This window comes from Mesorhizobium sp. B263B2A, assembly GCF_020165775.1.
Lineage (GTDB): Bacteria > Pseudomonadota > Alphaproteobacteria > Rhizobiales > Rhizobiaceae > Mesorhizobium > Mesorhizobium opportunistum.
The window spans coordinates 56,434-166,949 of record NZ_JAIUIU010000013.1; the positions used below are offsets into that span (position 1 = coordinate 56,434).

Annotated in this window: 119 protein-coding genes (2 of these 119 only partly in view); 42 read left to right on the forward strand and 77 right to left on the reverse strand. The window is 63.1% G+C overall.

The window, feature by feature from the left end; all coding sequences use genetic code 11:
* A protein-coding gene (locus tag LB568_RS20275) for a LysR family transcriptional regulator (RefSeq protein WP_224731109.1) crosses the window boundary here: on the forward strand, positions 1-230 show its 3' end. It extends 658 nt beyond the left edge of the window; the window shows 230 of its 888 coding nt (coding positions 659-888); its start codon lies beyond the left edge, outside the window; the stop codon is at positions 228-230.
* 164 nt (positions 231-394) lie between these two features.
* Positions 395-1,474 carry a siderophore-interacting protein gene (locus tag LB568_RS20280; RefSeq protein WP_224731110.1) on the forward strand — a complete coding sequence of 360 codons (1,080 nt, stop codon included), beginning with the start codon at positions 395-397 and terminating at the stop codon, positions 1,472-1,474.
* A 27-nt stretch (positions 1,475-1,501) separates the two neighbouring features.
* On the opposite strand, the gene LB568_RS20285 is transcribed toward LB568_RS20280, so the two are convergent.
* The 5 genes from LB568_RS20285 to LB568_RS20305 all read right to left on the reverse strand — a co-directional run bounded on the left by LB568_RS20285 (position 1,502) and on the right by LB568_RS20305 (position 6,624).
* Positions 1,502-3,613, reverse strand: a complete 2,112-nt coding sequence (locus tag LB568_RS20285; protein WP_224731111.1) for a TonB-dependent siderophore receptor — start codon at positions 3,611-3,613, stop codon at positions 1,502-1,504.
* 173 nt (positions 3,614-3,786) lie between these two features.
* Positions 3,787-4,887 (reverse strand): AbrB family transcriptional regulator, encoded by a 1,101-nt coding sequence (locus LB568_RS20290; protein ID WP_224731112.1) that lies wholly within the window; start codon positions 4,885-4,887, stop codon positions 3,787-3,789.
* 79 nt (positions 4,888-4,966) lie between these two features.
* The gene (locus LB568_RS20295) at positions 4,967-5,275 is read right to left on the reverse strand and encodes a putative quinol monooxygenase (RefSeq protein ID WP_224731113.1); all 309 of its coding nucleotides are present in this window, start codon (positions 5,273-5,275) and stop codon (positions 4,967-4,969) included.
* Between the two features lie 64 nt (positions 5,276-5,339).
* Positions 5,340-6,122 (reverse strand): SDR family NAD(P)-dependent oxidoreductase, encoded by a 783-nt coding sequence (locus LB568_RS20300; protein WP_224731114.1) that lies wholly within the window; start codon positions 6,120-6,122, stop codon positions 5,340-5,342.
* A 64-nt stretch (positions 6,123-6,186) separates the two neighbouring features.
* Positions 6,187-6,624: a DsrE family protein gene (locus LB568_RS20305; protein WP_224731115.1), complete on the reverse strand. Its 438-nt coding sequence runs from the start codon at positions 6,622-6,624 to the stop codon at positions 6,187-6,189.
* Between the two features lie 96 nt (positions 6,625-6,720).
* Here LB568_RS20305 and LB568_RS20310 point away from each other — a divergent pair, with 96 nt between their 5' ends.
* Positions 6,721-7,824 carry a hypothetical protein gene (locus LB568_RS20310; protein ID WP_224731116.1) on the forward strand — a complete coding sequence of 368 codons (1,104 nt, stop codon included), beginning with the start codon at positions 6,721-6,723 and terminating at the stop codon, positions 7,822-7,824.
* Positions 7,825-7,977: 153 nt separating this feature from the next.
* Here the strand turns inward: LB568_RS20310 and LB568_RS20315 are convergent, their stop codons facing one another.
* Together LB568_RS20315 and LB568_RS20320 are read right to left on the reverse strand one after the other, a co-directional pair.
* Complete coding sequence (locus tag LB568_RS20315; RefSeq protein ID WP_224731117.1) at positions 7,978-8,925, reverse strand: cation diffusion facilitator family transporter; 948 nt, start codon at positions 8,923-8,925, stop codon at positions 7,978-7,980.
* Positions 8,926-8,930: 5 nt separating this feature from the next.
* Positions 8,931-11,120, reverse strand: coding sequence for an anthranilate synthase (locus LB568_RS20320; protein WP_224731118.1), 2,190 nt, complete (start codon positions 11,118-11,120; stop codon positions 8,931-8,933).
* Positions 11,121-11,440: 320 nt separating this feature from the next.
* Here LB568_RS20320 and LB568_RS20325 point away from each other — a divergent pair, with 320 nt between their 5' ends.
* Positions 11,441-12,211 carry an isocitrate lyase/PEP mutase family protein gene (locus LB568_RS20325; RefSeq protein WP_224731119.1) on the forward strand — a complete coding sequence of 257 codons (771 nt, stop codon included), beginning with the start codon at positions 11,441-11,443 and terminating at the stop codon, positions 12,209-12,211.
* Position 12,212: 1 nt separating this feature from the next.
* On the opposite strand, the gene LB568_RS20330 is transcribed toward LB568_RS20325, so the two are convergent.
* From LB568_RS20330 to LB568_RS20345, 4 genes are all read right to left on the reverse strand, one after another.
* Positions 12,213-13,268: a succinylglutamate desuccinylase/aspartoacylase family protein gene (locus tag LB568_RS20330; protein ID WP_224731120.1), complete on the reverse strand. Its 1,056-nt coding sequence runs from the start codon at positions 13,266-13,268 to the stop codon at positions 12,213-12,215.
* 83 nt (positions 13,269-13,351) lie between these two features.
* Entirely contained in the window at positions 13,352-14,521 is a 1,170-nt protein-coding gene (locus LB568_RS20335) for an MFS transporter (RefSeq protein ID WP_013893418.1), read from the reverse strand.
* A gap of 148 nt (positions 14,522-14,669) precedes the next feature.
* A complete protein-coding gene (locus LB568_RS20340; RefSeq protein ID WP_013893419.1) occupies positions 14,670-16,046 on the reverse strand; it encodes an FAD-containing oxidoreductase in 1,377 nt (458 codons plus the stop codon).
* Entirely contained in the window at positions 16,043-16,504 is a 462-nt protein-coding gene (locus tag LB568_RS20345) for a membrane protein (protein WP_013893420.1), read from the reverse strand. Before LB568_RS20345 ends, LB568_RS20340 begins: the two co-directional genes overlap by 4 nt.
* Before the next feature lie 140 nt (positions 16,505-16,644).
* On the opposite strand from LB568_RS20345, the gene LB568_RS20350 reads away from it, so the two are divergent.
* The gene (locus LB568_RS20350) at positions 16,645-17,202 is read left to right on the forward strand and encodes a sugar O-acetyltransferase (protein ID WP_013893421.1); all 558 of its coding nucleotides are present in this window, start codon (positions 16,645-16,647) and stop codon (positions 17,200-17,202) included.
* Here LB568_RS20350 and LB568_RS20355 read toward each other — a convergent pair.
* Complete coding sequence (locus tag LB568_RS20355) at positions 17,189-18,538, reverse strand: ATP-binding protein (RefSeq protein WP_013893422.1); 1,350 nt, start codon at positions 18,536-18,538, stop codon at positions 17,189-17,191. The genes LB568_RS20350 and LB568_RS20355 overlap by 14 nt on opposite strands.
* Positions 18,535-19,194 carry a response regulator transcription factor gene (locus LB568_RS20360; protein WP_013893423.1) on the reverse strand — a complete coding sequence of 220 codons (660 nt, stop codon included), beginning with the start codon at positions 19,192-19,194 and terminating at the stop codon, positions 18,535-18,537. Before LB568_RS20360 ends, LB568_RS20355 begins: the two co-directional genes overlap by 4 nt.
* 199 nt (positions 19,195-19,393) lie before the next feature.
* On the opposite strand from LB568_RS20360, the gene LB568_RS20365 reads away from it, so the two are divergent.
* Both LB568_RS20365 and LB568_RS20370 read left to right on the forward strand, forming a co-directional pair.
* Positions 19,394-19,660, forward strand: coding sequence for a PepSY domain-containing protein (locus LB568_RS20365; RefSeq protein ID WP_013893424.1), 267 nt, complete (start codon positions 19,394-19,396; stop codon positions 19,658-19,660).
* Between the two features lie 5 nt (positions 19,661-19,665).
* Positions 19,666-20,226 (forward strand): cytochrome b/b6 domain-containing protein, encoded by a 561-nt coding sequence (locus LB568_RS20370; protein ID WP_224731121.1) that lies wholly within the window; start codon positions 19,666-19,668, stop codon positions 20,224-20,226.
* 72 nt (positions 20,227-20,298) lie between these two features.
* Here the strand turns inward: LB568_RS20370 and LB568_RS20375 are convergent, their stop codons facing one another.
* Entirely contained in the window at positions 20,299-21,291 is a 993-nt protein-coding gene (locus LB568_RS20375) for a GlxA family transcriptional regulator (protein WP_013893426.1), read from the reverse strand.
* A 129-nt stretch (positions 21,292-21,420) separates the two neighbouring features.
* Between LB568_RS20375 and LB568_RS20380 the strand changes: the two genes are divergently transcribed.
* Positions 21,421-22,065, forward strand: coding sequence for a cysteine hydrolase family protein (locus LB568_RS20380; protein ID WP_013893427.1), 645 nt, complete (start codon positions 21,421-21,423; stop codon positions 22,063-22,065).
* A 67-nt stretch (positions 22,066-22,132) separates the two neighbouring features.
* On the opposite strand, the gene LB568_RS20385 is transcribed toward LB568_RS20380, so the two are convergent.
* The 8 genes from LB568_RS20385 to LB568_RS20420 form a co-directional block, all read right to left on the reverse strand.
* Positions 22,133-23,812 (reverse strand): formate--tetrahydrofolate ligase, encoded by a 1,680-nt coding sequence (locus LB568_RS20385; RefSeq protein ID WP_013893428.1) that lies wholly within the window; start codon positions 23,810-23,812, stop codon positions 22,133-22,135.
* Positions 23,813-24,180: 368 nt separating this feature from the next.
* Positions 24,181-25,299, reverse strand: coding sequence for a DUF2333 family protein (locus tag LB568_RS20390; protein ID WP_013893429.1), 1,119 nt, complete (start codon positions 25,297-25,299; stop codon positions 24,181-24,183).
* Between the two features lie 104 nt (positions 25,300-25,403).
* Complete coding sequence (locus LB568_RS20395; protein ID WP_224731122.1) at positions 25,404-26,705, reverse strand: DUF6638 family protein; 1,302 nt, start codon at positions 26,703-26,705, stop codon at positions 25,404-25,406.
* A gap of 219 nt (positions 26,706-26,924) precedes the next feature.
* A complete protein-coding gene (locus LB568_RS20400) occupies positions 26,925-28,835 on the reverse strand; it encodes an AAA family ATPase (protein WP_224731123.1) in 1,911 nt (636 codons plus the stop codon).
* A 24-nt stretch (positions 28,836-28,859) separates the two neighbouring features.
* Positions 28,860-30,005: a hypothetical protein gene (locus tag LB568_RS20405; RefSeq protein ID WP_013893432.1), complete on the reverse strand. Its 1,146-nt coding sequence runs from the start codon at positions 30,003-30,005 to the stop codon at positions 28,860-28,862.
* A gap of 44 nt (positions 30,006-30,049) precedes the next feature.
* Positions 30,050-31,138: a hypothetical protein gene (locus tag LB568_RS20410; protein WP_023767998.1), complete on the reverse strand. Its 1,089-nt coding sequence runs from the start codon at positions 31,136-31,138 to the stop codon at positions 30,050-30,052.
* A 308-nt stretch (positions 31,139-31,446) separates the two neighbouring features.
* Positions 31,447-31,836 carry a c-type cytochrome gene (locus LB568_RS20415; RefSeq protein WP_013893434.1) on the reverse strand — a complete coding sequence of 130 codons (390 nt, stop codon included), beginning with the start codon at positions 31,834-31,836 and terminating at the stop codon, positions 31,447-31,449.
* A gap of 127 nt (positions 31,837-31,963) precedes the next feature.
* A complete protein-coding gene (locus LB568_RS20420) occupies positions 31,964-32,575 on the reverse strand; it encodes a thymidine kinase (protein ID WP_013893435.1) in 612 nt (203 codons plus the stop codon).
* 405 nt (positions 32,576-32,980) lie between these two features.
* Here LB568_RS20420 and LB568_RS20425 point away from each other — a divergent pair, with 405 nt between their 5' ends.
* From LB568_RS20425 to LB568_RS20440, 4 genes are all read left to right on the forward strand, one after another.
* Complete coding sequence (locus LB568_RS20425) at positions 32,981-33,916, forward strand: choline ABC transporter substrate-binding protein (protein WP_013893436.1); 936 nt, start codon at positions 32,981-32,983, stop codon at positions 33,914-33,916.
* Positions 33,917-34,146: 230 nt separating this feature from the next.
* Positions 34,147-35,001 (forward strand): choline ABC transporter permease subunit, encoded by an 855-nt coding sequence (gene choW / locus LB568_RS20430; protein ID WP_013893437.1) that lies wholly within the window; start codon positions 34,147-34,149, stop codon positions 34,999-35,001.
* Positions 34,998-36,179, forward strand: coding sequence for a choline ABC transporter ATP-binding protein (choV, locus tag LB568_RS20435; protein ID WP_013893438.1), 1,182 nt, complete (start codon positions 34,998-35,000; stop codon positions 36,177-36,179). The genes choW and choV overlap by 4 nt, the downstream gene beginning before the upstream one ends.
* 87 nt (positions 36,180-36,266) lie before the next feature.
* Complete coding sequence (locus tag LB568_RS20440) at positions 36,267-36,500, forward strand: hypothetical protein (RefSeq protein ID WP_013893439.1); 234 nt, start codon at positions 36,267-36,269, stop codon at positions 36,498-36,500.
* Between the two features lie 69 nt (positions 36,501-36,569).
* Here LB568_RS20440 and LB568_RS20445 read toward each other — a convergent pair whose 3' ends face one another.
* Entirely contained in the window at positions 36,570-37,979 is a 1,410-nt protein-coding gene (locus LB568_RS20445) for an ATP-binding protein (protein WP_013893440.1), read from the reverse strand.
* Entirely contained in the window at positions 37,976-38,695 is a 720-nt protein-coding gene (locus LB568_RS20450) for a response regulator (protein ID WP_013893441.1), read from the reverse strand. The genes LB568_RS20445 and LB568_RS20450 overlap by 4 nt, the downstream gene beginning before the upstream one ends.
* Positions 38,696-39,012: 317 nt before the next feature.
* On the opposite strand from LB568_RS20450, the gene LB568_RS20455 reads away from it, so the two are divergent.
* The 4 genes from LB568_RS20455 to clpS all read left to right on the forward strand — a co-directional run bounded on the left by LB568_RS20455 (position 39,013) and on the right by clpS (position 40,690).
* Positions 39,013-39,312, forward strand: a complete 300-nt coding sequence (locus tag LB568_RS20455) for a hypothetical protein (RefSeq protein ID WP_013893442.1) — start codon at positions 39,013-39,015, stop codon at positions 39,310-39,312.
* A 38-nt stretch (positions 39,313-39,350) separates the two neighbouring features.
* Entirely contained in the window at positions 39,351-39,653 is a 303-nt protein-coding gene (locus LB568_RS20460) for a hypothetical protein (RefSeq protein WP_013893443.1), read from the forward strand.
* A 158-nt stretch (positions 39,654-39,811) separates the two neighbouring features.
* On the forward strand, positions 39,812-40,141 hold the full coding sequence (locus tag LB568_RS20465; RefSeq protein ID WP_140574832.1) for a hypothetical protein: 330 nt from the start codon (positions 39,812-39,814) through the stop codon (positions 40,139-40,141).
* 243 nt (positions 40,142-40,384) lie between these two features.
* On the forward strand, positions 40,385-40,690 hold the full coding sequence (clpS, locus tag LB568_RS20470) for an ATP-dependent Clp protease adapter ClpS (protein WP_013893445.1): 306 nt from the start codon (positions 40,385-40,387) through the stop codon (positions 40,688-40,690).
* Positions 40,691-40,737: 47 nt separating this feature from the next.
* Here clpS and LB568_RS20475 read toward each other — a convergent pair whose 3' ends face one another.
* From LB568_RS20475 to LB568_RS20490, 4 genes are all read right to left on the reverse strand, one after another.
* A complete protein-coding gene (locus LB568_RS20475) occupies positions 40,738-42,819 on the reverse strand; it encodes a membrane protein (protein WP_013893446.1) in 2,082 nt (693 codons plus the stop codon).
* 63 nt (positions 42,820-42,882) lie between these two features.
* The gene (locus tag LB568_RS20480) at positions 42,883-45,705 is read right to left on the reverse strand and encodes a DUF4159 domain-containing protein (RefSeq protein ID WP_224731124.1); all 2,823 of its coding nucleotides are present in this window, start codon (positions 45,703-45,705) and stop codon (positions 42,883-42,885) included.
* A complete protein-coding gene (locus LB568_RS20485; RefSeq protein ID WP_013893448.1) occupies positions 45,702-46,631 on the reverse strand; it encodes a DUF58 domain-containing protein in 930 nt (309 codons plus the stop codon). Before LB568_RS20485 ends, LB568_RS20480 begins: the two co-directional genes overlap by 4 nt.
* Positions 46,631-47,635, reverse strand: coding sequence for an AAA family ATPase (locus LB568_RS20490; protein ID WP_013893449.1), 1,005 nt, complete (start codon positions 47,633-47,635; stop codon positions 46,631-46,633). Before LB568_RS20490 ends, LB568_RS20485 begins: the two co-directional genes overlap by 1 nt.
* 156 nt (positions 47,636-47,791) lie before the next feature.
* Here LB568_RS20490 and LB568_RS20495 point away from each other — a divergent pair, with 156 nt between their 5' ends.
* Genes LB568_RS20495 through LB568_RS20505 form a run of 3 tightly spaced genes read left to right on the forward strand, consistent with a single transcriptional unit; the run spans position 47,792 to position 50,312 of the window.
* Positions 47,792-48,421 (forward strand): DUF1285 domain-containing protein, encoded by a 630-nt coding sequence (locus tag LB568_RS20495; protein WP_013893450.1) that lies wholly within the window; start codon positions 47,792-47,794, stop codon positions 48,419-48,421.
* Positions 48,421-49,053, forward strand: a complete 633-nt coding sequence (locus LB568_RS20500) for a CoA pyrophosphatase (RefSeq protein ID WP_224731125.1) — start codon at positions 48,421-48,423, stop codon at positions 49,051-49,053. The genes LB568_RS20495 and LB568_RS20500 overlap by 1 nt, the downstream gene beginning before the upstream one ends.
* Positions 49,050-50,312, forward strand: coding sequence for a CCA tRNA nucleotidyltransferase (locus LB568_RS20505; RefSeq protein ID WP_013893452.1), 1,263 nt, complete (start codon positions 49,050-49,052; stop codon positions 50,310-50,312). The genes LB568_RS20500 and LB568_RS20505 overlap by 4 nt, the downstream gene beginning before the upstream one ends.
* 37 nt (positions 50,313-50,349) lie before the next feature.
* On the opposite strand, the gene LB568_RS20510 is transcribed toward LB568_RS20505, so the two are convergent.
* From LB568_RS20510 to hemF, 5 genes are all read right to left on the reverse strand, one after another.
* The gene (locus tag LB568_RS20510) at positions 50,350-51,300 is read right to left on the reverse strand and encodes a S8 family serine peptidase (protein WP_224731126.1); all 951 of its coding nucleotides are present in this window, start codon (positions 51,298-51,300) and stop codon (positions 50,350-50,352) included.
* A 109-nt stretch (positions 51,301-51,409) separates the two neighbouring features.
* Complete coding sequence (locus LB568_RS20515; protein ID WP_013893454.1) at positions 51,410-51,988, reverse strand: hypothetical protein; 579 nt, start codon at positions 51,986-51,988, stop codon at positions 51,410-51,412.
* 291 nt (positions 51,989-52,279) lie between these two features.
* Entirely contained in the window at positions 52,280-52,465 is a 186-nt protein-coding gene (locus LB568_RS20520; RefSeq protein ID WP_013893455.1) for a DUF1059 domain-containing protein, read from the reverse strand.
* A 236-nt stretch (positions 52,466-52,701) separates the two neighbouring features.
* Positions 52,702-53,115 carry a DUF1344 domain-containing protein gene (locus LB568_RS20525; protein WP_224731127.1) on the reverse strand — a complete coding sequence of 138 codons (414 nt, stop codon included), beginning with the start codon at positions 53,113-53,115 and terminating at the stop codon, positions 52,702-52,704.
* 157 nt (positions 53,116-53,272) lie between these two features.
* Entirely contained in the window at positions 53,273-54,187 is a 915-nt protein-coding gene (gene hemF, locus LB568_RS20530; protein ID WP_041164087.1) for an oxygen-dependent coproporphyrinogen oxidase, read from the reverse strand.
* Between the two features lie 162 nt (positions 54,188-54,349).
* On the opposite strand from hemF, the gene LB568_RS20535 reads away from it, so the two are divergent.
* Entirely contained in the window at positions 54,350-54,607 is a 258-nt protein-coding gene (locus tag LB568_RS20535) for a hypothetical protein (protein WP_013893458.1), read from the forward strand.
* A 2-nt stretch (positions 54,608-54,609) separates the two neighbouring features.
* On the opposite strand, the gene LB568_RS20540 is transcribed toward LB568_RS20535, so the two are convergent.
* The 3 genes from LB568_RS20540 to LB568_RS20550 form a co-directional block, all read right to left on the reverse strand.
* A complete protein-coding gene (locus LB568_RS20540; RefSeq protein ID WP_041164088.1) occupies positions 54,610-55,716 on the reverse strand; it encodes a hypothetical protein in 1,107 nt (368 codons plus the stop codon).
* Between the two features lie 162 nt (positions 55,717-55,878).
* Positions 55,879-56,328, reverse strand: coding sequence for a redox-sensitive transcriptional activator SoxR (gene soxR / locus LB568_RS20545; RefSeq protein WP_013893460.1), 450 nt, complete (start codon positions 56,326-56,328; stop codon positions 55,879-55,881).
* A gap of 128 nt (positions 56,329-56,456) precedes the next feature.
* Positions 56,457-56,915 carry a tRNA (cytidine(34)-2'-O)-methyltransferase gene (locus tag LB568_RS20550; protein WP_013893461.1) on the reverse strand — a complete coding sequence of 153 codons (459 nt, stop codon included), beginning with the start codon at positions 56,913-56,915 and terminating at the stop codon, positions 56,457-56,459.
* 467 nt (positions 56,916-57,382) lie between these two features.
* Here LB568_RS20550 and LB568_RS20555 point away from each other — a divergent pair, with 467 nt between their 5' ends.
* The 5 genes from LB568_RS20555 to LB568_RS20575 are packed head-to-tail and all read left to right on the forward strand — an operon-like array spanning position 57,383 to position 62,261.
* Positions 57,383-57,778: a hypothetical protein gene (locus tag LB568_RS20555; protein ID WP_013893462.1), complete on the forward strand. Its 396-nt coding sequence runs from the start codon at positions 57,383-57,385 to the stop codon at positions 57,776-57,778.
* 29 nt (positions 57,779-57,807) lie between these two features.
* Entirely contained in the window at positions 57,808-59,709 is a 1,902-nt protein-coding gene (locus LB568_RS20560; protein ID WP_013893463.1) for an ABC transporter ATP-binding protein, read from the forward strand.
* Positions 59,710-59,719: 10 nt separating this feature from the next.
* Entirely contained in the window at positions 59,720-61,603 is a 1,884-nt protein-coding gene (locus LB568_RS20565; protein WP_013893464.1) for an ABC transporter ATP-binding protein, read from the forward strand.
* A gap of 5 nt (positions 61,604-61,608) precedes the next feature.
* The gene (locus LB568_RS20570) at positions 61,609-61,950 is read left to right on the forward strand and encodes a DUF6984 family protein (protein ID WP_013893465.1); all 342 of its coding nucleotides are present in this window, start codon (positions 61,609-61,611) and stop codon (positions 61,948-61,950) included.
* Complete coding sequence (locus LB568_RS20575; protein ID WP_013893466.1) at positions 61,950-62,261, forward strand: DUF6665 family protein; 312 nt, start codon at positions 61,950-61,952, stop codon at positions 62,259-62,261. The genes LB568_RS20570 and LB568_RS20575 overlap by 1 nt, the downstream gene beginning before the upstream one ends.
* On the opposite strand, the gene LB568_RS20580 is transcribed toward LB568_RS20575, so the two are convergent.
* Both LB568_RS20580 and LB568_RS20585 read right to left on the reverse strand, forming a co-directional pair.
* Positions 62,242-63,126 (reverse strand): alpha/beta fold hydrolase, encoded by an 885-nt coding sequence (locus LB568_RS20580; RefSeq protein WP_013893467.1) that lies wholly within the window; start codon positions 63,124-63,126, stop codon positions 62,242-62,244. The genes LB568_RS20575 and LB568_RS20580 overlap by 20 nt on opposite strands.
* A 75-nt stretch (positions 63,127-63,201) precedes the next feature.
* Positions 63,202-63,546, reverse strand: coding sequence for a cupin domain-containing protein (locus LB568_RS20585; protein WP_013893468.1), 345 nt, complete (start codon positions 63,544-63,546; stop codon positions 63,202-63,204).
* 313 nt (positions 63,547-63,859) lie between these two features.
* On the opposite strand from LB568_RS20585, the gene petA reads away from it, so the two are divergent.
* The 6 genes from petA to LB568_RS20615 all read left to right on the forward strand — a co-directional run bounded on the left by petA (position 63,860) and on the right by LB568_RS20615 (position 69,588).
* The gene (gene petA / locus LB568_RS20590; RefSeq protein WP_013893469.1) at positions 63,860-64,420 is read left to right on the forward strand and encodes a ubiquinol-cytochrome c reductase iron-sulfur subunit; all 561 of its coding nucleotides are present in this window, start codon (positions 63,860-63,862) and stop codon (positions 64,418-64,420) included.
* Positions 64,421-64,436: 16 nt separating this feature from the next.
* Positions 64,437-65,738: a cytochrome b gene (locus tag LB568_RS20595; RefSeq protein WP_013893470.1), complete on the forward strand. Its 1,302-nt coding sequence runs from the start codon at positions 64,437-64,439 to the stop codon at positions 65,736-65,738.
* Between the two features lie 111 nt (positions 65,739-65,849).
* Positions 65,850-66,722 (forward strand): cytochrome c1, encoded by an 873-nt coding sequence (locus LB568_RS20600; RefSeq protein WP_041164091.1) that lies wholly within the window; start codon positions 65,850-65,852, stop codon positions 66,720-66,722.
* Between the two features lie 126 nt (positions 66,723-66,848).
* Positions 66,849-67,544, forward strand: coding sequence for an acid phosphatase (locus tag LB568_RS20605; RefSeq protein ID WP_224731128.1), 696 nt, complete (start codon positions 66,849-66,851; stop codon positions 67,542-67,544).
* Positions 67,545-67,709: 165 nt separating this feature from the next.
* Entirely contained in the window at positions 67,710-68,855 is a 1,146-nt protein-coding gene (locus LB568_RS20610; RefSeq protein WP_224731129.1) for an alpha-hydroxy acid oxidase, read from the forward strand.
* Between the two features lie 187 nt (positions 68,856-69,042).
* Positions 69,043-69,588, forward strand: coding sequence for an adenine phosphoribosyltransferase (locus LB568_RS20615; RefSeq protein WP_013893474.1), 546 nt, complete (start codon positions 69,043-69,045; stop codon positions 69,586-69,588).
* A gap of 171 nt (positions 69,589-69,759) precedes the next feature.
* Here LB568_RS20615 and LB568_RS20620 read toward each other — a convergent pair whose 3' ends face one another.
* The 10 genes from LB568_RS20620 to LB568_RS20665 form a co-directional block, all read right to left on the reverse strand.
* Positions 69,760-70,230: a MaoC family dehydratase gene (locus LB568_RS20620; RefSeq protein WP_140574851.1), complete on the reverse strand. Its 471-nt coding sequence runs from the start codon at positions 70,228-70,230 to the stop codon at positions 69,760-69,762.
* Positions 70,227-70,697, reverse strand: coding sequence for a MaoC family dehydratase (locus tag LB568_RS20625; protein WP_140574853.1), 471 nt, complete (start codon positions 70,695-70,697; stop codon positions 70,227-70,229). The genes LB568_RS20620 and LB568_RS20625 overlap by 4 nt, the downstream gene beginning before the upstream one ends.
* 126 nt (positions 70,698-70,823) lie before the next feature.
* On the reverse strand, positions 70,824-71,798 hold the full coding sequence (gene corA, locus LB568_RS20630) for a magnesium/cobalt transporter CorA (protein ID WP_013893477.1): 975 nt from the start codon (positions 71,796-71,798) through the stop codon (positions 70,824-70,826).
* A gap of 220 nt (positions 71,799-72,018) precedes the next feature.
* A complete protein-coding gene (ychF, locus tag LB568_RS20635; RefSeq protein ID WP_224731130.1) occupies positions 72,019-73,122 on the reverse strand; it encodes a redox-regulated ATPase YchF in 1,104 nt (367 codons plus the stop codon).
* 157 nt (positions 73,123-73,279) lie between these two features.
* Positions 73,280-73,576 (reverse strand): protease inhibitor I42 family protein, encoded by a 297-nt coding sequence (locus tag LB568_RS20640; RefSeq protein ID WP_224731131.1) that lies wholly within the window; start codon positions 73,574-73,576, stop codon positions 73,280-73,282.
* 68 nt (positions 73,577-73,644) lie between these two features.
* Entirely contained in the window at positions 73,645-75,426 is a 1,782-nt protein-coding gene (locus LB568_RS20645; RefSeq protein WP_224731132.1) for a C1 family peptidase, read from the reverse strand.
* A gap of 415 nt (positions 75,427-75,841) precedes the next feature.
* On the reverse strand, positions 75,842-76,585 hold the full coding sequence (pth, locus tag LB568_RS20650) for an aminoacyl-tRNA hydrolase (protein ID WP_224731164.1): 744 nt from the start codon (positions 76,583-76,585) through the stop codon (positions 75,842-75,844).
* A 38-nt stretch (positions 76,586-76,623) separates the two neighbouring features.
* The gene (locus LB568_RS20655; protein WP_013893485.1) at positions 76,624-77,262 is read right to left on the reverse strand and encodes a 50S ribosomal protein L25/general stress protein Ctc; all 639 of its coding nucleotides are present in this window, start codon (positions 77,260-77,262) and stop codon (positions 76,624-76,626) included.
* Between the two features lie 354 nt (positions 77,263-77,616).
* A complete protein-coding gene (locus LB568_RS20660; protein ID WP_224731133.1) occupies positions 77,617-78,645 on the reverse strand; it encodes a hypothetical protein in 1,029 nt (342 codons plus the stop codon).
* A gap of 210 nt (positions 78,646-78,855) precedes the next feature.
* The gene (locus LB568_RS20665) at positions 78,856-79,281 is read right to left on the reverse strand and encodes a MarR family winged helix-turn-helix transcriptional regulator (protein ID WP_013893487.1); all 426 of its coding nucleotides are present in this window, start codon (positions 79,279-79,281) and stop codon (positions 78,856-78,858) included.
* Positions 79,282-79,429: 148 nt separating this feature from the next.
* Here LB568_RS20665 and LB568_RS20670 point away from each other — a divergent pair, with 148 nt between their 5' ends.
* Positions 79,430-80,287 (forward strand): alpha/beta fold hydrolase, encoded by an 858-nt coding sequence (locus LB568_RS20670; RefSeq protein WP_013893488.1) that lies wholly within the window; start codon positions 79,430-79,432, stop codon positions 80,285-80,287.
* A gap of 69 nt (positions 80,288-80,356) precedes the next feature.
* Here LB568_RS20670 and LB568_RS20675 read toward each other — a convergent pair whose 3' ends face one another.
* Positions 80,357-81,592: an MFS transporter gene (locus LB568_RS20675; protein ID WP_224731134.1), complete on the reverse strand. Its 1,236-nt coding sequence runs from the start codon at positions 81,590-81,592 to the stop codon at positions 80,357-80,359.
* A 151-nt stretch (positions 81,593-81,743) separates the two neighbouring features.
* On the opposite strand from LB568_RS20675, the gene LB568_RS20680 reads away from it, so the two are divergent.
* Entirely contained in the window at positions 81,744-82,628 is an 885-nt protein-coding gene (locus LB568_RS20680) for an AraC family transcriptional regulator (protein ID WP_224731135.1), read from the forward strand.
* 12 nt (positions 82,629-82,640) lie between these two features.
* Here the strand turns inward: LB568_RS20680 and LB568_RS20685 are convergent, their stop codons facing one another.
* The 7 genes from LB568_RS20685 to LB568_RS20715 all read right to left on the reverse strand — a co-directional run bounded on the left by LB568_RS20685 (position 82,641) and on the right by LB568_RS20715 (position 88,762).
* On the reverse strand, positions 82,641-83,576 hold the full coding sequence (locus LB568_RS20685) for a ribose-phosphate pyrophosphokinase (RefSeq protein ID WP_023768826.1): 936 nt from the start codon (positions 83,574-83,576) through the stop codon (positions 82,641-82,643).
* A gap of 156 nt (positions 83,577-83,732) precedes the next feature.
* Positions 83,733-84,347 carry a hypothetical protein gene (locus tag LB568_RS20690; RefSeq protein WP_224731136.1) on the reverse strand — a complete coding sequence of 205 codons (615 nt, stop codon included), beginning with the start codon at positions 84,345-84,347 and terminating at the stop codon, positions 83,733-83,735.
* A 43-nt stretch (positions 84,348-84,390) separates the two neighbouring features.
* A complete protein-coding gene (locus LB568_RS20695; RefSeq protein WP_224731137.1) occupies positions 84,391-85,542 on the reverse strand; it encodes a M24 family metallopeptidase in 1,152 nt (383 codons plus the stop codon).
* Positions 85,542-86,336: a peptidoglycan editing factor PgeF gene (gene pgeF, locus LB568_RS20700; RefSeq protein WP_224731138.1), complete on the reverse strand. Its 795-nt coding sequence runs from the start codon at positions 86,334-86,336 to the stop codon at positions 85,542-85,544. Before pgeF ends, LB568_RS20695 begins: the two co-directional genes overlap by 1 nt.
* Positions 86,337-86,439: 103 nt before the next feature.
* Positions 86,440-87,528 (reverse strand): class I SAM-dependent methyltransferase, encoded by a 1,089-nt coding sequence (locus LB568_RS20705; RefSeq protein ID WP_224731139.1) that lies wholly within the window; start codon positions 87,526-87,528, stop codon positions 86,440-86,442.
* Positions 87,525-88,385: a prolipoprotein diacylglyceryl transferase gene (gene lgt, locus LB568_RS20710; RefSeq protein ID WP_224731140.1), complete on the reverse strand. Its 861-nt coding sequence runs from the start codon at positions 88,383-88,385 to the stop codon at positions 87,525-87,527. The genes LB568_RS20705 and lgt overlap by 4 nt, the downstream gene beginning before the upstream one ends.
* A gap of 137 nt (positions 88,386-88,522) precedes the next feature.
* Positions 88,523-88,762 (reverse strand): BrnA antitoxin family protein, encoded by a 240-nt coding sequence (locus LB568_RS20715; protein WP_031250360.1) that lies wholly within the window; start codon positions 88,760-88,762, stop codon positions 88,523-88,525.
* A 215-nt stretch (positions 88,763-88,977) separates the two neighbouring features.
* On the opposite strand from LB568_RS20715, the gene LB568_RS20720 reads away from it, so the two are divergent.
* The 3 genes from LB568_RS20720 (at position 88,978) to LB568_RS20730 (ending at position 90,510) form a co-directional block, all read left to right on the forward strand.
* The gene (locus LB568_RS20720) at positions 88,978-89,280 is read left to right on the forward strand and encodes an accessory factor UbiK family protein (RefSeq protein WP_013893498.1); all 303 of its coding nucleotides are present in this window, start codon (positions 88,978-88,980) and stop codon (positions 89,278-89,280) included.
* Positions 89,281-89,624: 344 nt separating this feature from the next.
* Positions 89,625-90,125: a YbjN domain-containing protein gene (locus tag LB568_RS20725; protein ID WP_013893499.1), complete on the forward strand. Its 501-nt coding sequence runs from the start codon at positions 89,625-89,627 to the stop codon at positions 90,123-90,125.
* A 25-nt stretch (positions 90,126-90,150) separates the two neighbouring features.
* Entirely contained in the window at positions 90,151-90,510 is a 360-nt protein-coding gene (locus tag LB568_RS20730) for a tRNA-binding protein (RefSeq protein WP_013893500.1), read from the forward strand.
* Between the two features lies 1 nt (position 90,511).
* Here the strand turns inward: LB568_RS20730 and LB568_RS20735 are convergent, their stop codons facing one another.
* From LB568_RS20735 to LB568_RS20755, 5 genes are all read right to left on the reverse strand, one after another.
* Positions 90,512-91,432, reverse strand: coding sequence for a hypothetical protein (locus tag LB568_RS20735; protein ID WP_224731141.1), 921 nt, complete (start codon positions 91,430-91,432; stop codon positions 90,512-90,514).
* Between the two features lie 123 nt (positions 91,433-91,555).
* Entirely contained in the window at positions 91,556-92,578 is a 1,023-nt protein-coding gene (locus tag LB568_RS20740) for a glycosyltransferase family 4 protein (protein WP_140574880.1), read from the reverse strand.
* Positions 92,579-92,843: 265 nt separating this feature from the next.
* Positions 92,844-94,259 (reverse strand): ATP-binding protein, encoded by a 1,416-nt coding sequence (locus tag LB568_RS20745; RefSeq protein ID WP_013893503.1) that lies wholly within the window; start codon positions 94,257-94,259, stop codon positions 92,844-92,846.
* Between the two features lie 27 nt (positions 94,260-94,286).
* Positions 94,287-95,006: a response regulator gene (locus LB568_RS20750; protein WP_013893504.1), complete on the reverse strand. Its 720-nt coding sequence runs from the start codon at positions 95,004-95,006 to the stop codon at positions 94,287-94,289.
* Positions 94,993-95,523, reverse strand: coding sequence for a MarR family winged helix-turn-helix transcriptional regulator (locus LB568_RS20755; RefSeq protein WP_013893505.1), 531 nt, complete (start codon positions 95,521-95,523; stop codon positions 94,993-94,995). The genes LB568_RS20750 and LB568_RS20755 overlap by 14 nt, the downstream gene beginning before the upstream one ends.
* A gap of 261 nt (positions 95,524-95,784) precedes the next feature.
* Between LB568_RS20755 and LB568_RS20760 the strand changes: the two genes are divergently transcribed.
* The 3 genes from LB568_RS20760 to LB568_RS20770 all read left to right on the forward strand — a co-directional run bounded on the left by LB568_RS20760 (position 95,785) and on the right by LB568_RS20770 (position 97,957).
* Positions 95,785-96,678, forward strand: a complete 894-nt coding sequence (locus tag LB568_RS20760) for a branched-chain amino acid aminotransferase (protein ID WP_140574885.1) — start codon at positions 95,785-95,787, stop codon at positions 96,676-96,678.
* Positions 96,679-96,823: 145 nt separating this feature from the next.
* Complete coding sequence (locus LB568_RS20765) at positions 96,824-97,138, forward strand: hypothetical protein (RefSeq protein WP_013893507.1); 315 nt, start codon at positions 96,824-96,826, stop codon at positions 97,136-97,138.
* A 180-nt stretch (positions 97,139-97,318) separates the two neighbouring features.
* Positions 97,319-97,957, forward strand: a complete 639-nt coding sequence (locus LB568_RS20770) for an MBL fold metallo-hydrolase (RefSeq protein WP_013893508.1) — start codon at positions 97,319-97,321, stop codon at positions 97,955-97,957.
* A gap of 106 nt (positions 97,958-98,063) precedes the next feature.
* On the opposite strand, the gene LB568_RS20775 is transcribed toward LB568_RS20770, so the two are convergent.
* The 3 genes from LB568_RS20775 to LB568_RS20785 form a co-directional block, all read right to left on the reverse strand.
* On the reverse strand, positions 98,064-98,492 hold the full coding sequence (locus LB568_RS20775) for a BA14K family protein (RefSeq protein WP_013893509.1): 429 nt from the start codon (positions 98,490-98,492) through the stop codon (positions 98,064-98,066).
* A 178-nt stretch (positions 98,493-98,670) separates the two neighbouring features.
* The gene (locus LB568_RS20780; RefSeq protein ID WP_008877668.1) at positions 98,671-98,883 is read right to left on the reverse strand and encodes a cold-shock protein; all 213 of its coding nucleotides are present in this window, start codon (positions 98,881-98,883) and stop codon (positions 98,671-98,673) included.
* A 299-nt stretch (positions 98,884-99,182) separates the two neighbouring features.
* A complete protein-coding gene (locus tag LB568_RS20785; protein WP_006202520.1) occupies positions 99,183-99,395 on the reverse strand; it encodes a cold-shock protein in 213 nt (70 codons plus the stop codon).
* Positions 99,396-99,849: 454 nt separating this feature from the next.
* Here LB568_RS20785 and LB568_RS20790 point away from each other — a divergent pair, with 454 nt between their 5' ends.
* Positions 99,850-100,368, forward strand: coding sequence for a Kazal-type serine protease inhibitor family protein (locus LB568_RS20790; protein ID WP_412033922.1), 519 nt, complete (start codon positions 99,850-99,852; stop codon positions 100,366-100,368).
* Positions 100,369-100,431: 63 nt separating this feature from the next.
* Here the strand turns inward: LB568_RS20790 and LB568_RS20795 are convergent, their stop codons facing one another.
* The 6 genes from LB568_RS20795 to LB568_RS20820 all read right to left on the reverse strand — a co-directional run bounded on the left by LB568_RS20795 (position 100,432) and on the right by LB568_RS20820 (position 103,553).
* The gene (locus LB568_RS20795; RefSeq protein WP_224731143.1) at positions 100,432-101,997 is read right to left on the reverse strand and encodes an EAL domain-containing protein; all 1,566 of its coding nucleotides are present in this window, start codon (positions 101,995-101,997) and stop codon (positions 100,432-100,434) included.
* A 136-nt stretch (positions 101,998-102,133) separates the two neighbouring features.
* Positions 102,134-102,352: a hypothetical protein gene (locus LB568_RS20800; protein WP_224731144.1), complete on the reverse strand. Its 219-nt coding sequence runs from the start codon at positions 102,350-102,352 to the stop codon at positions 102,134-102,136.
* Between the two features lie 91 nt (positions 102,353-102,443).
* The gene (locus tag LB568_RS20805; RefSeq protein ID WP_013893513.1) at positions 102,444-102,581 is read right to left on the reverse strand and encodes a hypothetical protein; all 138 of its coding nucleotides are present in this window, start codon (positions 102,579-102,581) and stop codon (positions 102,444-102,446) included.
* A gap of 44 nt (positions 102,582-102,625) precedes the next feature.
* Complete coding sequence (locus LB568_RS20810; protein WP_140571902.1) at positions 102,626-102,892, reverse strand: hypothetical protein; 267 nt, start codon at positions 102,890-102,892, stop codon at positions 102,626-102,628.
* Positions 102,889-103,158 carry a hypothetical protein gene (locus LB568_RS20815; protein WP_023779620.1) on the reverse strand — a complete coding sequence of 90 codons (270 nt, stop codon included), beginning with the start codon at positions 103,156-103,158 and terminating at the stop codon, positions 102,889-102,891. Before LB568_RS20815 ends, LB568_RS20810 begins: the two co-directional genes overlap by 4 nt.
* Positions 103,159-103,346: 188 nt before the next feature.
* Positions 103,347-103,553, reverse strand: coding sequence for a cold-shock protein (locus LB568_RS20820; RefSeq protein ID WP_013893516.1), 207 nt, complete (start codon positions 103,551-103,553; stop codon positions 103,347-103,349).
* 327 nt (positions 103,554-103,880) lie between these two features.
* Here LB568_RS20820 and LB568_RS20825 point away from each other — a divergent pair, with 327 nt between their 5' ends.
* Both LB568_RS20825 and LB568_RS20830 read left to right on the forward strand, forming a co-directional pair.
* Entirely contained in the window at positions 103,881-104,105 is a 225-nt protein-coding gene (locus tag LB568_RS20825; protein ID WP_224731145.1) for a hypothetical protein, read from the forward strand.
* A gap of 184 nt (positions 104,106-104,289) precedes the next feature.
* The gene (locus LB568_RS20830; RefSeq protein ID WP_224731146.1) at positions 104,290-105,927 is read left to right on the forward strand and encodes a tetratricopeptide repeat-containing sulfotransferase family protein; all 1,638 of its coding nucleotides are present in this window, start codon (positions 104,290-104,292) and stop codon (positions 105,925-105,927) included.
* A gap of 34 nt (positions 105,928-105,961) precedes the next feature.
* Here the strand turns inward: LB568_RS20830 and LB568_RS20835 are convergent, their stop codons facing one another.
* The 7 genes from LB568_RS20835 to LB568_RS20865 all read right to left on the reverse strand — a co-directional run.
* Positions 105,962-106,315 carry a DUF1428 domain-containing protein gene (locus LB568_RS20835; protein ID WP_013893519.1) on the reverse strand — a complete coding sequence of 118 codons (354 nt, stop codon included), beginning with the start codon at positions 106,313-106,315 and terminating at the stop codon, positions 105,962-105,964.
* A gap of 198 nt (positions 106,316-106,513) precedes the next feature.
* Entirely contained in the window at positions 106,514-106,936 is a 423-nt protein-coding gene (locus LB568_RS20840; protein WP_013893520.1) for a VOC family protein, read from the reverse strand.
* Between the two features lie 160 nt (positions 106,937-107,096).
* Positions 107,097-107,279 carry a hypothetical protein gene (locus LB568_RS20845; protein WP_140571912.1) on the reverse strand — a complete coding sequence of 61 codons (183 nt, stop codon included), beginning with the start codon at positions 107,277-107,279 and terminating at the stop codon, positions 107,097-107,099.
* 125 nt (positions 107,280-107,404) lie between these two features.
* Complete coding sequence (locus tag LB568_RS20850; protein WP_224731147.1) at positions 107,405-107,713, reverse strand: HigA family addiction module antitoxin; 309 nt, start codon at positions 107,711-107,713, stop codon at positions 107,405-107,407.
* 27 nt (positions 107,714-107,740) lie between these two features.
* Entirely contained in the window at positions 107,741-108,019 is a 279-nt protein-coding gene (locus LB568_RS20855) for a type II toxin-antitoxin system RelE/ParE family toxin (RefSeq protein WP_013893523.1), read from the reverse strand.
* A 73-nt stretch (positions 108,020-108,092) separates the two neighbouring features.
* Entirely contained in the window at positions 108,093-109,619 is a 1,527-nt protein-coding gene (locus LB568_RS20860; RefSeq protein ID WP_224731148.1) for an ABC-F family ATP-binding cassette domain-containing protein, read from the reverse strand.
* Between the two features lie 320 nt (positions 109,620-109,939).
* A protein-coding gene (locus tag LB568_RS20865; RefSeq protein ID WP_224731149.1) for a DMT family transporter crosses the window boundary here: on the reverse strand, positions 109,940-110,516 show its 3' portion. Its footprint extends 329 nt past the window's final position; only the last 577 of its 906 coding nucleotides appear in the window; its start codon lies beyond the right edge, outside the window; it ends in the stop codon at positions 109,940-109,942.

The following is a 110,516-nucleotide window of genomic DNA, read 5'->3' on the forward strand; positions in this document are numbered from 1 at the left end:
ACAATATGGAAGCCTTGAAGGGCGCCACGCTCGCCGGCCTCGGTATCGCCTGCATGCCCGATTTCCTGGTCCGCGAGGCGTTGCGCGAGGACAAGCTGCGCATCGTGCTGGACGACCATGTCGACGGCCGTGGCCAGTTCCGGATGCTGTGGCCCTCCAATCGCCATCTGTCGCCGAAGGTGCGCGTTTTCGTCGATTTCCTTCCCGAACGCCTTGCAGCGCCGCGATAGGCCGGCGGGCATAAATCAGATCTCCGACGGCTCATCCGGAAATATGATTACTTAAGTCAAGTTTCCCGTGGAAACGACGGCGGCGCTGTGGCATGCCCGGCGATGGCGACGAGGCCAAGATCTTTCGGCGGCTTCGTTTGAACCGCTATCGAAGGACTTGAACGATGGACCAGTTGAGTGCGCAGACCCGGATCAGCGATGAGGCGATGAGGTCGGCGATCGAGCGTCTTCGCACCGAGCACGGCGAATTCGAGATCGAGACCGGTGCCGCCGATCGATGGGAGCTTCGCCTCTATTACGGGTCGTTGAGCGCCACGCTCGATGGCGACGCCATGCTGATCCGCGTTGCGGCGACCGACGAGACCTGCCTCTCCTACATGAAGATGACGGTCGCCGGCCACGTCGCCCAGCATCTCGGCACCACCAGCGGATTGCGTTGGGAAGGCGACGGCAGCGATGCCGGTACGCCGGTCTTCTTCCGCGAGATCACCGTGATGTCGTCGACGCGGATTTCGCCGCACATGCAGCGCCTGCGTTTCGCCGGCAAGGATCTCGGCCGTTTTACCCATGGCGGTCTGCACATGCGGCTGCTTTTGCCGCCGCGTGGCCGGCAGCCGGTCTGGCCCATGCTTGGCGCTGACGGCCTGCTTGTCTGGCCCTCCGGGGAGGACGCGCTGACCGTGCGGGTCTACACGATCCGGGCTATCGACGCCGCAAGCGGCTGGCTCGATGTCGACTTCGTGCTGCATCCCGGCCAGGATACGCCCGCCGCCGCCTTCGCGCAGAACGCACGGGTTGGAGATGTCATCGGCATGATCGGGCCCGGCGGCGGCGAGGCGCCGGAGGCGCAGACTTTGCTTCTGGCCGGCGACGACACGGCGCTGCCCGCTATTGGCAGGATCCTGGAGCACCTGCCGCCGTCGACCCGCGCCGAGGCGCTCATCGAGGTCGATGGTCCGGATGACCGGATCGCGTTGCCGCAAGGCGAGAAAATCGACATCACCTGGCTCTACCGGCACGGCCGCGAGGCCGGTACGGCCGGCCTGCTGCCAGGCGCTTTGCGGGAGCGCAGCCACGCCGCGCTTGCCGACGGGCTCCATGTCTGGGCCGGATGCGAATTCGCCGACTTCCGCGAGATCCGCAAGATCGTGCGCAAGGAGTGGGGCCTTGCGCGCGACAGGCATCTGGTCACCGCCTATTGGCGCCGCGGCGCGCTGGGCGAAAATGGGGGCGGCGAGGAATAGCCGCTGCCCCCCTGCGACGAGCTGATCTCAGAAACGATAGCGCAGGCTGGCGAACAGCGAGCGGCCTTCGTCACGGTAGCAATAGCCGGACGAGCAGATGGTCTTTTGGCTGTCGAACAGGTTCTTGGCGTTGACCTGCAGTTTGACGCCTTCGAGCTTCGGATTGCTGGTGCCGAAATCATAGGACAGCGAGGCGTCGACAAAGGCGCGCGCGCTGTTCTTGAAAGTGTTGGTGTCGTCGCCATAGCTCGACCCGGCAACGCGCACGCCGGTGCCCAATCCCAGTCCTTCCAGGGTGCCGTTCTCGAACTGGTAGTGGCCCCACAGCGACAGGATGTGATTGGGCGTCGCCGACAGTTCCTTGCCATCGGTGTCCGTGGCGCCGCGCTCGATCCTGACACGCTGATAGGTGTAGGAGGCGATGACGCTGAAGCCATTGTCGAGCGAGGCATTGGCTTCCAGCTCGACACCGCGCGAATTGAGGTCGAGCTGGCGCTGCTTGTTGACGTTGGTCGAGGCGTCGAAGACGACGCCATCCTTCTGGTCGATGTCGAACAGGGCGGCGCTTACGATCGCGTTGTGGTCGGGGATCTCATATTTGACGCCGATCTCCTTCTGCGTGGCGATGGTCGGCCGGGCGACGCGGCCGGTCGTGCTGGTGACGTCGTCATAGACGAAGCCGATGTTGGGCGAGAACGAGGTCGAGTAGTTGACGTATGGGATGAGGCCCCACTCGGTCCGGTAGGACAGGCCGAGCCGGCCGGAGAAGGCGCTGTCCTTCTGCTTCGACTGGCTGAAATCTGCTGATGTGGAGGTGGTATCGACCCAGTCGTAGCGGCCGCTGGTGAACAGGGTGAAGTCGTTCCACTCCATCTGGTCGTGCAGGTAGACGCCGAGCTGGTTCATCTCCTGCCCGCCGGAATGGGGAACCGGCATCGCCTTGATGTCGTCGACCGAGACATAGGACAAGCCGCTGCCGGCATCGTAGTCCGACCAGGCATAGTCGATGCCGGCGACGGCGGTGTGCCTGACCGGCCCGGTGTCGAACTCGAACTGCGCCATGTTGTCGACGACGAAGTTCTTCATCGTCTCGGTATAGTGGCCCCAATAGCGCTCCAGCGGCTGGTTGGCGCCGGGCAAATAGTGGCCGCTGTATTCGATATCGCTGTCGACGGCGTTGTAGCGCAGGTTCTGGCGCACCGTCAGCACATCGTTGAAGCGGTGCTCGAACTCATAGCCGATGCGCCCCTGGTTCTGGGTGAAATCGTTCCAGGCGGTATCGCCCTCGTAGATGTTGGAGAGCACGCCATAGCCCGGATTGTAGAAGGCAGCGGTGCCGCCGGTGACCGATTTCGAATATTCGCCGAGGATGGTGAGCTTGGTGTCCTCGTCCGGTTTGAAGGTGATCGCAGGCGCCAGATAAAGCTTGTCGTCGGGATAGGCCGGCAGATCGGTTTCGCCCAGGCGGCCAAGGCTGGTGAAGCGATAGAGGATGCTGCCGTCCTCGTTCACCGGTCCGGAAGCGTCAAGGGCTGCCTGGAACCGGTCGTGCTCGCCGGCCAGCAGTTCGATCTCGTGGAACGGCTCATCCTTGGGACGCTTGGTGACGACGTTGACGATGCCGCCGGGGCCGCTGACGCCATAGAGCGAGGACGCCGGGCCTTTCAGGATGGTGACCCCCTCGATGCCGTAGGGCTCGGTCTTGAACCAGGCGGAGGGGCCGTTGTACTGGCGCAGCCCGTCGCGGAACATGCCGTTGTAGAAGGCCGGGAAACCGCGCAGGAAGAAGGCGTCATAGCGGGTGTCGAAGCCGAAGCTGTTGGGATTGGCGCTGGCCGTGTAGCCGAGCGCCTCGTTCAGCGTGCGCGGCTTCTGATCCTCGATCTGCTTTTGCGTCACCACCGAAATGGCCTGCGGGATCTCCGCGATCGGCGTGTCGACCTTGGTGCCGATGCGGTCCTTCTTGGCGACATAGCCATCCTGCACCAGGATCTCGTTGCTTTGCGCGGTGACCTCGATCTGGCCGAGCACCGTGGCCTCGCCACTGTCCTGCGCATGAGCAGCCAAGGGTTGACCAAGCATCGCCGCGCTGCCCAGCAACGATATCCCCAGGCGCCATGTCGTCGGCCGTGCTCGCATCCACTCGTCTCCACTGTCTCATGTCAGATTGCGTCCTCGCGCTCTCAAATATGAGTATGTGAGTCAAGTATTTTTTGCGACTTACGCCCAAGCTGCCGAGGGTTTTCGCGCAGCGGCCACGCGGGTCGGGATTCGACCGGTCAAATCATGGGGGCCGAAGCGAGCGGTTTTGCCTATTCCCGGATGCTTCTGGCCACCAGCCGCGCGACGCTCGGGCCGACGAGCAGCACGATCAGGAAGCGCGCCGATTGCAGCGCCATGACGAAGGAAATGTCGACGTTCCGCGCGGCGGCCGCGATGATGGCGACGCTGTCCATGCCGCCGGGGCTGGTCGCCAGATAGGCGGTCAGCGGATCGATGCCGAGCAGATGGCTGATCAGGAAGGCGAGCCCGCCGCAAAAGGCGATCAGCGCCACGATCGAGGCGATGATCTGCGGCAGGGCGCGCGTTGCATGGCGCAGGATCGGCCGGGTGAAGTTCAATCCGATCGACCAGCCGACCATGGCGTAGCTGACGGCCAGCAGCCAGGGCGGCAATTGCATCTCCACGCCAAGGCCGAGATGGATGACGGTGCCGAAGATGAAGGTACCGAGGAAAAACGGCGAGGGCAGCCGGCACAATTTGCCCGCCAGGCCGCCGACGATCGCGATGCCGATGGTGGCGGCGAAGGCTTGGGCATCGATCGGCGGAAACCAGACGATGGGCGGGATCTCGATGCCCGATGTGTCTACCCACATCTTGGCGACCAGGGCCGCCGTCACCGAAACGAAGATGACGCGCAGATACTGCATGAAGGCGACAAGGCGCTGGTCGGCGCCGAAGGCGCCGGCCATCAGCACCATGGCGGTGGCGGCGCCCGGCGAGGAGCCCCAGACGGCGGTGGTGCCTGGCAGGATGCGCCAGCGGCTGATCAGCCAGCCGAGCAGGCTGGAGGCAGCGACGGTCGCCACCACGACACCCAGGAACAGCGGCCATTCCCGGTAGAAGACGGGAAAGATGTCAGCCGAGATCGAGGCGGCGACGAGGCAGCCGACGATCGCCTGGGCGGAGCCGAACAGAAGGCGCGGCACGCGCACCGTGGCGCCATTGGTGCCGGCGGCGATGGCCGCCAGCATCGGCCCGATCAGCAGCGCAGCCGGCAAAGCAGCGAGTTCGAGCGCGCCGGCAAAAAGGGCCGAGATGGTGAGCAGGATCAGCCACTGCCAAGGCCTGCCCATGCGCGCCATGCGCTCGATGGCGGGCTGGTCCAGAGGTGGCTCGGCCGAGGAATCCATTTTTCGGTCTTAGACGCGAAGCGAAGTCATGCGAACCTATGCGCCCGAAAAAATATACGATTTCGTGCGCCGGATCGGATCAGCCGTTTTTGGCCTCAGCCAACCCAAAGCCGCCGACCGGGTGGGTCTCGACCTGGAACTCGAAGCCGGCGATGAAGGGCCGCGCCTTGGCGATGGCCGCCTGGACTTCGGGAAGCTGCAGCGAGGCCTTGTGGCTTTCGGCGTCGGTCCACACTTCGGTGACCCAGATCGCATCGGCATCCGCGGGGTCGCGGGCGATGATATAGCTCAGGCAACCCGGCAGGGCGCCGGTGCTGGCGCGCAGGAGGTCCACCACCGCGTCGCGCTGGCCGCGCGCTGCCCGCATCTTGCCGATCAGTCCGTACATTCCGTTGTCTCCCCTTCAAAGTCTCCGACAAGAGTATGCGGGCCGCCAGTATGCAGATAGCTGGTCACGGCATCAACTGGCCGCCATTCACCTCGATCACCTGGCCGGTGATGTAGCCGCTCAACAGGTCCGATGAGAGGAACAGATAGGCGCCGACGCAGTCTTCGGCGGTGCCGGCGCGCCCTTGCGGAATGGTGGCGACCATGCCTTTCATCTGTTCCTCGGTCGAATAGCGCTCGTGGAAGGGCGTGAGAATGGTGCCGGGCGCCACCGCGTTGACGCGGATGCCGAAGCCGATCAGTTCCTTGGCCATGCCGCGCGTCACGTTGGAGACGAAGGCCTTGGCCGAACCGTAGAGACCGGCGCCGCCGCCCGCCCCGTTGCGCGCGGCGATCGACGAGGTGTTGACGATGAAGCCACCCTGCTTCTTCAGCCACGGCATCGCCTTGCGCGAGGCGGTCAGCACCGAACGCGCGTTGAGGTCCATCACCGCATCGTAATGGGCCTCGGTCTGCTCGGCGTAGGGCACGCGGCCGAGCATGCCGCCGGCATTGTTGACCAGCCCGTCGAGACGGCCGAAATGTTGCGCGCTGTCCTCGACGACGCGTTCGACATCGGCGGCGACGGAGAAGTCACCCTGGACGAGGAACACCTCGCCGCCACTGTCGGCGATGATCTTGCCAAGCTTCTCGGCGGCGTCGCGGCTTGAATTATAGTGCAGTGCCACTTTGGACTTCTGCGCGGCATAGGCCAGCGCCAGTGCGGCGCCGATGCCGGTCGAGGCACCGGTGACCAGCACCGCCTTGCCGGCGAGATCGGGGATGGTAAGCGCGGTTATGCCTGGCACGGCGGTTTCCTCCGGAGATTTTCATGAGACCAGCCGTTCGCGACCGTCCAGTCAAGACTGTGCACTATGGCCTGAGATAGGCATAGCCCTGGCTTTGCAGTTCGGCGAGCTTGACGACACCACCCTTGTCGGCGGCGTGGAAGCCGGCGAGCAGGTCGGCCAGCGAAATGTCCATGCCGTGCATGGTGTTGCCGCAGGCATGCGGCTCCAGCCCCTGCTGCACCAGGCCGGCGAAGCGGCCGGAGACCGCCGCCGATATGCCCTTCGACTTGAAGCCGGCCAGGGCCGGGCCATGCACGACGAGCACGATGTCGACATTGCCGCCAGTGCCCTCATAATGGTTCTTGATGTTGCCGAGCACGAAGTTGACCTTGTCCACATCGCTCAGGTGATAGGCGACCTTCAGCCTGGCGGGCTCGGTAGCCGCGGCCTGCACCGCCCGCAGGCCAAGAAGCGTTCCGGTTCCGGCAAGAACCGCGCGGAACATGTCGCGTCGGCGCATGGCATCCCTCCTCGGATTTCTCCTCGATTTGCGTGGCTCCAGCCGCAATACTAGCATAAATTGACGTTACGTCCTGTCGATGCGAGGAGGGGTCACATGACGTTCAGAGTGGGGGCATGGAAGACAATCGCCGGCGCCGGATTTGGCGTCGCGTTGCTTGGTTTGCTGGCAGGCACGGCCGCTGCCGACAATGCGCTCAAACTGACCGAACTCAGCCCGAACGGGGCGGACGCCTGTTTCGGCCGGGTCTATGACGCGGCGCATATGAAGGCGTATCCGAAGCAGAAGGTGGCGCGGATCTTCTTCTACTATGGCCACGATCCGGTCAGCAGGCCGAACGAGGAACCGTCGGCGAATTCGGATACGTCCTACAATGGTTTCCTCACCACCACCGTGCGCGGCGCCAAGGCGCCGCAATGGGCAGGCGGCTGGTGCAATCACCAGTCCGAGGACGGCACATCTGGCCCGATCCGTTGCGGTATGGAATGCGACCGCACGCTGACGTCGCTGAAGGTCGACGACAAGGGCCGGCTGCTCCTGTCCGATCTGTCGTCCGATATCTATCTCGATGCGGGTTCGGAAGAAGAACTGGGCGCGGCCGAATACGACAGGCAGGCGCTTGGCAAGGAGGACGACAATTTCCGCCTCGACCCGATGCCGGCCGCGACCTGCAAGGCGGAGTTCGCGCGCATCGATCCGATCGATCCAGGGCTCGGGGCGCCGTTGCGCGAGCGGCTGAAGCCCGACCAGGCCTTTTGCTACGGCCGCGACTATGACGCGTCGCATTTGGCCTCGCATCCCGGCCAGCTGACGCAGTCGATCCGGGTTTTTCGCGGCCCGGTGGAACTGGCGTCCTATGCCTCCGGCGGTGACGCCGCCAATTGGCCCGACGGCGCCGACATTGCCGTCTCGGTCACGACGCGGCAGAAGTCGGGCAAGGTCACGCAGACCTATTCCTGCCAGGGCGAGGCCGACCAGTGGCGTTGTGCCGCGAGTTCGAAGATGAGCGATTTCTCCTGCGACATCGCGCAGAAGGAGATTTTCCTCAAGCGCGGTGCCAACGGCACGATGATGCTGGCCAATCCCAACAGCAGCCTGGCGATCGTCGATCTCTGCTCGAAGGCCGCCGACGGCAAGACGCAATCCGACGACAAGGTCTACAGGCTGCAGCCAATGCCGCAATCAGCCTGCGCCCCGTGAGGCCTGCCGATATTCAGGTGATGCCGGCCTGCGAACGGCAGCTTCCTGCGCTTCCGGTGCTCACGTACTTAAGTACGCTCCGCTCCGGTTCTCGGAAGCCACCATTCTCGGCTCGGCCTGACCTGAATCTCGACAGGCCTCGCAAACTGCAGGCTATGCGAACGGCACGGCCGTCGTGCCCTTGGGCAGCTTGGCTTCGTCGTCGGGCTCGACGTGGATGGTGACGCGCACCGAGGGGATTTCGGCCTTCAGCGCGTCCTCGATGCGGTCGCAGATGACGTGGCTGGCGCCGACGGACATGTCGGCGTCGACGACCAGGTGGAACTCGATGAAGGTGGCGCGGCCTGCGATGCGGGTCTTGAGGTCATGCACCTCCAGCGCGCCCTTGCAGTTGGCCGAGATGACGTCGCGGATGCGCATGTTTTCCTTCGTGTCGACGGCACGGTCCATCAGTCCGTTCATCGACGAGCCGATGACGTGCCAGCCCTGCCACAGGATGTTGAGCGCGACGAGGACGGCGAGAGCCGGATCGAGGATCTGCCAGCCGGTCAGGATGGCCCCGACCAGGCCGCCGAAGACGCCGATCGAGGTGACCACGTCGGTCATGATGTGGTTGCCGTCGGCGACCAGCGCCGGCGACTTCTCGGCCCGGCCGGCGCGGATCAGCGTCCAGGCCCAGAAGGCGTTGATGACGGTGGCGACGCCGTTGACGGCAAGACCTTCCCAGGGCTGCTCGAGTGGCGCCGGTGTCTGCCAGGAGCGCCAGACTTCGTTCAGGATCAGAAGGGCGGCGAGCACGATCAGCACGCCTTCGAGCACTGCCGAGAAATATTCCGCCTTGTGATGACCGAACGGGTGATCCTGGTCGGCGGGCTTGTAGCTGACCTGGATCGCCCAGAAGGCGGCGGCCGAGGCGATGACGTTGACGATCGATTCCAGCGCGTCGGAATAGAGCGCGACGGAGCCGGTCACGTACCAGGCGACGATTTTCAGGCCGAGCACGATCGCGGCAATGATGATCGACCAGAAGGCAAGGTTGGCGACCTTGCGCTTCGCCGCGGCCTTGGCCGCGGTCGCCACCGTGTTCTCGGCTTCGGCCATTGAGTTCAGGCTGCCTTTTCCTTGGCCTTGCGCGGCAAATGGGCAACGATGTTCTCGATGATGCGCATGCCGGCATTGTGGCCAAGCGTCATGATCGATTCCGGGTGGAACTGGACAGCGGCGATGGGCTCCTTGCGGTGCTCGAAGGCCATGATGATGCCATCCTCGGTCTCGGCCGTGACGATGAAGTCATCGGGCAGCCGCACCGGATCGGCGAAGATCGAGTGGTAGCGGCCGACGGTGACTTCCTTGGGCAGGCCGGAAAAGATGATGCCCGGCTTGGAGACGCGGATGCGCGACGGCTTGCCGTGCATGGGAATATGCAACTGCCTGAGTTCCCCGCCATAGGCCTCCGCCAGCGCCTGCAAGCCGAGGCAGACGCCGAAGATCGGCAGCTCGCGGGCACGAGCCCGTCCGATGGTGGCGGCGCAGTCGAAATCCTTCGGCGTGCCAGGGCCGGGCGACAGCACGACGAGATCGGGCTTCAGCCGGTCGAAGACTTCCTCCGGCACCGGCGTGCGCACCGTCGAGACATTGGCGCCGGTCTGCCGGAAGTAGTTGGCGAGCGTGTGGACGAAGGAGTCTTCGTGGTCGACGAGCAGGATGTTGACGCCGTCACCGACGCGCGCGGTGGTGCGCTCGGTGCTGGCGGAATTGCCTGCCTTGGCGTCGCGGATGGCGGAGAGCATGGCGGATGCCTTCAGTTCGGTTTCGGCTTCTTCTTCCTCGGGAATGCTGTCGAAAAGCAGCGTGGCGCCGGCGCGCACCTCGGCGATGCCGTCCTTGATGCGGATGGTTCGCAGCGTCAGGCCGGTGTTCATGTCGCCGTTGAAATTGACCATGCCGATCGCACCGCCATACCAGGCGCGCGGGCTCTTCTCGTTCTGCTCGATGAAGCGCATGGCCCACAGTTTGGGCGCTCCGGTGACGGTGACCGCCCAGGCGTGCGAGAGAAACGCGTCGAAGGCGTCCATGCCTTCGCGCAGGCGGCCCTCGATGTGATCGACGGTGTGGATCAGGCGCGAATACATCTCGATCTGGCGGCGACCGATGACGCGCACCGAGCCTGGCTCGCAGACCCGCGACTTGTCGTTGCGGTCGACGTCCGAGCACATTGTGAGCTCGGATTCGTCCTTCTTCGAGTTGAGCAGTTTCAGGATCTGCTCGCTGTCCGAAATGGCGTCGTCACCGCGCTTGATGGTGCCCGAGATCGGGCAGGTTTCGACGCGGCGGCCGTTGACGCGCACGAACATTTCGGGCGAGGCGCCGATCAGGTATTCGCCTTCGCCCAGATTGATGAAGAAGGAATAGGGCGAGGGGTTGATCGACTTCAGCTTGCGCGAAATCTCCGAGGGCTGCGTCTCGCAGCGCTCGTAGAACATCTGGCCGGGTACGACTTCGAACAGGTCGCCGCGTTTGAACGAGTCCATCGCGCGGCGCACCAGATTGGCGTATTCGCCGGGCTCGTGGTCGCCGCGCGGCGGGATGCGGTCGGCGGTCTTGAACGGCTCGGCGATTTCGTCGCGCGGCAGGCCCTCGGTGGAAAAACCCTCGCCCGAATAGTCGTAGCGGTCGGTCCAGGCCTTGGCCGAATAATGGTCGACGACCAGGATTTCGTCGGGCAGGAACAGCACGAGGTCGCGCTGGCTAGGCTTGCGCTCGAGCTTGTAGTCGACCGGGTCGAACTGGAAGGCGAGGTCGTAGCCGAAGGCGCCGTAGAGGCCGAGATTGGCGTCTTCGGCGGTCTTGAACAAAGCGGTGATGGCGCGCAGGACAGTGAAGACCGAGGGAACGCGGCTGCGCTCTTCCTCGGTGAAGACGCGGCCGGGCTTGGCGACGTCGAGGCGGATGAGTTTCTTTGAAGTTTCGGCGATCGTCACCTCGGAAAGGTCGCCGAGCGTCTTGCCGATGACCGGCAACAGCGCCTCGCCGCGGCCGTTCAGCGCCTCGATGCGCATGGCGCGGCCGCGCGCCGAGATCACCAGCGGCGGATCGATGATGGCGGTGTCCCAGCGCGTGTAGCGCCCTGGATATTCGTAATTCGAGGAGAACACCGCGCCCCGGCGCGAATTCAAGCCGTCGATATAGCTGTCGATCGCACCGGCATAGGGCCGGTCGTGGCGTTCGCGGGTGATGGTGATGCCACCCGCGGTCACGAAGCTTTCAGCGCCGTTTTCCAGAACCTTCATCGTCATTGCCGTCTCCATCAGCTTGTTGGGGCAACGGACCCGGGACTGGCTTTTGAAAAAACAAATGGCCGCCCGGACATTCCGTTGCGGCCACCCTCTCTTTCACGCACGCGCGTTCGAACAGGCCGCTGTCAGCAGGCCCACCACCAAATGGTCTTGGTCGAACGCATGTTCATGGCGAAATCCATAGCGGCGAAAAACCGGATACGCAACTGATTTGAAAAGTCTGTTCGGTGGCCGCCGCTTCTCAGGCCCATGGCACATCGCCACAGCCGGTAGCCCTGCCTAAACTGCGTGTCCAACATCGAGAAGACGGGATAGACGTCATGACCGACCAGATCGAGCGCGCGCGAACGTTCCATTCCCTTCACGTCAAGGGAAATCCGGTGGTTCTCTACAATGCCTGGGATCCGGGTTCGGCCAAGATCGTCGAGAAAGCGGGCGCCAAGGCCATCGCCACCGGAAGCTGGCCGGTCGCGGCCGCCTTTGGCTACGCCGATGGCGAGAAGATCCCGCTGGAACTGGGGCTCGACAACATCAAGCGCATCGTGGCGGCGGTCGATCTGCCGGTGACCATGGACCTCGAGGGCGGTTACGGTGTCGAGCCGGAGGTCGTCGCCCAAACGGTGACGCGTGCCTTGCGGGCCGGCGCCATCGGCTTCAATTTCGAGGACCAGATTGTCGGCGGCACCGGCCTGCACGACATTGCCGTGCAGGTAAAGCGGGTCGAGGCGGCTGCAGCAGCCGTCAAGGCCTCCGGCATCCCGGCCTTCCTCAACGCCCGCACCGACGTCTTCCTCAAGGCGAAGCCCGATGCGCATGACAGGGCCCTGCTCGACCAGGCGATCGAGCGCGCGCATGCCTATGAACAGGCCGGGGCAAGCGGCTTCTTTGCGCCGGGCCTTGGTGACGAAGGGCTAATCGAGGCGCTGTGCAAGGCCACGACGCTGCCGGTCAACATCATCGCGCTGGCGCATGTGCCGCCGCGGCAGCGGCTGGCCGAACTCGGCGTCGCCCGCATCAGCCATGGTCCCGTGCCTTACCGGCAGATGGCTGAGTGGCTGGAGGCGAAGGCGCGACAGGCGATCTCGGGGTAGTTCAGTCCTCGAGCGTGCCTGACCTCGCGTCGGCGCTCTTCCTGTCGCCGACCAGTTTCAGCAAATCCTCGCCGGCGCGGATGATGCGGCGCGAGCGGCGGGTCAGGATGAGGCCGTCCTGCGGCGCGAACACTTCCGTGCGGCCATCGGCTTCGCCCGGGGCATGGACGATGGTGGCCAGCCGCGCGCCCCGCGCGACGCGGTCGCCGGGTTTCACCTCATAGAGGACAGCGCCAGCCCGGGGCGCCGGCATCATGTCGATGTTTTCCAACGGGCCGACGACACCCTTGAACGGATCGGGTGCGGGAAGCGTGGCATCGGTGACCACGCCGCGTGCCACCAGCAGTCGGTAGAGGCCTGCGGCATCAGCGCTGGCCAGCGGGCCATCGACGTCGAGGATGCCGCGATATTCGACCGTTGTGGCGACGCGGCGGTCGAGCTTCGCCACCTCGGCGGGAACGTTCTGGTAGGGCATGATCGAGGCGCCCTCGAAAGTACCGTCGGTGTCCTCGCTCCACAGCACCACCGCGTCGATGCCCATGGCGGCGGCGCAATCGGCCATGGCCGGCCATAGGCTGGTGTGGATGTAGAGATAGGCCAGGCCTTCGTCGTCGCAATGCAGGTCGAGCACGATGTCGTTGCCGAGCGACAGCTGCATCAGGCGCGACTTCAACCGTTGGTCGGCGCCACCGAACGTGGTGTCGGGCAAAAGCTTGGCATCGGGTGCCGCAAGCAACGGAAAGCCTCTGTTGAAGTTGGTGCGGGTGCCCAGATGGAAGCGGCCCTGATGCTCGCCGAAATGATACTGGGCGCGGCCGATCGGGTTGGCCCATGGCACGATGGTGATGTTGCCCTTGATGCGGCCTTCGGCTTCGGCCTTGGCGAGCATCGGCATCAAGGCATCGATGGCGACCACGCCCGGCAGTTCGCCGGCATGGAGTGCCGCCTGTAGATAGGCCGAGGGCGCCGCCTTGTCGGCGCCGGTGAAGCGGAACACCGGGAATTCGTAGGAAACGCCATCGCTGTCGCCGGCGATGCGTTCGATCGATTTCTGCATGACTTCCTCCTTCGGCAGGCGGAGAGACATGCCCCGCGGCGAGGCCATTGTCGATTGGTCCAATTTGTCGCGCTATGGGCGCACTACTCGGCGGGTTGTGCGACGGGGATCCGCCGGTCCAGGGCCTGTGACAGCACCGCCACGGTGACCGCGAGCAAAGCGAGCACCGCGCCGACCAGGGGCAGATGGGCATAGGAAACGCCAGCCGAAAGGGCCACGCCGCCGATCCATGCCCCGCTGGCGTTGCCGACATTGAAGGCGCCCTGGTTGAGCGTGGCGGCAAGGTTCGGTCCTTCGGAAGCCGCCTCGACGACGCGGATTTGCAGCGGCGGCACGACGACGAAGACCAGCAGCCCCCACAGGAAGACCACGCCGATGGCGACGCTTGGGATCGCGCCGAACTGCATGAAGCCGACGAACAGGACCGCCATCAAAAGCAGCGTGCCGATGACTGTCGGCATCAGCTTCCAGTCGGCCAGCCGGCCGCCGATGACGTTGCCGATGGTCATGCCGGCGCCGAACAGCAAGAGCACCCAGGTGACCGCCGAGGTCGACAGGCCGGACACGTCGCTGAGATAGGGCTTGATGTAGGTGAAGACGGCGAACAGGCTGGCCGAGGCCAGCGAGGCGATCAGCATCGCCAGCCAGACCTGCAACTTGCCCAGCACGCGCAGTTCGCCGCGCAGGCCGCCGCCGCTCGGCTCGGCGACATCGGACGGCACCAGCCAGGCGATGGCCGCGACCGAGATCAGGCCGATGCCGACCACGGCCAGGAAGGTGGAGCGCCAGCCGAAAGCTTCGCCAAGCGCCGTGCCGGCCGGAACGCCCAGAATGTTGGACAGCGTCAGGCCGGCGAACATCAGCGCGATGGCGCTGGCGCGCTTGTTGCGGGGCACCAGGCTTGCCGCGACGACCGAGCCGATGCCGAAGAAGGCGCCGTGGCCGAAGGCGGTGAAGACGCGCGCGGCCATCAGCAGCCAGTAGTTGGGGGCGATGGCGCAGAACAGATTGCCGACAACAAACAGGGCGGCCAACCCGACCAGCACCGGCTTGCGTGGCAGATGCGCCGTGGCCATGGCGACGATCGGCGCGCCGAAGACGACGCCCAGCGCATAGCCGGTGACCAGCAGGCCGGCGGCGGGGATCGTCACGCCGAGATCGGCGGCGACCTCCGGCAGCAGCCCCATGATGACGAATTCGGTGGTGCCGATGCAGAAGGACGCAATGGCAAGCGCAAGGATCGGCAACGGCATGGGGCGTCCAGACTGAATCGGTTCAATTTTAGACTGCGCGACGATCCATGCCGGGCGCAACATACATCGCTGCAATGCAGCAATGCAGAAAGGATAGAGCAGATCCGCAACGGGCTGCCGAGGCATCGGACCGGAAGCCGAACAGGTTTCAGGCCAGCGGCTTCAGCTCCTGCGCGATGGTGGGCAGCAGTTCCGAGACGGTCGGATGGATGTGCACGGCGCGCGCCAGCGTGTCGACGGGCGCCTTGGCGTACATCAGGTCGAGCACGCAATGCACCGCCTCGTCGCCGCCGGGGCCGAGCACCGAGCAGCCGAGGATTTCCCTGGTGTCGGCATCGACAAGGATCTTCATGAAGCCTTGCGTCTCGCCCTTTTCGACGGCGCGGCCGACGCGCGTCATCGGCCGTTGGCCGACCAGCGCCCGGCGGCCGGATTTCCTGACCGCGGCCTCTGTCATGCCGCAGCGGCCGAGCGGCGGGTCGATGTAGAGCGCGTAGGCCTCGATGCGGTCGCTGACCTTGCGCGGATCGTTGTCGAGCAAGTTGGCGGCGACGATCTCATAGTCGTTGTAGGAGGTGTGGGTGAAGGCGCCCCTGCCGTTGCAGTCGCCCATCGCCCAGATGCCTGGCACGTTGGTGCGCAACTGGTCGTCGATGGTGACGAAGCCGCGTTTGTCGACTTCCACGCCGGCCTTGTCGAGCCCGAGATCGTCGGTGTTGGGGGTGCGGCCGAGCGCCAGCAGCACGTGCGAGCCGACAGCCGGCGGCTTGCCGACGGAGAAGGTCACGGCGATATCCCCGCCCTGTCTGGCAAAGCCGATGTCGTCGGCGCCGAGATGGACGGCGATGTCTTCGTTTTCGAGAATCGACAGGATGGCGGCGGAGACGTCCTCGTCCTCGCGGCCGGTCAGGCGCGGGCTCTTTTCGATGACGGTGACTTCCGAGCCGAAGCGGCGGAACATCTGCGCGAATTCGAGCGAGATGTAGCTGCCGCCGACAACGATCAGGTGGCGCGGCAGCACGTCTAAATCCATCATCGTGGAATTGGTCAGGTAGTCGATGTCGTGGACGCCGGGCAGGTCGGGCACAGAAGCGCGGCCGCCGGTGTTGAGGAAGACCTTTTCGGCGGTCAGAAGTTCGTCGCCGACGCGCACCGTGTTGGCGGTCTCGAAGCGTGCGTGGCCGCGATAGAGGGTGCAGCCCTTCATGCCGGCGATCCATGTCTCCAGATTGGTGCGGGCGTTGATCGTCACCTTGTCCTTGCGCGCCTTGATCACTTTGTAGTCGACCCCGACGGGGCCTGAGAGCGTCACGCCATAATCGGCGGCGCGCCTGGCGAGATGCGCGGCATAGGCGCTGGCGACCATGGTCTTGGTCGGCATGCAGCCGGTGTTGACGCAGGTGCCGCCGACCAGCTTGCGCTCGATCAGCGCCACGCTCATGCCAGCGGCCGTCAGCCGGCCGGCCAATGGCGACCCCGCCTGGCCAGCGCCGATGATGATGGCGTCGAAAGTCTTGGCTGTCATGCCACCGCCGCCACGATCAGCAGGCCGCCGATGATCGCCACCGCGTCCTCGATGAAGGCGGCGGGCGGATCCTTGCCGAAGGCGGCTGCCAGCCGGCCGCGCGCCTCGGCGCCACCCAGCGTGCCGATGACCGCGCCGATGGCGCCGGCGATCAGGCCGCCGATGGTGGAGCCACCCGTGGCGCCGATTACCGCACCGCTGAAGGCGCCAAGCAGGATGCGGGCGCCGAATTGCTGCGGCACCTTGCGGCTGGGCGTCGACGGCAGCTGGTCGGTGACCAGTTCGATGATGGCCAGGATGGTGAAGATGCCGACGGCGGCCCAGTGGCTCATGAAGCTTGCCCAGGTGCCGGCAACCGGCAGCCAGCCGAGCCAGGCGCCCCAGGCGACGGCGGCCGGCGCGGTCATGGCGCGCAGGCCGGCAATGACGCCGATCAACAGTGCGAGAACATAAAGCATGGTAGATCCCCTCGATCCCCGGGCCAGGACAGCCCTGAGCAGGCAGGCTACCATAGGTCCGATATTTGGCCAGTGCTTGCGTCCGCACTTTTCTGCCGGCCGCGATTGTGCTTTGCAATGACGTCGATTGGAGACCCGTCATGGCTGAGAGCGAGCGCACAAGGATGGCCGCCGGCCAATGGTACACCTGCCTCGATGACGAATTGGAAGCCTTGCGAGCCAAGGCGCGCGATGCGGTGTTCGAGCACAACACGTTGCCGCCGAGGCAGCGCGGCAATCTCGGGCCTGCCCTTAAGACATTGCTGGGCGGCGTGGGCGAGGGCGCCCGCATCGAAGCGCCGTTCCATTGCGCCTATGGCTTCAACATCTTTCTCGGCGACAATGTTTTTCTCAACGCCGGCTGCACCATCCTGGACACGGCGCCGGTGCGCATCGGCAAGGGGACGCTGCTCGGCCCCAATGTCCAGATCTATTGCGCCGAGCACCACAGGCAAGCGGCGGGACGGCAGGCGGGACTGGAGATCGCCAGGCCGGTCGAGATCGGCGCAAATGCCTGGATCGGCGGTAGCGCGGTCATCCTTGGCGGCGTCAGCATCGGCGAGGGCGCCATCGTCGGCGCCGGTGCGGTGGTGACGCGCGACGTGCCCGCCGACACCACGGTGGTCGGCAATCCGGCGCGGGCGGTTAAACTCGATTGACGTTATGCGGCGGGAAGCGGATCGTTGCTTCAAAGCCGTCCTGCTGGCCGGAAGCCGGTGAATCCAGGGTCAGGGTCGCACCGATCTGTTGTAGTATTCTATTGACGATCGCCAGTCCGAGGCCTGATCCTTCGGCACGTGTTTCACCGCGTTCGAACCGTTTGACAAGGCCATCCGGGGCCGGAACCACCGGACCTTGGTTGACCACGCTGAGCCGGGCATCATCAGTGATGCGAATGACAACTTCGCCGCCTTCGGTGCCATGCCGCAATGCGTTCTCGATCAGGTTGCGCAGGATTATTGCCAGTGCATCTGTGTCGATCGCGACCAGCGCCTTGCCATTGTCAGGCGTCTTAAGGCGAAGGCGGCCCTTGTTCTGGCCGCGCTGCTCGAAGTCTTCGACCACCAATGCTGCGACCGCGGCAAGATCGGCTGGTTTGCCGGCAACTGCTACTCCAGCATCGGCACGCGCTAGCTGCATCAGCTTTTCGGACAGGTCGGCGAGATCGGACAGGGCCGCCCTTATCTGGCGTGGGCGCTTTTTTTCTGCCTCGTCCGAAGCTTCCGCGATCAGTCGCTCCGTCTGGGCCAGCGCGCCGGCGATCGGTGTGCGCAGTTCATGCGCGGCATTCGCCGTGAATTCCTTTTCGGCGTCGAGTGCCATGTTGAGACGCCGCATCAGGCTGTTGACAGACTTGGCGATGGCCGCGAGTTCGGAGGGCAGGTCGTCGGTGCGGATCGGAGCGAGATTGTCACCGTGACGGGCGCTAATCTCGCCGCGCAGCGTCGCGATCGGCCTCAGGAAGCGCGCCAGGGTCAGCCACGCGACCAGCGCGCTCAACGGAATGAGGATGACCATCGGTATCAGAAAGCCGGTGGCGGCTTCCAGCGTTTCCTCATTGCGCCGTGCATCGAGCTCGGCGACCTGAATGAAGACCGTGCCGCTGACCGCCGGCTCGGTGTAGATGCGCCATCCAGAAGCCTCGGAAAATCCCTGCACGAGTTCAGCCGTGAGCGGCTCCGCGGGAGCATCATAGGAGTGTATGAGAACGCGACCGCCGGCGTCCCGCACTTGGAAAATCAGGCGGCCACCGTCGTCGTCCGAAACAGCCTCCGCAAGCCGGCGCGGCGATTGCGACGGCTCGCGTCCGAAAAGATCGTCGATGACCAGCGGCAGCAGCCGACGCGCTGATTCCTGCATGGAACTGTCCATGGCTTCGTTGATTTCACGATGCAGCGTGATACTTCCAGTGCCCGCGGCGACGAGGCCGAAGGCGACCGTCAGCAGGATCAGCGAGACAACGACGCGACCCGCAAGGCTGTCGAGGACCCTCATGGAGATGCCAGCCGGTAGCCTAGCCCCCTTACGGTCGTCAACGCTCCGCGCCCGATCTTCTTGCGCAGGCGGCTAACATAGACTTCGACGGTGTTGCTTTCGATCTCTGCGCCAAAGGCATAGAGCGCATCCTCGATCTGGTTCTTGCCTATCGTCATGCCGGGTCGGCGCAAGAACTGCTCCAGCACTGCCCATTCGCGGGACGTCAGCATGGCCTCAGCGCCGTTAACCACGACGCGGCGGGCCGCTTGATCGATCTCGAGGAGTCCGAGCCGGACCAAAGGGTTCGGGTTTCCGGCATAGCGGCGCGCGACCGCGGCAAGGCGTGCGGACAACTCGCCGAGATGGAAGGGCTTGACCAGATAGTCGTCGGCGCCGGAATTCAGGCCCGCTATGCGGTCCGAGAGCTGGTCGCGCGCGGTCAGGATGATGACTGGCGTATCAGCGCCCTTACGACGCAGCGTTTTCAGGAATTCGAGGCCCTTGCCATCAGGCAGATGCAGGTCGAGCAGGACGAGTTCATAGGAGACGACCCGCAGGTGATCGCCGGCACCGCCAAGCGTCGTGCTCCAGTCCACGGCATGGCCGTCGGCGGCGATGTGATCGCGCACCGCCTCGCCCAGCACGGGGTCGTCTTCGATCAGCAGAACGCGCACCTTGCCTCCGTGTCCACGGCAACACGCCGCCTTCATGCGGCACAAGGCTGACAGCAAGCTGAACGAAAGCCAATCGCGGCTTTTGGACAATGCGAGTGCGTTCAGGGCAAGGTGCTTTCACGGCGAGGTGCGTTCAGGCTGCTGTCAGGTTTCAGGGGCAGGGTCCGCGACATCGGAATTGGCCGATGGAGAAAACAAGATGAAACCCCTGATCCTGACCGCGCTGGTGATGGTTTTTGCCGGGCCGGCCTTCGCTGCCGACAGATGCGATGTGCCCACCGACCAGTGGCAGCCGCGTGAAGCGCTGCAAAAGAAGCTTGAAAGCGAGGGCTGGAAGGTCCGCAGCATCAAGACGGAAAACGGCTGCTATGAAGCCAAGGCGCTCGATGCCAACGGCAAGAAGCTGGAAGCCGTCTTTAATCCCAAGACGCTCGAGTCGGTTGGCGCCGATTCCGACGACGGTTGATCGCCATGAACGTCACCGCTTCGACACGAGGGACTTTGGTCCAGGTCTGGAGCCCCTACGTCCGCCTCTTTCACTGGTCGCTGGTCCTGTGCGTTGCGGTGGCGTGGCTGTCTTCTGGCGAAATCATGAAGGTGCATGAGCTGGCCGGCTACAGCGCGGGCGTGCTGATCACATCTCGGCTGATCGCCGGCTTGGCCGGATCCGGACACACGCGCTTCCATCAGTTCGTGCACGGACCGCGCGCGGTCGGCTTGTATCTCTCCGATGTGGCGAAGGGCGATGAAAAGCGCTATCTCGGCCATAACCCTGCCGGCGGCGCCATGGTGCTGGCACTTCTGGCCTGCGTGGCAGGAATTGCACTTACCGGCTGGATGCAGACCACCGACACTTGGTGGGGGGTGGGTTGGGTCGAGGACACGCACAAGATCCTGGGCAATGGCATCCTGGTGCTGATCGGGCTGCATGTTGGTGGCGTGTTGCTGGCCAGCCTGCGCCATGGCGAAAACCTTGTTCGTGCCATGGTCACCGGCCGTAAACGTGCGCCATCGCCGGAGGACGTCGCCTGACCACATCGCCCTGATCACGGGGACCGGAATGCAAAGGGCGCTGCGGCGACGCGCGCCCTTTGCCGTTATGCCTCAGGACGCTGCGTGCACCATGTCCTCCCGCCGATCGCCTCGCCTGGAAAACTCCCGCCGGTATTGCGCCGGCGATGTCCTCAGTCTCGCGGCAAAATGCTGGCGCAACGAGGTGGCGCTGCCGAAGCCGGCTTCGAAGGCGACGATGTCCATCGATTTCTCCGTCGCCTCCAGCAAGCGCTGCGCCAGCTCGATCCGCTGGCTGGTCAGCCAATCGCCAAAACTGGTGCCGATCGATTTCTGGAAGCGGCGGGTGAAGGTGCGCCGGGTCAGGCCGGCGGCTTCGGCGACGCTGTCGAGGCTGTGCGCCTCGCCGAGCGTGGCGCGCACCGCGTCGAGCGCCCTGGTGAAGCGGTCGGCGTCAGCGCTTTTTGCCACGGGGCGCTCGATGAATTGCGCCTGCCCGCCCTGGCGGTGCGGGGAAAGGACGATCTGGCGGGCGAGCCGCAGTGCTGCTTCCGCGCCGTAGCGGGCGCGCACGATGTGGAGACAGCAGTCGAGGCCGGCCGCGACCCCGGCCGAGGTCACGACGTCGCCATTGTCGACATAGAGCACCGTGGCATCGACCGCGATGTCTGGATGGAGTTCCTGCAGCCGCTCGGAGTAGGCCCAGTGCGTCGCGGCGCGGCGTCCTGAAAGCAGTCCAGCCGCGGCAATGGCAAAGGTTCCGAGACACAGTCCGACAATCAATGCACCATGCTCGTGCGCTCTGCGTATCGCCTCCATCAACACTGGCGCCGGCGGCTCGCCGAGATGATGCCAGCTTGGGATGATGACGATATCGGCGCCGTCGAGTCCTTCGAGCCCATGCGGTGCGGCAACCGTCAGTCCGGCTTCGGTGTGGACCGGGCCGGCCTTGACCGCGCAGATGCGGAACTCGAAGCGCGGCAGCCCAAGCGCCGTCCTGTCCTCGCCGAACACCAGGCATGGCACGGAGAGATGGAATGGGCTGATGCCGTCGAAGGCTAGGACGGCAATGATCGGGTCGGTCATGGGGGGCTTCCAGCAGGTGATCGCGGATTGTCCCAATTCTTTCGAATGATGTCAATCGGGACACTTTTGGTCGCTTGGCGATATCCCTATTTTCGGCCCCATCGCATTCAAGCCGGAAAGGAAAACACCATGTCTGACCCAGTCAAAACCGCACCGCGCCGCGCTCTCATCGTCATCGACGTCCAGAACGACTATGATGGCGGCAATCTCGCCATCCAGCATCCGCCGTTCCGCGACAGCGTCGTCAACGTGGCGCGGGCCATGGATGCGGCCACTGCTGCCGGCGTCAAGGTAGTGGTGGTCAAGCAGATGGCACCCGAGACATCGCCAGTTTTCGCCAAGGGCAGCCATGGCGCCGAATTGCATCCGGAGATCGCCAGGCGCGGCCGCGACCACTATATCGAAAAGAACCTGCCTTCCGCCTTCACCGGCACCGACCTCGAGGATTGGCTGCGCGCCAACGCCATCGATACGCTCACGGTGGTCGGCTACATGACGCATAATTGCGATCTGTCGACCATCATCCACGCCGTGCATATGGGCTTTGCGGTCGAATTCCTGTCCGACGCCACCGGCTCGCTACCTTATGCCAACAGCGCCGGCTATGCCTCGGCGGAGGAGATTCACCGCGTGGTCACGATCATCCTGCAGTCGCGCTTCGCGGCGGTGCTCAAGACCGCCGAGTGGGTGGAATGCCTGAAGACCGGCGCCTTGCCGGAGCGCGATACGATCTACGCCTCCAACCAGCGGGCGCTGGCGCGCAACGCGGCCTAGCAATGTCCGCAAACAGAAAGGGGGCCGCATCGCTGCGGCCCCCTTTCGTGTCTAGTGTTCATAATGTCTAGAACAGGCCTTCGATCTGGCCCATCTCGTTGAGGAAGATCTTTTCCGAGGACGGTGCCTTGGGCAGGCCGGGCATGGTCATGACTTCGCCGCAGATGATGACGACGAAGCCAGCACCGGCCGAAAGCCTGACTTCGCGCACCGGCACGGTGTGGCCGGTCGGCGCGCCGCGCAGGTTCGGGTCGGTCGAGAACGAGTACTGGGTCTTGGCCATGCAGACCGGCAGGTTGCCGTAGCCGGCGTCTTCCCAGGCCTTGAGCTGGTCGCGCACCGACTTGTCGGCGATCGCCTCCGAGCCGCGATAGATGCGCTGGACGATGGTGTTGATCTTCTCGAACAGCGGCATGGCATCGGGATAGAGCGGCGCGAATTGCGAGGCGCCGGATTCGGCCAGCGCCACCACCTTGTTGGCAAGATCCTCGATGCCGGCCGAGCCGTTGGCCCAGTGCTTGCACAGGATCGCCTCTTCGCCCATCGAGGCGACATAGTCCTTCATCGCCTGGATTTCGGCGTCGGTGTCGGAATAGAAATGGTTGATGGCAACCACCGCCGGCACGCCGAACTGGCGGATGTTCTCGATATGGCGGCCAAGGTTGGCGCAGCCCTTCTTCACCGCCTCGACGTTTTCCTTGCCGAGGTCTTCCTTCTTGACGCCGCCATTCATCTTCATGGCGCGCACAGTGGCGACGATGACGGCGGCTGCCGGCTTGAGGCCAGCCTTGCGGCACTTGATGTCGAAGAATTTCTCGGCGCCGAGATCGGCGCCGAAGCCGGCCTCGGTGACGACGTAGTCGGCGAGCTTCAGCGCCGTGGTGGTGGCGACGACCGAGTTGCAGCCATGCGCGATGTTGGCGAACGGGCCGCCATGCACGAAGGCCGGGTTGTTCTCCAGCGTCTGCACGAGGTTGGGCTGCATGGCGTCCTTCAGGAGCACGGCCATGGCGCCGTCGGCCTTGAGGTCGCGGGCATAGACCGGCGACTTGTCGCGGCGATAGGCGACGATGATGTCGCCAAGGCGCTTTTCCAGATCCTTCAGGTCGGTCGACAGGCACAGGATCGCCATGACTTCCGAGGCGACGGTGATATCGAAGCCGGCCTCGCGCGGGAAACCGTTGGCGACGCCGCCGAGCGAGCAGATGATCTCACGCAGCGCCCGGTCGTTCATGTCCATGACGCGGCGCCACACCACGCGGCGGGTGTCGATGCCGAGCTCATTGCCCCAGTAGATATGGTTGTCGATCAGCGCCGACAAAAGGTTGTGCGCGGTGGTGATGGCGTGGAAGTCGCCGGTGAAGTGGAGGTTCATGTCCTCCATCGGCACGACCTGTGCGTAACCGCCGCCGGCGGCACCGCCCTTGACGCCGAAATTCGGGCCGAGCGAGGCCTCGCGGATGCAGACGATCGCCTTCTTGCCGATGCGGTTCAGGCCGTCGCCGAGGCCGACCGTGGTGGTGGTCTTGCCTTCGCCGGCCGGGGTCGGGTTGATGGCGGTGACCAGGATCAGCTTGCCGTCCTTGTTGCCTTTCACCGACTTGATGAATTCGGCTGATATCTTGGCCTTGTCGTGGCCATAGGGCAGCAGGTGTTCGGTCGGGATGCCGATCTTCTGGCCGATCTCCTGGATCTGCTTTTTCCTGGCGCCGCGCGCGATCTCGATGTCGGACTTCACTTCGGCCATGACGGCTTTCCTCTGGATTGGACGGTGGAGGGGACGGGGTTGATGTCTATCGCAAACAGGTTGGAACCGGGCGCGCGGGCATGTTCTAACCCTCTCGCTGCCGTGGCGTCAACTTGCATGCAACTATGTTTCCTCTAGAGAAAATTCCTCTGCGGCCGGCCGACCTGTCCTCGGTTCTTCCTGGCTCCGCTTGCCGCGCCGTATAGAAGCCAGAGCAGGGAGGCTTCCGCCGTCTCAAAACAGCCGCACAATGCACCGAATGCGACAGAGGCGACGGCGCAAATCCGCCATCGGCTTGCCCTTTGCTTTATGCATGTCGTTCTCCCAAAACCGGGACCACTTTGGACGACATGCATTGCGGCTCAGCGCTACTGGGTCAGAACATTGCTGATCTCGACCATGTTGGAGCGCACACGCAGGATGTAGAAGCCCATCGTCGTCAGGTGTGTCGGCAACAGCCAGCCGTCCTCGCGGCCATTGGCGATGATGAAGGGCTGGATCCTGAGAGCCGAGACGAACTGGGCATCCATCGTGTCCCACAGGCTCTGCAGGTGCTTTTCCTTGAGGACATCCTCGAAATCGGCCTGAGCGCCTTTCATCAGCCCGTAATAGGCATAGAGCTGGCCATAGGCGAACCAGTAGCGGTCGTCGGCGCGGGTGTCGAACCAGCCATTGTTGTGGTTTTCGGCACGCTCCTTGAGGATGGCCGAGGTTGAACCGATGTCCGAAGCAATGCGGTCGATATACTGCTTCAGATTGTCGGCGCGGGCATCGAAGGTCGCCTGGCAGGTGGCGAGGCGAGCGTTGAAAGAGCGCAGATTGCCCATCGCACGGCGATACATGCTGGGCGTGGTCGCGGTCATGCCGTTGCGGCTGATGTACCAGATGGACTCGTCATACTGCAGCTGACCGCGGGCATCCTGGAGGTTGGTATCGATCTGCGAGGTGGTGCGCACGCGGCCAAGATTGTCGGCAAGCTCGGTGGCGGTGCGCCGCACCGCCTGGTTGATGCCACGCTGGAACGAAGCCTTGTTGTCCATCCAGGGCGTGTCGTCCCAGTCGATGCCGAACAAGCCGAGCTTGTAGAGGACCATCGACGAGACCCAGGCATTCTGATTGACGTTGAAGTCGATCAGATCGGCCGCCACCTGGGCGATGGCGGAGTTGCCGCAAGTCTTGGCCGTGTCGGTGCCGCTGCCGGCGGCGACCTGCTCGCCGGCGGAGACATTGCGCTTCTCGAAGGTGTAAGTGTCGGGATAGGTCGGGTTGAAATTGCTCCACCATTGGGTGGCGTAGAAGAAATTGGCGTAGAGGCCGACCAGCACCAGCAAAGCCAGGCCGACCACAGCCTTGAGGATCCAGCCGCGCTGCGTATACCAGCGCCCCGCCCACAGGAAAGGCCACAGGATCACGCCGATGACGAGGCCGATGCCGCGGCCGATCCACTGGAAAATGCGGGTGAAGAAATTCACGATCGGATCAAGCATGGCTCACGTCACCCCCTCAAAGCATGATGTCAAAAAAGTTGCGGACTTTTTGAATAACATGCACCAAAACAACAAGTTAGAACGAAGTGACGGGTCATTTCATTCTAGTCGGTCAGACCGTAGAGGCGCGTGCGAAACGCCACCTTGTCCTTCAAATATGTGGTTTTCAGAACGTCCACAACATGCGATCGCCAGCCGTCGCTGAAGCCGTCATAGTCCTTGTAGAAGCCCTGCTTGTTGAAGATGTAGCGCGAGACGAAGTCCGACGGCACGAAATCCGAGATCAGACGGTTGGTCAGCCATGCGTCCGGATGGTCCGGCTTGGCACGGGTCACCAGGAAGCGCTGCTGTGGAAACACATCTTCGATCTTGAGGTGGCCAAGCTGGGCGATCTCGCGCTTGGCGGCATTGAGGAAGGGGAAATTGCCGTCCTTGGCGATCAGGTCGGCATGGCTCTGGATCCAGGTCTGCAACCAGACCTTGTCGACATCGGTCAGGTTGCGGTCGGGTTCGGCGTCGCGGATCAGCGCACGCACCACCATCTCGGCCCGGTGCTCGAGATAGCCGGACGACTCGATCCATGAGGCGCGCGGCAGTTCGATGCGGCCGGTGCTGGCCAGGAATTTGAACACCTTGTCGGCGTCGTTGATCGAGAGATAGCTGACCTGCCAGGGCCGCGAGCGGCGGAAGCCGGGGGCGGCCGGGTCGCTGATCACCGTCGTCATGTCGGGGTCGACGAACACGTAGAGCCCGCCGAAATGGCTGGTCCAGTAGGCGTTGTGGCGGAAGATCACCTGGTCGGGCACCAGCGCGTTCTCGCGGATATCGCCGCAGATCTTCGCCAGCTCCACCATGCGGTTCAGCATGGCGTTGTCGCGCCAGGCATCCGGCTCCTGCTTCAGCCTGTCGACGAGCTTGCCGAGTTCGGCCGCCTTGCCCAGCACGTCTTCGGCGGAAAGCACCTTGAACTCGACCTGGCTGATCGACAGCAGGTCCTCGATGTCGTTGACCTTGGGAACGGTGTCCTCGATCTCGCCGTAGATGACATCCTTGATGGTCAGCGCATCGATGGCGCGCTGGTTCTTGGACATGAACTCGAACATCAGCTGCGAGGTGTTGGAGAAGGCGGTGTGCACCACCGGCAGGTCGATCTGCGACGGCGTCAGGATGATGAAGCGGCGGTTGACCTCGTTGGGATCGAGATAGTCAGGGTCGCCGCATTCATCGGCGATCTCGGGCGAGAAGCCGGTGCGGTCGATCTGGAAGCTCGCAAGCTTGGTCGGCTTGAGGCCGAAGGCCGCCAACGCCTTATTGTAGCGCTGGATGAGATGCGGCTCGTCGACAGTGAGCAAACGGCCGTAGATGAGTTCGTTGTCGCGCAGAAGGTCGGGTTTTTTGGGGCTCATTTTGCCTTCTCCCCGTTCACGGGGAGAAGGTGCCCGAAGGGCGGATGAGGGGCGCGAGCCTTCCTTCTCCCCTTGTGGGAGAAGGTGGATCGGCGCGCAGCGCCGAGACGGTTGAGGGGTGGGTGACGGATCGCCGTCCTTGCCAAGCTGGAACACCCCTCATCCGTCGCCTTCGGCGACACCTTCTCCCACAAGGGGAGAAGGGAATGCCGGCGCACGTCACGCATTCCACAGTCCCTTCTTCTTCATCTCCTCCATCTCGCGCGCTGCCCTCTCGCGCAGCCTTGCGTCGCGCAGCAGCTTCTCCACGGCGGCATCATCGGACTTGTCGGAATAGCGGAATTCCGAGTCGGCGTAGCGGTTGATCTCCTGCATGACCATGTCCATCGAGAACGGCCCGCGCAGTTCCTCGATCATGGCTTTCTTGTCGTCGTAGGCCTTGTGCATGAAGGCTTCCGGCTTCTCGAACCAGTCGTCGGGAAGCTCGATGTCCATGGCGCGCATCTTGATGGCGTCGGTGACGTTCTTGATCGCGCGGCCGGTGAAGCGCGGCTCGGCGTCCTTGATCAGGTGCAGGTAGGTGCCGATGTCGGCCATGGTCTTGGGCGCGCCATTTTCCTTCATGTAGCGCTCGTAGACCTTCATCAGGCCGTCCTCTTGCGGCTTCTCATGCTCCTCGTAGGCCTCGGTCACGGCGCGCTGGATTTCCTGCGCGGCGTAGAGTTCGTGGTCACCGAGCGGTATCTTATGGTTCTTGCCGGCGAGCAGCACGAAGATGTCGATGTAGTCGTCGCGGCTCTGCGGCCCGTCGACCAGCCAGCGGGCGCCGGCGCGCTGGCGCAGCGCATCGTCGACATTTTCGGGATAGTTGGAGAACATGCCGAACGAGCAGTTGCCGCGCACCACGGTGGCGGCACCGGCGAACGCGTCCATCAAGACGCCGGTGATCTCCTGCTGGCCGGCGGAGGCGCGGTCGTCGGAGCGTTTGGCGGCCACCTGGTCGATGTCGTCGATGGTGCCGAAGCCAATGACGCGCGGGTTCAGCACATTGTTGATGAACTGGCGGCAGTTCTGGCCCGATTTGCCCTGATAGGACGAGATCTGGTCGACGCCGAAGTTCTCGTAGGCGAAGGGATAGCCCGCGACCTGGCAGTAGCCGTTGACGAGACCGGCGATCATCTGGATCAGCGTCGTCTTGCCGGTGCCGGGCGCGCCGTCGCCGATGAAGGTGAACAGGAAGCCGCCGAGTTCGACGAACGGGTTCAGCTCGCGCTCGAAATCGTAGGCCATCAGCATCTTGGCGAGCTTGACCGATTGGTATTTGGCGATGTGGTTGCCGACGACCTCTTCGGGAGTCTTGAAGGTCATCACCAGCGGCTTGGAGCGCTTGCCGGGGGCGACGTCGAAGCCGTCGAGGGTGAAATCGTCGGCGTCGATGCGGATATGGGCGTTCTCGAACGGACCGATGCCGTCGAAGCGGCCTTTTCGCGCCAGGAGCCCATCGATGGCGACACGGGCGAAAGCGCGCGCGCGCGTCATCAGGTCGGCGTCGTCGGATGCGCCCGATATCGCCTTGTCGAGCCCGGCCAGGATCGACTTCACCGCGTCCTGCGGCGTATCGAACAGGAAATCCGGTTCGGGGATGTCGTTGGGCGCCTCGCCGTCGCTGTCGATCAGCTGGAACAGATAGGATGCCAGGCTGAAGGCGGAGATATAGGCGGAGGCCGACAGCAGCTTCTTGAAGGCCGATGCCTCGTCGCCCTCAAGCGGGGCGCGGGTGTTCTTCGCCTGCAGGCTTTCGAGGTCCGAGCCTTCGGCGAAAACATCCGATATGGCCAGGGCAATGGCCGTGCCGCGCCGGGCGCGAAACAGAAGCGTGTGCTGCGGGATGGTGAGCAACTGGTCGTCGGGATGGACGGCGCCGACTGTCTTCGACAGCTCGACCTCGCGCGTGCGGCGCACCGAACCCACCGATACGGTGGAGACGAAGCGGCGGTTGGTGCCGGCCAGCGCCGTGCCGGATTCTCGCGAGGGATCCTCCAGCACGACGATGCGGGTGATGAAGCTCTGCGCGGTGGCGCGGTGCTTCTCGATTGCCGCTTCCGGGATGGTGGTCAGGCCGGTATCCATGAAGGTTGCTCCGTGGTGTGACGGTCAGACGTCCGAGATGACCTGTCCGTTGGACAGGATGTGGACCTTGTAGCCGGAAAAGATCTTCTGCGCCTCGCCGGCGGCGTAGAGCGCCTGGTAGGCTTCGTGCGGAATCAGCGCATGGTTCTCGTAGCTCGACACGCCCTGGCGCGCGGCCTCCAGATCGTCAGTGTTGATGAAGAATTCCTGGGTCGTCTTCTCGCTTGAAAACAGCCCCCTGCGGCCAGGTTTCTCGGCCTTGGAATAGACTTCCTGGATGGTCCAGGTCAGAAGCCAGGCATTCTCGGGCTTGCGCACCTTGGCCAGCACCTCGGTCACCGTCGAATTGTTGTCGGTGATACCAGCCGAATAGAAGGGACCGAGCACGACGCGGCGCAATTGCTTGGGGTGCAGCGGCTCGAAATCCTTGTCGAGGTTGACGGCGATCGTCGCCGGCGACAGGGTGTAGGCGGAATTCTTCTCGGTGAAATCATCGAAGCGGTGGGCAAGCTCGGGATTGAGCAGGCCGTCGACCGGCAGCGGAATGTCGACCTTGTCGTTAAGCTTGCCGTTCCTGTCGACGAGCTGGCTGACCATGGTTTCCGAGGAATCTTCCACCGTCACCATGTAAACCAGGGGCAGGTTGGCGCTGCCGTCGAATGTCGCCCAATGGACGAGATAGTAGGGCCGCGCCGTCTTCGGGTTGACCGAGACCTTGGCGGTCTGCGCCAGGGTGAAAGGCCCGAAGGTCTGCTCGCTCTTGACGTCCTCGAGATAGAGCCGCTCGGCCATCGACTTCTGCAGCGCCTCGGGGAATTCCTTGTGGCGCAGGATGAAATCGGCCATCTCCTCGCGCAATTCGCCGGCCAGCGGGATGTTGGCGAGCCGGCTGTCCGCCTGGCGGCGGTCGTTCTCCAGTTCGAGCAGGTTCTGGAACACTGGAAAGCCGCTTTCGGCGCGCGAAATGCGGAACGTGTCCACGAAGCCCAGCCGGTTGCGCCAGCAGGAGAAGGATTTGTCGAGCCGGGCGATGTATTCAGCGACGATCTTGGCGACGATGCCGTGCCGGTAGAGCGGCGAGCGGTCGTCGCGCATGAACACTTCCAGGCCGCTGAGTGCGGCCGTGATTGCCGAGAAATACCGCGCCGCCGCGTCGTTTTCGGGGGTCATGCTGCTGGCCTCAAGTCGGAACGCGACACTGGCGAGTGCGGCAATTAAGACTGTACGTAGTCGGCCGAATTGTGCTTCTTCAGCACCTCGTCGAAGCGGCGGGCGAAGGCGTCGTCGGCAAGCTTCTTGCGGCGCTGGATGTCGGCGCTGGCGACCATGTTCTTCTCGTGCATCTCGAGCAGGTCACCGATGTGCTTTTGCGAGGCGGCACCGATGCCGGCCATGGTCTCCTCGGCAGTGTTGTCGACCTGGCTGCCCAGCGTGTTGATCTTGTGGGCGACGTCCTGCTGGGCGGCGGTCTTCAGCGAATCTTCCAGCGCCTTGTAGAGCACGATGCGCTGCTCGGTATCGATGGTCAGCTTGTTGATCAGCGTCGACTGCGCCGCGATCTGGTTGTTGAGCGAATCCACGAAGGTCTGGAACATCGAGGTGTAGCGCTCCAGCGTCTGGCTCTCGGCCAGCAGTTCCTGTTCCTTGGCCTGCTTCTCGTTGTACTCGGTGGCGAGCTTGGAGCGCTCGCCTTCGAGCTGCGTGCGGTCCTTCTGGCTGGTCGAGGCGGCGATCTTGTTCTCGATGTCGAGCAGCATCGGGTTGAGTTCCTCGATGCGCTTCTGCACGGTTTCGAGGTTGGACATGGTGGTCTTGCGACGCTCGATCACCTGCGACAGGCTTGTCTCGGAGGTCTTGTAGCGCTGGTCGAGCACCTCTTTCTGCGCCTTCAGGATGCCGACGATGGTGTCGGACTTGGCCAGCAGCTCCTGCAGATTGCCGGCCAGCGACATGTTGCGGACACGGTCGGTGCGCATGCGTTGCTTGCTCTGGCTGGAGAAGATGCCGATGAAGTTTTCCCAGCCGGTGTAGTTCTTCATGCTTTCGAACTCGGCGCCAAAGACGTTGGTGGCATCCTCCAGTCCGATGATAAGGTCGGCGATGTTGCCTTCCATCACCTTCTGCTGCTTCAGCACATCCTCGATGCGGGCGTTCTCGATGTCGAAATTGGCGTCGCCGATCTTCTTGTCGGCGGTGGCAAGCGTGTCGAGAACGGTGCCGGACTGCTCGATCTTGGTGCGCATATCCTGGACGACCTGCTTGGTCTTGGCAATTTCGGCATCGAAATTCTGCAATGTCGCCATAGGGGCCTCCCGCTTCGGCATCAGGTCGCTGGTTGCGAACAGCGGCGAATATATGTGGGGTATCAGGGGATTGAAAGACGTGAAGACAGGACGGTGCGAAAACAAAATATCAGGCTGTGCCCTTGAAAGGCAGTGGAGCGGTGGTCATGGCGTGATTAGCTGGTGAGCCGAGCATAGTTCAGCTGATTTTGAACTTCCACGCCGGCAAAGCAGTCAGTCTCCATCCAAGGGGACGGTCAGGAAATCCGACAACAACTGGCGGGTTGCAGCTGCGGTATACCCGGCGTCAGCCGGCGCCATCATGCTGCTCAGGGCTTGGGATCGGCCTTCAGATAGGCGATGACGTTGGCGATGTCGTCGTCGCTGCCGAGGCCGCCGAAAGCCATCTTGTTGCCGGGTACCTTCAGCCTGGGCGCCTTGAGGTATTCGGCAAGGTTTGCCTCGTCCCAGACGAGACCGGCGGCGCCGGCGTTTTTCATGGCTTCCGAATAGTGGCCAAGGAAGCTTTCGGCGCTGCCGGCGGTGCGACCGACGACACCCATCAAATGCGGGCCGACCTTGTCGCGGTCGGTGGCTGCTTCATGGCAGGCGATGCAGCGGTTGAAGACGTGCTTGCCCTGCACGGGATCGCCGCCGGCGTGAGCGGCAATGGAGGTGGCCAGCAGAAGGATGCTGGCTGACGAAACGGCTCGAAGCATGGCTGACCCCCAGGGAGTTCCGGCTGACGGCCTTATAGGGCCGACGCCTTAACAAACGCTGCATCGCGGCGGATTGGGGATGGATGGCCGATCCGGCTGTTCAAGCCTGGGCGGGGTTGCCACGCCGTCAGTTCCTGACGAAGCCGATGAAATCGTCAGGCGCGGCGCGGCCCATCTCTTCCTCCCAGTGGCGGCGGCAGAGCGAAACGTAGACGTCCTTGCCGATCGCCACCTGTTCGCCTTGCCGGGCGACCTTGCCGTCGGGGCCGAGGCGCACGACCATCGTCGCCTTGCGGCCGCAGCGGCAGATGGTGCGGACTTCGCGCAGATCGTCGGCGATGGCCAGCAGCGCGCGCGAGCCGGAAAACAGCTTGCCCTGGAAATCGGTGCGCAGGCCATAGCACATGACGGGGATGTTCAACCGGTCGGCGATGCGGGCAAGCTGCCAGACCTGCTCCTCCTCCAGGAACTGCGCCTCGTCGACGAAGACGCAATGCACGGCGCTGCGCTGATGATGCTCGGCGACACGGGCGAACAGATCGTCGCCGTCGCGGAACATCTCGGCCTCGGTCTCCAGCCCGATGCGCGACGAGATCAGGCCGCTGTCGCCCTTGCGGTAGTGGCCGGCGACGAACAGCATCGTCGTCATGCCGCGCTCGCGATAGTTATATGACGCCTGCAGCAGCATCGTCGTCTTGCCGGCATTCATCGTCGCGTAGTGGAAGTAAAGCTTGGCCATGCCGCCCTGTAAGGTCTGTTGATATTCAGATGAGGCCGGCCTGCAAATGGCGGCTCCCTGCGCTTCCGATGCTCACGTACGAAAAGTACGCTCCGCTTCGGTTCTCGGAACCCACCATTTTCGGCGCGGCCTGACCTGAATCTAAACAGACCTTAAGCCGAGTTGGCGAGGCGCGGGGAGGGGCCGCCGCCGCATTCCCCTGAAAAAGCCGCCATCACGGCAGCCAGATCAGGCTGATCGTACCCGCAAAGCGCCAACCGTGTCGCTGATGGGCCATTGCGCGCCGTTGATCGTGATTGCCTTACCGCTTGAATCCACACCAGAATGGTGTTTGGCTGACGAAACAAGGCGGGCAGAGAAACCGTAACTACGCTTCGCCAAAGAATCACAATGGGAGACTTGTCTATGTCGCGTATGAATTCCTTCGTCGCCGGCCTCGGCCTGGCGGCTTTCCTGTCCACGAGTGCTGCCTTTGCCGGCGATCCGGCAAGCTGCAAGGCCGTGCGTCTCTCCGATGTCGGCTGGACCGACATCCAGGCGACGACCGGCGTCGCCTCGGTACTGCTCACCGCGCTCGGCTACGAGCCGCAAACGATCCAGCTGTCGGTGCCGGTGACCATGGCATCGCTGAAGAACAAGGATCTCGATGTCTTCCTCGGCAATTGGATGCCGTCGATGACCAACGACATCAAGGATTACACCGCCGATGGTTCGGTCGAGACCATCAGCACCAACCTGACCGGCGCCGGCTACGGCATCGTCGTGCCGACCTATGTCGCGGACGCCGGCGTGAAGTCGCTGACCGACATCGGCAAGTTCAAGGACAAATTCAACGGCAAGATCTATGGCATTGAGGCCGGCAATGACGGCAACCGTATCATCCTCGACATGATCAAGAACCCGAAGGACAATCTCGAGGGCTTCGAACTGGTCGAGTCGTCGGAGGCCGGCATGCTGACGCAGGCCGAGCAGTCGATGAAGAACAATGAGTGGATCGCCTTCCTCGGCTGGACGCCGCACCCGGTGATGGGCGCCATGAAGATCACCTATCTCGATGGCATGGGCGACAGCGGTTTCGGCGCCGCCACCGTCTACACCGTCGCGCGCAAGGGCTACACCACCGAATGCCCGAATGCCGGCAAGTTCATCGCCAATCTGAAGTTCAACCTGGATATGGAAGGCCAGATGATGGACGCCATCCTGAAAGGCGGCGACGCCAACACGGTTGCGACCGACTGGCTGAAGAAAAATCCGGATGCCGTCAAGCCATGGATCGCCGGCGTGACCACCTTCGACGGCGGCGACGCCGCGGCCGCGATCAAGACCGCGCTCGGAGGCTGAGCCGGCTTTTGTTTCGGCCTAGACGCATGACCCCGAAAATCGGCTTTGATTTTCGGAAAGGGATCCTGCGCAAAGAAACGTGCCGCAGCGTCCTTTGCGCGTCTGAAAAGACGCGCGGCGCTGTGGGAAGAAGAGGGCAGCCACTGGAAAAGGCTGCCCTTTTTCATATGCTGTGACAAGATGACGTTGCGAGAGTTGGGGCCGGCGGCTTCGCGCATGAGAGGGGCGATATGGATCCGATTTCGAAATTCATGGTCGATCACAAGATTCCGATCGGCGCCTGGGGAAAGGCGTTCTTCGGTTTCCTCACAGACAATTTCGACACCGTGTTCAGGGCTTTTTCGAATGGGCTGAATTTCCTGCTCGACGGGCTGGTCAACATCCTGCTGATGGTGCCGCCGGTGCTGCTGGCGCTCGTCATCGCTGTCATTGCCTGGCTGCTGCAGCGGTCTCGACCGCTCGCCATCGGCGTATTCCTCGGCCTGATCTTCATCATCAACCAGAACCTGTGGAAGCAGACGGTGCAGACGCTGGTGCTGGTCGTGGCGGCCGCCGCCATGGCGATGGCCATCGGCGTGCCGCTCGGCATCTGGGCGGCGCACAAGCCCAAGGTCTACCGCATCATGCTGCCGGTGCTCGACCTGATGCAGACGCTGCCGACCTTCGTGTACCTGATCCCGGTGCTGACGCTGTTTGGCCTCGGCAATGCGCCCGGCCTCATCGTCACCATCATCTTCGTCATCCCGACCGCGGTCAGGCTCACCCACCTCGGCGTCGTCTCGGTGCCGAAGTCGATCATCGAAGCCGGCGAGGCGTTCGGCGCCACCAAGAGCCAGCTTTTGTGGAAGGTGGAACTGCCCTCGGCATTGCCCACCATCATGGCGGGGCTGACCCAGTCGATCATGCTGTCGCTGTCGATGGTGGTGTTCGCCGCACTGATCGGCGCCGGCGGCCTCGGCACGGAAATCAACCGCGCGCTCGGCTCGCGCCGCATCGATCTCGGGCTTGAGGCCGGTCTCGCCATCGTCGTGCTTGCCATCGTGCTCGACCGGATGACCCGCATTGGCGTTGGAGGCAAGAAATGACCGTCGCCGTCGATTTCAAGAACGTCGACATCGTCTTCGGCGCCGACCAGGCGGGCTCGCTGGCGATGATCGACAAGGGCGCGACACGCGCCGAAATCCTCGAGAAGACCGGCAATGTGCTGGGCTGCGCCGACGCCAGCCTCACCGTGCACGAAGGCGAGATTTCGGTGCTGATGGGCCTGTCGGGCTCCGGCAAGTCGACGCTGCTTCGGGCCGTCAACCGGCTTAACGTGGTGTCGCGTGGCCAGGTCCTGGTCAAGGACGGCGACAAGATCGTCGATGTCGTGACTTGCGACCAGGCCACATTGCGGCGCCTACGCCAGAAGCAGGTGGCGATGGTGTTCCAGCAGTTCGGCCTGTTGCCGTGGCGTACGGTGGAAGAAAATGTCGGGCTCGGCCTCGAACTCGCCGGCGTGCCGGACGCCGAACGCAAGGAGCGCGTGCACAGGCAGCTCAAGCTGGTCAATCTCGACCAGTGGTCGAACAAATACGCCCATGAACTGTCGGGTGGCATGCAGCAACGCGTCGGCCTGGCGCGCGCCTTCGCCACCGAAGCGCCGATCCTGTTGATGGACGAGCCGTTCTCGGCGCTCGACCCGCTGATCCGCACCAAGCTGCAGGACGAATTGCTGCAGCTGCAGGCCGAGCTGAAGAAGACCATCATCTTCGTCAGCCACGATTTGGAGGAGGCGCTGAAGATCGGCAGCCATATCACCATCATGGAGGGCGGCCGCATCGTCCAGACCGGCGCGCCCGAAGACATCGTGCTGCGTCCCGCCAACGACTATGTCCGCGACTTCATCGCCAATGTGAACCCGCTGTCGGTGCTGACCGCCTGGAACGTCATGCGCGACCGCCGCGACCTGGAGCATGGCGACAATGGCTGGGTATGGCTCGATCGGCGCAAGACGACGCGCTTCAAGATCGACGACCACGGGCTGGTGGCGGCAGCCGAACGCGACGGCAAGCCGGCGGTCTGGATGTCCTGCGCCGATGTCGAAGCCCAGTCGGAGGAAGCAGCGCAAGTGTTCTGGGCGAATCCCGGCACATCGCTGAAAACGGTGATGCTGGCCATGCACCGCTCGCAGACCGCACCGGTGGCGCTGTTCGACGACCAGTCCCGCTTCGTCGGCGCCATCGGCATCAGGGATGTGCTGAGCGCAGTGCTGCGGCGGTAGTCGAGCGCGGTCTTGCAGGGACAGGGCGCGTTGAAGCGGATTCGGAATTGGCTTTCTAAACCGCGGGTCGCTCAAACGGCGCTCGGCATGCTGCTTGTGATCGCGATGCGATCGATCCTGGAATTCTTCAGGATCGGCGGGGCGACCGGTACGCCGCTGAGTGCAAACCAGCTCTTTTATATCGAAGGGGCGTTCGCGGCAGTCAGTGCCGCGCTGGCGGTTCTTGTCCTGCATGCATTCGGGCGGCACGGTTGGGCAACGTTGTCCAGCGTGATGGCAATAATTGCCCTGCTGGCATGGAAAATCGCCGTCATCCGTTGAAAATCGGCAAACGGGGACCATCCCTGATCGCCGCGCCTCTTGCGAGGCCGGCATTTTGGACGACCCGCGTCAGGCCGCCAGCGGCAAGCGTAGCTCCGTCAGCAGGCCGCCGGCAGGATGGTTGGACAGGCGGACCTCGCCGCCGGCGGCGCGGGCAATGTTGCGGGCGATGGTGAGGCCGAGACCGAGGCCGCCGGTCTGGCGGTTGCGGGATTGTTCGAGGCGAACGAAAGAACCGAACACGGCATCGATCTGGGCCTGCGGTATGCCCGGTCCTTCGTCGCGGATGGCAAGCGTGATCGTGCGGTCGGAGCGGTGCAGGCTCAGATGCGCCTTCTTGCCGTAGGTGACGGCGTTCTGCACCAGATTGGTGACGCAGCGCTTCAGCGCAACCGGCCGCGCCATGCAGATCAAGCCGCGTGAGCGAGTATCGTCATTGTCGAAGGAGACGTCCGGGTAGGCATCGGCGATCGATTCCACGAGCGACCAGAAGTCGATGCGTTCGCTCTTCTCCTCGGTCACCTCGAAGGTGGCGAAGTCGATCACTGAACTGGCGATGCTCTCGACGTCGGCGAGATCGTGCGCCAGCGCCTCGCGCACCGCCGATTTGCGCAACAGCTCCAGGCGCAGCCGCATCCGCGTCATCGGCGTGCGCAGGTCATGCGCGAGTGCGGCGGCCAGATGTTCGCGGTCCTCGACATATTCGCGCAGCCTGGCCTGCATGGCGTTGATCGCCCTGGCGGCGGCCTGGACCTCGCGGCTGCCCGATTCGGCGATGGGCGGGCTCTTCAGGTCCTTGCCGATCCTGTTCACGGCGGTTTCCATCATGCGGTAGGGCGCCGTCAGCCGGCGCAGCGACCAGATCGACATGATGACCACCAGTCCGGCGATCAGCGAATAGAGCGGCAGGCTGTCGACGCTGAGGATCGGGCCGACGGGCGTGATCGGCTCGGTGAAGTTCAGCCACTGGCCGTCGGCGAAGCGCAGCGATGCCGTCAGCTTGTCGCTCTGGGCGAAATCGGCGGCCAGCACCAAGAGGTCGCGCTCGACCTGGCCGATATCGGCCCCCGGCTCGGTGCCGCCGGCGTCGTCGGCCTCGCGCGTCGCCGGGTCGCGCCGCACGCGCGCGTCGGTGATGCCGAACTTCGACAGCCGGCCGACGAGGATGTCCTCGAGCTCGGCCAGTTCGTCGTCGCCGGCGATCGAGGAGGTGACCGCGGGCGTGTCCGAGACGGTCAGCGCATAAGTCGAATTGAACAGGCCGGCCGCGGTTGCCTTGCGCTCCTCCGGCGTGGCGTCATGCATCAGCTGGACCAGCGAGAAGGCGCGGTCGTTGAGGCGGTAGAGATCGACCACGTCGTTGGCGGCGGCACGGTCGCGCGACACGATGTAGAGGGTCGCGACCTGGCTGATCAGCAGGCCGGCAATGACGATCAGCAGCACCCAGACAGGCAAGGTCTGCGGCAGGAAACGTCTCATTCGGAGATCGTCTCGGGCAGGAACTGATAGCCGCCGCTGCGCACCGTGAGGATCAGTTTCGGCGTCTTTGGGTCGTCTTCCATCTTGCGCCGCAGCCGGCTGACCAGGATGTCGATGCTGCGGTCGAAGGAATAGTCGCTGTCGCCGCCGGAAAGCTCGATGAGCTGGTCGCGGGTCAGCACGCGCTGGGCGCTCTTGACGAAGGTCTGCAGCAGGTTGAACTCGGCCATCGTCAGTTCGACCCTGACATCGTCGGGCGCGGTCAGCCGGCGCCGCGAACAGTCCATCGTCCAACCGGCGAAGCGGTAGATCTGCTTGGAGGTGGCGCGCTTGGGTTCGGCGGCGGCACCGTTGCGCCGCAGCACCGCGCGGATGCGGGCCAGGAGTTCGCGCGGGTCGAAGGGTTTGGGAACATAGTCGTCGGCGCCCATCTCCAGGCCGACCACGCGGTCGGTCGTCTCGGTGACGGCGGTCAGCATGATGATCGGCGTCGAATACTGGGCGCGAAGGTCGCGGCACAGTTCAAGCCCGCTCTTGCCGGGCAGCATCACGTCAAGCACGATGAGGTCCACCTGCGCGCGGCGCAGGATCGTTTCCATCTCGATTCCGTCGGCCGCGACCGAGGTGTGCAGGCCCCGCTTCTGGAAGAATTCCTGAAGCAGGTCACGGATGCCCTTGTCGTCGTCGACGATCAGTATGTGCGCATCGGATTTCACAGGTGCCTGTCCCGGTTGCCGGCCAAGTCATTCTTGGCCGGTGAGCCACACGATAGAATTCGGGCCATATGTTGGCCAGTGCCTTGCATTTCAAGGAAGAACGAATTCCGCCTTCTCCACACCGAATGCAATGGGGCGTCAAAGCCCGAAACCGGAACCACTTTTGGGCGATATGCACCAGCCGGGCCAGCCAGACACAATCCAGAAACAAAATTCTACAATCGGGAAAAACTCCTGAAAAGGTAGGGCGGCATAACGGTGACGTGGCGGTCAGGTTATCGGCTGCGACGCTAATCTCCGGGTTCGCGGAAAAACCAATGCCAAGGTTGTCGATCAGTTTGTTGGGTGCGTTGCTGGGCCTTGGCCTGGTCACTGCCGCTGTCGGACAATCGGACGCAAAGGCGCCGCTCACCCGGAGCGAACGGTGCGCCAATCTCAGCCACCAATTTGACGAAGCCCTCGAAACACATGCCACGGCAACGCAGGTCACCGCGGCAAAGGCACTTCAGAGAAAGGGCAACCGGTACTGCGCAGCCAAGAAACAGGCGCAGGGCATCCGGATGCTCGCCAACGCTTTGAAGCTGCTTGGAGTGACACCGAACGACCCGGTTCAGTGAAACTCGAACTTGACCCGCAAAAAAAGGAAAATGAAGCCATGAAAAAGTCCATCCTTTCCGCCGCCGGTCTCGCCGTCGCTCTCGCTTTCGCGATGCCCGCTCTCGGCAATGCCGCAACCGCCACGACCGCTGCTCCGGCTGCCACGACCACCGCTCCGGCTACCACGACCACCGCTCCGGCTGCCACTGCTCCGATGAAGGCTGCGCCGAAGAAGGTCGCCAAGAAGGCCGTTTGCAAGGTGACCAAGAAGCACAAGTGCCCGGTCAAGAAGGCCCCGGCCAAGGCTGCTGCCGCTGCCGCTGCGCCTGCTGCTGCGAAGCCTGCTGCGAAGAAGCCCTGATCCGTTTCGAGGTCAGTTCTGGCGAGGCCGTTCCAGCCGCAGACCGGCTGGGGCGGCCTTCTGCCAGGAAAACGGTCGACGGCTGAACACCGGTTTCCAGCCAGATATCCTGATCGCATTTAACCCGTTTTCAACGCCGGCCGTGTAGGACAATCCGCATGAAGAAGCGGCTTTCGTCCATTTTTCGTTCGATGGCAATTGGCGGCCTCGTTGCCACCGGTGTCGCCAGGGTGCTGATTCTGTTTTCCGCCAGCCCGGTGCCGGATCCGGCGAGCGGACGCACCGAGCCTTCGCTGTTTGCACCGGCAATCTCCAGCAACTGGGACTACATCACGCCGGCGCAGACGTGGCTGCTGATCATGCTCACCGGCGTGACACTGATCTGCGTCGTGGCGTGGCCGATCGCTGCCTGGATGGAACGCCGGGCGGATGCCGGCAGCTTGCGGCCAGCTTCAGGCCGCCACATCTTCGGCCGCCAGGACCGTTGAAGCGCGGCCGGCAACTGCCCACATGATTGTGAACGGTCGCGTCATGCCGGTTAGCAGCAGTTCACCGTTTCATGGAAACGGTAAACTGCTCTAACCCTTTGTTTTGACGCAATTCCGGACGGAAAAGCGTTTCACACTTTTCCTGGAATTGCTCTATCGGGTTGCGCGCCGATCAAAATGGACGATCGCTGGCGCCCGTGGCAAAATGCGGACCGAAGCCCGATCGCGAAACTGTCGGTTCCAATGCCTGAAATCACCACAAAACCGCGCACCAAGGTCAAGCCGCAAACCGAGCGGCCGAAGCTTTACAAGGTCATCCTCATCAACGACGATTTCACGCCGCGCGAATTCGTGGTGACGGTGCTGAAGGGCGAGTTCAAGCTCAGCGAAGACCAGGCGCACCGGATCATGATCACCGCCCACCAGCGCGGCGTCTGCGTGGTCGCCGTCTTCACCAGGGATGTCGCCGAAACCAAGGCGACGCGGGCCACCGACGCCGGCAAGGCCAAGGGCTACCCGCTGCTGTTCACGACTGAGCCGGAGGAGTAGGGCACGACAGCGTTTTTCTCCCCGTATAGTGACGGGGAGAAGGAAGCTCACCGTCCCTCGCGGTACCACATCGAGCCCATTGCCAGGAGCAGCAGGCCGAGGCCGAGGAAGCCGCCGAAAAGCGGCACGCGCGAGACGGCCTTGAGCACGCTGTCGTCGGTGGTGCGCAGTCCGATCCAGTCGCTGCCGGAGGCTTCGCCGGCCGAGCGCACCGGCACGATGGAGGGCAGCGTCACATCACCGCCAAGGGCGGAGGACGATGCCAACCGGCGCACGCTGCCGCCGGTTGCTTCCGCCGGCGCCTTCAACCGGTTTTCGGTGGAGATGACATCCGAGAATTCCGGTGCGTTGACCGGTCCGACATGGGCGAGCGCGGTGAGGTCGCCATTGGCGACCTGGAAGAGGCCGATCTCGTTGGTCTCGACGCTGCCGAGGAAGACGCCGGGTTCGGATTTCTCGAGCTTGACGGTCAAGGTCTTGCCGGAGGGCGTGATGATCTGCGCGGGGCCGGGGTCGTCGGCCATCGTCTGGCGGCGGATCTCCAGCACCATGCCGCGTCCATCGGCGGTCAGCCGCTCTTCCTCCAGCTCGGGCTCCTTCATCAGCCAGTGGGCGATGCGCCGGTAGAGCTGGACATGCGGACCGCCGCCCTCGAAGCCGCGCGCCCACAGCCAGCCCTGGTCCGACAGAAGCATGCCGACACGGCCTTCGCCCTTGCGGTCGAGCAGCAGCAGCGGCCGGTTGTCGGCGCCCTTCATCACCACTTCGCCCTGCGGGTTCTGCACACCGATGGTCCGGAACCAGCGGCTCCAGTGCGGCGGCTCGGTGGCCGAACCGTCCAGGCCGCGGGTCACCGGATGGCGCTGGCCGAGATCGGTGAGGCGCGGATAAAAGGCCTTGTCGACCACTTCGCCGGTCGGCATGGCCGGCAGGGCCGACATCAGCGGCGTACGCGCGATCGAACTTTCGCCGGCATATTCGGGGCCGGCGGCGATCAGCAGCGCGCCGCCCTTTTCGACATATTCGGAGATGTAGTCGTAATAGAGGATCGGCAGCACGTCGCGGTGCTGGTAGCGGTCGAAGATGATGAGATCGAAATCCTTGATCTTCTCGACGAACAGCTCACGCGTTGGGAAGGCGATCAGCGACAATTCGTTGATCGGCGTGCCGTCCTGCTTTTCCGGCGGCCGCAGGATGGTGAAATGGACGAGATCGACGGAGGCGTCCGATTTCAACAGGTTGCGCCAGGTACGCTCGCCCGCGTGCGGCTCGCCCGAAACCAGCAGTACGCGCAGGTTCTCGCGGATGCCGTCGACCAGCGCGATGGCGCGGTTGTTGGTGTCGGTCAGTTCGCCCGGTTCGCGGTCGATGGCGAGTTCGATGATGTTGCGCCCGGCGCCCGGGATGGTCACCTGCAGCGGCATCGCCTGGCCGACGGTCGCATGCTCGACCGCGACCTGCTCGCCATTGACCGAGACGCGCACATCGACCGGACCGGTCTCGTTTTCCGTCGAGATGACGCGATAGGTCATATCGAGCGGCTTGCCGACGAGGCCGAAACGCGGCGCGTTCTCGAAGCGGATACGGCGGTCCTTTTCGTGATCGTTGCCGGTGATCAGGGCATGCAGCGGGGCGTTGAAATCGGGCGCGCCGGGCGGTGCGTCATGCACTTCGCCGTCGGTGACCATGATGGCGCCGCCGATGCGCGATGGCGGCACGTCGCGGAAGGCGCCTTCCAGCGCACCGAACAGGCGTGTCTCGGTGCGCTCGTCGGCGGCTTCGGACTTGCCGGCTTCGACGACGCGGACGTCGAACTGCTTGAAGCTGCCAAGCCGCTGCTGCAGGCCGGCCAACGCCTCGTCGGTCTGCCTGGTGCGGTCGCCGATGTCCTGACTCTGGCTGCGGTCGACGATCAGGGCGACGACGCTCTTCAGCGGCTCGCGCTCCTCGTTGAGGAACACCGGGTTGAAGAGGGCGGCGGCGAGCGCCAGCAGGGCGACGAAGCGCAGGACACCGCCGCGCTGGCGAAACCACAGGCCGACCAGCGCAAGCAGCGCCAATGGCACCAGCACCAAGGCCAGCAAGGGCCAGGACGAGATCAGCGGCTCGAAGGAGATCGACCAGTTCATGCCTTACCCTCCGCTTTGTGGGGAGGGTCGATCCACTCGAGTCGTGCAACAAGGAGCATCATCTTACTGCCCCAGCCGTTCGAGCAGTATCGGGACATGCACCTGGTCGGATTTGTAGTTTCCGGTCAGCATGTACATCATGATGTTGACGCCGGCACGCAGCGCGTAGATCCGCTGCATCGGGTCGGCCGGCACGGTCGGCAGCAGCGGGTCGCCATTCTCGTCGACCGCCCAGGCGCCGGCGAAATCATTGGCGGTGATCATGATCGGCGAGACGCCGTCGCCGGTGCGCACCGGCCGGTTGTCGGCGTTGCTGGCATCGAGCGATGTCTCGACCCAGAGCGGGCTGCCGGCGAAGCGGCCCGGGAATTCGGGCAGGATGAAGAAGGATTTGGTCAGCACATGGTCCGACGGCACCGGCTCCAATGGCGGCACGTTGAGGCTGCCGAGGATGTCGCGCAGCCGTTCGGTCGCCGGGCTGGTGGAATCGGCGCCGATGCCGTTGGCGAACTGGTCGCGCGTGTCGAACAGCACCGTGCCGCCTTGCTGCATATAGGCGTCGATGCGGGCGATCGCCGCCTGGCTCGGCATCGGTGCCGATGGATCGATCGGCCAGTAGATCAGGGGATAGAACGACAGCTCGTCCTTCGAAATGTCGACGCCGGCCGGCTCGCCCGGTTCGAGCGCGGTCTTTTCGATCAGGAAGCGGGTCAGGCCCTCGAGCCCGGCGCGGCTGATCGAATCGACACCCGGCACGCCGGTCAGCACATAGGCGATGCGGGTCTTGGAAATCGCCTCGATGGCCACCTCGTCGCCGGGCTTGGCATCGTCGGCGCGGGCAAGGTCGGCATGACCGAACAAAGCGCCGAGCGCGATCAGGATCGCGGCGGTGGTTGCCACCGCGCCGGCGCGGCGCGGCCGGCGCGAAAACAGGCCGCCCATCCACAACACCGCCAGCGTGTCGAGCAGCATCAGTATCAAAGCGGCGGCAACCAGCCCGCCCTTCAGGTTGCGCGATTCGTCGAAGGCGTACTGGATTGTGGTGACCGGCACGGTGATGTGCGGGCGCGCCAGCGGGGCCAGCGTGCTTGCGGCATCGAGCAGGTTGTGAGCGAAGACGCCAGTCTCGGAACCGTAGAGGCCGGGCGGGTTCTCGAAGGTCACCGGCAGTGTACCGGCGCCCGGCACCAGCGGCCGTGCATCCGGCGTCGGCGGCACCAGCGAGCCGTCGGCCGCTATCATGCGATAGGGCGCGAGCGAGGTGGCGGCGGCTTCGGCGTTGGCGATCGCAGCGCCTTGGTTGCGCGACAGCTGGACGATGCGGCGCAGCATCTCGACGAAGCTGCCGGAGATCGGCAGGTTCGACCATGTCGCCTCCGGCGTGATATGGAACAGGACCAGCGTGCCCTTGCCCTTCTTCAGCCCGGTGACCAGCGGCGTGCCGTCGGCAAGTGCGGCCCAGGTGCGCTCGACGATATCGGGCGTTGGCTCCGCCAGCACCTGCCGGCTCACGGTGACTTCGGTGGGTGGCGCCAGATCGGCGAACGGTCCGGCCTTGGGGAATTCGGTGACCGGCTGCGGCGACGTCCATGACAAGGCGCCGCCGAGCGAACGTTCGCCGGTGCGCAGGCGCACGGGCAGCAGGTCGTCGTCGTTGCCGGCGGCGGCCAGCCGCGAGCCGGCGAAACGTACCAGCGTGCCGCCTTTTTCGACCCAATCGACCAGCCTTGGCCGGACCTGCTCGGGAATGGTGCCGATATCGGCCATGATGATCATCGCCGGCTTCTGGTCGAGGATCTGCGGGATGGCGTCGGCAAGATCGGCGCTTGAGGGTTCGACCAGATCGGCGAAGGGCTGCAGTGCGCGCCTGATGTAGTAGAGCGGCGACAGCAGCGGCTGCGCCTGGTCGGCCTCGGCCTGTGACAACAGCCCGACACGGCGACGCTTGGAGTTTTCGTCGAGCACGCGCACGGCGCCGGCGTGGCGCTCGCCGTCGAGCGCGATCGAGGCGAAGTCGTTGCGCAGCTCGAACGGCACCGTCATGGTGCCGGTGGCGGTGGCCTCGCCCGGCGCGAAGGTCAGCGTCGCATCGGCGATGCGGCGGCCCTTGTCGTCGAAAGCACCTGCGGTGACCCGGCCCGGTGCAGGGTCGCCCGGCGCGCGAATGGCGGTCAGTGCGAAGCCGTCGACCTGATTGTCGGCGGCGGTGAGGCCGGTCAGCGAAAGCCGGTCGGCGGTTGCCCAAACGACGCGGGCGGCATTTTTCGACAACAGCGTGTTGAAGGCGGCTTCATCGTCTTTGGCCGCCAGGCCATCGGCAAGCACGGCGACGCTGGCACCGCGCACGGTCTGCAACACGCCGGCGACACGGGCATAGACGGCCGGCCGGTCAGTCGGGATCGGCCGCGGCTTGGCCGCGCGCAGCCGGTTGAGCGCCGAAGCGGCATCGAAAGGGCCGATCTCGGCATTGGGCTTTTCGGCGGTGAAGGCGATGATGACCGGCACGCCGTTCGAACCGGCATCGTTGATCAGCCGCTCGGCGGTGGCGACACGTTTGTTCCAGTCGGCGGCGCTGGCCCAGTCATTGTCGATGACCAGTGCAAGTGCTGCTCCCTCGGCCGTCAGTTTTTCGCGCGGGTTGAAGACCGGTTCGGCCAACGCGGCCACGATGAGGGCCGCCATCAAGAGCCTGAGCAGCGTCAGCCACCATGGGCTCTGCTGCGGGGTCTCCTCGCGTTTCAGCACACGGGCCAGGATCTTCAGCGGCGGGAACACTTCGGTCTGCGGCTTGGGCGGCGTCAGCCTGAGCAGCCACCAGATCACCGGCAGCGCCAGCAGGCCCCACAGCACCATGGGAGCGCCGAAGGAGAGCGGCAGCCAGCTCATGCGACCGCCTTTCCGGCACGACCGCTAACCGCATGACCGCCCTCGGCGGTCATCGCCATGTGCAGGCGCACCAGCGCGTCGGACGCCAGCCGATCGGTGTGATTGACGGTGAAGCTCCAACCGAGCCGCTTGCACCAGCCGGCCAGTTCCTGGCGGCGGGCAGTGTAGAGCAGGCGGTATTCATCGGCGAGCATTTCGGCGCGCCCGGCTGTCAGTTTCTCGCCGGTCTCGGGATCGGTGAACTCGGTGCGACCAGCATAGGGGAAGGTCTCCTCGGCCGGGTCGGCGACCTCGATTAGGTGGGCGCGCACGCCATGGCGGGCCAGCACGCCGAGCCAGGCCATCGTTTCCTCCACGGGATCGAGGAAATCGCTGGCGATGACGATGTCGCAGAAGCGCCTGATATCCGTGAGGTCGGGTTTTGCCGGCAGCTCGCCGGCATGCATGAGCTGGGCGGCGATGCGCTCGGCGCCGTTGCGGGCGGTGAACGGATCGGTCAGCCCCGGCCAGGCGATGCGTTCGCCGCTGCGCGACAAAAGTTCGGCCATGGCGAGCGTGAGCACCAGGGCGCGCGATTGCTTGGAAACGCTGGCGCCGGTCGACTTGTAGAGCATGGATGGCGAAGGGTCGGCCCAAAGCCACACCGTATGAGCGGCTTCCCATTCGCGGTCGCGCACATAGGTATGGTCGTCGCGTGCCGAGCGGCGCCAGTCGATGCGTGAGGAATCGCCTTCGACATAGGGCCGGAACTGCCAGAAATTCTCGCCAATGCCACGTTTGCGGCGGCCGTGCCAGCCGGCGATCACGGTGTTGACGATGCGCCGCGCCTCGACCAGCAGGTCGGGCACAAGCGAAGCCCGCAACCGGCCACGGGCGAGCGCGTCGCGCGTCGCCGCCGGAGCCTGGACCTCGCCGATGCGCGCCATCAAATCCCTTTCACAAGCTTCGCCACGACATCGCGCACGCTGGTGCCTTCGGCGCGGGCGGCGAAAGTCAGCGCCATGCGATGCTGCAGCACCGGCTCGGCCAGCGCCCGCACATCGTCGACCGAGGGTGCCAGCCGCCCATCGTAGAGCGCCCGCGCACGCGTGCACAGCATCAGCGCCTGGCTGGCGCGCGGGCCTGGACCCCAGGCGACAAGCTTGTCGGTCTCGGCGTTGTCCTGGCCCGGGCGCGCCGAGCGCACCAGGGTCAGGATCGCCTCGACGACGCTTTCGGGCACCGGCATGCGGCGGATCAGCGTCTGGATCTCCTTCAGCCGCGCCGGCTGCAGCACGTTCTGCGCCTTGGCGTCCTCGACACCGGTGGTTTCCAGAAGAATGCGGCGCTCGGCCTCGATTTCGGGATAGAGGATGTCGACCTGCATCAGGAAGCGGTCGAGCTGGGCTTCCGGCAGCGGATAGGTGCCTTCCTGCTCCAGCGGATTCTGCGTCGCCAGCACATGGAAGGGCGCCGGCAGGTCGTGGCGGGCGCCGGCAATGGTGACGTGGTACTCCTGCATCGCCTGCAGCAGCGCCGACTGGGTGCGCGGCGAGGCGCGGTTGATCTCGTCGGCCATCAAAAGCTGGGCGAAGATCGGTCCGGAAATGAAGCGGAAGGAGCGCTTGCCGAATTCGTCCTGCTCCATCACTTCGGAGCCGAGGATGTCGGAGGGCATCAGATCGGGCGTGAACTGGATGCGGCGCGAATCGAGGCCGAGCACGACACCCAGTGTCTCCACCAGCTTGGTCTTGGCGAGGCCGGGCACGCCGACCAGCAGCGCGTGGCCGCCGGCCAGCAGCGCCACCAGCGTGCGCTCGACGACATTCTCCTGGCCGAAGATGACCCGGCCGACCCCGTCGCGAATTCTGGAGATGTCGGCAAGCGCCTTCTCGGCCTCGGCGATCATGTCCTTTTCGCTGATTGGGCTTTCCTTGACCATTACGCTCATTCAGCTCAATCCCTTAAAATTGGAGATAGATGGTTGGAAATAACGGTTGCAGCATAGCATAAGTTTGCCGCGATTCGGCCTCGCGTGGCGCCTACGTTGGAACTTAAATCACAGACTTAGGCTGACAAGCGGAACAACAGTGACTATTTCGTGACCATGTCGGAACACTTCGAACATCGCGAACAGAGCCTTACCGATGCCACCGAGGCGCGCGGCCTGGAGGCGCTGATCTCGCGTGCGGCACGTGCCGGCAAGGGCGCGGCGCCGGTCGAGCGCTGGAATCCCGACTTTTGCGGCGATCTCGACATGGAGATCAAGGCCGACGGCACCTGGTTCTATCTGGGTACGCCGATCGGGCGCATGCCGCTGGTGCAGCTTTTCTCTTCCGTGCTGCGCAAGGATGCCGACGGCAGGACCTATCTGGTGACGCCGGTGGAAAAGGTCGGCATCCGGGTCGCCGATGCGCCCTTCATCGCCGTCGAAATGGACGTTTCGGGCAGCGGCGACCAGCAAGTCATCACTTTCCGCACCAATGTCGGAGATGTCGTCGAGGCCGGGCCGGAGCGGCCGCTGCGCTTCGTCGACGAGAATGAGACCGGCGGATTGAAGCCCTATGTGCTGGTGCGAGGCAGGCTGGAGGCGCTGGTGGCGCGGCCGGTCATGTACGAACTGGTCGAGCATGCCGAGGAGATCGAGATCGACGGCAGGACGATGTTTGCCGTGCGCTCCAGGGGAGCGGTGTTTGCGATCATGCCGGCGGATCAACTGAAGCGGCTGAGCGCGTGATGGACCAGGTGTCACCGATGCCGTTTTCATCGGCGGATTTTCGCGCGCGCTTCGCCGCGCAGCCGCAGGCCCATGCCAGCGACGACTATGGCGATCACCGCTTCAATCCGGGCCATCCGCGCCTCAACCAGGGCAAGGCGCTGCGCAACGCGGCGGTGCTGATCCCGGTTGTCGATCACGAAGGCGAGGCGACGGTTCTCCTGACCAAGCGGGCCGAAAAGCTGCGCAACCATTCGGGGCAGGTGGCTTTTCCCGGCGGCACCATCGATGCCACCGATGCGAGCCCGGAAGCCGCGGCACTGCGCGAGACCTTCGAGGAGATCGGCCTTGGCCAGAATCGCATCGAGATCCTCGGACGCATGCCCGACTATGTCGCCGGCAGCGGCTACCGGATCGCGCCGGTGCTCGGCATCGTGCGGCCCGGTTTCCAGCTCGCCTTGAACGCCGATGAAGTCGACGCGGCCTTCGAGGTGCCGTTGCGCTTCCTGATGGACCCCGCCAACCATAAGCGCGACAGCCGCATGTGGAACGATCTCGAATGGTTCTTCTACGACATGCCTTACGGCGACCGGCGCATCTGGGGCGTCACCGCCGGGATCATCCGTACGCTCTATGAAAGGCTCTATGCGTGAGTGTTTCGATCGCGGGCAGGGCCGACTGGCTCGCCGACAAGCATCTGCAGCGCCTGCTCGCCGCTCTCACCGAGGGCGGTGAAGAGGCGCGTATTGCCGGTGGGGCGGTGCGCAACACGCTGATGGGCCAGCCGGTCGCCGACACCGACATCGCCACAACCTGTTTGCCTGAGGAAACCATCCGCCGCGCCCAGGCGCAAGGTTTCAAGCCGGTGCCGACCGGTATCGAGCACGGTACCATTACTGTGGTCGCAGGCGGCAAGCCCTATGAAATCACCACCTTGCGCGCCGATATCGAGACCGATGGCCGCCGCGCCAAGGTCTCGTTCGGCCGCGACTGGAAGCTCGACGCCGAGCGGCGCGATTTCACCATCAACGCGCTCTATGCCGAGGCCGATGGCAAGGTTGTCGACCTGGTCGGCGGCATCGCCGACATCGAGGCACGGCGGCTGCGCTTCATCGGCGATCCGGAAGCACGTATCCGCGAGGATTACCTGCGTATCCTGCGCTTTTTCCGCTTTTTCGCCTGGTATGGCGAAGGCCGGCCGGACGCCGAAGGGCTGAAGGCCTGCGCGCGGTTGAAGGACGGACTCGCACAGCTGTCCGCCGAGCGCGTCTGGTCAGAATTGAAGAGGCTTCTGTCGGCGCCGGACCCATCGCGGGCGCTGCTGTGGATGCGGCAGGCCGGTGTCCTGACCGCGGCGCTGCCGGAAAGCGAGAGGTGGGGCATCGATGCCATTCACGGGCTGGCCAAGGCCGAGAAGGATCTGGGCTGGCCGGCCGACGCGATGCTGCGGCTGGAGGCGATCGTGCCGCCGGATGCGGCGCGCATGAAAATACTGGCAGAGCGGCTGAAACTGTCGACTGCGGAAGCTGACCGCCTGCGCCACTGGGGGCTGACGGCTGCCGTCGAGCCGAAGACGACCGAGGGCGAACTGGCCAAGCGGCTCTATCGTGGCGATCGGCAAGGCTTTGTCGATCGGCTGCGGCTGTCGCTCGCCTCGGCGCGGGTGCGTGCCGTCGACGACAATGACGCACTGCTCGAAGCCGGCGGTTTCTCGCGCCTGCTCGCCTTTGCGCTCAAATGGGAGAAGCCGTCGTTTCCGCTGAAAGGCGCCGATCTGACCGCACTTGGCGCCAAGCCTGGGCCGAAGCTCGGCGAAATCCTCAAGAACCTCGAGGCGGAATGGGTCGAAGCGGGATTTGCGCCTGATCGCGGCGCATTGCTCGAACGCGCCGCGAAGGCCCTTGAACCCTAGAGCCTGGCTCGAATATCGTACACGAAGCGCGGCCCATCTACCTGATGGCCACGGGAGCCAAGGCACGCGAAAGGCTTGCTTCGCCCTTGCCGTAGGTGGAGGCGCTATAGTTGACCAGCGTGTCGGTACGAGCCGTGTTGAGCAGATCGTTGGTGATCTGGGTCGGCGTGGCCTTGGTGAATTTACTGCCGATGATCGCCGCATAGCCTGAAATGATCGGCGCGGCGAAGGACGTGCCATAAAGGCCCGTCTTGCTCCCGTCGACACCGACTACAAGGAAATGGCTTTGCACAAGCGGATTGGATCCGGCGTAGTTGGAGTACCAGGCGAGCTGGGCCGGGTTTGACGTCGTGCCGTTCGTTGACAGCGCACCGACGAAGATCGCTGACGCTTTGCCGACCAGGGCGAGGTCGAGATAGTCCTGCTGGCCATTGGTGACACCGCCCACGGCAACGGAGTCGTTGCCGGCTGCCTTGGAGACAACGGCTGACCCTCTGGTGGCATAAGAGATGATCGAAGCCTCCTCGGCGCTCCATCCAATCTGGTTCGGGCTGTAGCCCGCTGTAGCGTACATGCCATAACTCAGATTGAGCACGTTCAGGCCAGGCGCCAGCGTCACCGCCGAGCTGGTTGTGAAGTCTTTCGACCTTATGGTTGCCAAGGGGGCAATCATGGAGGCTTCTTCGCGTGTCCATTCGCCGTGCCGCTGGGTCTGCACCCCAATGCCAAAGTTGCCGGAGAACCGCGATGTACTGGAAAAATCGTCAACGATCGTAATCGTGACGCCCTTGCCCTTGTAACCCGCGGCCCACGCGGCACCGACGTCGGGGCTCATCCACCCTGGTGTTGTTGCTGCTTGCGTGCGCGCGGCCGGGATCTTTGCGCTTACGCATATGGACAGGCCGCCATGGCACAGCGCGGCCATCTCGTCGGCATCGGGGGCCTGCTGGGCCGACGCGATCGGCGCCGACAGCATGGCGAAGGCCATGGCGATACCGAATTTCAAATGTCTAGCTGGCATGTTCCTACTCCGATCAAACAAGAAACTGGTACGGGCGATCGCGAACCGCGGTTTTTCAATCCATGGCCTTCGGCGATCAGAAAGTAACACGGTAGTTCAGCCACAGATGCTGGCTCTCCGGTTTAGCGTTAACCAGATATTTCAACGTTTCCTCAGGAGCCATCTGGCTGGCCGCAAGCCGGCAATTGACGCTGTAGGTACCGAGGTCGCCATAGTCGGCCTGGCAGGATTTTTCGGTGAGTTTGCCGCCGATCACGGTGGTAAGCGACAGGGAAAGGGTGCTGTTCGGGCTCGGATGCACCTGGGTGAGGAAACCAAGCTTGAGGCTGGGCTCGATCCTGTATTTCTCGCCCTGTTCCCCGGTCCCAAATCCCCAAAGGATGCCGGTGTCCTGGGTGATCTGGGTGATGAGGTCCACGTGCATATCGACCCAGCTTGCGCGGTACCATTGGTTGAACGATACCCGGTTTCCGCTCTGCAATTCGTAACCGCCATTGCCCAAGCCTCGCGCGCGATCGCTGAGCGGCGAGCCCTGATGGACGTCGACCAACGATGTCGTCAATTCCTGGGCAACAACCGGCGATGCGCCAATGAGCGCGCACGAAACGAGCGCCATTGTGCAGGAGCTCAGTCGACTGCCGGACTTTTCGCCCATGCGCGAACCCACCTCACCACCCCACCGATCCGGATCAGTGCCTGGTGGCGACGGGCTTCTCTGGCAGCCCACAGTACCCGGATTGTCCGGCCGACAGTGGCACCGGTTGGGTTACCGCGGGGTTTATTTTAGCTGGAGGGAATATATTTTTTTACTCACAAGGTGACGTGCACCGCGTCGAAGCGATTTCCTGCAACATCTCGTCGTCGCAATACGGAGCAGGTGCGGTGCCATGTATCAAAGCGCCCACAACGCCAAAGCGAATGGCGGGCGTCAAGGTCGGCGCACAGCTTACGCGGCGTCGCGGACTTTCTCGATGCGTGAACGAATCGCCTCGATCATCGTCTCGCGGATGATCGTCTCGCCATGTGTCTCGCGCATATGCTCGACGGCACGGCGCATCACCTCGGCTTCCTCGCCGGCACGGGTGTGCCAGTCACAGCCGGGAACGAGCGACCCGCAGTGGAATTCCTTCATCGGATTTCTCCCTTTTTCCTCCGTGGAGCCTGGGCGAGGCTCCGGTGCTTTCTTGGCCCAGGTTCCGAATTCCGGGCTTGGACTTTCGCAGCCTGAGCGGGTGGAAAGCATAACACAGATGGGGTGATATTGGTTGCGGTCAACCACAAAAAGGCGGAGCGGTTCCGCTCCGCCCTCTTACGCTTGGCCCAGGGCAGGGCCGGACATCGTCTCGTCCAGCCCGGGCGGGTTGGTCGTCACTTCATGATCTTGACCGACTCGGCAATCTTGTTCTTGCCGCTCGTGTCCCATGAGATTCTGACTTTTTCACCGACCTTCAGGCCAGGATCCTTGAAGGTGCTGGGAAGCGTAAAAGATGATCCGTTGTCAAGAACCAGGCTCATGGCTGTCGCGTCGAAGGTCTTGACCGTGCCGGTGGTGTGCTTGACGGCGGCGAATGCTACCGAACCGGAAGCGAGCAAGGCCGCCGCGGCGGCCGAAACAATGATCTTGCGCATCGCAAAGTACTCCTGGAAAGAGCGGGCATCCTTTTGACGAGGTGTCCCGCATCGTCTTGGGCCGTCCGGTTGCGTCGAGTCGCGGCCCGCTTGTTTCGACGCAATTCCGAACGGAAAACCCGTTTCCCACTTTCTCGGAATTGCGCTCAGCAAACCACCGGCGCTTCCCGACCCGGCACAAGAATTAGACCAATCTTTTCAAGTGCCTATTAGACGAAAAAGAAATTTTCGCAGGACCCCGTGCCACATTCCATGCCCATTTCGCCGGGAATGGGACATCAATACGGCTCACATCACGCTCACCATCTTGTTACGGCCAGCGGACCTCTGGCGGCAGGCTGGACAGGATCGACGCGACATTGCCGCCGGTTTTCAGGCCGAAGATGGTGCCGCGATCGTGAAGCAGGTTGAATTCGACATAGCGGCCACGGCGGATGAGCTGTTCGTCGCGGTCGCCGTCGGTCCAGTTCTCGTTGAAGTTGGCGCGCACGAGATGGCCGTAGACGACCAGGAAAGATCGCCCGACATCCTGGACGAAGTTGAAATCGGCATTCCAGCCGCCCGCGGCTTCGCCTGAATGCAGGTAGTCGAAGAAGATGCCGCCGGTGCCGCGAGGCTCGTTGCGGTGCGGCAGATAGAAGTACTCGTCGCACCAGGTCTTGAATTTCGGGTAGTCGGCGACGCCAGCGTTCTTTTCGCAAGCGAACTGCATGGCGCGGTGGAAAGCGATGCTATCGGGGTCGTCCTGGGTGCGGCGGCGGTCGAGCACCGGGGTCAGATCGGCGCCGCCGCCGAACCAATGGCTGGAAGTGACCACCATGCGCGTGTTCATGTGCACCGCCGGGACGTTGGGGTTCCAGGGATGCGCGATCAGCGAAATGCCGGAGGCCCAGAAACGCGGGTCTTCCTCGGCGCCGGGTATCTGCTTCCTGAATTCGGGTGAGAACTCGCCATAAACAGTCGAAGTGTGGACGCCGACCTTCTCGAAGACGCGGCCATGCATCATCGACATGGTGCCGCCGCCGCCCTTGCCCTGGTCACGCTCCCAGGGCGTCTTTTCGAAGCGGCCCGGCGCCCATGAGGCCAGCGGGCCCTGGAGATCCTGTTCGATCTGCTCGAAGGCGCCGCAGATGCGTTCGCGCAAGGCCTCGAACCACAGGCGTGCCTTCATCTTCTTCTCTTCGATGTCGGCGGGCAGGCCAAGTGGCATTTCAGGTCGTTCCAAGTGCTGTCTCCGGTTGCGGGTCGGCCGAGTCGACAAAAGACTCGTCTTTTCCGGGCGCGATCCCTAATCTCTTAAGGGACAGGGTCAAGTCACTTTGGTTTTGCGCATGATCCTTTCCGAACCCGCTTTCGGGGTCATGCGCCAGGTGCAAGGAGTGGTTTCGTGCGCACCCCGGCAAGACCGCCGCTGGATGGCCTGAAGAAAAGGCTCGACCAAAGCCGAGCCGAACGCGAGCGCATGCCGCGCGACGGTTTCCTGCGCGAGACCTTCGTGCTGCCGCGCTCCGATGCGCGGCTCAAGGCCAAGGAATGGTTCGAGCGTTTCCCCAAGCAGGCCTACTGGACCGAGATCGAAAGCTGGTTCGAACGACCGGGGGATTTGATCGAATTCACCATCAGGCGGTTGCCGGCGGCGGATTGAGGCTACAGACGTCGACTTGAACTCTGTGATTTTATCAAATAGTCGTATTTTTCCTTCGTATCCGCTTTTCCGAAAAAACCGTAAATTCTAGAAAGTGTCCCGTAGAGATCGGAATTTCCCCCATAGAGAGAGATCTCTCTTTCAATGAAATCTCTAGATAATTGAATTTTATTCAGTTTTTGTTTATTAATCGTGACATTGCCGCCATTTATGCCGAACACTTCCTCGTAGTACAGAATGCCTGCATATCCTATATATCCCTTTCCCGGATACATGTAATACGTGTTCAATAGCTCTTTTGCGCCGGCATCAAATGAATTATCGGAATAGTTATCTAAAATGATCTCAGCGTCTATTTTATTTGCCATCGCAGGAAAGAATGTTTTGTCGTACTTTAGTGATTCGGTGAACCAAAATAACGCCTTCTCCAGAAGCTTACGGCTATTTTTTTCATCGGTTAATTTTTTACGATCGGCCGCGTATGTGATGCCAATCAGATTCGTATACCACTTCAAGTCTCTATTCTCAGCGATATTGGCCAAAGCTCTTTGCCGCACAAAATCCGTATCAAACTTTGAGGTATTGTATAGGCTATAATACTCATCGGAGGCTGAGATGACTCCTTTCGATATCTCATCCACATAGTTTAGACCAGATAAGCCTGAGGTGGCCTGAAAGTCCGTTGTAAATACTTCGTACCGTGTCGGATTACACTTCTCGTCTATGTGCAATATAATCTCGATAGTTTTTACGTCAACGGACGATATATATCCAATTAATTTTGCGTAGCTGTTTGAATTGTAATACTCGTGGAGTAACTCTGTCGACTTGTCTGGATTTTTTAAGGATCCAAAGCCAGATATGTCTTTTTTCTCGGATACTGCATCTCTGATGTATCTATTTGACCGTATTGAGACGATGTCGGAAATTTTCTCGGGTGATATAAAATGGCAATTATTACCCGATCCGTCAAAGGAGATATTTATATCTATAAAATACTTATTCCCGTTAAACGCATAAAATGTGCAGAAAATCAAAATAAATAGGAAAAACGAGCTTGAAAATACGGCAGAAATTATCGCCCAGTATTTTTTAAAAAATCCGCTCATCCGAATTCGCCCCCGATTTCCATGACAAATGAAAATCTACTAGATTAGTAATATCGGATGGTGTCACTGTCTATGCGTTTGACGTAAAGTAGCTTTTGACGGATTCGAAGCGAATTGATGTCAAATGGATGTTCGCGTTGATATCGAAATCTGCCTATTAAGTTAAGGTGTCTGAGGCACCAGCCTTCTCGCCCCCGTTCCTTCCCTTGCCAGCCTGTCGCCCTTGTTCCTGAGCGGACATTTGTCGATCGACATGCAGCCGCAGCCGATGCAGTCGGTCAGGCCGTCGCGCAGCTTCTTTAGCTGGCTGATCTTCTGGTCGAGGCTATCGCGCCAAGCCGTTGAAAGCAGATTCCAATCCTCTCGCGTCGGCGTACGGCCTTCAGGTAACGATTCAAGTGCCGCGCCGATCTCGGCCAGCGAGATGCCGACCTCCTGCGCGACCTTGATGATTGCCACCCGCCGCAGCACGTCGCGGCCGTAGCGGCGCTGGTTGCCAGACGTGCGGTGGCTGCGGATCAGCCCGCGCGCCTCGTAGAAGTGCAATGCCGATACAGCCACGCCGCTGCGCATGGCCACCTGGCCGACCGTCAGTTCCGCTGCTGGAGCCATTTCCCATTTTCCGCTTGACCTCAAGTTGAGTTGAGCTTGTAGCGAAGAAATGCCGATGGAGCAAATGACAGGAGAAGGCGATGTGCGCCTGGGTGAAAATGACTGGAAACGGCGTTGCCGGCGAACCGCTATCCGAGCTGCCGGACGGCTTCGCCAGCCACCATGGCGACGGAAAGCGCGACGTTGATGCTGCGCGCGCCACCCTGCATGGGGATGGTCAGCCGCGCGTCCGCGGCCTGATGGATCGGATCCGGCACGCCTGCGGATTCGCGGCCGAACAGGAGGATGTCGCCACGGGCGAAGGCGAATTCGGTGTAAGGGGCCGTGGCCTTGGTCGACAGAAGCACCAGCCGTTTCGCATGCACCTTGCGCCAGTCCTCGAAGGCGTCCCAGTCGACATGCCGGGTCAGGGCAGCCATTTCGAGGTAGTCCATGCCGGCGCGTCTGAGCGCTTTGTCGGAGAGCGGGAAGCCGGCCGGTTCGATGATGTCGACGCCAAGGCCGAGGCAAGCGGCGAAGCGCAGGATTGTCCCGGTATTGCCGGCGATGTCAGGCTGGTAGAGCGCGATGCGGAGACGACAGTTCATTTCCGCGTCTTTCTAATAAGTGGCAGATCGGCCACAGCGACCTCGCGGTTTTGGAAATTCCTGGACCTGCGGGTGGCCATTTTCTGCGAAGTCGGGTATACGGCCGGCATTGTCAACCCGAACCGATGGAGGGGTAACTCATGATGACCATGCACATCCAGCGCCTCTCCTGTGGGCCAGTACGCCCCACGGCGGTTTCGGTACGACGATTCTCCTGACTCTCTAAGACTTGATCGCACCGATTCCCGCCGAAACGATTTTTCGGCACTCGAAGGAATCCTGCGATGTTTTTCAAAAAGTCAAAAGGGCTGAACGCCCAAGCTGAGCATGTCCGGACCGACACTTGTCGTGTCCAGACCGATTCGTTCAGTCATGCCCTGACCGAGGCAATGCGCACCTCCGGCCGAATGCCGGTGGTCGAACTTGCTTCGCCTTTTTTATCACATCTTCACATGGAGGACGGACCAATGTTCGATCCCTACAGAATACCCGGTTCAAGAAGCCTGCACGAGCGCAAGATGGCGACCTGGGCTCTGCTGATCGGGGAAACCTATTCGTCGGCAGTCCACGCCGAAGTCCGCCGCCGGCCGCATCGCGGCATGCTGCCGGATGTCGATTTTTCGCGTGCGGTTCCCGACCCGGGCCGGCCCTCGCTGGTGCGCCGGATTATCCGGCTGATCCGGCCGGGCGCGAAAATCCGGCTCGTCGACACCGCACCGTCAGGATCGACAAACGAGCCTGTCGGCGAAAAGCCCGCGAGCCCCTATATAGCGCGAAGCAGGGCCGGCGGTCCGGATGATTCCGGACCGTCGGCCCTCGGCGCCACACGGCCCGGGGACTTCGTACGTCGCCACGCCGCGTAAGCGGGAAACAGATTTCACGAGCATGACCTATGTTGTTGTTTAGCTGGTTTGAAAGAAGGCTCGATCCATTCCCCGCAGCGGAACCGGTCGAGCCGCCCAAGACGCTGGTGGCCTTCTGCCTGCATTATACGCGCGGGGCATGGCCCTATATCCTGACCGATGCGGTGCTGGTGACGGCCATCGCCATCGCGGAAGTGTGGATGTTCGGTTTCCTCGGCCGCATCGTCGACTGGCTGTCGGGGCAGAACCGCGAAACCTTCCTGCAGACGGAAGGCTGGAAGCTCGCCGGCATGGCCTTCATCGTGCTGTTCGCGCTGCCGGGCACCGTCTGGCTGCATTCGCTGCTCAACCAGCAGACGCTGATGGGCAATTATCCCATGCGCATCCGCTGGCAGGTGCACCGTTACCTGCTCAAGCAATCGATGAGCTTCTATCAGGACGAGTTCGCCGGCCGCATCGCCACCAAGCTGATGCAGACGGCGCTCGCCGTGCGCGAATGTGTCATCAAGTTGATCGACGTGCTGAACTACGTCGTCGTCTATTTCCTCGGCATGCTGTTCATCGTCGGCTCGGCCGACTGGCGGCTGGCGGCGCCGCTGGGCGTCTGGCTGGTCGGTTACATCCTGTTGCTGCGCTTTTTCATCCCGCGCCTCGGCAAGGTCGGCGAGGAGCAGGCCAATGCGCGCTCGACCATGACGGGCCGCGTCGTCGACAGCTACACCAACATCCAGACGGTCAAGCTGTTCAGCCATTCGCGCCGCGAGGCCTCCTTCGCCAGGGAAGGCATGATGGGCTTCCTCGACACGGTCTACCGGTCGATGCGGCTGGTGACGGTGCTTTTCGGTTCGCTCTACATCCTGAACGCCTTGCTGCTGTTCTCGGTCACCGCCATCTCGCTGTGGCTGTGGATGGGGCAAGCGGTGACGATCGGCGCGGTGGCCGTGGTCATCGGCCTGGTGCTCAGGATGTGGGGCATGTCGCAGTGGATTATGTGGGAAATGTCGGGCCTGTTCGAGAACATCGGCACGGTGCAGGACGGCATTGCCTCGATCTCGCTGCCGCGCCTGGTCGAGGACAAGCCCGGTGCGAAGGAGATCGCCGTTTCCCGTGGTGAAATCCGCTTCGAGGACATCCGTTTCCATTACGGCAAGCAGAAGGGCGTCATTGAGAGCCTGTCGCTGGCGGTGAAGCCGGGCGAGAAGGTCGGCATCGTCGGCCGCTCGGGCGCCGGCAAGTCGACGCTGGTCAATCTGCTCCTGCGCTTCTACGACCTGGAGAGCGGCCGGATCCTGATCGACGGCCAGGAGATCGCCGGTGTGAAGCAGGATTCGCTGCGTGCCCAGATTGGCATGGTCACGCAGGACACTTCGCTGCTGCATCGTTCGGTGCGCGATAACATCCTCTATGGCCGGCCCGACGCGTCGGACGAGATGCTTGTCGAGGCGGCGCGGCGAGCCGAGGCGCTGGATTTCATCGGCGGGCTTTCGGACCACAATGGCCGCAAAGGGTTCGACGCCCATGTCGGCGACCGCGGGGTCAAATTGTCCGGAGGCCAGCGGCAACGCATCGCCATTGCTCGCGTTATGTTGAAGGATGCGCCTATACTTATCCTTGACGAGGCGACATCGGCGCTGGATTCCGAGGCGGAAGCGGCCATCCAGGAGAATCTCTACAAGCTCATGCAAGGCAAGACCGTCATCGCCATCGCGCACCGGCTGTCGACCATCGCGGCGATGGACAGGCTGGTCGTGATGGACCAGGGCCGCGTCATCGAGGAGGGTTCGCACGACGAACTCGTCGCCAAGGGCGGGCTCTATGCGCAGCTCTGGCAACGCCAGTCGGGCGGCTTCCTGCTCGAGGAAAGCTCCGTCGACGCCGCCAACGACCTCGTTGCCAACGACATCGGTGCCAAGGGGCAAGCCGCAGAATGATGACCGCCGCATGATGACAGCCGTCTATCGCTGGTTCGAGAACTGGGTCTATCCGTTCAGGGAGCCGTCGAGCCTTCGGCCACCTTCAAGCGTCACCGGCTTTCTCTGGCATTATGTCGGCCAGGCGAAATTCGCCTTCTTCGCCATGCTGGTGATCGGCGGCATCGCGCCGCTGGTCGAGGCGGGCCTGTTCTACTTCGTCGGGCGGCTGGTCGATATTCTCGACCAGCTTCCCGGCGAGCGCAGCTGGCATGCGTTGTGGACCGCTGCCGGCCCGGAGCTGGTGTTCATGATCGTGGTGGTGCTGGTCGTCCGCACCATCGTCGTCGGCCTGTCGGCGCTGGTCGACGAACAGACGATCACGCCGGGCTTCTACAATCTGGTGCGCTGGCAGGCGCACCGGCACGTCTCGCGCCAGTCCTATGCCTTCTTCCAGAATGATTTCGCCGGCCGCATCGCCACCAAGGTGTGGCAGGCGGGCCAGGCGACCGGCGATTTGATGGAAAGCTTCATCGAGGTGGTCTGGTTCATGGTCGTCTACACGGTGACGACGCTGGCGCTGGTCGCCGGGCTCGATCTCAGGCTCGCTGTGCTGGTGGTGATCTGGATCACCGCCTTCGGCTGGCTGGCCAAGCTCTACCTGCCGGCGATCCGCAAGCATGCCGAGGCGACGGCCGAGGCCGGCTCGATGATCACCGGGCGCATCGTCGATTCCTATTCCAACGTGCAGACGCTGAAGCTGTTCTCGGCCGACGGCGACGACCGCTACATCAGGAACGGCTTCGACATCTATCTCGACGCGCTGCGCCCCTTCACCCGCCGGCTGACCGGGGTGCGCATGGCGCTGACGACGCTGTCGGGCATCATGATCACGGCGATCGGCTGTTTTGCCGTCTATCTCTGGGTCGAGGGCTCGATCACCGTCGGCGCGGTCGCCTTCACGCTGTCGCTGGTGCTTCGGCTCAACATGCTGCTCGGCCGGCTGATGATGCAGCTCAACAGCATCTTGCGAAATCTCGGCGTGCTGGAGAACTCCAAAGCGCTGATCTCGCAGCCGCTCGGGCTCATCGACGCGCCCGATGCGAAAGAACTTGTCGTGGCTGGCGGCCGCATCGACGTGAAAAACGTCGAGTTCCATTACGGCAAGGGGTTCGGGGTGCTGAACGGCATCGACCTTGTCGTCAAGCCGGGCGAGAAAGTCGGGCTGGTCGGACCGTCGGGTGCCGGCAAGACGACGCTCGCCAATCTGATCCTGCGGCTCTACGATTTGGAGAGCGGCTCGATCACCATCGACGGCCAGGACGTTTCGGACGTTACGCAGAATTCACTGCGCGCCAATATCGGCGTCGTCAGCCAGGACACGGCGCTGTTCCATCGCTCGTTGCGCGACAACATCAAGCTCGGCATGCCCGATGCGACCGATGCGGAGGTGATCGCGGCGGCGAAGAAGGCCGAGGCGCACGAGTTCATCCTTGGCCTGCGCGACAACAGGGACCGGGCCGGCTACGAGGCCTTTGTCGGCGAGCGCGGCGTCAAGCTTTCGGGAGGCCAGCGCCAGCGCGTCGCAATCGCACGTGTCTTCCTCAAGGATGCGCCAATCCTGATCCTCGACGAGGCGACCTCGGCGCTCGATTCCGACATCGAGGCGGCGATCCAGGAAAATTTGACGCGGCTGATGCAGGACAAGACCGTGATCGCCATCGCCCACCGGCTGTCGACGATCGCCGCCCTCGATCGCCTGGTGGTGCTCGATGGCGGCCGCATCGTCGAGCAAGGCACGCATGACGAACTGGTGGCGCTCGACGGTCTTTATGCGCGGCTGTGGAAACGGCAGTCCGGCGGCTTCCTCTATCACGAGGAAAGCGTGCTGGAAGAGACACGGCCGGCGGAGTAGGTTTGATGGCTATTGTCTTGCCGCTAGAGACTGAAGTGCTCAATGAGCTCCGGTTGGAATTGCTTAAGTTCCTCTCCGACCATTCTGGACTTTCCGTGCCGGCAGCAGTCTCCTTTACAAAAATGGACGATGGGGACATGGGAAGCTTCGAAGCTGTAGCTGTTGGCCATTCCTTGACAACTAAGGCGCGACTGATCTCCGATTTTGCCTACACGGATGTCGACGGTATGGGCGTCTTAGTGTCCGCGTTCTCGGATGGACACGTTATTTCCGCGGTCGATTTTTGGAGATATGATTTCGGCCCTATTTTATCTTTTCCCGAAGCTAAGGACTTGGAGGCCCGCTGATGTCTCTACGCCCCCCTTCTGGTTCGACGAGCGCTGCCGCTGCCGAAGCGGCCTTCGATGCGCTTGGCCACGAGATCCTGGCCGAGAAGGCGGCTGCGCTCGGCCGCGCCGGGCAGAAGGTCGAGGAAACGCTGGCACGGTTGCGCGACAATGCCGACGAACAGATACGCTCGACACTCCTGAAAGAGGCCGCCAAGGCGGTGCATGCCTACTTCATCCAGCGCGAACTGTGCGGCCTTCGCCGACATGAGGCGGTGATCCGCGAATACAACATCCCGAAAGCCGTGCTGGTCAGGCTTGGCGCCATGTAGGGCCGAAGCCTGCAGCGCTGATTTCCCTGTGGAATCTCGCCAGGCGCGTTGCGAGCGCTTCGGGGTTCTCATCGGCAACGAAGTGTCCGCTGCCCGCGATGATGTCGCCCTCTACGTTCGACAGCCCGGCCGCCCGCAGCCCGTCGACATAGTCGCCGATGTCGCCGGCCTCGGCCGCCCCCCTCAGATACAGCACCGGGATCGCGATCGGCTGCTTGGGCGCAAGGGCGTTGGCTTTGGCGTCTTCGGGGAAGGCGCGGTACCAGTCGAAGCCGGCCTGAAGGCTTTCCGGCCGGGAATAGGCTCTTGCGTAGATTTCCCTGGCCTCGGCGGGGATCGATGCCCGGTCCTTCGAAAGCGCATTGAAGAAGAAGTCGAAATAGGCGCTCTGATGGCCGCTCACCAGCGTTTCCGGCAATGCCGGGACGGCATGGAATGCAAAATGCCAGATCATTGGATTGCGAATGACCTCCTCCCACGGCGCGACACCCGGAACGACGACATCCATGATCGCCGCGCCAGAAAGACTGTCGGGATGGTCACGCAACAGAGCGAACACGATCTGGCCGCCGACATCATGGCCGGCGGCCACGAGTTGGCGCAGCCCGCAAGCCTCGGCAACGCCCCTCATCAGCCTCGCCAGGGTTTTCTTGTCGCCGGCCTTGGGCATGCCTTGCGAGCCGCCGATGCAGGGCAGGTCGGGTGCGACGACCCGGTAGTCGGCGGCCAGCCGGCCGATCACGCGTTCGAACGCGTAGGAGCTTTGCGGCCACCCATGCAGCAGGAGGAAGGCAGGCGCATCGGCCGGGCCTGCCTCGCGGATGGCGATGCTCAGCCCTTCGATTTCGATGTTTGAGGTTCGCATGTCCTGCACGTCCTGGCCCGATGCCACGCCATAGATCTAGGCGGCAATCGGGAACTCGACAGGGCTATGCCGGATTCACTCCAGCCATTCGGTGATGAACGTGCCGTTCTCGTGGATGTCCGTCGTTTCCAGCGGCCCCGGCCCGAGATTGGTGAATTTGTGCGGCGTGTGGGGCGGCACGATCAGGACCTGGCCGGCGGTGGCCTCGATTTCCTGGTCGCCGACCGTGAACAGGCCGGTGCCCTGGCGGATGATGAAGATCTCCGCGTAGGGATGGGAGTGCAACCGGGGGCCGCCGCCGACATCGGGCAGGTGATTGAAGATCAGGCAGGAGTTGGAGCCATAGGCGCCGCACTGCAGTTCACCCTTCCAGCGGTCGGGGCGAACGGCCCATTCCTCGCGATCGATGACGTGTGCCATGCAAGCAAGGATAGATCACACCGGCGTCCCGTGTCGAGGCGAGCCGGGGCATTGGATTTGCGGTTGTTTCCCGGTTGTTTAGCCGCCTTTTGCGACCATTCGCCGCCTTGCCGCGCAGTGGCGGATTTTGTCCCCGCGACAATCTGCCCTTGTGCCTTCACCCGTCTGGACAAAAACGGGCTTCACGCATAAACCGAAGTCCAAATGCCGGAGGAATTCGCTAGCCTGTTCGCCATGCGCTGTCGGGTTGGCGTGATTGAGCGGGGAACAGGCTCGGCCACCGGCGCGGAAGAGGCGAAAGGATCAGGCACCCGTGAGCGCAACCGATACCCACGATCCCAACCGTCGAGATTTTCTCTACGTCGCCACCGGCATGGCAGCCGTGGTCGGCGCCGGCGCCGTTGCCTGGCCCTTCATCGACCAGATGCGCCCCGATGCCTCGACGCTGGCGCTTGCCTCGGTCGAGGTCGATGTTGCCTCGCTGACACCGGGCATGTCCTTGATCGTCAAGTGGCGCGGCAAGCCGGTCGTGGTGCGCAACCGCACCGAACAGGAAATGAAGGACGGCGAGGCCGTCAAGCTCTCCGATCTCAAGGATCCGATCGCCCGCAATGCCAACCTTCCGGCCGACGCGCCGGCGACCGACGCCAACCGCACCACGCCCGGCAAGGAAGCCTGGATGGTGATGGTTCAGGTCTGCACCCATCTAGGCTGCATTCCGCTCGGCCAGGAAGGCGATTTCGGCGGCTGGTTCTGCCCGTGCCACGGCTCGCAATACGATACCGCCGGCCGCATCCGCAAAGGCCCGGCGCCCGAGAACATGGCTGTGCCGGTATTCAAGTTCATTTCCGATACCAAGATCCTTATCGGTTGAGGCAGGGGATATTTCGATGAGCGAGGGACACTCGACCTACACGCCCAAGACCGGTATCGAACGCTGGTTCGACGCCCGCATGCCGCTGCCGCGGCTGGTTTATGACAGCTTCGTCGCCTATCCGGTGCCGCGCAACCTCAACTATGCGTGGACCTTCGGCGGCATCCTGTCGATCATGCTGGTGGCGCAGATCCTGACCGGCATCGTGCTGGCCATGCACTACACGGCCGACACCAATCTCGCCTTCGGCTCGGTCGAGAAGATCATGCGCGATGTCAATTCCGGCTGGCTGCTGCGCTACATGCATGCCAACGGCGCCTCGTTCTTCTTCGTCGCCGTCTATATCCACATCTTCCGTGGCCTCTATTACGGCTCCTACAAGGCTCCGCGCGAACTGCTCTGGATCCTCGGCTGCATCATCTACCTCCTGATGATGGCGACCGGCTTCATGGGCTACGTGCTGCCATGGGGACAGATGAGCTTCTGGGGCGCGACCGTCATCACCGGCTTCTTCAGCGCCATTCCGCTGGTCGGCGACTGGATCCAGCAGCTGCTGCTGGGCGGCTTCGCCGTCGACAACCCGACGCTCAACCGCTTCTTCGCGCTGCATTACCTGCTGCCCTTCATGATCGCCGGTGTCGTCGTGCTGCACGTCTGGGCGCTGCATGTCGTGGGCCAGTCAAACCCGACCGGCATCGAGGTCAAATCGAAGACCGACACCGTCGCCTTCACCCCTTACGCGACCATCAAGGACGCGTTCGGCATGATCGTGTTCCTGTTCTTCTTCGCCTATTTCGTCTTCTACCTGCCGAACTATCTCGGCCATCCGGACAATTATACGGTCGCCAACCCGCTGAAGACCCCGGCCCATATCGTGCCGGAATGGTACTTCCTGCCGTTCTACGCGATCCTGCGCGCCATCACCTTCAACATCGGGCCGATCAACTCCAAGCTCGGCGGCGTGCTGTGCATGTTCGGCGCCATCGTCATGTTGTTCCTGGTGCCGTGGCTCGACACCTCCAAGGTGCGCTCGGCGGTCTACCGGCCCTGGTACAAGCTGTTCTTCTGGCTGTTCGTGGCCGATGCCATCCTGCTCGGCTGGCTGGGCTCGCAGCCGGCGGAAGGCAGCTATGTGTTCATGGCGCAGATGGCGACGCTGTTCTACTTCGCCTTCTTCCTGATCGCGCTGCCGGTGCTGGGCCTGATCGAGACGCCACGCAGGGTGCCGAATTCGATCACCGAGGCGGTGCTCGAGAAGAACAAGGGCGGCAGCGGGCATCCGGCGGGCGCCACGGCCGCACCAGAGACCAAGGGCTAGAGCATGATCCCGAAAAGTGGGAACCGGTTTTCCCGGACAAACGGAACCGTTTGTCCAGAGATCATGCTCAAACAGGAAGACAGAGCGGTAGAGAATCTAAGGGGATTTGGCATGAAAAAGATTCTCACCTCGCTGGCGCTGATCGGCCTTGTGGCCGCCGGCGTTGGAACTGGAGGCACTTGGGCATTCGCCGCCGAAGAGGCGCACAATGCAGCCGCACCGACGCATTTCCCGATCGACGAGCCGAAGGAGATGAGCTGGAGCTTCACCGGCCCGTTCGGCACCTATGACAAGGCGCAGCTGCAACGCGGCCTGAAGGTCTACAAGGAAGTCTGCTCGGCCTGCCATTCGATGAATTTGGTAGCGTTCCGCACGCTGTCGGACCTCGGCTACAGTGACGCCCAGATCAAGACGCTGGCCGCCGAATACACCATTCATGACGGCCCCAACGATGCCGGCGACATGTTCGACCGTCCCGGCAAGCCGTCAGACCATTTCCCGGCGCCGTTCGCCAACGAAGAAGCTGCCGCTGCCTCCAACGGTGGCGCTGCGCCGCCGGACATGTCGCTGCTGGCCAAGGCGCGCGGCGTCGAGCGCGGCTTTCCGCAGTTCGTCTTCGACATCTTCACCCAGTATGACGCGGGCGGCCCCGACTATATCCATTCGCTGCTGACCGGCTACGACCAGACGCCGCCGGCTGGAATGGTCATCCCGGAGGGTACGCACTACAATCCGTATTTCATGTCGGGCGTGTCGCTGAAGATGCCCAAGCCGCTCTCCGACGGCCAGGTGACCTATGATGACGGCTCGCCGCAGACCGTCGACCAGTATTCCCGCGACGTGGCCGCCTTCCTGACATGGGCCGCCGAGCCGCACATGGAAGACCGCAAGAAAATGGGTTTCCGCGTGCTGGTGTTCCTGCTGCTGTTCGGCGCGCTGGTCTATCTGACCAAGCGCAAGGTGTGGGAAGGCATCGCCCACTGAGCGGGCGGACATAGCGAAATGCAGGGGGCGCCGAGAGGCGCCCTTTTTGCGTCCGGTTACGGTCATGTCACATGGCCGTCACCGCATCTGGCGATCCTGCGGCATTCTCGAACAAAGGATCGCTCCATGAAGAAATACGCATCGCTCGCGGCTGGTCTGCTGCTGCTGGTCATCGGCTCGGCCGCCCAGGCCGAAGACGCAAAACCCTTCGTCACCAACAAGGATGTCGACCTGACGATGATCCTGCCGCCTCCACCGGCGAACGATTCGGCCGAGACCAAGGCCGAACTCGGCGAGGTGCTGACGCTGCAGGTGACGCGCACGCCCGAAATGGAGGCCCGTGCCGTCGCCGATGCCGAAGAGAATGTCTGGCGCTTCGCCGATGTGATGGGGCCGAATTTCAGTGCGGAAAAGCTGCCGAAATTCAGCGCCTTCTTCGATCGCGTCGCCGCCACTGAAGGTGCTGTCGTCGACCCGGCCAAGGATATCTGGAAGCGTCCGCGCCCGCACCAGCTCAGCGAGCTCGTCAAGCCGGCGGTCAAGCTGTCGAGCTCCGGCTCCTGGCCGTCCGGCCACGCCACTGTCGGCACCATGATGGGCATCATCCTTGCCGACATGGTTCCGGAGAGGCGCGCCGAGATCATGGCGCGCGCGGCCGAATACGCCCACAACCGCGTTGTCGGCGGCATCCACTATCCGTCCGATGTCGAGATGGGCAAGATTTCCGGCAGCGTCATTGCCGCGGTCCTGCTTAACCGGGACGATTTCAAGGCCGAATATGAGGTGGCCAGGGCCGAGCTGCGTTCCGACCTCGGCATGTAGCGTTCGTCGGCAATCTCGGCAGAGAGGGGCGCTTCAGGCGCCCCTTTTCGTGTTCACGGCCGTGCACTACGGGGAACTCAGCAATTAGTCCGTTGGCATGGCCGCATCTGGTTGATATTTCAACAGTGGCAAAGGCTTCGTCCGCCATGGCCTTGGAAATCGATGATGCGGCTCAGCGACTGTCACAATTTTTCCGATTTCCGGCGGATGGCACAGCAAAGGCTGCCGGGGCCGATCTTCAATTACATCGATGGCGCGGCCGATGACGAGGTCACTTATCGCCGCAACACCGCAAGTTTCGAAAGCTGTGACCTGGTCCCCAACGTCCTGCGCGGGGTGAGCGAGATCGACATGTCGGTGACCGTCATGGGCCAGAAATTGGCTATGCCGTTCTATTGCTCGCCGACTGCCCTGCAGCGGCTTTTCCACCATCAGGGCGAGAGGGCGGTCGCCAAAGCCGCGGCCAAATACGGCACGATGTTCGGTGTTTCCACGCTCGGCACCGTCAGCCTCGAGGAGGTGCGCAGGATCAGCGGCAGCCCGCAGATCTACCAGTTCTACTTCCACCGAGATCGCGGCCTCAACCGGGCGATGATGCAGCGGGCAAGGCAGGTTGGCGTAGAAGTGATGATGCTGACCGTCGACAGCATCACCGGGGGTAATCGCGAACGCGACAAGCGCACTGGCTTTGCCATTCCCTTCAAACTCAACCTTGCCGGCATGGCGCAGTTCGCGCTGAAGCCGGCTTGGGCAATCAACTATTTCACCCATGAGGGCTTCAAGTTGCCGCAGCTCGACGAACATGTCGACATGGGCGGCGGCACGATGTCGATCAGCCGCTACTTCACCGAGATGCTCGATCCGTCGATGACCTGGGACGATGTCGCCGAGATGGTCAGGCAATGGTCGGGTCCGTTCTGCCTCAAGGGTATCATGTCGGTGGAGGATGCCAGACGCGCCGTCGATATCGGCTGCAGCGGCATCGTGCTGTCCAACCATGGCGGGCGGCAGTTGGATGGCTCGCGGGCGGCATTCGACCAGCTTGCCGAGGTCGTCGATGCCGTCGGCGACAAGATCGACGTCATCATGGATGGCGGTGTGCAGCGCGGCACCCATGTGCTGAAGGCACTGTCGCTCGGGGCCAAGGCCGTCGGCATTGGCCGTTATTATATGTTTCCTCTGGCGGCGGCCGGCCAACCGGGTGTCGAAAGGGCGCTCGAGCAGATGCGGGTCGAGGTCGAACGCGGCATGAAGCTGATGGGCTGCAGTTCGATCGGACAATTGTCGCGCTCCAATCTCCGTTTCAGATAGTCGGCGTCGGGCGGACCATCGCGGATCATGCGGATGCGGAATATGGCTGGGTCGGCGAGATCGATCCCTTGCCGATGCGGCTTGTCTCAGCCGCCACATCGCGCTAGCCGTTGTCGGTCGCGCCGGGTTACGATCGGACCCCGCCGCCTTTCACGCCTGTCAGTTGGATCATCCGGAGAGCCGTCTCATGAAACCTTCGCTCGAAGACACGCTGCTGGCGTCGATCCGCACCATTCCGGACTATCCCAAGCCCGGCATCCTGTTTCGCGACATCACGACGCTGCTTGGCAATGCGCGCGCCTTCCGCCGCGCCATCGACGAGCTGGTGCATCCCTATGCCGGTCAGAAGATCGACAAGATCGCCGGCATCGAGGCGCGCGGCTTCATCCTTGGCGGCGCCGTCGCCCACCAGCTCTCGGCCGGCTTCGTGCCGATCCGCAAGAAGGGCAAGCTGCCTTACGAGACCGTGCGCGTCGCCTACAGCCTGGAATACGGGCTCGACGAAATGGAGATGCACAAGGACGGCGTTGCCCCTGGAGAGAAGGTGATCCTCGTCGACGACCTGATCGCCACTGGCGGCACGGCGGAGGCGGCGGTCAAGCTCTTGCGCCAGATCGGCGCCGATATCCTCGCCGCCTGCTTCGTCATCGACCTGCCGGACCTCGGCGGGCGCGCCAAGCTGGAAGCGCTCGGTGTGCCGGTGCGGACGCTGATCGGGTTCGAGGGGCATTGAGGGAGCAGTTCTTCCCTTCTCCCCTTGTGGGAGAAGGTGGATCGGCGCGCAGCGCCGAGACGGTTGAGGGATGGGTGACGGAGTGCCGTCGGCGCCAAGCTGGAACACCCCTCATCCGACCTCGCTACGCGAGGCCACCTTCTCCCACAAGGGGAGAAGGAAGAGGCGCCACTACTCCACCTTCACCAGCACGGCGCTCTCGAACTCCAGCACCTTGTCGCCGGCCGAGGCGAAGGCCTCGCAGCGCAGCGTCAGCAGGCGCCAGCCGGGGCGTGAGGCGATCGGGCGGTGGGAAAGGGCGGTGCGCGTGAAGGTGACGGTTTCGCCGGCGTAGACCGGCTTCAGCCATTTAAGGTTCTTGAAGCCGGGCGAGGGGCCGAATTCGGGGACCAGGCCGGGGCCTTTCCAGGCAGCGCCCCCGGTGTCCATGCCGGCTTCGAGATTGAGTTTCATCCAGGTGGCGGCGGTATGCCAGCCGGACGCGCAGAGGCCGCCGAGCACGCTCTTCCTGGCGGCTTCCTCGTCGACATGGAAGATCTGCGGGTCGTATTTGCGGGCGAAGGCCTTGATCGCCTCGGGCTCGAATGTGTGCGAGCCCAGCGTCACGGTGGTGCCGATGCGGAAGAATTCGTCCAGGGTCATGCCAGGCTCCCCGCGGCCTCACGCGTGAGGAACATGACGGAATTCTCAAGCTCGAAAACGCTTTCGCCGCGCTGGTTGAACAGTTCGCTGCGCATGGTGACGAAGCCGAGTTGCGGCTTCGATTTCGACAGGCGCCTGGCGACGACCACGAGGCTGCCGGTGAGCTGATCGCCGGCCAGGACCGGCTTCTTCCATTTGACCTGGTCGACGCCTGGCGCACCCTGGCAGGTGGAGTCCAGCAGGAAGGCATCGCACAGCATGCGCATGAACATGGCGCAGGTGTGCCAGCCCGAGGCCGCCAGCCCGCCAAGGATGCTGGCCTTGCCGGCCTCCTCGTCGAGATGCATCGGCTGGGCGTCGAACTCCCGCGCGAATTCGATGATCTCGGCGGCACTTACCAGCTTGGTGCCGAGGTCGAGCGAGGTGCCCTCGACGAAGTCCTCATAGGCCCAGGTTTTTGCAGTCATGGTCTGAAATCCGGCTCAGGAATCCGCGATCCCCAGGGATCGGGCATCCCGGATGCAGGCCGGGCGCGGTTTGGTCAAGTTATTTCTGGTGCGCCAGCAACAGGCAGTCCGCCCGTGGCGAACCGATCAAAGCCAGCCGCGGCGGCGGAAATACCAGAAGGGCAGGATCGCCGACAGGATCATCAGGCCGATGGCGAAGGGATAGCCAAGCTGCCATTTCAGCTCGGGAATGACGTCGAAATTCATGCCGTAGATGGAGGCGACCAGCGTTGGCGGCAGGAAGATGACGGCGGCAACCGAGAAGATCTTGATGATGGCGTTCTGCTCGATCGAGATCATGCCGAGCGTGGCGTCGAGCAGGAAGGAGATCTTCTGCGACAGGAAGGTGGCGTGGTCGGCAAGCGACAGCACATCGCGCGACAAGGTCTTGATGCGGGCGCGAATATCCTTGCTCATCCTGGTCTGGGTTGCGACATGGGCGAGGAAACCGGCGAGGCGCTGCAGCGAGATCAGGCTGTCGCGCACGGAGGAGGCGATGTCCTCCTTGCGGCCGATGGCTTTCAGCAGCTCCTGGAAGTCGCGGTTGCGCTTCGACGCCTTGGTCGAGGTCGCCTGGAAGATGTCACGCGAGATCACTTCCACGTCGCGGCCGGCGCGCTCGAGAATGTCGGCAAGGCGATCGACGATCGCTTCCAGCAGGCCGATCAGGATGGTGTCGCCGCTGGTGCATCCGGTCGCCGCCTTCTCGGCGCGCAGCGGAAAGGTCTTGAACGCCTTCGGCTCGTGGTAGCGCACGGTGATCAGCCTGTTGCCCGCAAGCGCGAACGTGACCGGCGACATCAGGGGATCGTCGACCTCGGTCTGGGCGGGCAGGGTGGCGGTCATGAAGTAGGCGCCGTCCTCGATGTAGAGGCGGCTGGAAATCTCGATCTCCTCCATCTCCTCGCGGGTCGGGATGGCGATGCCGAGCCAGCTTTCGATGGTGGCCTCTTCCTCCTTGGTCGGATTGACGAGATCGGCCCAGACCACCTTGTCGCCATTGGCCTGGAGGTCGTCGGTGAGGCGCAGGCGATCATTGTCGACGACGAAGGCCTTGATCATCGCCAGATCTCCCCTGCTGGATCAAAGGGCGGTTGGATTGATGTCGGATTGCACGGCTCTTCGTCGCATGCGCCGAGCGTGTGGCCTGCCGCTTAGACCCGTGCCATGACAAAATCAAGACAAGTGGCCATTGGACGGGATGGCACCAGAGCTCGGAGATACGCCGATGGTGCATCGCCGCAGGATGGCGACGATGCTTTGGATGCCCAGCGTGCGAGCATCACGTGTTGAACTTGAACAGCATGATGTCGCCGTCCTGGACGACATATTCCTTGCCTTCGTCGCGTGCCTTGCCGGCTTCCTTGGCCGCTACTTCGCCGCCCAGCGCGACGAAGTCGTTGTAGGCGATGGTCTGGGCGCGGATGAAGCCGCGTTCGAAATCGGTGTGGATGACGCCGGCGGCCTGGGGGGCCTTGTCGCCCTTGTGGATGGTCCAGGCGCGCGTCTCCTTGGGCCCGACGGTGAAATAGGTGATGAGGTGTAGCAGCTCGTAGCCGGCGCGGATCACCTTATTCAGGCCGGGCTCGTCGAGGCCGAGCGATGACAGGAATTCCATCTCCTCTTCGTCCGAGAGCTGGGCGACTTCGGCCTCGATCGCGGCCGAGATCACCACGGTGCCGGCGCCCTGGGCGGTCGCCATCTTTTCCACGGCCCTGGTGTGTTCGTTGCCGGTGGCGGCGTCGGCCTCGGCGACATTGCAGACATAGAGCACGGGATGCGAGGTCAACAGGTTCAGTCCCTGCAGGATGCGCAGGTCCTCGGCCGAAATGCCCTTGAGCAGGATGCGGGTCGGCTTGCCAGCCTGCAGCAGTTCGAGCGCTGCCTCCATCATCGGCAGCACGGTCGTCGCTTCCTTGTCCTTGGTCGAAGCGCGCTTGCGGATCTGCACGATGCGGCGCTCGAGGCTGTCGAGGTCGGCGAGCATCAGCTCGGTCTCGACCGTCTCGGCATCGGCGACGGGGTCGATGCGGCCCTCGACATGGGTGATGTCGTCATCCTCGAAGCAGCGCAGCACGTGCACGATGGCGTCGACCTCGCGGATGCTGGCGAGGAATTGGTTGCCCAGCCCTTCGCCCTTCGAGGCACCGCGCACCAGGCCAGCGATGTCGACGAAGGAGATGCGGGTCGGGATGATCTCCTTCGACTTGCCGATCGCGGCGATCTTGCCTAGCCGCGGATCGGGCACCGCCACCTCGCCGGTGTTCGGTTCGATGGTGCAGAAGGGATAGTTGGCGGCCTGCGCCGCCGCCGTTCTGGTCAACGCGTTGAAGAGCGTGGACTTGCCGACGTTGGGCAAGCCAACGATGCCGCATTTGAAACCCATTTTGTCCAGTCCTATCGGGAATTCGAAATTTGATGAGGGCTATGGGCGATAGGGGGGAGGAACGTCAAGCCCCGCGGTCGCACGGGCAGGGCCGCGAAAGGCCGCATCGCAGGGCGATCGGCCGTTTTTGAGCAGTTCGAGCCGCGCGTTTAGGACGCTACTTCACGTCGATGGTGACCGGCTGAACGGCGCGGACAGTGTCTTCCCACGGCCGCTTCAGTTCAAAGCGAAGCTGGATCTGTCCAGGCTTGCCGCAGGAAACCGTGAAACGCTGCAAGGTTGTGCCGCCTATCCCTGTGTCATCGGGCTTGCTGTCAATCTGGGTGATGGTGCAGCCCTCCGGCGCCGGCGGAACCGACCAGACGACGCCCGCGCCAGGCGTCGCCGGCAATTCCACGACAATCTTCTCGCCGATTGCGGGTTGGAAATTCATGGTCGCTCGTTCGTTCGCCATTGCCTCTTCCTTTGTGGCGACGGGTGGCGCGCCGATGCGCCCCACCTTCCGATCCCATCAACGTCGCCTCAGTTCCAGCCGTTGCTGGGAGCCGTCTGCCAACGATGATATAGGGCGAGATCCATGCCGCGCACGAAGACTTCCATACGGCCGTCCTTGTTGTTGACGATCGCCGTATCGCCGACGATGCCGCCGCCCAGCGATGCCCAGCCGCTCCAGCCATTGCTCGGAGCGGTCTGCCAGATATGCCAGCAGGCCCCGTCAGTGCCACGGGCGAAGATTTCCATGCGCCCGTCGGCATTGTGGCCGAGCGCCGGCGCGCTGGTGATGATGCCGCCCAGCGATGCCCAGCCGCTCCAGCCATTGTTGGGTGCGGTCTGCCAGATGTGCCAGAGCGCATTGTCGGTGCCGCGTCCGAACACTTCGAGGCGGCCGTCCTTGTTCTGGCCAACCGCAAGGTCGCTGGTCAAAATGCCACCCAGCGAGGCCCATGAACTCCAGCCATTGTTGGGGGCTGTCTGCCAGAGATGCACCACTGCCCCGTTGTTGGTACGGGCGAAGACCTCGATGCGGCCGTCCTTGTTGTTGGACGCTACCGGATTGCCCGATATCTGGACGCCAAGCGAAGCCCAGCCGCTCCAGCCCCGTTGCGGGCCGCCTTGCCAGATGTGCCAGAGGCCACCATCATTGCCCCTGGCGAAGACTTCTACCCGTCCGTCGACATTGCGCACCGCACTCGGGTCGCTGGTGATGCCGCCGCCGAGCGAAGCCCAGCCGCTCCAGCCGCTGCTGGGTGCGGTCTGCCAGATGTGCCACAGGGCGCCGTCGGCTCCCCTGGCGAACGCCTCAAGCCGGCCGTCGGCATTGCTGATGACCGCCGGGGTGCTGGTGATGATGCCGCCCAGCGATGCCCAGCCGCCCCAGCCATTGTTGGGCACGGTCTGCCAGATGTGCCAGAGCGCGTTGTCGGTGCCGCGCGCGAAGACCTCGATGCGGCCATCCTTGTTGTTGCCGGCGACGGCTTCGGTGGTGAGCTTGCCGCCCAACGGCTGCCAGCCGGACGATGGCAGGATGATGCCGGTTGCACCGTACATCGGATACAGCTGGCCGTCATACTTGAAGTCGTCATAGCTGATCTTGCCAAAGCCGCCGATGCCCCAGGTCGTGTCCCACGAGTTCTTGACGATCCAGCACTGCTCCGCCTCGGAATAGCCGATGACGAGAACGCAGTGGCCGCCGGCGACATCGCCGGTGACGTGGTGGTAGATGCCGCCCGAATAATTGAAGAAGTCATTGTAGACGGTGAAGCAGCCGGCGACCGGACCGACACTGCTGAGATGGTTCTTGATCGCGTTCGCATCCACCAGCTTGTGCACGGCCGTCAACTTGCTGATGCGCGCCGGACGGTTCGGCGCGGCGTGGCAGGCAGGCGGGCCGCTCCAGATATCGTTGTTGGGGAATGCCGACGGGTAGGGGAAGCCGGCTTCGTCGCAGACGCCGCGTCCCTTGATCTGGTCGAGGCACTGGTCGGGCCACCAGCCGCCGCAATTGGCGCCGTGCGATGAGCAGAAATGCGAATCGGCTTCCGACAGGTCGAACCAGCGGCCGGTCTCGATATGCGACATCGCCTCGATAAGGCCGACGGAGCCAAACGAGACGCAGGAGCCACATCCGCCCTGGTTCTTGACCGGGGTAATATGATTGCCGTTCTTGTTGCGCCAGTCGACGGCGGGCGCAAAACCCGGCGCCGCGGCGAGCGACGGCGGCTGGTTGCGTGCCGCCGCGACCAGGGCGATGGCTTCATTGCTGGGAATGGCGCCCAGCATCTGCAGGCGTTTTTGGGGGTCCATCAGCGAGATCGGGGTTTCGGCGGCCCGCCATCTGGCATTGTTGGTTGTCAGGGCTCTGCTGAGCGCAGAGAACGTCAAAGGATTTCGGGCCATAAACAGTCCCCTCGTGTCGGTTGAAACGTGCGACTGCTCGGCAAAGCCGAAAGGCATGCGACAACCACACCTTGCATCCATGGCCTTCCGCGAAGTGGTGGTCTGTGAGGGATTTCACTATTGGATATGCTGACGGCGCATCGGCGGCCCAAGCCGCATCGGTCGGCAAGCTTCAGGCCGTGCTCGCTGCTTTCGCGCGGGCAGACAATTCCGGCAGCTCTATCCAGGCGATCGCATGGTCAGGGATGCATCAGCCGTGGCGGTCTGAAATTGTCAGCCGGCGTTCGTTCGCTCCGGGAATGGTCGCCCGGCGGCAGCCGTTTCAGCCGTCGTTTTTGCCGAACAGCTTTTTCAGCATGGCGGCCATCGGGCCACTTTCCGGCAGCTTGGCCGGCGCCTGCTGCGGGCGCGCCTGGCGGATGTGGCTCTGGGCTTTCGGGCCTTGCGCCTTGGGGGCCTTGGGCGGCGGGCGGTCATCGTCGCCGGTCGGCACGAGCTTGTCGCGCAAGGCGAGCGTCACCCGGTTCATGAAGGAATTGTCGTCGCCCTTGGCCAGCAAGCCGGCATCGTCGGCTATGGTGTCGAGCAGAACGTCCAGCCATTCGCGGTCGGCCTTGGCGAAGTCGCCGAGGACATGGCCATGCACCATCTCCTTGACGCCGGGATGGCCGACGCCAATGCGAACACGGCGGAAGTCCTTGCCGACATGCTGGTCGAGCGAGCGGATGCCGTTGTGGCCACCGGAGCCGCCACCGACCTTGACCCGAACCTTGCCCGCTGCAAGGTCGATCTCGTCGTAGAAGACGGTGAGTGCCTCGGGGCCAAGCTTGTAGAAGCGCAGCAATTCGCCGACCGACTGGCCGGACAGGTTCATGAAGGTCTGCGGTTTGATCAGGATGATCTTTTCGCCGCCGAGCGTGCCCTCGGCGATCAGGCCCTGGAATTTCTTCGACCAGGGCGAGAAGGAATGGCGGCGGGCGATTGCGTCCGCCGCCATGAACCCGACATTGTGCCGGTTATCAGCGTATTTCGCGCCCGGATTGCCGAGGCCTGCAAAGACAAGCACTGTCTTCTCTGGCATCGTCAGCTCCAGGCGTGAAAGAGTTACTTCTCTTCGGCGGCCGGAGCCGCTTCCGGTGCAACCTCGGCCGTCTCTTCCGTCTCCGGCTTCATCGCCGACGAACCGGCAATGGTTGCGACGGTGAAGTCGCGGTCGGAGATCACCGGCTTGACGCCGGCCGGCAGCTTGACCGCCGAGATGTGGATCGAATCGCCGATGTTGGTGCCGGTGAGATCGATGGTGATGAACTCCGGGATCGCATTGGCCGGGCAGTGGAACTCGACTTCGTGACGCACGATGTTGAGCACGCCGCCGCGCTTGATGCCGGGCGACTTGTCCTCATTGATGAAGTGGACAGGCACGTCGACATTGACCTCGGTGTCCTTGCCGATACGCAGGAAGTCGACATGGACAGGGAAATCCTTGACCGGGTCGAGCTGGAAGTCCTTCGGCAGGACCTGGATCTTCTTGCCGTCGACATCGATCGTGGCGATCGTGGTCAGGAACCCGCCGCCATGAATCTTGTAGTAGATGTCTTTGTAGGTGAGAGCGATCGCCAGGGGAGGCTGCTTGTCACCATAGATTACTGCAGGCACTTTACCGTTGCGGCGAACTGCACGGGCGGACCCCTTACCGACCTGTTCGCGCGCTTCGGCCTTGAGCTCGTAAGTGTCGTGGCTCATGGCTTTTCCTTTCGCGTGTTATGGAGCGTTTGCGGCGGGCAATGTTCCCAAGCCGTAAACGTCGAAAGCCGCCAGTCATGGATGTCCGAATGCCGGCAGCCGCTCACGCGGACCTTTGTTCGGGATCACAAGGGGAAGGCAGCCTTCCGCCGCGTTGCCTCCAAGGGTGTCTACGCGGGTGGCGGCTCTATAGCGGAAGGCGGGCAGGCGTGCAAGCGGTGGTGGGGCAGTCGCCAGCCCGCCTGGTTCTGATCGCGGATCAACGCGTCACGCAGCGCCTGGATCTGCCGGATTAGCGCGCCAAGTTCAGCCAGCGTCGTGCCCGAGCGCGTGGGCAACAGCCGATGGTAGGCACTACTGCCGCGACATGAGCTTAAGCCACTGGCGGCGGAGCTTCTGGGTCAAAGTGCGTTTGGGTCGTGCTCGGGAGGTGATCTGCACGCGCCAGTCGGGAATATCCCGGTCCGGAACATCATTGCCGGGTTCCGTGCTTGCTGCTCGAACCTTCAGCGCCAGCCATGTCATGTCGACAGGCGCGCATCCATTGGCCAGCAACCGGTTGGTGAGCATCTGCTCATTGAGAATGGCCCGAGCCTTGCTCTCGAAAAACGGCAGCGTTTCAGGCGTAAGATCGAACCTGGAATGCCAGACTGTCCATTTGCTGCCTCCGTCGCCGGTGAGCCAACGCAGCAAAAACCGCTGACATCCTTGCGAGATCGGCGCGTCTTCACGGAAGGGCTGCTGGGGGTTCCCGCTGAAAATCGGCGTGTTCCTGCCGACGCTTACCAAAGATCCCAGGCTGCTGAGTTGCCGTGGGCTCATCAAGATGAACGAACTGCGGAGCCATGCCTGCGAAGCGATTCCGAAAATCGAGATGGCCTCGTCGTGAAAATCAACGCGGCCCAGCGCTCCTTGCAAGCCAAGCAGCGACCGTAACGAGCCGCCATCAATCAACTTGAGATGGTCAGGTGTGGATGCCGCGAAGGCCGAAGTGGCCAAGTGAACCAGATCGTAGTCATGAAGTTTGGCACCGATATGATTGATGCCACAGTCCCACGCCGAGAACTCCCAATCGACGTTCGACGCGCCGATCAGTTCGACCTCGCGGTCGAGATCGGAGCCATGACCGACCGGCAGCGAATTGTCGATCACGAGCATGCGATGCGCAACGTCCGGCAACTGGTGGGCGAACATAGCTCGCAAGTCCTGCCATGCGGTCGGATACTTCTGGGTCCCGTGACGAACCAGAAGGGTCAAAACACGAAGCGGGGGAGCGTGCATGTCGAATCCAGGCGCACCGTTTTCCAGCGTCAAAGCCTTCTTCCGGTCAAGCGCGAACGGATCTTTTTCAATGTCTTCTCGAGGCGGGATGAACGCAAGCAAGTTTTGAGAATTTCCCCGCTGTTTTAGGTTATGACGAAGCCACTTATTTTGGGATTGTTGATACCCATTTACCCACCTTTTTCCCCAGCATTGCTCGCGCAATACCCTATACCCTGTAGTAGAATAGAAAGCCTGTAGGTCATTCCGCACGAATCGACTGCTCCAGTTCGTTTCGTGCAAGCCTGAACACAAGAAGACGAACCTGCCGTCCTAATCACTGATCAACGCGTCACGCAGCGCCTGGATCTGCCGGTTCAGGGCGTCCAGCTCGGCCAGCGTCATGCCCGAGCGCTCGACCAGGGTCTCGTTCAGGCAGTTGCACTGGACGAGCAGCGAGCGTCCGGCCGATGTCAGGTCGACCTGCACCTGGCGCTCGTCGGTCTGGCTGCGCTGGCGGGTGACCAGCCCCGCCTGCTCCATGCGCTTCACCAACGGTGTGATGGTGCTCGATTCCAGAGCAAGGCGGTGGGCGATGGAGCCGACCGACATGCCGTCGGCCTCTCCAAGCGCGTTGAGCACCAGATATTGCGGATAGGTGATCCCCATCTCGTCCAGCATCGGCTTGTAGGTGCGATTGATCGCCATCGAGGTGGCATAGAGCGTGAAGCAGAGCTGGTTATCCAAGGGGAGAGGCACGACGCATTCCTTTGCCGATTAATCACGAGATGCATACCACGAAAAATGATATCGTGATACATATTTTTATAGACAAGGCCTTCGAATTGCGTTAGCGATATTGATGTCGCGATATTGTTTATCGCAGTAATAATCAAGGAGATTTGAGATGGCTTCGCAGACAAAGTCTGGCTCGGGCAGCGGCACGATCACCACCCAGGATGGCACGCAGATCTACTACAAGGACTGGGGAACCGGTCAGCCCATCGTCTTCCATCACGGCTGGCCGCTGAGCAGCGACGATTGGGACGCCCAGATGCTGTTCTTCCTGGCGCAGGGCTACCGCGTCATCGCCCATGACCGGCGTGGTCACGGCCGTTCCACGCAGACCGATGTCGGCAACGAGATGGACACTTACGCCGCCGACGTCGCGGCACTTGTCGCGCATCTCGACCTCAAGGACGCCATTCATGTCGGCCATTCGACCGGGGGCGGCGAGGTGGCGCGTTATGTGGCGCAGTACGGTGCCGGCGGGCGCGTCGCCAAGGCGGTGCTGATCGGCGCGGTGCCGCCGATCATGCTCAAGACATCAGCCAATCCCGGCGGCCTGCCGATCGAGGTGTTCGATGGTTTCCGTGCCGCCCAGGCCGCCAACCGCGCCCAGTTCTTCCGCGATGTTCCGGCCGGCCCGTTCTATGGCTTCAACCGTCCCGGTGCAGAGGTGTCGCAAGGCATCATCGACAATTGGTGGCGCCAGGGCATGATGGGCGGCACCAAGGCGCATTACGATTGCATCAAGGCCTTTTCGGAAACCGACTTCACCGAGGATCTGAAAGCAATCGACGTGCCGGTGCTGGTCATGCATGGCGACGACGACCAGATCGTGCCCATAGCCGACTCGGCGCTGCTGTCGATCAAGCTGCTCAAGAAGGGCGAGCTCAAGGTCTACAAGGGTTTTCCGCACGGCATGGCGACAACCCACGCGGACGTCATCAACGCCGACCTGCTGGCCTTCTTCAAGGCATAGGGTCGTTCGGAACGAAAAAGCACCCGCCGTTTGGCGGGTGCTTTTCCTTGCGTGGGTTTCAGGTCTGATCTAGGCGGCCGCTTGTGCCTTCCTGGCTTCCTTCATGTTGGGCAGGAACACGGTCAGCAATCCAAGAAGCGGCAGATACGAGCAGATCTGGAAGACGAAATCGATGCCCTTCATGTCGGCGACGACGCCGAGCACGGCAGCCGCGATGCCGCCCATGCCGAAAGCGAAGCCGAAGAAGATGCCGGCGATCATGCCGACGCGGCCGGGCACAAGTTCCTGGGCGAAGACGACGATGTTGGAGAAGGCCGAGGACAGGATCAGCCCGATCAGCACCGTCAGAACCATCGTCCATTCCAAATTGGCGTAGGGGAGCGCCAGCGTGAATGGCAGCACGCCGACGATCGAGAACCAGATCATCGCCTTCTGCCCATAGCGGTCGCCGAACGGGCCGCCGAGCAGGATGCCGAGCGCCGAGGCGCCGAGGAACAGGAACAGCATGACCTGCGACATCTGCACCGAAACGCCGAACTTATGGATGGAATAGAAGGTGTAGTAGCTGGCGAGGCTGGCGATGTAGGCGTTCTTGCTCAACACCAGCAGCGTCAGCACGATCAACGCGTTCATCACCTTGCGGCGCGGGAAGGGCGAGACGAAGCTTGCCGCCTTGCGATTGCCTTGCGCGGCGCGCAGGCGGCTGTACCAGCCGCCGACCTGCCACAGGATGACGATGCCGATCAGCGAGCCGACGGCGAACCAGGAGATGCTGGTCTGGCCGAAGGGCACGACGATGAAGGCGGCCAGCAAGGGGCCCATCGACTGGCCGAAATTGCCGCCGACCTGGAACAGCGATTGCGCCAGGCCGAACCGGCCGCCGGAAGCGAAGCGGGCGATGCGCGAGGATTCCGGGTGGAAGATGGCCGAACCGATGCCGATCAGCGAGGCGCCGATCAGGAGCAGGTAGTAGTGCCCGGCATAGGCCAGCACGACCAGGCCGATCAGCGACGAGGCCATGCCGTAGGGCAAGGAATAGGGCATCGGTCGCTTGTCGGTGACCATGCCGATGATCGGCTGCAGCAGGGATGCCGTCACCTGGAAGGTGAAGGTCAACAGGCCGATCTGCCAGAAATCGAGACCGTAATTCTCTTTCAGAAGCGGATAGATGGCCGATAGCAGCGACTGCATGATGTCGTTGATACAGTGGCACAGGCTCACCGCCAGGATGACGGTGAAGGCCGTCGCCTGGGCTGAAGCGGCGGTCGCGGGGGAAGCGACGCTGGTGGCTGTCGTATCGGTCAAGATAGGCTCCGTGGTCTTTTTGGCGGGCACGCCCGCGGGCAATCTGGCGGACGCTCCTGCGGCCGCCTTAGGGACGGTTGCCTTATAAGCTGCTTGCCGCGCGACTTCTTTCGTGGTTTGGTCCAATAGTTTCGCGAGTGGGCCATACAAGATGCCGCATGGCAGGGAAATCTTTCGCGTCGGCAACACCGACCTCGGCAAATTGCACGAAAGCCGCTGGCAGTGGCTGGAGCAGGTGGCCGGGCCGGCGGTGGCGTTGCCGACCGAATATCCCGACGGTTACCACGTGCCCCAGCACCGCCACAGCCGCAGCCAGTTGCTGCATGCGCTGGTCGGCGTCGTGCTGGTGACGACGCGGCACGGGCGCTGGATGGTGCCGCCCGACCATGCGATGTGGATTCCGGCCGGCACCGAGCATTCCGTCGAAATGCTGGGCGATGTCTCGATGCGCTCGGTCTATGTCATGCCGGGCGCGATCCCCGGGCTGCCGGAAGGGTTGCGCGTCGTCGGCGTCACCGATTTGATGCACAGCCTGATCGTGGAATCGGAAAAACTGCCGCAGGGCGGTGAGTTGGAAGGGCGCGGCGGGCTGATCATGAACCTGCTGCTGCACGAAATCCCGACCTTGCCGGAGCGGCCGCTCGGGCTGCCGTTCCCGTCCGATTCGAGGCTGGCGGCGCTCTGCCGGCGTTTCGTTGCCGCGCCCTCGCCGCACGCGACGATCGACGGGTGGGCCGATGCCGCCGGCATGAGCCGCCGCTCTTTCACCCGCGCCTTCCAGCGCCAGACCGGCCTGTCGCTGTCGACATGGCGCCAGCAGGCCTGCCTGTTCGCCGCGCTGCCGAGGCTCGCTGATGGCGAGCCGATCACCAGGGTGGCGCTCGATCTGGGCTATGACAGCGTGCCGGCCTTCATCACCATGTTCAAGCGGATGCTCGGCACCTCGCCGCGCGGCTATATGCGCGGCGCACGCGAAAGCGTGGAGGTCGCTCGTCGCCTGGTCGGCCCGGTTCGGCTGGAAAGCCCCGCGCCGTAGCGGCAGCTGTCTCTAGTCGAACAGACTCGACACCGATTCCTCGGTCGCGGTGCGCGAGATGGCTTCGCCCATCAGGTCGGCAATCGAGATGACGCGGATGTTGGGCGCGTCGAGCACGGCCTGCGTCGGCTGGATGGAATCGGTGATCACCAGTTCCTGCAGCTTCGAGCCGCTGATGCGGGCCACCGCTCCGCCCGACAGCACGCCATGGGTGATGTAGGCGGTGACGCTGGTGGCGCCGTTGGCCAGCAGCGCGTCGGCGGCATTGCACAGCGTGCCGCCGGAATCGACGATGTCGTCGATCAGCAGGCAGTCCTTGCCGGCGACGGCGCCGATGATGTTCATGACTTCCGATTCGCCCGGGCGCTCACGGCGCTTGTCGACGATGGCGAGCTGCGCATCGAAGCGCTTGGCCAGCGCGCGGGCCCGCACCACACCGCCGATGTCGGGCGACACCACCACGACATTGCCGAGCTGCTTGTATTTCGCCTTCACGTCGCGGGCCATCACCGGCACCGAAAACAGGTTGTCGGTCGGAATGTCGAAGAAGCCCTGGATCTGGCCGGCATGCAGGTCGAGGGTCAAGACGCGGTCGACGCCGGCGCGGGTGATCATGTTGGCGACCAGCTTGGCCGAGATCGGGGTGCGGCCGGAGGCGCGGCGGTCCTGCCTGGCGTAGCCGAAATAGGGGATGACCGCCGTGATGCGTTTTGCCGACGAACGCATGAAGGCATCGATCATGATGAGCAGCTCCATCAGGTGATCGTTGGTCGGGAACGAGGTCGACTGCAGGATGAAGACATCCTCGCCACGCACGTTTTCCTGGATTTCGACGAAGATTTCCTGGTCGGCGAAGCGCCTGACCGTGGCCTTGCCCAGCGGGATGTTGAGATAGCGGGCGACCGCTTCGGCCAGCACCCTGTTGGAATTGCCCGCGAAGAGTTTCATGCACCGTTCCTGGTGGAGGATGGAGAACCCGGACAGACTCTCCTGCACCTTTTAACCGGGCTTTTAGCGGCCCGCGCCGGTATTGCAAGCGCCGAGATGGGGAATCCGCCGGCTAAGCCTAGGAAAACTTCACGCTCCTCACTGGCGGGCAACACCTCAGCCGGCCTTGCCGCCGAGAAACGCCGTGAACTGGTCGATCGTCTGGTCGGCGATCGCCTGCATGGTGGCCGGCGCCACCGCTTTCCAGGCGTCGGCGCTGCCTCCGGAATTGACTGAAGGCGCTTTCATCTGGCCGTTGATGCGGTGCAGCCGGTTGCCGGCCGGGTCGTAGACATCCCAGACATAGATGACGGTGGTGTCCTTGCCTTCGGAGATCGCCGAGAAATAGCCCTTGAGCACATGGGTTGCGGTCTGATCCTGGCTGCCGGCCAGCGTGATGCCACGCTGCTTGGCCCGCGTCTGCAGTTCGGCCGTCAGCGGCGTGGCGGCTTCCACCGAAGCGCCGACGATCGGCGCGATCTGCAGGCGTGTCTTCGACAGGATGGCAGCGCTTTGGGTCGACGTGAGCGGCGCGGCAGTGGTTGCAGGAGCACCGGCGGTGGTGGTGGCCGTCGATAACGGCGCTGGAACAGTGGCCGCGCCTTGCGCTCCCGGCGCCGAGCCCGCCGGCGGGGTGATGGCGGAAGGTTCGAGAACGTCCTTTGCGTTGGTGCAGGCGGCAAGAGCCAATGCCACAAGCAATGACACGGTCGTCACATGCGATCGTCTCATTTGCCGTCTAACTCCTTGGCGAAGAACGCCTCCCATTATGGATTCACTGTACGATCAAGTCGAGATCATGGCGGGACAGCGGCTTCGGCTGGGATTCGGTGGTCAGATAGGTGCGGCCAAGCGTCATTGCCGTCTCCGCCTCGGAATCCATGATGATCATGTGGGCGAACAGCGTCATGTTCGGCGCGATCGGCTCGGGGTTGCCTTGGTAGAACATCGGCATGTCCATCCAGGACGGGGTGAAGCGGGCGCCGACCGAGTAGCCGCAAGCGTTCAGCCGATGCTTGGTCAGGCCATGCGCTTCCATGGTGCGGGCGTGGGCGTCGAACACGTCACCGAAGCTGTTGCCCGGCGTCATTGCCTTTTCGACGGCAAGAAGGGCCGCGCGGGCCGCGTCGAACAGTTCCTGATGACGCTTCGAGACCTTGCCGGTCAGCACCGTGCGCATCATCGGCGCATGGTAATGATGAAAGACGCCGGCCCATTCCAGCGTCAGCTGGTCGTTCTTGGTGAGCTTGCGGCGGCCGGCCTTGTAGCGGCAGAGCAGCGCGTCGATGCCGGAGCCGATGATGAACTCGTTGGCCGGATAATCGCCGCCGCCGGCAAAGATCGCACCCTGCATGGCGGCCAGGATCAGGGCTTCGTCGCCGCCCTGCTTGATCAGCGGCAAGGCCGCGTCCAGCGCGTCGTCGGAAAGATTGGCGGCCTTCTCGGCCTTGGCGACCTCGGCCGGGCTCTTGAACAGGCGCAGCCGACCGACGATGCCGGATGCATCGGCGATCTGGCCGAAGGTCTGCAATTGCTCGTCGAGCCGCCGGCCATTGAAGGCGGTCAGGCCGTGGGTGTCGTATTCGACGCCGATGCGGGCGCCGAGCAGGTCGAGATCGTTGAGCAGATTGCGCAGGTCGACCGCCGGATTGGCGCCGTCGCGGTCGGTCCACAGCACGATGTTGTCGATGATGGAGGTGTGGCGTGCCTGGCGCAGGTCGGCCGAGCGGGTCAGAAGCACCATCGAGCCGTCGGCCTTCACCACCAGGCACTGGAAGAAGCAGAAGCCGAACGTGTCGTAGCCGGTCAGCCAGTACATGCTTTCCTGCGCGAACAGCAGCATGGCGTCGAGCTTCTTTTCGGCCATCTCGATCATCAGCCGGTCGCGCCGCGCGTCGAATTCCGATCGTTCAAAATGCAGCGCCATTATTCTTTCTCCAAAACGATGGCCGAAACCTGCCGGCCGTAATCGGGCTCCTTGCGGTGCGTGGTGCGCCGGTAGGAGTAGAACAGATCTTCCTCGGCATAGGTGCAGCGGCCGAGGCCCTCAGCCTTTACGCCGGCCCTGGCCAGCCGGTCGACCGTGTAGCGGTTGAGGTCGAACATGGCATGGCCGGCATGTGCCGAAGGCGCGAAATAGCCGGTGCTTTCCGCATCGGCCTCGACGAAGCGGGCGACGAATTCCGGCCCGACCTCGTAATTGTCAGGACCGATCGAGGGGCCGAGCACGGCGATGATGTTCTGGCGCCGGGCGCCGAGGCCTTCCATGGCGGTGATGGTGTTTTCGAGCACGCCCGTGAAGGCGCCTTTCCAGCCGGCATGCGCCGCGCCGATGACGCGCGCGTCCATATCGGCGAAGAGTACCGGGCCGCAATCGGCGGTCGAGGCGCCGATGGCGATGCCCGGCTGGTCGGTGACGATGGCGTCGGCCTTGGGCCGTTCGCCGGCAAAGGGTTCCCTGGCGACAATGACGTCGGGCGAATGGACCTGCCAGGCGGTCAACAGATGGTTCGGCGGCACGCCCATCCAGGCGGCGACACGGCTGCGGTTCTCGGCCACCAGCGCCTGGTCGTCATCCGACCCGGTGCCGATGTTGAGGCTTTGGTAGATGCCGGTCGAGACGCCGCCTATGCGGGTGAAATAGCCATGGCGGATGCCCTGTGCCTGCGCCTTGTCCAGCAGCGGCGACCGAATGGGATCCGGTTTGGTCTGATTCAGCATGTGGGCGTTGTTGTCCGTGTGGGCGGTTTCGTCAAGAAAAAGCGACCGGCGGTTCCACCGCTCTTTTGCCGGACGGGAGATTGGGAGGGGTAACGGTGAAAAGTCAATCCGCCGTGGCAAAGGGGCGAATGGTAACGCCACGCGGGACGATGGCAAGCACCTTGAACAGATCGCCCATCGCCTGCGGGCCGGCGAGGCGTTCGACATCGCTGGCGATCTTGTCACGCGCCGCCTGGCCGGCATCGGCGCCAAGCCGGCCGGCACGCTCGAGAATCCCCATGCCGAGCAGGAAATCGCCCTGCCTCGACAGATAGGCGTCGAGGCCATGCGCGCGCACGATTGCGGCAAGGGCGGCGAAATCGACGTGGGAGGTGAGGTCGGCTTCGCCGGGATTGGCCAGCACATCTTCGTGATTGTGCTTGCGCAGGGCCTGCAGCGTGTCGCCGACACCCGGCCGCAAATGGCCATAGTCAAGGAACAGTCCGGCGCCGCCATGACTGGATATGCGCTCGGCAATGGCTGCCAGCAGGGCGGAGCGGGCCGGTGCCACTTCGGCGATCGCACCTTGTGGTGCCTCGCCGGCGTCGGCGGGGAGCAGCGTCGGGTCGATCGAGCCGGCGCCGGCGAAGAAGCAAAGCTCGTCCTTGTCGTCGAGGCCGACCATGCGCTCGCGCCAGCCGGCGCCGGCACGGACGAACTGGCGGATGGGCACGGCGTCGAACAATTCGTTGCCGACGATCAGCAGCGGCTGCCGTGGCAGCGTGTCGATTGTTTCGTGCCAGCCAACCGCGAAGGGCGTCGCGCCAAGCGTCTGTTTCTGGATCTCGGCGAGGCGCGGGCTGGTCTCGACCATTGCGAAGGCAGCGCCGTTGGCCAGGTCAGGTTCGAGCCGTGACAAGGTGCGCAGCATGTCCTTCATCAGCGTGCCACGGCCAGGACCGATCTCGGCGATGGTTACCGGCATCGGCCGGCCGATCGCAGCCCAGGCCTGGTAGAGCCAGACGGCGACGAGTTCGCCGAACATCTGGCTGATCTCCGGCGCGGTGATGAAGTCGCCGGCGGCGCCGAAGGGCTCGCGCGTCGTGTAGTAGCCGTCCGCGGGGTCGAACAGGCACAGCGCCATATATTCGTTGACGGGGATCGGGCCCGTCGCCTCGATCAGGTCGACGATGCGGGTCTTCAGCCGCGTCATGTCGCCTGCGGCTCTGCTTGCGTCACCGGCTTGGCGGTTGCCATCGCCCAGATGCCGGCCAGCACCATAGGCGTCGACAGGATCATGCCCATGGTCAGCCAATTGGTGCCGAGGAGGTAGCCGAGCTGCTGGTCGGGCTCACGGAAGAACTCGACGAAGATGCGCGACAGGCCATAGCCGCAGATGAAGGCACCGCCGACGAAGCGCGGCGTCTTCAGCTTGAGGCGCGAATGGGTGAGGATGCGCAGCACGAGGAACAGCACGACGCCTTCGAGCAGGGCCTCGTAGAGTTGGCTGGGATGGCGGGCAAACGGCCCGCCATTGGGGAATTCGATTGCCCAGAGCACGTCCGTCGGCCGGCCCCAGAGTTCCGAATTGATGAAGTTGGCGACGCGCACCAGGCCAAGGCCGACCGGCACGCCGGCGGCCACGACATCGAACAGCGACCAGGTGCGGATGCCGCGCTTGAACGAAAACAGCGTCATGGCGAGGATGACGCCGAGCAGGCCGCCATGGAACGACATACCGCCTTGCCAGACGGCGAAGATGTCGAGTGGATGGGCAACGTAGCGCGCCAGATCGTAGAACAGGACGTAGCCGGTGCGGCCGCCGAGCACGACGCCGATGGCCGCCCAGACGATGAAGTCGTCGAGGTCCTCCGGCTTCATCGGCAGGATGCCGTCGGGCCACAGCTTCGGGTTGGCGGCGAGCCGTTTGGCGTACCACCAGGCGAACAGGATGCCGACGATGTAGCCGACGCCGTACCAGTGCACCGCCAGCGGCCCGATCTGGATGAGGATCGGGTTGATGTTGGGAAACGGCAGCGAGGCCAGCGGCAGCAGGAAATATTCGTTCAACGGGGAGCTCTCGGTTGCGAACGCGTTTGGGCGCGGACCATGCGGCAGGGTTTTGGCAGGGTCAAGGCAAGGTGGTCGGCGTCAAAGGTCGGATCGGATCACCCTTGCAGGCCCATCGCGCCGCGCAGGCGGTGCGCTCAATCCCGAGGCTTGGCGGCCACCAACTGCCGCAACGCGTCGTTGATCCTGTCCTGCCAGCCGGGGCCATCTTCCTGGAAATGATCAAGCACGGCTCGGTCGATCCGGATCGAGACAAGCTCGCGGACATTGGGCGCGGCCGAAGCTTCGCGAATTGGCGGTGCCGGCTTCTTCACCGGTTTGAAGGCAGCTTCGGCGGCTGCCATCGGATTTGTCGGTCGGCGCGGGGGCGTTGCCATTGATTGACCTGACTGAGATGTGCTTGACGCGATAGGAGATGAGAACACAATAGGCGATCTGGAGCCCTCAAGTACAGCTTTTGCGCTGCCTGAGAGCTTCTTACAGGCATGGCATTGCCATGCGCCATAGCAACGCAGAGGCCGCACTAGCCCTCAACCTTCTTGCATTCGGCGGGCCGCGCCACTACGTCAATTTCAGCAACCGAGGATTTGCCATGTCGACCGGACCGAACCGCATTCTCGATGAATTCGCCAAGCTGATGACCGATGCCGCGGGTGCCGCGCAAGGCGTTCGGCGCGAGGTCGAGACCGCCTTCAAGGGCCAGGCCGAGCGTATTCTCAACACGATGGACGTGGTGCAGCGCGAGGAATTCGAGGCCGCGCGCGAGATGGCCGCCAAGGCCCGGGACGAGAATGCCCGGCTTGCCGCCCGTATTGAATCGCTCGAAGCCAGGCTCGCCGAACTGGCCGGTGATGCCGCACCGGCGGCGGCGGCAAAGCCTCGCGCAAAAAAATAATCGTTAAACTTTTCCACATAGTGCGAGTCTGAAAAGCGCTTTGCCGTGAATCGCTTAACGGCATTGCATGAATCTTTGTGACAGCGCCTTTCCACATGCGAATGCCGCAGTGCGAAAAATTGGGCTGTTCACGCGACTCCCGATCAATAGACTGAATTTGTTGCATGATTCGGAGCAGGGTCATGCGGCCGGGCGGTGGGGTCCGGTCTGGGGTCTTTGCGTCGGGAAGCAGTCTTTTGCGCGAAGAAAGTCCTGGCCGTCCGAGTTCTAGATCAGATTGTTCGTTGTGTGTGCCCTCCCGCGGAGCGTGTGGCGGCGCTCCTCAGAACGACAGGAAGCATTCCATGGAACTTCTCGAACTCGAATTCTCCCGCGAAATCCATCCGGTGGATGTTATCGAGCAGGTGGCCCACAACAACGACTGGTCCTTCGAACGGGCCGGCGACGATGAGATTTCGATCTCGGTTGCCGGCAGCTGGACCGACTATCACGTGTCCTTCTCCTGGATGGAGGATTTCGAGGCGCTGCATCTGGCCTGCGCCTTCGACATCAAGGTGCCGGAGACCCGCGCGCTGGAAGTGATGCGGCTGTTGTCGCTGATCAACGAGCAGATGCTGTTCGGCCATTTCGATCTCTGGGAGCAGGAAGGCGCGATCATGTTCCGCCAGTCGCTGCTCTTGGCCGGCGGGGTCGAACCGTCGAGCCAGCAGGTCGAGGTGCTCTTGTCCTCGGCGCTGGAAGCCTGCGAATGCTATTTCCAGGCGTTCCAGTTCGTCGTCTGGTCGGGAACTTCGGCCAAGGACGCGCTGGCCGGCGTGCTGTTCGAGACCTATGGCAACGCCTGAACCCCTGTAGGCAGACAAGACCGAGATGAGTTCGAGCAGCGAGCGCAAGCCGCAGATCAGTTTTGCCGACTTCGATCGTGTCGACATTCGCGCCGGCACGATCGTCGAGGCCGAACCGTTTCCGGAAGCGCGCAAGCCGGCCTTCAAGCTGAAGATCGATTTCGGGCCCGACATCGGCATCAAGAAGTCGTCGGCGCAGATCACCAAATACTATACGCCGGAAACGCTTGTAGGCCGGCAGGTGTTCGCGGTGGTCAATTTCCCGCCGCGCCAGATCGGGCCGTTCATGTCGGAAGTGCTGACGCTGGGTTTTCCCGACGAGGAGGGCGCCGTGGTGCTCGGCGCCATCGAGCGCAAGGTGCCGGACGGCGGGCGGCTGTTCTAGATTAGCGAGCAGGCTGGGGCCGGAACGCGCCGAGAATGGTTCCGACCGTTGCGGCTGAGAGCACGAGATGCAGGAGGTCGAACGGCCATGCGAGGCCGAAATGCAACAGCATGAGGTTCAAGAAGGAAGGCGCCGTGGCATCCGCGGGAATCAGGATCAAGCCTGCGGCCAAGACCAGCCCATATTTGAGTATGGCGACTGTCGCGAGAACGAAGAACATAATGGCGACGAAACGCAGATGATTGCCATTGAGTGCACGCCAGCACCCGATTGGATCAAACGATCCCGTCCAGAGAAAGTCGCCGACGAACAGATATGTCCAGGCTAGCACGATACCGCCAAGGAAGACGTTGAAGATTCCTATCGCCGACGCCCAAGGCGCGACATCCTCGGGGCTGAGCGGTAGGTCACGTGTGGCCATCAGGCCGGCAACGAGCAGTCCGTGCTCACTGGCGACGGCAAAGCCGCAAAGGAGTTGGACGACAGCGAGCAGCAACGCAGCCACAACAATCCGCTGACCGAACTCAAGGCGCATGCCCGGGATCGCAACGTGTTTGACGCTCTCAATGCCGCGCCGAACAACGACACGGCCGGGCTCGGGCGCGTTCGCCATGCGATCCAGAACGAACGCAAAGACCATTGCCGAGAACGGCGCGGCAACAATGGCGGAAAGCCAAGTCCTGGGGTCAAAGCCTCGCGATAGAAGCCAGGTGGGCGCCTGTCTCGGATCGGCAAAGAGAACAAAAGCAAGCACAATCAGACAGAGCGTCGTCAGGAAGCAGGGAAACCAGGCGGCCACGAAAAGTGGCCAGGCGTTCGCACGGCAATAGCCGAACACTCTCGCGACGGTCTTGCCGATGCGCAACAGGCGGCGCTTCGGCGTTACGGCAGGCAACTCGTCCAGCGTTGAAATCGGCGCCAATCCCCCACACGCGCACAATAATGCACCGCACGGAACGGTTGCACAAGCTCTCGCAAGAAGCGCGCTCGCGGAGATCGAAGCCCGCCGCGCACGATCGCGATGCATCGCAGCGCGCCAGCTCCATCAGGCCGCCAGCTTACGCGTCCTGCCCAGTGCTTCCTCGACCGCATCGAGGAACATTTCGGCGCAAGCCTTCCAGCTGTAGCGCATGGCGCGTTCTCGAGCCTGAGTACGGTCGACGTTGAGGGCGGCAAGCGCTGCCTCGCGCAAATCGTTCGAGACCGCGCCGCCAAAGCCGTCGCCGACGATGTCGATCGGCCCGGTCACCGGATAGGCGGCGACCGGCGTGCCGCTGGCCAGCGCCTCGATGATGACGTTGCCAAAGGTGTCGGTGCGGCTGGGGAAGACGAAGACGTCGGCCGAGGCATAGATCTCGGCCAGTTCGTCATTGGGGCGGTGGCCCAGGAAATGCGCCTGCGGGTACCTTGCCTTGAGCTTGGTGAGTTCCGGTCCCTCGCCGACGATCACCTTGCTGCCTGGCAGGTCGAGGTCGAGAAAGGCGGACAGGTTCTTTTCGATGGCGACGCGGCCGACGCAGAGGAAGACGGGGCCGGGAAAGCCGAGGTCCTTGCGCTTGTCCGGGCGGAAATGGTCGGTGTCGACGCCGCGCGTCCACGGCCGCAGCTTGTTGAAGCCGCGGGCCGAAAGATCGTCGGCGAGCGACTGGGTGGCGACCAGCGTGCCCTGGCCGGAATTGTGGAAATCACGCAGCCAGCGATAGGCCCAGCTCTCCGGCACCGGCAGGCGGGCGCTGAGATATTCGGGAAAGCGCGTGTGGTAGCTGGTGGTGAACGGCCGGCCGGCATTGCGGCAATAGCGCCGCGCCATGATGCCGAGCGGCCCTTCGGTGACGATGTGGATGTGGTCGGCCTTGTAGGCATCGATCAGTCGCGCGACGTGGCCGGGCGTGGTCAGCGCCAGCCTGATGTCGGGATAGGTCGGCAAGGGCAGCGTGCGGAAGATGTTGGGTGTCAGGAAATCCACCGCGACGTCGAAGGATTTCAGGGTTTCGGTGAGCCGCTCCAGCGTATGGACGACGCCGTTGACTTGCGGGCGCCAGGCGTCGGTGACCATCAAGATGCGCATGGCGGCCCTTTGCTGGAAAGGTCGACGGTTGCTTTGAGACGATGCCGGAACGGCGACCCGCCTGCTGCCCGCGCTTGGCTCCAGCGCACCTTGGCGGGTACGGGATCGAAGTGAGGCGGCAAGGACGAATCAAGTGTAGTCGCGCGTTTCATGCGCGCTCTTGATCATGATTTCATGACGGGCGGATGAAGCAGCCTTCCGACTGGACAAACGATTTCCGTTTGTCCGAGAAAAGCCGGTTCTACTTTCCGGGATCGTGCCGCGGTCAGGCCGGAACCTTGATCACGGCCCGCAATCCGCCGAGCGGACTGTCGTCGAGGGTGATGTCGCCGCCATGGCTGCGGGCGATGTCGCGGGCGATCGACAGGCCGAGGCCGGTGCCGCTGGCGTCGAGGTTGCGGGCCTCGTCGAGCCGCACGAAGGGCTTGAACACCTCTTCGCGCCTGCCGTCGGGAATGCCCGGGCCGTTGTCGTCGATGGTGACGACAAGCGAGCCACGGCCGTGGTTGGCGTTGACCTCCACCGTCTTGGCATAGCGGAAGGCATTGCCGATGACGTTGGACAACAGCCGGGCGAAGGCATTCGGCCGCACATGCACGGTCGGATCGCCGACGAGCGTCGTCGACAGTTTGCATTTGCGCAGGGCCGCTTCTTCGCCGAGCTTCTGGAAATAGGCTTCGAGGTCGAAGCGTCCCGGGTCTTCCGAGGCCTCGCCTCGGGCAAAGGAGAGATAGCCTTCGAGCATCGACTGCATGTCGTCGATGTCCTGGTTGAGGGCTGCCTTGGTCTCGGCCTTGCCGCCGGCCAGCGCCAGCTGCAGCTTGAAGCGGGTGAGGATGGTTCTCAGGTCATGGCTGACGCCGGTCAGCATGGCGGTTCGCTGTTCGATCTGGCGCTCGATGCGCTCGCGCATCTGGATGAAGGCAAAGCCGGCGCGGCGAACCTCTTCGGCTCCGCGCGGGCGAAAATCGCGCGGCATCGGCCGGCCCTTGCCGAAGCTCTCGGCGGCTTCGGCAAGCGTCAGGATCGGCCGGATCTGGTTGCGCAGGAAGGGGATGGCGATCATCAGCAGCACCAGCGAGGTGCCGACCATCCAGATCAGGAAGATGTGGGTGTTCGAGGCATAGGCCTGGCTGCGGCGCACGAAGACGCGCAGCACCTTGCCCTCGAGCTGGACGCGCACCTCGACGATGTTGGAATTGCCGACCGTGTCGATCCAGAACGGGCGGTTGATCTGGCGGGTGATCTCGGCCGAGAGGACATCGTCGAGGATCGAGAAGAAGGGCTTCGGCCCAGGCGGCGGCAGGGGGTCGGGCGGCAAGAGGTCGACCTTCAACTGCATGCGGTCCTGCGCGATGCGGATGATGTTGGCGTAGTCGGCATCGTGCGGATAGGTCTCGATCAGATCGATGATGGCTGCGATGTCGCGCACCGTGGCCTGCGACAGGCGCTGCGTCACGGTCGCCCAATGACGCTCCATGAAGACGAAGGCGACGACCGATTGCAGAAGGATCATCGGCGCAATGACGATGATCAGCGAGCGCGCATAGAGGCGCTTGGGCATGTAAAGCGAAACGAGCCGCCAGAACCGGTTCCAGATGCGCGGCACCGTCTTGAGAGTTCGCGTGGCGCGTGCGCTCAAGCCGTCATTTTCCGGCTGTTCCAGTTCCGTGGTCGCCATTGGCTCTTTTCATCCGCCGCCGGTACTCTATTCCACGCTGAGCCGATACCCAATACCGCGCACGGTCTGCAGCCAGACCGGGTTGGATGGGTCGCGCTCGATCTTGCGGCGCAGCCGGTTGATCTGGACGTCGATGGTGCGCTCGCCGACCTCCGAATCGTCGCCGACCAGTTCGTGGCGCGGAATGGTTTCGCCGGCGCGCGCGGCAAAGATCGCCAGGATCTCCTGCTCGCGGTCGGTCAGCTTCAGCGCCTCGCCGCCGCGCTTCAGTTCGCGACGGGCGATCTGGAAGGTGTAGGGGCCGAAGACCAGCTGTTCGACCTTGGGCGTCGTCGCCGGGCCGCCGCGGCGCAGGATGTTGTTGATGCGCAGGATCAGCTCGCGCGGATCGAAGGGTTTTGGCAGATAGTCGTCGGCGCCGGCCTCCAATCCGGAGATGCGGCTGTCTGTTTCCGACAGCGCCGTCAGCATCAGGATCGGCACGTTCTTTTCGGCGCGCAGCGATTTGGTGAGATCGACGCCGCTTTCGCCCGGCATCATCACGTCCAGCACGAGCAGGTCGAAATCGAGGCCGGCGAGCTTGCGCCGGGCTTCGTCGGCATTGCCGGCAACGGTGACGCGAAAGCCGTTCTCGGTCAGATATTGCTTGAGAAGATTGCGGATGCGGGTGTCGTCGTCGACCACAAGCAGATGCGGCGCGTCGTCGTCCGGTGCGGCCGCCTGATCGACCCTCTCAGTGCTCTCCATGGCTTTTCCCTGACATTTTTGCGGACCCAACGTCGATCTGGGCTCTCAGTTCCGGATTGACCATCGCTTCGAGGAAGCGTTCCACCAAGGTCCGTTCGGTGGCTCCGGAATCTTCCAATGCAGCACGGATGCGGCGCGACTGTGGCCGCGCCAGGGCCAGAGCCAGCGCACGGCCCTTGGCCGTCGGATAGAGTTCGCGCTGGCGGCGGTCGCGCGGACCTTGCAATTGCACGACATGGTCGGTGTCGATCAGTTGCTTGAGCACGCGCGCCAGGCTCTGCTTGGTGATCTTGAGCACATCGAGCAGTTCGGCGACCGTCAGCCCCGGCCTGCGGTTGACGAAATGCAGCACCCGGTGGTGGGCACGGCCGAAGCCGTAATCTGCCAGGATCTGATCGGGATCGGAGGTGAAGTCGCGATAGGCGAAGAAGAACAGCTCGATGATGGCGAAGTCGATGCCGTCCTCGTCGGAGATCGCGGTCCTGATCGGTTTCCCTGCGTGGCTTCGATCCGTCATCATTTCTCCATGGGAAAGGGATATTATGTCAGTACTATTGACGTAATTTCCCTGCAATGGTAATTTTTGACAAGCTTTTGGGCGGATTGCGAACGAAAAGGCAAGGCAAGCCGGTTTTTCCGGAACTTCCTGAGTTTGCCAGAGCGTGAATATCCGCTTACGCTTCGAGACACCGGCCGGCGTCTCCAAACACATGGCACGGCCAAAAAGAACACGCAACGACACTAACGATATGCGGGCCACGGTCCGCGGGAGGTTACCATGGCATCCGTTCCCTTCGACCAACTGGACGGCTTCATCTGGATGAACGGCGAGTTCGTCCAGTGGGGCGACGCCAAGATCCACGTGCTGACGCACGGCCTGCACTATGCCAGCGCCGTCTTCGAGGGCGAGCGCGCCTATGGCGGCGAGATCTTCAAGCTCAACGAGCATACCGAGCGCCTGCATGAATCGGCGCGCCTGCTCGGCTTCAAGATTCCCTATTCGGTCGCCGAGCTCAACGACGCCTCGACCACACTCTTGAAGAAGCAGGGTTTCCAGGATGCCTATGTCAGGCCGATCGCCTGGCGCGGCAGCGAACAGATGGGTGTTTCGGCGCAGAACAACCGCATCAATTGCGCCATCGCCATCTGGCAGTGGCCGAGCTATTTCGACCCGGCGCAGAAGCTGAAGGGCATTCGTCTCGACGTCGCGGAATGGCGCCGGCCCGACCCGCGCACGGCGCCGTCCAAGTCGAAAGCCGCCGGCCTCTACATGATCTGCACCATGTCCAAGCACGCCGCCGAGGCCAAGGGTTATGCCGACGCCATGATGCTCGACTGGCGCGGGCAAGTCGCGGAAGCAACCGGCGCCAACATCTTCTTCGTCAAGGACGGCAAGATCCATACGCCCATGCCCGACTGCTTCCTCGATGGCATCACCCGCCGCACGGTCATTGGCCTGGCCAAGGATCGCGGCCTTGAGGTCATAGAACGCGCCATCATGCCGGAAGAGCTTGAGGGCTTCGAGCAATGTTTCCTGACCGGGACGGCGGCGGAAGTAACGCCGGTTTCAGAGATCGGACCTTACCGATTCGAGGTCGGTGAAATCGCCAAGAATCTCATGAACGACTATTCTGTCGCGGTTCAGCCGAAGCACGCGATAGCCGCAGAATAACGAAACTCACAGCTTTTCGCGCAAGTAGGGGCGGTTTTCGGGCCGCCCCTTTTATTTCAGCGTTTCTGCATTTGACTTTCGTCCAATTCGGCGTCTCATGATGCTGTCGGCCCGGGAGGCTGGCAGCTATGGAGGGACTAATCATATGGACATGAACACGCTTCTTCCGATCATCATACAGGTGATTACAGGCATCATCGGTGGTCAGGCGGTCGGTGCGGCGCTCAAGACGGCAGCGATGGGTCAGCTTCCCAAAATCCTGGGCGGCGCCATTGGCGGTGTCGGCGGTGCGGCGATCCTCGGCAGCCTGCTCGGCGGCACGGTCGATCCGGCAGCGGCAGCGGCGGCAACGAGCGGTCTCGGCAGCGCGCTCAACCTGCAGAACATCGTCGGCGGCGCCGGCGGCGGCGCGATCCTGACCGGCATACTTGGCGCGGTCATGGGCGCCATGAAGAAATAAGCCTGTCATCTCGGACTGGCCAAGTGGGGGGCTTCGGCCGCCCATTTCTGTTTTTGAAGCGCCATTTCTGTCGTTGAAGTGCCATTTCTGTCGTTGAAGTGACTGGCTGTTCGTCCCCTCGAGGGTGGACGCCCTTCGCCGCTGCCTCTACATGACGCCCGAGATAGCGAAAGGACGATCATGGGTCAGCTCAATGCCGGCATCGTGCCGGTCACACCGTTCCAGCAGAACTGCACCATCCTGTTCGACATGGACGACAAGCGTGGCGTCGTCGTCGATCCGGGCGGCGACATCGACAAGGTGCTGGCGGTGCTGAAGGACAATGCGATCACGGCCGGGGCGATCTGGATCACCCATGGCCACATCGACCACGCCGGCGGCGCGATGGACTTGAAGGAGGCGCTCGGTATCGAGATCATCGGTCCGCATGCGGCCGACAAGCCGTTGCTCGACAATCTGGCGAACCAGGGCAGGCGCTACGGCATCGATGGTTCGCGCGATTGCGTTCCCGACCGGTTCCTCACCGAGGGCGAGACCGTGTCGTTCGGCGGCCATGTGTTCGAGGTGCTGCACTGCCCGGGTCATGCGCCTGGCCATGTCGTCTACTACAACCGCGCGGCCAAGTTCGCCCATGTCGGCGACGTGCTGTTCCGCGGCTCGGTCGGCCGCACCGACCTGCCGGGCGGCGACCACGCGACGCTGATCGCGTCGATCAAGGACAAGCTGCTGCCGCTCGGCGACGATATCGGCTTCATCTGCGGCCATGGCCCCGGCGGCCGTTTTGGCGAAGAGCGCAGGACCAATCCGTTCCTGACTTGAAATCCTTCGGACTGGATCCGAGCCGACCTCAGAAAGTTCCGAAGCGGCAACACAACAAAAAAGCGCCGGCCATGCAGCCAGCGCTTTTTTGTGGGGCAGGGAAGCCTCAGTTTGCGGTGCAGAAATGCTGCTCGCCGTCATTGCCGGTGAAGGTGCCGGTACGCGAGTTGAAGCTGCGGTAGCGGTCGGAGCAGTACTCGTACCAGTCACGCGTCCACGGTTCGGCATAACGGTCGGCGTAGACCACCCGCGGCTCCGCGTAGTAGCGGCGGACCGGGGCCGGGCGCACCACGACGTCACGATCGTAGTAACCGTCATCGTAGTAGCGGTCAGCGTCGGGCGGCGGCCGGTCATTGGCCAACGCGCCACCGATCAGGGCGCCGGCGGCGAGGCCGAGGACGCCGGCGGCAATGGCATCGCCATTGCCGTGATGGCCGTGATGGCGCCAGTCACGCGCGTTGGCAGCGGGCAGGGCCGCGAGCATGGTGGCGGCAACGGCGGTGGACAGCACGGCTGTCTTGAAAATTCGGTTCATCTTGGTCTCCTTCGTACCGGGCCGTGCAGTTTGCAGGGGATGCGGTCCGGCTTTACCAAAGACTAATATGCGACCGTGGCTGAACGGAGGCTGAACGGATTTCGACGGGTCGATCCAAAAAACGCTCGGAATCGAGCAGAACCGCCCTGTCGGGATCCGATCTGTATCCGAAGCCGGCTCAGCCGACCGACAGGTTGACGGCCTTGGGCCCCTTGCCGCGCTTGTCCGGCTCGGTGTCGAATGTCACTTTCTGCCCATCTTCGAGACCGGGAAGACCCGACGCCTGCACGGCCGAAATATGGACGAAGACATCCTTCGCGCCATCGTCCGGCGTGATGAAGCCGAAGCCCTTGGCATGGTTGAAGAATTTGACGGTGCCGGTCTGCGGCATGGGAAGCTCCTTTGATCCCATAAACTCCAGTCTCGGGCCGGCAAATGCCCGAGAGGAAATTTGTCCTTTATTTTAGCGTCATCGGCAAGAGAAAGTTTTACAGGCACTTAAAGCGTTGTGATGCATGTCGTTGACCCAAAACCGGATCCGGTTTTGGGCGACGTGCATTCAAGCTGCGTCGCCGACATGAAAAAGGCGCGACGAAAATCATCGCGCCTTCCAAAAACTGTTTGCATGCCCAGGGCCAAGCCCTGGTGCCTCGTTCGCACACCCGCAGGGACGTGCGACGCGTCGACGGTTCAGGCCGCGCGGAGGTTGACGGCCTTCGGGCCCTTGCCCATGCGATCCGGCTCGACGTCGAAAGTGACCTTCTGGCCGTCGACCAGCGTGCGCAGGCCCGAGGCCTCGATCGCGGAAATATGGACGAACACGTCCTTGGCGCCGCCGTCGGGCGTGATGAAACCGAAGCCTTTGGTCGCGTTGAAGAATTTAACGGTGCCGGTCTGGGCCATTGGGGAAACTCCTTCACCCGTTCAGTCTTTGGTGGTCCTGCCCGCCACTGGCGTCGAGGGCAGTTCCCGGTGGTTGCTTTCGGCAGTCATGCATTGGCGCATGGTCAAACCCCCCGCCGAAAAACGGGGCCGTCAGAGATTCACAGTATCGGGGAAAGGTCGTCCAAAACGTTCCGCTCTCCGGGTCGCAAATGCCCGAACACGGAATTTATCGCACGGAAACGTGAAGGTTGCAAGATAGCGTCGCGGGCCGCCACATTGGGCGCATCCCGACGCAAAAATCGACCGATCTGAACGTCGATCGGTCGCAGATAGGCCTCGTTGCCGGGCGGGTCATCGGCCCACGGCCATGGTCAAGCATAGGCCAGCGACATCGGAGGCGCGGACCGGTCACCGCCACTCCCGTCGCGGTTTGCCGTGCGGGCTGCAAACGGGGGTTGCATTTGGAGGGCGAATTGCGAGGATCATCATCAGGGATGGGATCGAGGGAGAGATCAGCATGAAATTTCAGGCGTCATTTTTCTCCAGGCAAGGGTTTGGCGTCTCCAGACTGGGGTTCGGCTACTCCAGGCAAGGGTTGGCCGTCCTGTTCCTGTCGGCGCTTCTGGCCGCCTGCACCGTCGTCGTCGATGACGGGCCGGGGCCGCGTCCGCGACCACCGCGGCCCGAGCCGCAATTCTGCACCAAGCAATACGAGCCGGTCTGTGCTCGGCGCGGTGGTGACCGCCAGACCTTCGCCAATGCCTGCCTTGCCGACCGCGCCGGCTACCGCATCGTGCGTGACGGTCCCTGCCGCGATGGCGGCGGTGGTGGCGGTGGTGGCGGTGGCGGTGGCGGTGGCGAAGAGCAGACATCCTGCACCCGCGAATACGCCCCCGTCTGCGCCCGCCGGCATGGCGAGATGCGCAGCTTCCCCAATGCCTGCGAAGCCCGCGCCGCGGACTATCGTGTGGTTGGTGACGGGCCGTGCTGAAAACATAGGGCCGTGCTGAAAGCGTAGGCTTGCGCCCATGGATCGGGAGAGGGCGCAGGCTGCTCAGCGGCCGCCACGCGGCCGTATCTCTGCCCGCCGGCAATAGGCAATGAACTCGGCCGCGGGCATGGGCTTCGCAAACAACCAGCCTTGGCCATATTCGACGCCGCGTTCGACGAGGTAGTCGGCCTGCGCCTGGGTTTCGACGCCTTCGGCGACGATCGTCAGCTTCAGCGTCTTGGCCATGTCGATGATGTGCGGCGTCACCGAACTGGTGGCGGAATTCGTGCTGATCGTGTCGATGAACGCCTTATCGATCTTGAGGGCATCGAGCGGCAGGCCTTCGAGATGGGAGAGACTGGAGTAGCCGGTGCCGAAGTCGTCGATCGCCACCGCATGGCCAAGTTCGCGGGCACGGGCGAGCGCCGATCGAGCCGCCTCGATATCGACGAAGCCGCGCTCGGTCGCCTCGAGCCAGATTTGCTGCGGCTGGATCCCGGTGTGCTGCAGCGCTTTGGCGATAATTGGCAGAACCCGCTCCGTTCCGACATCCGCCGCGCTGAGATTGATGGCGATGTGAATGGAGCGGTCGGCAACCAGAAGGCTGTTCAGGTCGAACACGACGAGCGCGATCACCTGGTCGGTAATCGCGGTGATCAGCCCGCTCTCCTCGGCAAGCGGAATGAAAAGATCGGGCCGCACCAGGGAGCCGTCCGGCCGCTTCCAGCGCACCAGCGCTTCCGCGCCGACGCATCTGCCGGTCCTGAGGTCGACGATCGGCTGGTAGTGCAGGATGAACTCGCGCTTGCGCACGGCGATCTGCAACTCTCCCAGGAGTGAAAGCCGCCTTCGGGACAACCAGACGACCATGCCGATGATGAAGGCGGCAATGAAGGCGCCGAGCGGGAGCAGCAAGAGCTGCTGCCGGCGCACGCTGTCCAGGATCTGGCTTTCCGGTTCGGTGGCGACGGCGATCCAGCCGGTGCCGCGCGCGGTGGCAAACAAAAGGCCGTCGTCGATGCCTTCCGCAGGACCGGCGACGATCTTTTCAACCCGCGCCGGGTCGGGGCCGTTCAGCGTGCCGAGCAGGATGCCGGTTTTCGTCGTCAGAGCGATCTGGACACCGGGATCGACGACGACGTCGGCAAAACGCACCGGATCGACAAGGGCGTTGTGGTGCTTGAACTGCAGCGCCATCAGCGTATGGCCCACGCTCATCACCGGCTGCATGCGGGCGGTTACGGCGATGCCGTCACTGGTGACGAAGTCCGGCCTGGATTGCGCGACGAGACCCTCGGTCGGTCCCCACGAGGAGCATTTGAGCAGGCCATTTTCAAAATAGCCCATTTCCTCGATGGTGCGTGTGTTGATGGTAAGTTGCCGCATGCGGGCTATGTGCTCCGCCGAACAGGGGATGCCGCTGAGCCGGTCAATCTGCCGCAAGGCATCGTTCGCCTCATCGAGCGATATGTCAGCCCTGGCGATGGCGCGGCTGGCGAACTGGTGCAGCCGTTCGTATTCGTTCTGGACGGCCTGGGTCCATGAAAGGTGAAACATCGCGGCGATGGGCACGATGGCGCCGAGCAAGGCCAGCACCACCGCCGTCACGATGATGCGAGACCTGTCCATGTGCCTCCTGCCTTGGCCGACGATCGCGCCGGGCGGCCCACAATGCCTCGGCCCGATTGGCGGCCGCGTTCAGGCGGATCTTATGGCCTCGTCCTTACGTCAACTTTAATGGGGTCATGCAGCAAATGCTTCTCGTCTAGGCCCGATAGGCCCCATCGGCCGGCCCGGCATAAAGTTCGCTGCCGTTTTCATCGGAAATGCGCAGGCGATCGGGGATTTGCGGCATGGCCAGGCTGTGGAACAGCGCGGTGGCGCCCTGCAGCGCGGCGCGTAAGGTCGGCGCTTCCAGCGACACTCTGTCGAGCGTCGCTTCCTCGGCGTCACGCGACCGGTAGAACTCGATAACGAAGTTCAAGCAAGCCTCCGTGGCAAGCGTTGCATGGGCCAGTTGTGCCCGTCGCCTTAACAGAAGACGGAGAGGGGCACACGAGGCGCCCCCTTGTTTGTCAGCCCTTGGACTTCGGCTTCAGGCCGTTCTCTGCCTGCTTGACCGACGAGCCGAACGGGGAGGCGGGCTTGGCCACCACCTTGTCCTTCTTCGGCTTGCGCGTTTCGCGATTGCTTCGCTGCTGACCCTTGGCCATCTTGGCTGCTCCTCATGCGTGTTGGTTTGGCGTTTGGCGCGGTCTCAGACAATCGGATTGCTGGCAACAATCGGATTGTCGGCCGGTTCGAGATTGTCTTCTGTGGTAACCCGCTCATGAGTCTCGTGTTCGCTGCGGATGCGGTATTGCGGGGAACCGTCCTTCACCGGCAACCTGCTCTTGATTTCGAACAGGTCCGCGGTCTTGAGGAGAAGGCCGCCACGGCCTTTCATGCGCACGGTCTGGCCGACCGCAAAGAGATGCGAGGGGGTGTCGTTGCGCGGCCGCGCATTCTGCTGGAAACGGATCATGCTGCATTCTCCCGGTCGCGCTTCAGCGCTGTTTCGAGGTCCAGGTAATCGATGGCGACGAGCTGGCTGGTGGGCGGGTTCTTCACCGCCCTTGCCGGCAAATGGATGAAGGTGGCGACTCGGCGCCAGGCAAGCCGCGACATGCCCTCGACCAGCTCTTCGTCGTGATCGATGTCGTAATCGCCAGCCGGCAATTGGCCCTCCAGCCCGCCGAGCACGAACGGTGCGGTGAAATGGGCGATGGAATGGGTGGTGCGGTCCGGCATTGTCCTGGCCTTGATAGTTTTACGCCTTGATATTTTTACGCCCTTGGGGGGCGCATGCGAAACGGCGATCCGGAAAGCAAAAAAGCGGGGACGAGCCCCGCTTTCCTATTTCCGGCAATCGCTGGAAATAAGCCGCTTTCGAGAGCTGCCAGTACATCCGTGGTCAGCGTTCATCGAATTCGGCCGGATCAGATTAGTTGCAAATTGGCGGCCGATTCGCGGCCCTTGGCGTCACGCTCCAACTCGAATTGCAGCTTCTGGCCTTCGGCGAGACCCGGGAAACCGGCGCGCTCCAATGCGCTGACATGGACGAAAACGTCTTTGCCGCCGTCGGCCGGCTGAATGAAGCCAAAGCCCTTCTGGCCATTGTAGAATTTCACGGTTCCGGTGTTCATGGATGTCTTTCGCGGATTGAGAAATCGTCGCACGGCCAATGTGCCGCGCGCCCGGTATCGATGATTTGGTATGAGATTGGCGGGTCGAGAACCTCTGACGCCGCGAGATGCCAATTCTGGCCCAAACGATGCATCTTATATAGATCGATCGGGCGGCGTCTTCAAGATGATTCATAAAATCCGCCCGCCTTGGATAAAAAATAGATCGCTATAAATACCAAAATAATTCTGCTAAGACTCCAGGATATTTCAAAAAATTATTGAGAGCTCACCGGGATATTTCCCGGACGCAGGTATTTTTATTTACTCCTGAACGAGGACAAATCCATGATTTACACAAGAAGCTCAAGGGGAAAGACCGCGGCGGTCAATCCGATCATCAAGCCGACCGCCATACATGCCATTGCCGTCGGTCCCACCGGCCAGCCGATGATCGCCAAGTCGGCACGGCTGACCATCAGAAGCGATGAGGCGGCACGGCGAACGATCGCCGACACCGATGGCACCGTGAGGCGGGCCAGGCAGGTTGCCGGGACCAATCGTCTGATCTGATCGCCCTCACGACGGATAGGGCTGGGAACCACGCAAAGCCTTGAACCTGCCGCGCCAATGGCTTAGATCGCGGCAGGCGGACAAACACGGCAGGTTTCCCATCAACAGAGATCAGAGAAGAGCGGCGGGTGCGGGAGCGAGGTCTGGCGCTGGGGGGCAGCCGCCGCTGGGGCTCGACCAGTATGTGCAGCAGGCGCTGCAACTGCATCAGGCCGGGCGCCGTCAGGAAGCCGAGGCGATCTACCGGCAGGTGCTGGCGCGTCAGCCCAAGCACGCGGCCGCGGCGCATTTCCTGGGGTTGCTGCTGCACCAGACCGGGCGCAGCGACGAAGGGCTGGATCTCATCGAACAATCGGTGCAGTTGCAGCCGACGAATCCCGATTTCCTCAACAATTTCGGCACGGTGATGCGCGATCTCGGCCGCCCTGCCGCGGCCATCGATTTCTTCCGTGGCGCGGTGGATCTGCGGCCGGACCAGCTCGCTGCGCGTGACAATCTCGGTTCGTCGCTGAAGCAGGTCGGCCAGTTCGATGAGGCCGAAGAGATCTATCGTGGCACGGTCGCACGCAACCCATTTCATGTTCGCGCCCGCATCGGGCTTGCCGAAACGCTGCAGGAGGCCGGGCGGCTGGACGAGGCGCTGGCGGTTTTCCAGGAGGCACTGACCATTCGCCCCAAGGATGCCGATCTGTTGCACGGGCTCGGCGTCGGGTTGATGGAAAAGGGCAAGCTCGATGAAGCTGCCGATCTGTTCCGGCAGGCGTTGGCGGTTAATCCCGGCATGGCCACGGCCTGGCTGATGCTGGCGCAGGTCAAGCGCCAGCAGGAGCGCGACGCCGAATTGGCCGGCATGGAAGCCCAGCATGCCAAGGCGCCGCAGGGCAGCCTGGCACGCATGCAGCTGTCCTTCGGGCTCGGCAAGGCCAATGACGATCTGAAGGACTACAACATGGCCTTCGACTATTTCGCCGAAGGCAATGCCATTCGCCGCAAGGGGATCAACTATGATCCCGTCAGGACGCGCGCGGAATTCGAGGCGATGAAGACGGTGTTCGACGCCGGCTTCTTCGAACGGCACAAGCAGAGCCCGATCACCGATGACGCGCCGATCTTCATCGTCGGCATGCCGCGTTCGGGTACGACGCTGGTCGAGCAGATCATCGCCAGCCATCCGCAGGTCTATGGCGCGGGCGAGCTCAGCATCCTGAAGAAGGCGGTCGGCAAACAGTTCCCGGCAACGATGCCGGGCGGCTTCCCCTGGGGCGTGGCGGAAACGGACGACGCCGATTTCGCCGAGGCAGGCCGGGCCTATCTCGACATGCTGCACGCCCGGTTCCCGCATATGCGCCATGTCACCGACAAGATGCCGGGCAACTTCCTGCTCGTCGGCTTCATCCACATGATGATGCCGAAGGCCAGGATCATCCATTGCGCCCGCGATGCGGCGGCGACCTGCCTGTCGATCTACAAGGTGCATTTCCGCGGCGACAGCCATCGCTACGGCTATGATCTCGGCGAACTCGCCGACTTCCACAATCTCTACACCGACATCATGGCGCATTGGCACAGTGTGCTGCCGGGTGTCGTGCACGATGTGCGCTACGAGGATTTCGTCGCCGACCAGGAAGGGCAGAGCCGGGCGCTCATCGACCATCTCGGCCTGCCATGGGACGATGCCGTGCTGTCGTTCCACCAGACGGACCGGCCTGTGCGCACCGCATCGGCTGCGCAAGTGCGCCAGCCGATGTACCAGGGGTCCGTCGACCTATGGAAGCGCTATGGCGACAGGCTGAAGCCGCTGCTGGACAAGCTCGGCGGGTAACAGATTGGCAACAGGCGCTCACTGCGCCAGCTGCTCAAAGCTCCATGAACGGCTGGAAGCCGCCGAAGATCATGCGCTTGCCGTCGAACGGCATGGTCGACCAGTCGGATTGCAGGCGCGGATCGGCCATCACCTTGGCCATGACCGCATCGCGGCTCTGCCTGGATTCGTAAACGGCCCAGGAGAAGATGACGACCTCGTCGTCCTTGGCCTGGACGGCACGCGGGAACGAGGTCAGCTCGCCATAGGGCACGTCGTCGCCGATACATTCGACATAGGCCAGCGCGCCGTGTTCCATCCATATCGGGCCTGCGAGGTTGGCGAGCTTCTTGTAGTCGTCAAGTTTGGCCTTAGGCACGGCAAGCACGAAACCATCGACATAGGACATGGTGGAACTCCTCATTGGTGGGGTACTTCCTTCTCCCCCTTGTGGGAGAAGGTGGATCGGCGCGCAGCGCCGAGACGGATGAGGGGCGTTCCAGCTTGGCGCCAAATTACCCCTCACCCGGATTGCCAACCGAATTGCGAAAGGCAATTCGGGGCAATCCGACCTCTCCCACAAGGGGAGAGGTGAAAAGCTTCCGCCTTATTTCACCGGCGCATTCATGGCCCAAGCGACGCCGAACGGATCGTTGAGCTGACCCCAGCGGTCGCCCCAGAACATCACTTGCAGTGGCGTGACCACCTCGCAGCCGGCATCGACGGCGCGCTGCCACCAGGTATCGATATCGCCATCGCCGAGATGGAGCTGCAGCGTGTAGCCCTGCGCCTTCTGATGCGGATGGCCGTGTTCGGGATAGGCGTCGCAAAGCATCAGCGTCGAGCCGTTGATGTGGAGATGGATGTGCATGGTGCGGCCCTGCTCGTCGGCCGGATAGGCAAAGACCTGCTCGGCGCCAAAGGCCGTTTTGTAGAATTCGGCAGCCTTGAAGGCGCCGTCCACCTGCAGATAGGGGGTCAATCCGCCGAGCACTTCTGCCCTGGGCTGAACGGGGGTCTGGTCGGTCATCTCTTGCTCCTCTTTGCGCTTGGCTTGGCTTTGCCAATCCCAGGACGCACGGGACGACGGCGATCCTACATGGCGGCGAAATTTTTTTCGCAGGCGGGGCCCGGACAGGCCGGGCAACCGGAGGGTTTGAACGACAGGCACATGGGCCGGTTCGTCGCGGTCATATGATCTTGGCCGAGAAGGTCGCCGCGCGACGGCTGTCTCGCGCATCCAGGATTTCCGGAAAGCCGATATCCTTGCGCAGTTCGGCCGGCAGCGAGAGCAGGATGCGTTCGCTGCGGTGGCGGGCACGCGCCGCCGCATATTGGGTTGCGATGCGACCGATGGATGAAAGGACGGACATGATGCATTCTCCCTGGGTTGACGCCGGCATCATCGTGTCGGCATCCCAAGGACGAGGCAGGTTCAGGCAATCCGACACAGCGTCGCAATTTTTGTTACGACCCGGGATTCGACCCAGAGTAAGACCTACGCAACCTTAAGCGTCGGGATCGCTGAGACATCAACCTCGCGCTCGGCGTGCCAGGCATCGAAAGCCGCCTGCATCCGAAGCCAGATCGCGGCTCCGTCGCCGAACAGCTTCCCAAGGCGGGCGGCCACGGCCGGCGAAACCGGCTTCTTTTCGCGAATGATGTCATAGAGCTGCTGCCGGGAGATCCCGAGCAGATTTGCAATTTCCACCTTGGTCTTTCCGGTTGCCGGGATAATGTCCTCAAGCAGCGCTCCCGGGTGGGAGGGACAACGCTCAAGAGGACGCATCGGCTTGTTCTCGGTCATAAGTCGAACTTCTCCAATCTGGCCGCCTCAGTGGTATTGCTCGAAATCGACGCGGGCGGCGTCCTTGCCGTCGAACTCGAATGTGATGCACCACGGGCCGTTGACGTGGACCGTGTAGCGGATGGGATCGAAGCCTTTGAGCTGGTGAAAATCGAAGCCGGGGAGGTTCATCTCCTCCGGTTTCTCCGAAGCTTCCAGGCGGTCAAGTCGAACAAGAACGCGCTTGTGCATCTTGGCGTCGATCTTGCCTGACTTTCCGGTTTGAAAGAGGTCCGACAGCGCCTTGTTCTTGAAGGACTTGATCATGGATGTATGTAAACAGATCGCTTACACAAATCAAGAGTCTGTAAGCAAATAGCCTACGGCCAATCGATCGCTCTCAACCCGCCATATCCGCCACCTCGCGGAAAAAGTCCTCGGGATCCTCCACCTCGGTCAGCTTCCGCTTCTCGATCAGCCAGAAGCGGTTGCCGATGGCGCGGATGAAGGAGCGGTCGTGCGAGGCGAGCACGCAGCTTGCCTGGTGCTTGAGCAATTCCTCCTCCAGCGCTTCCTGGCCGTCGATGTCGAGATGGTTGGTCGGCTCGTCGAGCAAATAGAAGTTGGGATTGGCGAGCCTGAGCGCCAGCATCATCAGCCGTGCCTTCTGGCCGCCGGACAACACGCCGATCTTCTTCTCCTGCATCTCGATGACCACGCCGGCGCCGGCAAGCAGCGAGCGGGCGCGTTGCTCGCCGACATCGTAGCGGCGAGAGACCATGGCCAGCGGCGTGTCGTCGCCGCTGATGCCCGACAGCGCCTGATCGCTGTAGCCGAGCACCGTCGACGGCGTCACCTTCACATTCTGAACGGCGTCCGGCTCGAGGATGGCGTTGCGGATCAGGGTGACGAAGCGCGACTTGCCGACGCCATTGCGGCCGAGCAGCACGATGCGGTCCCCCTGGCAGATGTGGCGCTTGCCGGTTTTGAACAGCAGCGTGCCGTCGGGCGTTTCAACCGCCGCGTCGTCGAGCGTGATCAGCACTTTGGCGTGGGTGCCGCGATTGGCCAGTCTTATTGCCCCGGCCGACTTCTCGCGATGCGCCGGATTCGCCGCCTCTTCCAGTCTTTCCGCCCGCTGGTTGAGCTGCTTGGTCTTGACCGTCAAAAGATCGCTGCCCGAATTGATGCCGATGTTGTTGAGCTTGGCGGCCTGGCGGCGCAGTTGCTGCGCCACCTTCATGTCGCGCTGGAACTTGCGCTCGGTCGAGGCGTCGACCTCGTCGAGCGCCTGCCGGGCGCGGGAGTAGGGCAGCGCAAACACCGGCGACTGTTCCGGGCGCAGGAACAGGGTGCGGTTGGTGGTGGCGTCGAGGAAGGCGCGGTCATGGCTGGCGATGACGACAGGCACCTCGCGCGGCAGCGCGTTCATCCAGCTCTCCAACTGGCTGATGCGGGCGAGGTCGAGATGGTTGGTCGGCTCGTCGAGCAAGAGCATATCCGGATCGGTGACCCAGACGCGGGCGATCAGCGCCAGCCTCTGCCAGCCGCCGCTCAGCGCGCGCATTTCTCGCTCGCGCATTGCCTCCGGCACATCAAGCGAATCCAGCACCACATCGACGCGCCACATCTCGCTGTCGGCCTGCTCGGGCGGCAGGGCGTCGGCCACCACCTGATGGAAGGTGCGGCCGAGCAAGGCAGGGGCAACGGACTGTTCGACATGGCCGACGCGCAGGCCGCGCGTGCGGGTGATGTCGCCCGACGTCGGCTCGATCTCGCCGGTCAGGCATTTGAGCAAGGTCGACTTGCCGCGACCGTTGGCGGCGACGATGCCGAGCCGGTCGCCAGTGCCGATGGTGAGGTCGAGATTGGAAAACAGCGGCGCACTCATGGCGACGCCGAGGGATTTGAGGCTGATCAGGGCCATTATGATTTCTCTGGTCTTGCCGTGTCCGGCTCAGTGCACTTTGACGGTGCGCTTGCTGGCCATCAGGCTCGGCATTGCAGCACCACGAAGGGCAGACCAAAAAATCGAAGCGGGAAAAACCCGGACCGTCCCTGGTCAGCCCTGCAAGCAAGCTCGCAGGGCAGAAATCGGGCCACGCTGACGATGGTGACGATGAAACGTGAACACGTGAGCCCTCCTTTCGAGACGTTCGAGTGCAGAGCCCAAGGTTCTGTTCTCTTGTTAAAGCATGATCTTGCCCGAAAACCGGATTCCACTTTTCGGGATCATGCTAGAGGCGATTACACCAAAGGTTGGGCCGATGGCAAGACGGCCGCTTCCGTCCGGCGCGGGAACGGGTCCAGCACCAGCATGCAGCCGCCGATGATCGCCGTCGCGCCGAAGCTCTGGACGACGGTCAGCTGCTCGCCGAGCAGAAGCGTTCCGGCCAGCACCGCTATCGTCGTAACCGCGAATTCGACGCTGATCGTCCTGGTGGCGCCGATGCTGGCAACCAGCCGGAAATAGACGATGTAGGTCAGCGCGCTCATCACGCAGGCGAGAAGGGCGAGGTAGAGGAAGTCGACGGGGCGTGGCATGGCTGGCACCGGTACTGCCAGCAGCAGCGGCAGCGTCATCAGGCCGCCGAACAGAAAAGCGGCGCCGGTGAGCTCGAACGAGCCCGCCGCGCGCAGGTGGCGGTTGGCGTAGTTGCTGCCGAAGGCGGCGGAGAAGGAGCTGAACAGCGAGGCGGCGCAGCCGAACGCGAAGGGTGCCGTGATCGGGACGGCGGGAAAGCCGACCAGCACGGTGATGCCGGCGGCGCCGAGCAGCAGGCCGGCCAGTCCGCGAACAGTGATGCGTTCAAGCCCCCACAAT

Excerpts from the sequence above, each read along its gene's own strand:
- LB568_RS20520 (WP_013893455.1), bottom strand. The coding sequence starts at position 52,465 with ATGAAGGAATTCCACTGCGGGTCGCTCGTTCCCGGCTGTGACTGGCAC.
- LB568_RS20780 (WP_008877668.1), bottom strand. The coding sequence starts at position 98,883 with ATGCCGCAGACCGGCACCGTCAAATTCTTCAACCATGCCAAGGGCTTC.
- LB568_RS20760 (WP_140574885.1), top strand. The coding sequence starts at position 95,785 with ATGGCATCCGTTCCCTTCGACCAACTGGACGGCTTCATCTGGATGAAC.
- soxR (WP_013893460.1), bottom strand. The coding sequence starts at position 56,328 with ATGGCTCCAGCAGCGGAACTGACGGTCGGCCAGGTGGCCATGCGCAGC.
- LB568_RS20690 (WP_224731136.1), bottom strand. The coding sequence starts at position 84,347 with ATGAGACGATCGCATGTGACGACCGTGTCATTGCTTGTGGCATTGGCT.
- LB568_RS20810 (WP_140571902.1), bottom strand. The coding sequence starts at position 102,892 with ATGATCCGTTTCCAGCAGAATGCGCGGCCGCGCAACGACACCCCCTCG.
- LB568_RS20490 (WP_013893449.1), bottom strand. The coding sequence starts at position 47,635 with ATGAGCGTAATGGTCAAGGAAAGCCCAATCAGCGAAAAGGACATGATC.
- LB568_RS20620 (WP_140574851.1), bottom strand. The coding sequence starts at position 70,230 with ATGACCCTGGACGAATTCTTCCGCATCGGCACCACCGTGACGCTGGGC.
- LB568_RS20560 (WP_013893463.1), top strand. The coding sequence starts at position 57,808 with ATGTTGTTGTTTAGCTGGTTTGAAAGAAGGCTCGATCCATTCCCCGCA.
- LB568_RS20540 (WP_041164088.1), bottom strand. The coding sequence starts at position 55,716 with ATGAGCGGATTTTTTAAAAAATACTGGGCGATAATTTCTGCCGTATTT.
- LB568_RS20740 (WP_140574880.1), bottom strand. The coding sequence starts at position 92,578 with ATGCGCATCTTGATGGTCACCGACGCCTGGCGCCCGCAAGTCAACGGC.
- LB568_RS20815 (WP_023779620.1), bottom strand. The coding sequence starts at position 103,158 with ATGCCGGACCGCACCACCCATTCCATCGCCCATTTCACCGCACCGTTC.
- LB568_RS20285 (WP_224731111.1), bottom strand. The coding sequence starts at position 3,613 with ATGCGAGCACGGCCGACGACATGGCGCCTGGGGATATCGTTGCTGGGC.
- LB568_RS20600 (WP_041164091.1), top strand. The coding sequence starts at position 65,850 with ATGAAAAAGATTCTCACCTCGCTGGCGCTGATCGGCCTTGTGGCCGCC.
- LB568_RS20835 (WP_013893519.1), bottom strand. The coding sequence starts at position 106,315 with ATGTCCTATGTCGATGGTTTCGTGCTTGCCGTGCCTAAGGCCAAACTT.
- LB568_RS20425 (WP_013893436.1), top strand. The coding sequence starts at position 32,981 with ATGTCGCGTATGAATTCCTTCGTCGCCGGCCTCGGCCTGGCGGCTTTC.
- LB568_RS20750 (WP_013893504.1), bottom strand. The coding sequence starts at position 95,006 with ATGGAGAGCACTGAGAGGGTCGATCAGGCGGCCGCACCGGACGACGAC.
- clpS (WP_013893445.1), top strand. The coding sequence starts at position 40,385 with ATGCCTGAAATCACCACAAAACCGCGCACCAAGGTCAAGCCGCAAACC.
- LB568_RS20455 (WP_013893442.1), top strand. The coding sequence starts at position 39,013 with ATGCCAAGGTTGTCGATCAGTTTGTTGGGTGCGTTGCTGGGCCTTGGC.
- LB568_RS20500 (WP_224731125.1), top strand. The coding sequence starts at position 48,421 with ATGGACCAGGTGTCACCGATGCCGTTTTCATCGGCGGATTTTCGCGCG.
- LB568_RS20295 (WP_224731113.1), bottom strand. The coding sequence starts at position 5,275 with ATGTACGGACTGATCGGCAAGATGCGGGCAGCGCGCGGCCAGCGCGAC.
- LB568_RS20840 (WP_013893520.1), bottom strand. The coding sequence starts at position 106,936 with ATGACCGACCAGACCCCCGTTCAGCCCAGGGCAGAAGTGCTCGGCGGA.
- LB568_RS20805 (WP_013893513.1), bottom strand. The coding sequence starts at position 102,581 with ATGGCCAAGGGTCAGCAGCGAAGCAATCGCGAAACGCGCAAGCCGAAG.
- LB568_RS20670 (WP_013893488.1), top strand. The coding sequence starts at position 79,430 with ATGGCTTCGCAGACAAAGTCTGGCTCGGGCAGCGGCACGATCACCACC.
- LB568_RS20390 (WP_013893429.1), bottom strand. The coding sequence starts at position 25,299 with ATGCTTGATCCGATCGTGAATTTCTTCACCCGCATTTTCCAGTGGATC.
- LB568_RS20580 (WP_013893467.1), bottom strand. The coding sequence starts at position 63,126 with ATGCGAACCTCAAACATCGAAATCGAAGGGCTGAGCATCGCCATCCGC.
- ychF (WP_224731130.1), bottom strand. The coding sequence starts at position 73,122 with ATGGGTTTCAAATGCGGCATCGTTGGCTTGCCCAACGTCGGCAAGTCC.
- LB568_RS20680 (WP_224731135.1), top strand. The coding sequence starts at position 81,744 with ATGCCGCATGGCAGGGAAATCTTTCGCGTCGGCAACACCGACCTCGGC.
- LB568_RS20695 (WP_224731137.1), bottom strand. The coding sequence starts at position 85,542 with ATGGCGCTGCATTTTGAACGATCGGAATTCGACGCGCGGCGCGACCGG.
- LB568_RS20605 (WP_224731128.1), top strand. The coding sequence starts at position 66,849 with ATGAAGAAATACGCATCGCTCGCGGCTGGTCTGCTGCTGCTGGTCATC.
- LB568_RS20720 (WP_013893498.1), top strand. The coding sequence starts at position 88,978 with ATGTCGACCGGACCGAACCGCATTCTCGATGAATTCGCCAAGCTGATG.
- LB568_RS20855 (WP_013893523.1), bottom strand. The coding sequence starts at position 108,019 with ATGATCAAGTCCTTCAAGAACAAGGCGCTGTCGGACCTCTTTCAAACC.
- LB568_RS20375 (WP_013893426.1), bottom strand. The coding sequence starts at position 21,291 with ATGACCGACCCGATCATTGCCGTCCTAGCCTTCGACGGCATCAGCCCA.
- LB568_RS20290 (WP_224731112.1), bottom strand. The coding sequence starts at position 4,887 with ATGGATTCCTCGGCCGAGCCACCTCTGGACCAGCCCGCCATCGAGCGC.
- LB568_RS20755 (WP_013893505.1), bottom strand. The coding sequence starts at position 95,523 with ATGACGGATCGAAGCCACGCAGGGAAACCGATCAGGACCGCGATCTCC.
- LB568_RS20645 (WP_224731132.1), bottom strand. The coding sequence starts at position 75,426 with ATGGACCCCCAAAAACGCCTGCAGATGCTGGGCGCCATTCCCAGCAAT.
- LB568_RS20565 (WP_013893464.1), top strand. The coding sequence starts at position 59,720 with ATGATGACAGCCGTCTATCGCTGGTTCGAGAACTGGGTCTATCCGTTC.
- LB568_RS20370 (WP_224731121.1), top strand. The coding sequence starts at position 19,666 with ATGAACGTCACCGCTTCGACACGAGGGACTTTGGTCCAGGTCTGGAGC.
- LB568_RS20335 (WP_013893418.1), bottom strand. The coding sequence starts at position 14,521 with ATGCCGTTGCCGATCCTTGCGCTTGCCATTGCGTCCTTCTGCATCGGC.
- LB568_RS20515 (WP_013893454.1), bottom strand. The coding sequence starts at position 51,988 with ATGGGCGAAAAGTCCGGCAGTCGACTGAGCTCCTGCACAATGGCGCTC.
- LB568_RS20475 (WP_013893446.1), bottom strand. The coding sequence starts at position 42,819 with ATGAACTGGTCGATCTCCTTCGAGCCGCTGATCTCGTCCTGGCCCTTG.
- LB568_RS20785 (WP_006202520.1), bottom strand. The coding sequence starts at position 99,395 with ATGGCCCAGACCGGCACCGTTAAATTCTTCAACGCGACCAAAGGCTTC.
- LB568_RS20575 (WP_013893466.1), top strand. The coding sequence starts at position 61,950 with ATGTCTCTACGCCCCCCTTCTGGTTCGACGAGCGCTGCCGCTGCCGAA.
- LB568_RS20395 (WP_224731122.1), bottom strand. The coding sequence starts at position 26,705 with ATGAGCCCCAAAAAACCCGACCTTCTGCGCGACAACGAACTCATCTAC.
- LB568_RS20655 (WP_013893485.1), bottom strand. The coding sequence starts at position 77,262 with ATGAGCCACGACACTTACGAGCTCAAGGCCGAAGCGCGCGAACAGGTC.
- LB568_RS20380 (WP_013893427.1), top strand. The coding sequence starts at position 21,421 with ATGTCTGACCCAGTCAAAACCGCACCGCGCCGCGCTCTCATCGTCATC.
- LB568_RS20365 (WP_013893424.1), top strand. The coding sequence starts at position 19,394 with ATGAAACCCCTGATCCTGACCGCGCTGGTGATGGTTTTTGCCGGGCCG.
- LB568_RS20310 (WP_224731116.1), top strand. The coding sequence starts at position 6,721 with ATGACGTTCAGAGTGGGGGCATGGAAGACAATCGCCGGCGCCGGATTT.
- LB568_RS20820 (WP_013893516.1), bottom strand. The coding sequence starts at position 103,553 with ATGAACACCGGAACCGTGAAATTCTACAATGGCCAGAAGGGCTTTGGC.
- LB568_RS20400 (WP_224731123.1), bottom strand. The coding sequence starts at position 28,835 with ATGGATACCGGCCTGACCACCATCCCGGAAGCGGCAATCGAGAAGCAC.
- LB568_RS20445 (WP_013893440.1), bottom strand. The coding sequence starts at position 37,979 with ATGAGACGTTTCCTGCCGCAGACCTTGCCTGTCTGGGTGCTGCTGATC.
- LB568_RS20640 (WP_224731131.1), bottom strand. The coding sequence starts at position 73,576 with ATGGCGAACGAACGAGCGACCATGAATTTCCAACCCGCAATCGGCGAG.
- LB568_RS20340 (WP_013893419.1), bottom strand. The coding sequence starts at position 16,046 with ATGACAGCCAAGACTTTCGACGCCATCATCATCGGCGCTGGCCAGGCG.
- LB568_RS20625 (WP_140574853.1), bottom strand. The coding sequence starts at position 70,697 with ATGACTGCAAAAACCTGGGCCTATGAGGACTTCGTCGAGGGCACCTCG.
- corA (WP_013893477.1), bottom strand. The coding sequence starts at position 71,798 with ATGATCAAGGCCTTCGTCGTCGACAATGATCGCCTGCGCCTCACCGAC.
- LB568_RS20745 (WP_013893503.1), bottom strand. The coding sequence starts at position 94,259 with ATGGCGACCACGGAACTGGAACAGCCGGAAAATGACGGCTTGAGCGCA.
- choW (WP_013893437.1), top strand. The coding sequence starts at position 34,147 with ATGGATCCGATTTCGAAATTCATGGTCGATCACAAGATTCCGATCGGC.
- LB568_RS20440 (WP_013893439.1), top strand. The coding sequence starts at position 36,267 with ATGCTGCTTGTGATCGCGATGCGATCGATCCTGGAATTCTTCAGGATC.
- LB568_RS20610 (WP_224731129.1), top strand. The coding sequence starts at position 67,710 with ATGCGGCTCAGCGACTGTCACAATTTTTCCGATTTCCGGCGGATGGCA.
- LB568_RS20775 (WP_013893509.1), bottom strand. The coding sequence starts at position 98,492 with ATGAACCGAATTTTCAAGACAGCCGTGCTGTCCACCGCCGTTGCCGCC.
- LB568_RS20585 (WP_013893468.1), bottom strand. The coding sequence starts at position 63,546 with ATGGCACACGTCATCGATCGCGAGGAATGGGCCGTTCGCCCCGACCGC.
- LB568_RS20595 (WP_013893470.1), top strand. The coding sequence starts at position 64,437 with ATGAGCGAGGGACACTCGACCTACACGCCCAAGACCGGTATCGAACGC.
- LB568_RS20465 (WP_140574832.1), top strand. The coding sequence starts at position 39,812 with ATGAAGAAGCGGCTTTCGTCCATTTTTCGTTCGATGGCAATTGGCGGC.
- LB568_RS20350 (WP_013893421.1), top strand. The coding sequence starts at position 16,645 with ATGGCTGAGAGCGAGCGCACAAGGATGGCCGCCGGCCAATGGTACACC.
- LB568_RS20345 (WP_013893420.1), bottom strand. The coding sequence starts at position 16,504 with ATGCTTTATGTTCTCGCACTGTTGATCGGCGTCATTGCCGGCCTGCGC.
- LB568_RS20405 (WP_013893432.1), bottom strand. The coding sequence starts at position 30,005 with ATGACCCCCGAAAACGACGCGGCGGCGCGGTATTTCTCGGCAATCACG.
- LB568_RS20715 (WP_031250360.1), bottom strand. The coding sequence starts at position 88,762 with ATGGCAACGCCCCCGCGCCGACCGACAAATCCGATGGCAGCCGCCGAA.
- LB568_RS20280 (WP_224731110.1), top strand. The coding sequence starts at position 395 with ATGGACCAGTTGAGTGCGCAGACCCGGATCAGCGATGAGGCGATGAGG.
- choV (WP_013893438.1), top strand. The coding sequence starts at position 34,998 with ATGACCGTCGCCGTCGATTTCAAGAACGTCGACATCGTCTTCGGCGCC.
- LB568_RS20410 (WP_023767998.1), bottom strand. The coding sequence starts at position 31,138 with ATGGCGACATTGCAGAATTTCGATGCCGAAATTGCCAAGACCAAGCAG.
- LB568_RS20770 (WP_013893508.1), top strand. The coding sequence starts at position 97,319 with ATGGGTCAGCTCAATGCCGGCATCGTGCCGGTCACACCGTTCCAGCAG.
- LB568_RS20325 (WP_224731119.1), top strand. The coding sequence starts at position 11,441 with ATGACCGACCAGATCGAGCGCGCGCGAACGTTCCATTCCCTTCACGTC.
- LB568_RS20495 (WP_013893450.1), top strand. The coding sequence starts at position 47,792 with ATGTCGGAACACTTCGAACATCGCGAACAGAGCCTTACCGATGCCACC.
- LB568_RS20730 (WP_013893500.1), top strand. The coding sequence starts at position 90,151 with ATGAGTTCGAGCAGCGAGCGCAAGCCGCAGATCAGTTTTGCCGACTTC.
- LB568_RS20355 (WP_013893422.1), bottom strand. The coding sequence starts at position 18,538 with ATGAGGGTCCTCGACAGCCTTGCGGGTCGCGTCGTTGTCTCGCTGATC.
- LB568_RS20320 (WP_224731118.1), bottom strand. The coding sequence starts at position 11,120 with ATGACGATGAAGGTTCTGGAAAACGGCGCTGAAAGCTTCGTGACCGCG.
- LB568_RS20485 (WP_013893448.1), bottom strand. The coding sequence starts at position 46,631 with ATGGCGCGCATCGGCGAGGTCCAGGCTCCGGCGGCGACGCGCGACGCG.
- LB568_RS20860 (WP_224731148.1), bottom strand. The coding sequence starts at position 109,619 with ATGGCCCTGATCAGCCTCAAATCCCTCGGCGTCGCCATGAGTGCGCCG.
- LB568_RS20330 (WP_224731120.1), bottom strand. The coding sequence starts at position 13,268 with ATGCAGAAATCGATCGAACGCATCGCCGGCGACAGCGATGGCGTTTCC.
- LB568_RS20420 (WP_013893435.1), bottom strand. The coding sequence starts at position 32,575 with ATGGCCAAGCTTTACTTCCACTACGCGACGATGAATGCCGGCAAGACG.
- LB568_RS20685 (WP_023768826.1), bottom strand. The coding sequence starts at position 83,576 with ATGAAACTCTTCGCGGGCAATTCCAACAGGGTGCTGGCCGAAGCGGTC.
- LB568_RS20510 (WP_224731126.1), bottom strand. The coding sequence starts at position 51,300 with ATGGCCTTCGCCATGCTGTCGGCGCCGATCGCGTCGGCCCAGCAGGCC.
- LB568_RS20765 (WP_013893507.1), top strand. The coding sequence starts at position 96,824 with ATGGACATGAACACGCTTCTTCCGATCATCATACAGGTGATTACAGGC.
- LB568_RS20570 (WP_013893465.1), top strand. The coding sequence starts at position 61,609 with ATGGCTATTGTCTTGCCGCTAGAGACTGAAGTGCTCAATGAGCTCCGG.
- LB568_RS20305 (WP_224731115.1), bottom strand. The coding sequence starts at position 6,624 with ATGCGCCGACGCGACATGTTCCGCGCGGTTCTTGCCGGAACCGGAACG.
- LB568_RS20705 (WP_224731139.1), bottom strand. The coding sequence starts at position 87,528 with ATGACGCGGCTGAAGACCCGCATCGTCGACCTGATCGAGGCGACGGGC.
- LB568_RS20725 (WP_013893499.1), top strand. The coding sequence starts at position 89,625 with ATGGAACTTCTCGAACTCGAATTCTCCCGCGAAATCCATCCGGTGGAT.
- LB568_RS20550 (WP_013893461.1), bottom strand. The coding sequence starts at position 56,915 with ATGAACTGTCGTCTCCGCATCGCGCTCTACCAGCCTGACATCGCCGGC.
- LB568_RS20315 (WP_224731117.1), bottom strand. The coding sequence starts at position 8,925 with ATGGCCGAAGCCGAGAACACGGTGGCGACCGCGGCCAAGGCCGCGGCG.
- LB568_RS20460 (WP_013893443.1), top strand. The coding sequence starts at position 39,351 with ATGAAAAAGTCCATCCTTTCCGCCGCCGGTCTCGCCGTCGCTCTCGCT.
- LB568_RS20615 (WP_013893474.1), top strand. The coding sequence starts at position 69,043 with ATGAAACCTTCGCTCGAAGACACGCTGCTGGCGTCGATCCGCACCATT.
- pgeF (WP_224731138.1), bottom strand. The coding sequence starts at position 86,336 with ATGCTGAATCAGACCAAACCGGATCCCATTCGGTCGCCGCTGCTGGAC.
- LB568_RS20480 (WP_224731124.1), bottom strand. The coding sequence starts at position 45,705 with ATGAGCTGGCTGCCGCTCTCCTTCGGCGCTCCCATGGTGCTGTGGGGC.
- LB568_RS20555 (WP_013893462.1), top strand. The coding sequence starts at position 57,383 with ATGTTCGATCCCTACAGAATACCCGGTTCAAGAAGCCTGCACGAGCGC.
- LB568_RS20795 (WP_224731143.1), bottom strand. The coding sequence starts at position 101,997 with ATGGACAGGTCTCGCATCATCGTGACGGCGGTGGTGCTGGCCTTGCTC.
- LB568_RS20845 (WP_140571912.1), bottom strand. The coding sequence starts at position 107,279 with ATGTCCGTCCTTTCATCCATCGGTCGCATCGCAACCCAATATGCGGCG.
- LB568_RS20415 (WP_013893434.1), bottom strand. The coding sequence starts at position 31,836 with ATGCTTCGAGCCGTTTCGTCAGCCAGCATCCTTCTGCTGGCCACCTCC.
- LB568_RS20825 (WP_224731145.1), top strand. The coding sequence starts at position 103,881 with ATGATTTACACAAGAAGCTCAAGGGGAAAGACCGCGGCGGTCAATCCG.
- LB568_RS20850 (WP_224731147.1), bottom strand. The coding sequence starts at position 107,713 with ATGACCGAGAACAAGCCGATGCGTCCTCTTGAGCGTTGTCCCTCCCAC.
- LB568_RS20385 (WP_013893428.1), bottom strand. The coding sequence starts at position 23,812 with ATGGCCGAAGTGAAGTCCGACATCGAGATCGCGCGCGGCGCCAGGAAA.